The organism is Collinsella sp. TM09-10AT (assembly GCF_003436275.1).
Classification (GTDB): Bacteria; Actinomycetota; Coriobacteriia; order Coriobacteriales; family Coriobacteriaceae; genus Collinsella.
The window spans coordinates 1-113474 of the sequence record NZ_QSOP01000003.1 but is presented as its reverse complement, the minus strand read 5'-3'; the positions used below and the strand labels follow the sequence as shown (position 1 = coordinate 113474).

General features: G+C 60.5%; 112 protein-coding genes, 2 pseudogenes and 1 riboswitch (1 of these 115 running past the window's edge). Of the genes and pseudogenes, 94 read left to right on the top strand and 20 right to left on the bottom strand.

Going from position 1 to position 113474, the window contains the following annotated elements; translation table 11 throughout:
* Together fusA and rpsJ are read left to right on the top strand one after the other, a co-directional pair.
* A protein-coding gene (gene fusA, locus DXD77_RS02330) for an elongation factor G (protein WP_022094183.1) crosses the window boundary here: on the top strand, window positions 1-816 show its 3' portion. It extends 1284 nt beyond the left edge of the window; only the last 816 of its 2100 coding nucleotides appear in the window; the start codon falls outside the window, past its left edge; its stop codon occupies window positions 814-816.
* A 60-nt stretch (window positions 817-876) separates the two neighbouring features.
* Window positions 877-1185, top strand: coding sequence for a 30S ribosomal protein S10 (rpsJ, locus tag DXD77_RS02325; protein WP_022094184.1), 309 nt, complete (start codon window positions 877-879; stop codon window positions 1183-1185).
* Between the two features lie 116 nt (window positions 1186-1301).
* Here rpsJ and DXD77_RS02320 read toward each other — a convergent pair whose 3' ends face one another.
* The gene (locus DXD77_RS02320; protein WP_158549075.1) at window positions 1302-2078 is read right to left on the bottom strand and encodes a biotin--[acetyl-CoA-carboxylase] ligase; all 777 of its coding nucleotides are present in this window, start codon (window positions 2076-2078) and stop codon (window positions 1302-1304) included.
* Between the two features lie 176 nt (window positions 2079-2254).
* Here DXD77_RS02320 and DXD77_RS02315 point away from each other — a divergent pair, with 176 nt between their 5' ends.
* The 14 genes from DXD77_RS02315 (at window position 2255) to DXD77_RS10545 (ending at window position 14908) form a co-directional block, all read left to right on the top strand.
* Window positions 2255-3214: a 3-oxoacyl-ACP synthase III family protein gene (locus tag DXD77_RS02315; protein ID WP_117647610.1), complete on the top strand. Its 960-nt coding sequence runs from the start codon at window positions 2255-2257 to the stop codon at window positions 3212-3214.
* Between the two features lie 52 nt (window positions 3215-3266).
* Window positions 3267-3503 carry an acyl carrier protein gene (locus DXD77_RS02310; RefSeq protein ID WP_006235019.1) on the top strand — a complete coding sequence of 79 codons (237 nt, stop codon included), beginning with the start codon at window positions 3267-3269 and terminating at the stop codon, window positions 3501-3503.
* 2 nt (window positions 3504-3505) lie between these two features.
* On the top strand, window positions 3506-4450 hold the full coding sequence (gene fabK / locus DXD77_RS02305; RefSeq protein ID WP_117647608.1) for an enoyl-[acyl-carrier-protein] reductase FabK: 945 nt from the start codon (window positions 3506-3508) through the stop codon (window positions 4448-4450).
* Window positions 4438-5364, top strand: coding sequence for an ACP S-malonyltransferase (locus DXD77_RS02300; protein ID WP_117647606.1), 927 nt, complete (start codon window positions 4438-4440; stop codon window positions 5362-5364). Before fabK ends, DXD77_RS02300 begins: the two co-directional genes overlap by 13 nt.
* A gap of 30 nt (window positions 5365-5394) precedes the next feature.
* Window positions 5395-6168 carry a 3-oxoacyl-[acyl-carrier-protein] reductase gene (fabG, locus tag DXD77_RS02295; RefSeq protein WP_117647604.1) on the top strand — a complete coding sequence of 258 codons (774 nt, stop codon included), beginning with the start codon at window positions 5395-5397 and terminating at the stop codon, window positions 6166-6168.
* Between the two features lie 39 nt (window positions 6169-6207).
* Window positions 6208-7455: a beta-ketoacyl-ACP synthase II gene (gene fabF, locus DXD77_RS02290; protein ID WP_117629228.1), complete on the top strand. Its 1248-nt coding sequence runs from the start codon at window positions 6208-6210 to the stop codon at window positions 7453-7455.
* A 3-nt stretch (window positions 7456-7458) separates the two neighbouring features.
* On the top strand, window positions 7459-7932 hold the full coding sequence (accB, locus tag DXD77_RS02285; protein ID WP_117629227.1) for an acetyl-CoA carboxylase biotin carboxyl carrier protein: 474 nt from the start codon (window positions 7459-7461) through the stop codon (window positions 7930-7932).
* A gap of 9 nt (window positions 7933-7941) precedes the next feature.
* Window positions 7942-8364: a 3-hydroxyacyl-ACP dehydratase FabZ gene (gene fabZ / locus DXD77_RS02280; protein ID WP_099432064.1), complete on the top strand. Its 423-nt coding sequence runs from the start codon at window positions 7942-7944 to the stop codon at window positions 8362-8364.
* A gap of 10 nt (window positions 8365-8374) precedes the next feature.
* On the top strand, window positions 8375-9718 hold the full coding sequence (locus DXD77_RS02275; RefSeq protein WP_117647602.1) for an acetyl/propionyl/methylcrotonyl-CoA carboxylase subunit alpha: 1344 nt from the start codon (window positions 8375-8377) through the stop codon (window positions 9716-9718).
* Window positions 9705-11429 carry an acetyl-CoA carboxylase, carboxyltransferase subunit beta gene (gene accD / locus DXD77_RS02270; protein WP_117647600.1) on the top strand — a complete coding sequence of 575 codons (1725 nt, stop codon included), beginning with the start codon at window positions 9705-9707 and terminating at the stop codon, window positions 11427-11429. Before DXD77_RS02275 ends, accD begins: the two co-directional genes overlap by 14 nt.
* 40 nt (window positions 11430-11469) lie before the next feature.
* On the top strand, window positions 11470-12684 hold the full coding sequence (locus DXD77_RS02265) for a PTS transporter subunit EIIC (RefSeq protein WP_118334715.1): 1215 nt from the start codon (window positions 11470-11472) through the stop codon (window positions 12682-12684).
* 150 nt (window positions 12685-12834) lie between these two features.
* Window positions 12835-13989, top strand: coding sequence for a cation diffusion facilitator family transporter (locus DXD77_RS02260; RefSeq protein ID WP_199408989.1), 1155 nt, complete (start codon window positions 12835-12837; stop codon window positions 13987-13989).
* Between the two features lie 39 nt (window positions 13990-14028).
* Entirely contained in the window at window positions 14029-14649 is a 621-nt protein-coding gene (locus DXD77_RS02255) for a histidine phosphatase family protein (RefSeq protein ID WP_117647594.1), read from the top strand.
* A 31-nt stretch (window positions 14650-14680) separates the two neighbouring features.
* On the top strand, window positions 14681-14908 hold the full coding sequence (locus DXD77_RS10545) for a hypothetical protein (RefSeq protein ID WP_233506705.1): 228 nt from the start codon (window positions 14681-14683) through the stop codon (window positions 14906-14908).
* 99 nt (window positions 14909-15007) lie between these two features.
* Here DXD77_RS10545 and DXD77_RS02245 read toward each other — a convergent pair whose 3' ends face one another.
* Complete coding sequence (locus DXD77_RS02245) at window positions 15008-15769, bottom strand: DeoR/GlpR family DNA-binding transcription regulator (RefSeq protein ID WP_117647592.1); 762 nt, start codon at window positions 15767-15769, stop codon at window positions 15008-15010.
* Window positions 15770-15784: 15 nt separating this feature from the next.
* Window positions 15785-16453, bottom strand: coding sequence for a DeoR/GlpR family DNA-binding transcription regulator (locus tag DXD77_RS02240; RefSeq protein WP_233506703.1), 669 nt, complete (start codon window positions 16451-16453; stop codon window positions 15785-15787).
* A gap of 25 nt (window positions 16454-16478) precedes the next feature.
* Between DXD77_RS02240 and DXD77_RS02235 the strand changes: the two genes are divergently transcribed.
* The 21 genes and pseudogenes from DXD77_RS02235 to rplX all read left to right on the top strand — a co-directional run bounded on the left by DXD77_RS02235 (window position 16479) and on the right by rplX (window position 32003).
* On the top strand, window positions 16479-16919 hold the full coding sequence (locus DXD77_RS02235) for a PTS sugar transporter subunit IIA (RefSeq protein ID WP_117647590.1): 441 nt from the start codon (window positions 16479-16481) through the stop codon (window positions 16917-16919).
* A gap of 117 nt (window positions 16920-17036) precedes the next feature.
* Complete coding sequence (locus DXD77_RS02230; RefSeq protein WP_117647588.1) at window positions 17037-17513, top strand: PTS sugar transporter subunit IIB; 477 nt, start codon at window positions 17037-17039, stop codon at window positions 17511-17513.
* A gap of 80 nt (window positions 17514-17593) precedes the next feature.
* Window positions 17594-18403, top strand: a complete 810-nt coding sequence (locus DXD77_RS02225) for a PTS sugar transporter subunit IIC (RefSeq protein WP_117647586.1) — start codon at window positions 17594-17596, stop codon at window positions 18401-18403.
* Window positions 18403-19233: a PTS system mannose/fructose/sorbose family transporter subunit IID gene (locus DXD77_RS02220; protein WP_117647584.1), complete on the top strand. Its 831-nt coding sequence runs from the start codon at window positions 18403-18405 to the stop codon at window positions 19231-19233. The genes DXD77_RS02225 and DXD77_RS02220 overlap by 1 nt, the downstream gene beginning before the upstream one ends.
* A gap of 169 nt (window positions 19234-19402) precedes the next feature.
* The gene (locus tag DXD77_RS02215) at window positions 19403-20899 is read left to right on the top strand and encodes a sulfatase (protein WP_117647582.1); all 1497 of its coding nucleotides are present in this window, start codon (window positions 19403-19405) and stop codon (window positions 20897-20899) included.
* A 157-nt stretch (window positions 20900-21056) separates the two neighbouring features.
* Window positions 21057-22103: a radical SAM protein gene (locus DXD77_RS02210; RefSeq protein ID WP_233506702.1), complete on the top strand. Its 1047-nt coding sequence runs from the start codon at window positions 21057-21059 to the stop codon at window positions 22101-22103.
* Window positions 22104-22204: 101 nt separating this feature from the next.
* On the top strand, window positions 22205-23689 hold the full coding sequence (locus DXD77_RS02205) for an arylsulfatase (RefSeq protein WP_117647579.1): 1485 nt from the start codon (window positions 22205-22207) through the stop codon (window positions 23687-23689).
* A gap of 15 nt (window positions 23690-23704) precedes the next feature.
* Window positions 23705-24316, top strand: a complete 612-nt coding sequence (locus tag DXD77_RS02200) for a hypothetical protein (RefSeq protein ID WP_117647577.1) — start codon at window positions 23705-23707, stop codon at window positions 24314-24316.
* Between the two features lie 501 nt (window positions 24317-24817).
* The gene (locus DXD77_RS02190) at window positions 24818-25615 is read left to right on the top strand and encodes a sulfite exporter TauE/SafE family protein (RefSeq protein WP_117647575.1); all 798 of its coding nucleotides are present in this window, start codon (window positions 24818-24820) and stop codon (window positions 25613-25615) included.
* 599 nt (window positions 25616-26214) lie between these two features.
* Window positions 26215-26835 (top strand): 50S ribosomal protein L3, encoded by a 621-nt coding sequence (gene rplC / locus DXD77_RS02185; RefSeq protein WP_035137484.1) that lies wholly within the window; start codon window positions 26215-26217, stop codon window positions 26833-26835.
* Window positions 26836-26881: 46 nt separating this feature from the next.
* Window positions 26882-27508: a 50S ribosomal protein L4 gene (gene rplD / locus DXD77_RS02180; protein ID WP_006235032.1), complete on the top strand. Its 627-nt coding sequence runs from the start codon at window positions 26882-26884 to the stop codon at window positions 27506-27508.
* Entirely contained in the window at window positions 27509-27796 is a 288-nt protein-coding gene (gene rplW, locus DXD77_RS02175; RefSeq protein WP_117647573.1) for a 50S ribosomal protein L23, read from the top strand. It begins immediately after the preceding gene.
* Window positions 27797-27975: 179 nt separating this feature from the next.
* The gene (gene rplB / locus DXD77_RS02170; RefSeq protein WP_117647571.1) at window positions 27976-28806 is read left to right on the top strand and encodes a 50S ribosomal protein L2; all 831 of its coding nucleotides are present in this window, start codon (window positions 27976-27978) and stop codon (window positions 28804-28806) included.
* 32 nt (window positions 28807-28838) lie between these two features.
* Window positions 28839-29099: a 30S ribosomal protein S19 gene (rpsS, locus tag DXD77_RS02165; protein WP_006235035.1), complete on the top strand. Its 261-nt coding sequence runs from the start codon at window positions 28839-28841 to the stop codon at window positions 29097-29099.
* Between the two features lie 14 nt (window positions 29100-29113).
* On the top strand, window positions 29114-29485 hold the full coding sequence (gene rplV, locus DXD77_RS02160; protein ID WP_006235036.1) for a 50S ribosomal protein L22: 372 nt from the start codon (window positions 29114-29116) through the stop codon (window positions 29483-29485).
* 6 nt (window positions 29486-29491) lie between these two features.
* Window positions 29492-30202, top strand: coding sequence for a 30S ribosomal protein S3 (gene rpsC / locus DXD77_RS02155; RefSeq protein ID WP_006235037.1), 711 nt, complete (start codon window positions 29492-29494; stop codon window positions 30200-30202).
* Window positions 30202-30597, top strand: a pseudogene (gene rplP, locus DXD77_RS02150) (50S ribosomal protein L16); the annotation flags it as partial. The gene rpsC and the pseudogene rplP, both read left to right, overlap by 1 nt.
* Before the next feature lie 107 nt (window positions 30598-30704).
* Complete coding sequence (rpmC, locus tag DXD77_RS02145) at window positions 30705-30920, top strand: 50S ribosomal protein L29 (RefSeq protein WP_006235039.1); 216 nt, start codon at window positions 30705-30707, stop codon at window positions 30918-30920.
* Between the two features lie 16 nt (window positions 30921-30936).
* Window positions 30937-31197: a 30S ribosomal protein S17 gene (gene rpsQ, locus DXD77_RS02140; protein WP_006235040.1), complete on the top strand. Its 261-nt coding sequence runs from the start codon at window positions 30937-30939 to the stop codon at window positions 31195-31197.
* Between the two features lie 118 nt (window positions 31198-31315).
* Window positions 31316-31684, top strand: a complete 369-nt coding sequence (rplN, locus tag DXD77_RS02135) for a 50S ribosomal protein L14 (protein ID WP_006235041.1) — start codon at window positions 31316-31318, stop codon at window positions 31682-31684.
* A gap of 13 nt (window positions 31685-31697) precedes the next feature.
* Complete coding sequence (gene rplX, locus DXD77_RS02130) at window positions 31698-32003, top strand: 50S ribosomal protein L24 (RefSeq protein WP_099432059.1); 306 nt, start codon at window positions 31698-31700, stop codon at window positions 32001-32003.
* A 767-nt stretch (window positions 32004-32770) separates the two neighbouring features.
* Here rplX and DXD77_RS10540 read toward each other — a convergent pair.
* The gene (locus DXD77_RS10540; RefSeq protein WP_233506709.1) at window positions 32771-32872 is read right to left on the bottom strand and encodes an IS3 family transposase; all 102 of its coding nucleotides are present in this window, start codon (window positions 32870-32872) and stop codon (window positions 32771-32773) included.
* Between the two features lie 292 nt (window positions 32873-33164).
* Window positions 33165-33272 (bottom strand): annotated as a pseudogene (locus tag DXD77_RS10535) (hypothetical protein); the annotation flags it as partial.
* Here DXD77_RS10535 and DXD77_RS02120 point away from each other — a divergent pair.
* The 8 genes from DXD77_RS02120 to DXD77_RS02085 all read left to right on the top strand — a co-directional run bounded on the left by DXD77_RS02120 (window position 33229) and on the right by DXD77_RS02085 (window position 41269).
* On the top strand, window positions 33229-33546 hold the full coding sequence (locus tag DXD77_RS02120; protein ID WP_197032764.1) for a hypothetical protein: 318 nt from the start codon (window positions 33229-33231) through the stop codon (window positions 33544-33546). The pseudogene DXD77_RS10535 and the gene DXD77_RS02120 sit on opposite strands and share 44 nt — an antisense overlap.
* Window positions 33547-33773: 227 nt before the next feature.
* Complete coding sequence (locus tag DXD77_RS02115; protein WP_117647567.1) at window positions 33774-36515, top strand: PRD domain-containing protein; 2742 nt, start codon at window positions 33774-33776, stop codon at window positions 36513-36515.
* 123 nt (window positions 36516-36638) lie between these two features.
* Complete coding sequence (locus DXD77_RS02110; protein WP_089572478.1) at window positions 36639-37112, top strand: PTS sugar transporter subunit IIB; 474 nt, start codon at window positions 36639-36641, stop codon at window positions 37110-37112.
* A gap of 9 nt (window positions 37113-37121) precedes the next feature.
* A complete protein-coding gene (locus tag DXD77_RS02105) occupies window positions 37122-37907 on the top strand; it encodes a PTS sugar transporter subunit IIC (RefSeq protein WP_089572477.1) in 786 nt (261 codons plus the stop codon).
* 2 nt (window positions 37908-37909) lie between these two features.
* Window positions 37910-38743 carry a PTS system mannose/fructose/sorbose family transporter subunit IID gene (locus DXD77_RS02100; protein WP_089572476.1) on the top strand — a complete coding sequence of 278 codons (834 nt, stop codon included), beginning with the start codon at window positions 37910-37912 and terminating at the stop codon, window positions 38741-38743.
* A gap of 26 nt (window positions 38744-38769) precedes the next feature.
* Window positions 38770-39168 (top strand): PTS sugar transporter subunit IIA, encoded by a 399-nt coding sequence (locus DXD77_RS02095; RefSeq protein WP_089572475.1) that lies wholly within the window; start codon window positions 38770-38772, stop codon window positions 39166-39168.
* Window positions 39169-39180: 12 nt separating this feature from the next.
* The gene (locus tag DXD77_RS02090) at window positions 39181-40305 is read left to right on the top strand and encodes a glycoside hydrolase family 172 protein (protein WP_172676343.1); all 1125 of its coding nucleotides are present in this window, start codon (window positions 39181-39183) and stop codon (window positions 40303-40305) included.
* Window positions 40306-40384: 79 nt separating this feature from the next.
* Complete coding sequence (locus DXD77_RS02085; protein WP_199407873.1) at window positions 40385-41269, top strand: ROK family protein; 885 nt, start codon at window positions 40385-40387, stop codon at window positions 41267-41269.
* A 116-nt stretch (window positions 41270-41385) separates the two neighbouring features.
* On the opposite strand, the gene DXD77_RS02080 is transcribed toward DXD77_RS02085, so the two are convergent.
* Window positions 41386-41628 (bottom strand): DegV family protein, encoded by a 243-nt coding sequence (locus tag DXD77_RS02080; protein ID WP_117635339.1) that lies wholly within the window; start codon window positions 41626-41628, stop codon window positions 41386-41388.
* Window positions 41629-42252: 624 nt separating this feature from the next.
* Here DXD77_RS02080 and DXD77_RS02075 point away from each other — a divergent pair.
* Both DXD77_RS02075 and DXD77_RS02070 read left to right on the top strand, forming a co-directional pair.
* Complete coding sequence (locus DXD77_RS02075) at window positions 42253-43332, top strand: Gfo/Idh/MocA family protein (protein ID WP_117647565.1); 1080 nt, start codon at window positions 42253-42255, stop codon at window positions 43330-43332.
* A gap of 3 nt (window positions 43333-43335) precedes the next feature.
* Window positions 43336-44082 carry a DeoR/GlpR family DNA-binding transcription regulator gene (locus tag DXD77_RS02070; protein WP_117647563.1) on the top strand — a complete coding sequence of 249 codons (747 nt, stop codon included), beginning with the start codon at window positions 43336-43338 and terminating at the stop codon, window positions 44080-44082.
* 378 nt (window positions 44083-44460) lie between these two features.
* On the opposite strand, the gene DXD77_RS02065 is transcribed toward DXD77_RS02070, so the two are convergent.
* Together DXD77_RS02065 and DXD77_RS02060 are read right to left on the bottom strand one after the other, a co-directional pair.
* The gene (locus DXD77_RS02065) at window positions 44461-45120 is read right to left on the bottom strand and encodes an RluA family pseudouridine synthase (RefSeq protein WP_233503005.1); all 660 of its coding nucleotides are present in this window, start codon (window positions 45118-45120) and stop codon (window positions 44461-44463) included.
* Between the two features lie 15 nt (window positions 45121-45135).
* A complete protein-coding gene (locus DXD77_RS02060) occupies window positions 45136-47631 on the bottom strand; it encodes a U32 family peptidase (RefSeq protein WP_117647561.1) in 2496 nt (831 codons plus the stop codon).
* Window positions 47632-47929: 298 nt separating this feature from the next.
* On the opposite strand from DXD77_RS02060, the gene DXD77_RS02055 reads away from it, so the two are divergent.
* The gene (locus DXD77_RS02055; protein ID WP_117583058.1) at window positions 47930-48307 is read left to right on the top strand and encodes a RidA family protein; all 378 of its coding nucleotides are present in this window, start codon (window positions 47930-47932) and stop codon (window positions 48305-48307) included.
* 112 nt (window positions 48308-48419) lie between these two features.
* Here the strand turns inward: DXD77_RS02055 and DXD77_RS02050 are convergent, their stop codons facing one another.
* Window positions 48420-49076, bottom strand: a complete 657-nt coding sequence (locus DXD77_RS02050; protein ID WP_233506701.1) for a transcriptional regulator — start codon at window positions 49074-49076, stop codon at window positions 48420-48422.
* A 352-nt stretch (window positions 49077-49428) separates the two neighbouring features.
* On the opposite strand from DXD77_RS02050, the gene DXD77_RS02045 reads away from it, so the two are divergent.
* The 5 genes from DXD77_RS02045 (at window position 49429) to xdh (ending at window position 58806) form a co-directional block, all read left to right on the top strand.
* Window positions 49429-50823 (top strand): uracil-xanthine permease family protein, encoded by a 1395-nt coding sequence (locus tag DXD77_RS02045; protein ID WP_055285183.1) that lies wholly within the window; start codon window positions 49429-49431, stop codon window positions 50821-50823.
* A 196-nt stretch (window positions 50824-51019) separates the two neighbouring features.
* Entirely contained in the window at window positions 51020-52375 is a 1356-nt protein-coding gene (ssnA, locus tag DXD77_RS02040) for a putative aminohydrolase SsnA (RefSeq protein WP_117647559.1), read from the top strand.
* Between the two features lie 150 nt (window positions 52376-52525).
* Window positions 52526-55525: a putative selenate reductase subunit YgfK gene (gene ygfK / locus DXD77_RS02035; protein ID WP_117647557.1), complete on the top strand. Its 3000-nt coding sequence runs from the start codon at window positions 52526-52528 to the stop codon at window positions 55523-55525.
* Window positions 55526-55536: 11 nt separating this feature from the next.
* Window positions 55537-56016: a 4Fe-4S binding protein gene (locus DXD77_RS02030; RefSeq protein WP_117647555.1), complete on the top strand. Its 480-nt coding sequence runs from the start codon at window positions 55537-55539 to the stop codon at window positions 56014-56016.
* A 12-nt stretch (window positions 56017-56028) separates the two neighbouring features.
* Window positions 56029-58806 carry a selenium-dependent xanthine dehydrogenase gene (xdh, locus tag DXD77_RS02025; protein ID WP_117647553.1) on the top strand — a complete coding sequence of 926 codons (2778 nt, stop codon included), beginning with the start codon at window positions 56029-56031 and terminating at the stop codon, window positions 58804-58806.
* Between the two features lie 610 nt (window positions 58807-59416).
* Here xdh and DXD77_RS02020 read toward each other — a convergent pair.
* Entirely contained in the window at window positions 59417-60415 is a 999-nt protein-coding gene (locus DXD77_RS02020; RefSeq protein WP_117647551.1) for a hypothetical protein, read from the bottom strand.
* 530 nt (window positions 60416-60945) lie between these two features.
* Here DXD77_RS02020 and DXD77_RS02015 point away from each other — a divergent pair.
* The 6 genes from DXD77_RS02015 (at window position 60946) to DXD77_RS01990 (ending at window position 70310) form a co-directional block, all read left to right on the top strand.
* Complete coding sequence (locus DXD77_RS02015) at window positions 60946-62325, top strand: ATP-binding protein (protein WP_117647550.1); 1380 nt, start codon at window positions 60946-60948, stop codon at window positions 62323-62325.
* A gap of 657 nt (window positions 62326-62982) precedes the next feature.
* Window positions 62983-64188, top strand: coding sequence for an ATP-binding protein (locus DXD77_RS02010; RefSeq protein ID WP_233506699.1), 1206 nt, complete (start codon window positions 62983-62985; stop codon window positions 64186-64188).
* Window positions 64189-64644: 456 nt separating this feature from the next.
* Window positions 64645-65379, top strand: coding sequence for a 3'-5' exonuclease (locus tag DXD77_RS02005; RefSeq protein ID WP_158549074.1), 735 nt, complete (start codon window positions 64645-64647; stop codon window positions 65377-65379).
* A gap of 209 nt (window positions 65380-65588) precedes the next feature.
* Window positions 65589-68789 carry an HsdR family type I site-specific deoxyribonuclease gene (locus tag DXD77_RS02000; protein WP_117647544.1) on the top strand — a complete coding sequence of 1067 codons (3201 nt, stop codon included), beginning with the start codon at window positions 65589-65591 and terminating at the stop codon, window positions 68787-68789.
* On the top strand, window positions 68786-69403 hold the full coding sequence (locus tag DXD77_RS01995; RefSeq protein WP_233506697.1) for a restriction endonuclease subunit S: 618 nt from the start codon (window positions 68786-68788) through the stop codon (window positions 69401-69403). Before DXD77_RS02000 ends, DXD77_RS01995 begins: the two co-directional genes overlap by 4 nt.
* On the top strand, window positions 69384-70310 hold the full coding sequence (locus DXD77_RS01990; RefSeq protein WP_117647542.1) for a site-specific integrase: 927 nt from the start codon (window positions 69384-69386) through the stop codon (window positions 70308-70310). Before DXD77_RS01995 ends, DXD77_RS01990 begins: the two co-directional genes overlap by 20 nt.
* Here the strand turns inward: DXD77_RS01990 and DXD77_RS01985 are convergent.
* The gene (locus DXD77_RS01985; protein WP_255413155.1) at window positions 70307-70882 is read right to left on the bottom strand and encodes a restriction endonuclease subunit S; all 576 of its coding nucleotides are present in this window, start codon (window positions 70880-70882) and stop codon (window positions 70307-70309) included. The two genes, DXD77_RS01990 and DXD77_RS01985, sit on opposite strands and share 4 nt — an antisense overlap.
* Here DXD77_RS01985 and DXD77_RS01980 point away from each other — a divergent pair.
* Entirely contained in the window at window positions 70835-71953 is a 1119-nt protein-coding gene (locus tag DXD77_RS01980; RefSeq protein ID WP_369831493.1) for a restriction endonuclease subunit S, read from the top strand. The two genes, DXD77_RS01985 and DXD77_RS01980, sit on opposite strands and share 48 nt — an antisense overlap.
* Window positions 71954-72024: 71 nt before the next feature.
* Here the strand turns inward: DXD77_RS01980 and DXD77_RS01975 are convergent, their stop codons facing one another.
* The 5 genes from DXD77_RS01975 to DXD77_RS01955 form a co-directional block, all read right to left on the bottom strand.
* On the bottom strand, window positions 72025-73197 hold the full coding sequence (locus DXD77_RS01975; protein ID WP_199408984.1) for a restriction endonuclease subunit S: 1173 nt from the start codon (window positions 73195-73197) through the stop codon (window positions 72025-72027).
* A 1-nt stretch (window position 73198) separates the two neighbouring features.
* Entirely contained in the window at window positions 73199-75760 is a 2562-nt protein-coding gene (locus DXD77_RS01970; RefSeq protein WP_117647534.1) for a type I restriction-modification system subunit M, read from the bottom strand.
* A complete protein-coding gene (locus DXD77_RS01965) occupies window positions 75761-76594 on the bottom strand; it encodes a GIY-YIG nuclease family protein (protein WP_117647532.1) in 834 nt (277 codons plus the stop codon).
* A 2-nt stretch (window positions 76595-76596) separates the two neighbouring features.
* Window positions 76597-76809: a YlcI/YnfO family protein gene (locus DXD77_RS01960; protein ID WP_233506695.1), complete on the bottom strand. Its 213-nt coding sequence runs from the start codon at window positions 76807-76809 to the stop codon at window positions 76597-76599.
* 180 nt (window positions 76810-76989) lie between these two features.
* The gene (locus tag DXD77_RS01955) at window positions 76990-77412 is read right to left on the bottom strand and encodes a hypothetical protein (RefSeq protein ID WP_117647528.1); all 423 of its coding nucleotides are present in this window, start codon (window positions 77410-77412) and stop codon (window positions 76990-76992) included.
* Between the two features lie 8 nt (window positions 77413-77420).
* A riboswitch (SAM riboswitch) is annotated at window positions 77421-77511 on the bottom strand.
* A gap of 269 nt (window positions 77512-77780) precedes the next feature.
* Here DXD77_RS01955 and DXD77_RS01950 point away from each other — a divergent pair.
* Window positions 77781-79103, top strand: a complete 1323-nt coding sequence (locus DXD77_RS01950) for an ATP-binding protein (RefSeq protein ID WP_117635330.1) — start codon at window positions 77781-77783, stop codon at window positions 79101-79103.
* A gap of 37 nt (window positions 79104-79140) precedes the next feature.
* On the opposite strand, the gene DXD77_RS10340 is transcribed toward DXD77_RS01950, so the two are convergent.
* Window positions 79141-80127, bottom strand: coding sequence for a hypothetical protein (locus tag DXD77_RS10340; RefSeq protein WP_158549072.1), 987 nt, complete (start codon window positions 80125-80127; stop codon window positions 79141-79143).
* Between the two features lie 123 nt (window positions 80128-80250).
* A complete protein-coding gene (locus DXD77_RS01935) occupies window positions 80251-80904 on the bottom strand; it encodes a transcriptional regulator (RefSeq protein WP_117647522.1) in 654 nt (217 codons plus the stop codon).
* A 277-nt stretch (window positions 80905-81181) separates the two neighbouring features.
* Between DXD77_RS01935 and dpaL the strand changes: the two genes are divergently transcribed.
* The 5 genes from dpaL (at window position 81182) to hydA (ending at window position 87565) form a co-directional block, all read left to right on the top strand.
* Window positions 81182-82396 (top strand): diaminopropionate ammonia-lyase, encoded by a 1215-nt coding sequence (gene dpaL, locus DXD77_RS01930; protein ID WP_055252227.1) that lies wholly within the window; start codon window positions 81182-81184, stop codon window positions 82394-82396.
* A gap of 237 nt (window positions 82397-82633) precedes the next feature.
* A complete protein-coding gene (locus tag DXD77_RS01925; RefSeq protein ID WP_117564174.1) occupies window positions 82634-84019 on the top strand; it encodes a YgeY family selenium metabolism-linked hydrolase in 1386 nt (461 codons plus the stop codon).
* Between the two features lie 201 nt (window positions 84020-84220).
* Complete coding sequence (gene ygeW / locus DXD77_RS01920; RefSeq protein WP_117564175.1) at window positions 84221-85423, top strand: knotted carbamoyltransferase YgeW; 1203 nt, start codon at window positions 84221-84223, stop codon at window positions 85421-85423.
* A gap of 150 nt (window positions 85424-85573) precedes the next feature.
* Window positions 85574-86188: a nucleotidyltransferase family protein gene (locus DXD77_RS01915; RefSeq protein WP_158548926.1), complete on the top strand. Its 615-nt coding sequence runs from the start codon at window positions 85574-85576 to the stop codon at window positions 86186-86188.
* Between the two features lie 9 nt (window positions 86189-86197).
* Window positions 86198-87565, top strand: a complete 1368-nt coding sequence (hydA, locus tag DXD77_RS01910) for a dihydropyrimidinase (protein WP_117564177.1) — start codon at window positions 86198-86200, stop codon at window positions 87563-87565.
* 45 nt (window positions 87566-87610) lie between these two features.
* Here the strand turns inward: hydA and yqeC are convergent, their stop codons facing one another.
* Window positions 87611-88348 (bottom strand): selenium cofactor biosynthesis protein YqeC, encoded by a 738-nt coding sequence (gene yqeC / locus DXD77_RS01905; RefSeq protein ID WP_117564178.1) that lies wholly within the window; start codon window positions 88346-88348, stop codon window positions 87611-87613.
* A 101-nt stretch (window positions 88349-88449) separates the two neighbouring features.
* Between yqeC and yqeB the strand changes: the two genes are divergently transcribed.
* From yqeB to DXD77_RS01785, 24 genes are all read left to right on the top strand, one after another.
* Entirely contained in the window at window positions 88450-89244 is a 795-nt protein-coding gene (gene yqeB, locus DXD77_RS01900; protein ID WP_117564179.1) for a selenium-dependent molybdenum cofactor biosynthesis protein YqeB, read from the top strand.
* A gap of 9 nt (window positions 89245-89253) precedes the next feature.
* Window positions 89254-90297 (top strand): XdhC family protein, encoded by a 1044-nt coding sequence (locus DXD77_RS01895; RefSeq protein ID WP_117564180.1) that lies wholly within the window; start codon window positions 89254-89256, stop codon window positions 90295-90297.
* Between the two features lie 127 nt (window positions 90298-90424).
* Window positions 90425-91738: a uracil-xanthine permease family protein gene (locus DXD77_RS01890; protein ID WP_158548927.1), complete on the top strand. Its 1314-nt coding sequence runs from the start codon at window positions 90425-90427 to the stop codon at window positions 91736-91738.
* Window positions 91739-92059: 321 nt separating this feature from the next.
* Entirely contained in the window at window positions 92060-92617 is a 558-nt protein-coding gene (rplE, locus tag DXD77_RS01885) for a 50S ribosomal protein L5 (protein WP_006235260.1), read from the top strand.
* Between the two features lie 79 nt (window positions 92618-92696).
* Window positions 92697-92882 (top strand): type Z 30S ribosomal protein S14, encoded by a 186-nt coding sequence (locus DXD77_RS01880; RefSeq protein WP_022094280.1) that lies wholly within the window; start codon window positions 92697-92699, stop codon window positions 92880-92882.
* Window positions 92883-93001: 119 nt separating this feature from the next.
* Window positions 93002-93400, top strand: a complete 399-nt coding sequence (gene rpsH, locus DXD77_RS01875) for a 30S ribosomal protein S8 (protein ID WP_117647521.1) — start codon at window positions 93002-93004, stop codon at window positions 93398-93400.
* Between the two features lie 33 nt (window positions 93401-93433).
* On the top strand, window positions 93434-93970 hold the full coding sequence (gene rplF / locus DXD77_RS01870; RefSeq protein WP_117564182.1) for a 50S ribosomal protein L6: 537 nt from the start codon (window positions 93434-93436) through the stop codon (window positions 93968-93970).
* A gap of 75 nt (window positions 93971-94045) precedes the next feature.
* Window positions 94046-94414 carry a 50S ribosomal protein L18 gene (gene rplR, locus DXD77_RS01865; RefSeq protein ID WP_006235264.1) on the top strand — a complete coding sequence of 123 codons (369 nt, stop codon included), beginning with the start codon at window positions 94046-94048 and terminating at the stop codon, window positions 94412-94414.
* 14 nt (window positions 94415-94428) lie between these two features.
* Window positions 94429-94953 (top strand): 30S ribosomal protein S5, encoded by a 525-nt coding sequence (gene rpsE, locus DXD77_RS01860; RefSeq protein WP_055252236.1) that lies wholly within the window; start codon window positions 94429-94431, stop codon window positions 94951-94953.
* Between the two features lie 2 nt (window positions 94954-94955).
* Window positions 94956-95138 (top strand): 50S ribosomal protein L30, encoded by a 183-nt coding sequence (rpmD, locus tag DXD77_RS01855; protein ID WP_006235266.1) that lies wholly within the window; start codon window positions 94956-94958, stop codon window positions 95136-95138.
* A gap of 3 nt (window positions 95139-95141) precedes the next feature.
* Window positions 95142-95591: a 50S ribosomal protein L15 gene (gene rplO / locus DXD77_RS01850; protein ID WP_006235267.1), complete on the top strand. Its 450-nt coding sequence runs from the start codon at window positions 95142-95144 to the stop codon at window positions 95589-95591.
* Window positions 95585-96871: a preprotein translocase subunit SecY gene (gene secY / locus DXD77_RS01845; protein WP_089573561.1), complete on the top strand. Its 1287-nt coding sequence runs from the start codon at window positions 95585-95587 to the stop codon at window positions 96869-96871. Before rplO ends, secY begins: the two co-directional genes overlap by 7 nt.
* A gap of 18 nt (window positions 96872-96889) precedes the next feature.
* Window positions 96890-97516, top strand: coding sequence for an adenylate kinase (locus tag DXD77_RS01840; protein WP_117564183.1), 627 nt, complete (start codon window positions 96890-96892; stop codon window positions 97514-97516).
* The gene (gene map, locus DXD77_RS01835) at window positions 97513-98301 is read left to right on the top strand and encodes a type I methionyl aminopeptidase (protein ID WP_117564184.1); all 789 of its coding nucleotides are present in this window, start codon (window positions 97513-97515) and stop codon (window positions 98299-98301) included. The genes DXD77_RS01840 and map overlap by 4 nt, the downstream gene beginning before the upstream one ends.
* Before the next feature lie 104 nt (window positions 98302-98405).
* Entirely contained in the window at window positions 98406-98624 is a 219-nt protein-coding gene (infA, locus tag DXD77_RS01830; protein ID WP_035137443.1) for a translation initiation factor IF-1, read from the top strand.
* A gap of 150 nt (window positions 98625-98774) precedes the next feature.
* A complete protein-coding gene (gene rpmJ, locus DXD77_RS01825) occupies window positions 98775-98888 on the top strand; it encodes a 50S ribosomal protein L36 (protein WP_006363204.1) in 114 nt (37 codons plus the stop codon).
* A 14-nt stretch (window positions 98889-98902) separates the two neighbouring features.
* Window positions 98903-99277: a 30S ribosomal protein S13 gene (rpsM, locus tag DXD77_RS01820; RefSeq protein ID WP_022094275.1), complete on the top strand. Its 375-nt coding sequence runs from the start codon at window positions 98903-98905 to the stop codon at window positions 99275-99277.
* Between the two features lie 14 nt (window positions 99278-99291).
* Complete coding sequence (gene rpsK, locus DXD77_RS01815) at window positions 99292-99696, top strand: 30S ribosomal protein S11 (protein ID WP_006235274.1); 405 nt, start codon at window positions 99292-99294, stop codon at window positions 99694-99696.
* 19 nt (window positions 99697-99715) lie between these two features.
* Entirely contained in the window at window positions 99716-100312 is a 597-nt protein-coding gene (rpsD, locus tag DXD77_RS01810) for a 30S ribosomal protein S4 (RefSeq protein WP_006235275.1), read from the top strand.
* Window positions 100313-100344: 32 nt separating this feature from the next.
* A complete protein-coding gene (locus DXD77_RS01805; RefSeq protein WP_006235276.1) occupies window positions 100345-101286 on the top strand; it encodes a DNA-directed RNA polymerase subunit alpha in 942 nt (313 codons plus the stop codon).
* A 30-nt stretch (window positions 101287-101316) separates the two neighbouring features.
* Window positions 101317-101799 (top strand): 50S ribosomal protein L17, encoded by a 483-nt coding sequence (gene rplQ, locus DXD77_RS01800; protein ID WP_089573564.1) that lies wholly within the window; start codon window positions 101317-101319, stop codon window positions 101797-101799.
* A 92-nt stretch (window positions 101800-101891) separates the two neighbouring features.
* Window positions 101892-102716 (top strand): tRNA pseudouridine(38-40) synthase TruA, encoded by an 825-nt coding sequence (truA, locus tag DXD77_RS01795; protein ID WP_117564185.1) that lies wholly within the window; start codon window positions 101892-101894, stop codon window positions 102714-102716.
* A 152-nt stretch (window positions 102717-102868) separates the two neighbouring features.
* Window positions 102869-103918, top strand: coding sequence for a glycosyltransferase (locus DXD77_RS01790; protein ID WP_117646116.1), 1050 nt, complete (start codon window positions 102869-102871; stop codon window positions 103916-103918).
* Between the two features lie 132 nt (window positions 103919-104050).
* On the top strand, window positions 104051-104488 hold the full coding sequence (locus DXD77_RS01785) for an arginine repressor (protein ID WP_006235280.1): 438 nt from the start codon (window positions 104051-104053) through the stop codon (window positions 104486-104488).
* Window positions 104489-104672: 184 nt separating this feature from the next.
* Here DXD77_RS01785 and DXD77_RS01780 read toward each other — a convergent pair whose 3' ends face one another.
* Window positions 104673-106877, bottom strand: a complete 2205-nt coding sequence (locus tag DXD77_RS01780) for a transglycosylase domain-containing protein (protein WP_117646117.1) — start codon at window positions 106875-106877, stop codon at window positions 104673-104675.
* A 162-nt stretch (window positions 106878-107039) separates the two neighbouring features.
* Between DXD77_RS01780 and DXD77_RS01775 the strand changes: the two genes are divergently transcribed.
* From DXD77_RS01775 to DXD77_RS01760, 4 genes are all read left to right on the top strand, one after another.
* Window positions 107040-108998: a U32 family peptidase gene (locus tag DXD77_RS01775; protein WP_158549071.1), complete on the top strand. Its 1959-nt coding sequence runs from the start codon at window positions 107040-107042 to the stop codon at window positions 108996-108998.
* Window positions 108999-109095: 97 nt separating this feature from the next.
* Window positions 109096-110307 carry a tyrosine--tRNA ligase gene (gene tyrS / locus DXD77_RS01770; RefSeq protein WP_117564189.1) on the top strand — a complete coding sequence of 404 codons (1212 nt, stop codon included), beginning with the start codon at window positions 109096-109098 and terminating at the stop codon, window positions 110305-110307.
* Between the two features lie 222 nt (window positions 110308-110529).
* On the top strand, window positions 110530-112350 hold the full coding sequence (locus DXD77_RS01765; protein ID WP_117564190.1) for an adenine deaminase: 1821 nt from the start codon (window positions 110530-110532) through the stop codon (window positions 112348-112350).
* Between the two features lie 198 nt (window positions 112351-112548).
* Window positions 112549-113343, top strand: coding sequence for a Cof-type HAD-IIB family hydrolase (locus DXD77_RS01760; protein ID WP_006235286.1), 795 nt, complete (start codon window positions 112549-112551; stop codon window positions 113341-113343).
* Window positions 113344-113474 lie beyond the last annotated feature (131 nt).

Here is a 113474-nt window from a genome sequence, read left to right as displayed (position 1 = left end):
AAGATGTCCCTGGCTCTGACCAAGCTCGCCGAGGAGGACCCGACCTTCCAGGTGTCCACCAACCACGAGACCGGCCAGACCATCATCGCCGGCATGGGCGAGCTGCACCTCGAGATCATCGTCGACCGTCTGCTCCGCGAGTTCAAGGTTGACGCTAACGTCGGTAAGCCCCAGGTTGCCTACCGCGAGACCGCCGGTCACGACGTCGAGAAGGCTGAGGGCAAGTTCGTCCGTCAGTCCGGCGGTCGCGGTCAGTACGGCCACGCCGTCATCAAGCTCGAGAAGATGGAGGAGGGCTTCGGCTACGAGTTCGTCAACGCTATCGTCGGCGGCGTCGTGCCCAAGGAGTACATCCCGTCCATCGACAAGGGCATCCAGGAGGCCCTGAACACCGGTGTTATCGCCGGCTTCCCGGTCCTCGACGTTAAGGTCACCCTGTTCGACGGTTCTTACCACGAGGTCGACTCCTCCGAGGCCGCCTTCAAGATCGCCGGTTCCATGGCTATCAAGGACGCTCTCAAGAAGTCCGATCCGCAGCTGCTCGAGCCGATCATGGCTGTCGAGGTCGAGACCCCCGAGCAGTACATGGGCGACGTTATGGGCAACCTCTCCGGTCGCCGCGGCAAGATCGAGGGCATGGAGGATCGCAAGAACAGCAAGCTCATCCGTGCCAAGGTGCCGCTGGGCGAGATGTTCGGTTACGCTACCGACCTTCGCTCCCAGACCCAGGGCCGTGCATCCTACACGATGCAGTTCGACTCTTATGAGCCCGCGCCCAAGTCCATCGTGGACGAGGTCATGAGCAAGAACGCCTAAGTTCGAGCTCCCTGTTACGTAATCCGCGAGAACATCTCTCGCACTCTTTGGAGGTTTAAGTTGGCTACCCAGAAGATCCGCATTCGCCTCAAGGGCTATGATCACGAGGTCGTCGATCAGTCCGCGAAGCTCATCGTCGAGACCGCTCAGAAGACCGGTGCTCGCGTTTCCGGTCCTGTCCCCCTGCCCACCGAACGCAACCTGTACACGGTTATCCGCTCGCCGCACGTGAACAAGGACTCCCGTGAGCAGTTCGAGATGCGCACCCACAAGCGCCTCATCGACATCCTCGACCCCACCTCGGGCACCGTTGATTCGCTCATGCGTCTCGACCTCCCCGCTGGCGTCGACATCGACATCAAGCTCTAAGCGATATCGCTCATAGCTTACAGAGCCCCGCTGCCATTACGGTAGCGGGGCTCTTTTGTTTTGCATGATGGGTTTTGACCGCCTGGTAATGCTGCTGAGTAGGTGGCTGCGGCGCCCTATTCGCCCAAGGGGCGCAGCGACGCCTCCTCAAAATGGAAGGATCGCAAGCCGTCTTCTGTTTCGATGCACGCGCGTCCAAAGGTATCGACGGTTTTAAAGATGCCTCGCGCCTGCTCGTCACCGGCAGGGGAGCGGGCGATAACGTGCTTTCCAACCCAATTGAGGTGAGCGACATATTCGCCGTGGACGGGCGCGAGCGATCCGGTGTTTTCTTCCATGGCGTTGAGGCGTTCTGCCCAGGCATCTACAGCGTCTATAACTGCGTGATAGACCTCATCGAGGAGCATGTCGACAGCAGGAACGTTCTCGTTAAGGTCCGAGAGACCGATTGCCGGCAGGCCGCCATCGGGCACCTCCGTGGGCACATAGTTCACGTTGACGCCGATGCCACAGACCGCAAAGGGGTTGCCTTCGTTATCGCGTGCGGCTTCGACCAGAATGCCGCCGAGCTTGCGTCCTCGCGCGACCAGGTCGTTGGGCCATTTGAGGCCAATCTCGTTTGCAAGACCCTGCTTTTCGAGCGCCTCGAGCACCGCTAGGCCGCTGACGGCGGCAAGGCCAGAGTACTTGGCGGGATCAACACGAGGACGTAGGACAATCGAGAGTAACAGATTGCCGGCGGTTGAATCCCACTTGTGGCCGCGTCGGCCGCGTCCTGCTGTCTGAGTCCGGGCGGCAAGTCCTGTGCCGTGCGGCGCTCCCTGTTTTCCTGCTTCGAGCAGGTCATCGTTGGTCGATCCGGTTACGTCGACTATCGTTAATTGGGCATCCATAGCGGCTGCTACCTCCCTAATGAATAAGTGAATGGCGCAATGGTGTCGATAGATAGACACAATGTGAAGCCTTTGTCGCATTTGGACAATTTAATGTTAACACGTCAACAAGGCGAAGAATGCGCTATCCTCTCTTGGTCGATGTAAACACGTCAACAACTCAAAGGAGGTTAGTGATGGGTTTCACGATTCTTGGAACAGGCTCGGCGCTTCCCAAGCGCAGTGTTTCCAATGACGAGCTGTCCGAGTTCCTCGATACCTCGGATGAGTGGATTTTTACCCGCACAGGCATCAAGAGCCGTCATGTGTGCACCACCGAGTCGCTCGACGACCTTGCCGTGGCAGCGAGCGAGCGGGCACTCCAGGTGTCCGGAATCGACGCGAGCCAGCTGGATTTGATCGTCTGCTCGACGACGACGGGTGACCACCTTGTTCCCGCCGAGGCGTGTGCCGTTGCTGAGCGACTGGGCGCGACGTGCCCTGCCTTCGATGTCTCGGCTGCCTGCGCCGGCTTCGTATTTGCGCTCGATGTTGCCGAGGGCTATATCGCCCGAGGACGAGCCAAGCATGTGCTTGTCGTTGCCGCCGAGCAGATGACGCGCGCGCTCGACTGGACCGACCGCGCCACCTGTGTGCTCTTTGGCGATGGGGCAGGCGCCGCGGTGATTGAGGCTGGGGGAGACAGCCCCCTTGCCGTTGAGCTTTCGACGGCGCCCGACGTCGAGACGTTGTGCGTTCCCGGTCTGGTCGGCACCTCGCCGTTTAAGGCCTCCGCAGATAGCGAGAGCGTGCTGTCCATGAATGGCCGCCGCGTGTTCAAGTTCGGCGTCAACGCCATCTGCGACACGGTCCATAAGCTTGCGAGCGATGCGGGCATTTCGGTCGAGGGCATCGACCATTTTGTATTCCATCAGGCTAACGAACGAATCCTGAGTCAGGCGGTCAAGCGCCTCGGCGTGCCAGGCGAGCGCGTGGTTCGAACGCTGCGCGAGACCGGCAACATTTCGAGCGCCTGCATTCCCTTTGCGCTTGACCGGCTGGCACGCACCGACGCACTGAATGCGGGCGATACCATCGCCCTCGTTGGATTTGGCGCCGGTCTGGATATAGGTGGCTATCTACTTCGTTGGAAGTAGTCGCACATAGGAAATAAAAACGCCCCTAGGGCACAAACAAAGGAGAACTACCATGGCAGATCAGAAGACCTTCGAGCGCGTTTGCGATGTTATCCGCGAGACCGCCGGTCTTGACGACGTCGAGATGAAGCCCGAGTCCACGCTCGAGGAGATTGGTCTCGACAGTCTGGGCACCGTCGAGATCCTCGTCGCCGTTGAGGACGAGTTTGGCATCCAGCTCGATACCGAGGAGAACCCCAAGACGGTCGGCGAGTTCGCCGATACGGTCGAGGCGGCATTGGAGAAGTAGAGATGCTCAAGACTCCTCTCTGCGATCTGCTCGGCATCGAAAAGCCCGTGTTCCAGGGCGGTATGGCCTGGATCGCCGACGCCTCGCTGGCGTCCGCAGTGTCCGAGGCGGGCGGCTTAGGGATTATCGCGGCCATGAACGCCGACGCCAACTGGCTGCGCGACCAGATTCATGAGCTGCGCGCCAGGACGGATAAGCCCTTTGGCGTCAACGTCATGCTCATGAGCCCGTTTGCCGACGAGGTCGCGCGGGTCGTGATTGACGAGCGGGTGCCGGTCGTCGTGACGGGTGCCGGCAATCCCACCAAGTACATGAAGGCGTGGAACGAGGCGGGCATCAAGGTCATCCCGGTCGTTGCCTCGGTGGCGCTGGCGCGCCTCGTGGCGCGTCGTGGAGCCACTGCCGTGGTTGCCGAGGGTACCGAATCAGGCGGCCATATTGGCGAGACCTCGACGATGGTACTGGTGCCGCAGGTTGTCGATGCGGTCGATATTCCCGTGGTTGCGGCTGGCGGTATCGCCGATGGCCGCGGCGTGGCGGCCGCCTTTATGCTGGGCGCCGCCGGCGTGCAGGTGGGTACGCGCTTTCTGATCGCAGATGAGTGCACCGTATCGGAGCAGTACAAGGAGATGGTCCTGAAGGCCAACGACACCTCGACGCGTGCGACCGGCCGCTCGACGGGACACCCGGTGCGTGCCCTCAAGAGCCCCTTCACCAACGCCTACGCCAAGAGCGAGGCGGCGGGCGTAAGCGTCGAGGAGCTCGGGGCCATGGGCACGGGCGCCCTTCGCAAGGCCGCCAAGGACGGCAATTACGAAGAGGGCTCGTTTTTGTGTGGACAGATTGCCGGCATGGTCAACGAGCGCCAAAGTGCACGTGAAATCGTTGACGACCTGGTCGATGGCGCCGAGCACGTCCTGAAGGGTGCGTGCGCATGGGTGGCGTAGCGTTTCTGTTTGCCGGCCAGGGCGCCCAGCACCCCGCGATGGGCGTCGACCTGATCGAGGCATCGCCGGCCGCCGCCGAGGTGTTCGCCATTGCCGACGAGGTGCGCCCGGGGACCAGTGAGCAGTGCCGAAGCGCCTCCAAGGAGGAACTCTCGCAGACCGAGAACACGCAGCCGTGCGTGTTCGTTCACGATCTGGCAGCGGCTGCCGCCCTGCGTGAGCGCGGCGTGGTACCTGCCGCCTGTGCGGGTTTTTCGCTTGGCGAGGTCGCCGCGCTCACCTTTGCGGGGGCGTTCGATACGCGAGCGGGCTTTGAGCTCGTGTGCAAGCGCGCGGCGCTGATGGCCGCGGCTGCCGAGCGCCATCCGGGCGGCATGCGCGCCGTCATCAAGCTCGATGCGGCGCAAGTCGAGAACCTGGCAAAACAGGCCGGCGAGGACTGCTGGCCGGTCAACTACAACAGTCCGCAGCAGACGGTTGTTGCCGGAGCGCCCGAGGCGCTGCAGGAGCTCGACGTCCTAGTAAAAGAGGCTGGCGGCCGCGCTATGAAAGTCGCGGTGTCGGGCGCATTTCATAGCCCCTATATGGCCGAGGCGACTGAGGGGCTGGCGACGTATATCCAAGCCGGCCACGCGCCGTCACCGCTGCTGATTCCGGTCATGGCAAACATGACGGCGGCGCCCTATCCGGCGGACCCGCGAGCGGCATCGGATGTCTTGGCCAATCAGGTGAGTCATGCCGTTCGCTGGGTCGACACGCTGCATACTCTGCAGAATCAGGACATCGACACGTTTATTGAGGTCGGCCCTGGCAAAATGCTGTCGGGCCTGGTCAAGCGTACGCTGAGCGACGTTCGCGTGTATTCGTGCGAAACGGCCGAGCAGGTCGCAGCTATTGCCGACGAGCTCGCATAGTCCACAGGGCTGTAACCCGAAAGGAATGACATGGGCAACTTGAACAACGGCGCGCTCGAGCGCAACGACTCACGTCGCGTGGCACTGGTCACGGGCGGCTCGCGGGGTATCGGCCGCGCCTGCGGTGTCGGTCTGGCGGAGGACGGCTTTGATATCGCCGTCGTCTATGCCGGCAGCGTCGATGCGGCGCGCGAGACGTGCGAAGCCTGTGAGGCGGTTGGCGCCACGGCACGCGCATATCAATGCGACGTGGCCGATCCCGCTGCTGTCAACGCGTGCGTGGAAGCGGTCCTCAACGACTTTGGTTCCATTTGGGCGCTCGTCAACAACGCCGGCATCACCCGCGATGGCCTGCTCATGCGCATGGGCGATGACGCATTCGATCGCGTGCTCGATGTCAATCTCAAGGGAACATTCAATATGACGCGCGCGCTCACCAAGACCTTTATGCGCCAGCGCGGCGGTTGCGTCGTCAACATGAGCTCGGTCGTGGGCCTGATGGGCAATGCCGGGCAAGCCAACTACGCTGCTTCCAAGGCGGGCGTGATAGGGCTTACCAAGGCGGTGGCGCGCGAGCTTGCGCCTCGTGGCGTACGAGCGAACGCGGTCGCCCCCGGGTTTGTCGAGACAGATATGACGGCAAAGCTCTCGGAGAAGGTGCGTACGGCAACCGAGGAACAGATTCCCCTTAAGCGCATGGCACGTCCCGAGGAAGTGGCCGGCGTGGTGCGCTTTTTAGCGAGCGATGCGGCTGCTTACATTACGGGCGAGGTCGTGCGCGTCGACGGCGGAATGGCGATGTAGAAACCAGGGCCGAAGAACGGCTTGGATGAGGAGACCATGATGGAACAGAGAGTTGCAATCACCGGCATCGGTGCCGTATCGCCGCTCGGCAACACCGCGCTTGCCACCTGGGCGGCCATGTGTGCCGGCACGTGCGGCATCGGCCCGATCACGCACTTCGATACCGATGCGTTTACCGTCAAGGTGGCGGCCGAAGTCAAGGGCTTTGACGGCAACGAGTACTTTGGCAAGCGTGACGCCAAGCATCTCGACCCCTGCGTTCAGTTTGCGATGGCGGCTTCGGACGAGGCAATGCACGATGCGGGCTTTGATGTCGAAGGCGCCATCGATCGTGAGCGCCTGGGCGTCTACGTGGGCTCGGGCGTGGGCGGCATGACGACGCTCGTCGACAACGTCCACACGATCGCCGATCGTGGACCTCGCCGCGCATCGCCCTATATGATTGCGATGATGATCCCCAACATGGCTTCGGGCAATATCGCGATCCGCCACAAGGCAAAGGGACCGACCCTGCCAGTCGTGACTGCTTGCGCGACCTCGGCCCATGCGGTGGGCGAGGCGTTCCGCGCCATCAAGCACGGCTATGCCGACGCGATCCTCGCGGGCGGCGCCGAGGCGGCCATTATCCCCGATGCCGTTGCAGGCTTTACGTCCTGCCGCGCATTGACCACCAACCCCGATCCTGCGACGGCTTGCCGCCCGTTCGATGCAGACCGCGACGGCTTTGTGATGGGCGAGGGCGCTTGCGTGCTGGTACTCGAGAGCATGGAACATGCGCAGGCGCGCGGTGCGCACATTTATGCCGAGGTCGTGGGCTACGGCAACACCGATGATGCTTATCACATCACGAGTCCCGATCCCGAGGCCGCCGGCATTGCCCGCGCGATATCGCTGGCGGTGGCCGAGGGCGACGTCAAGCCTTCCGAGGGCCTCTACATCAATGCCCACGGCACCTCGACCAAGCTTAATGATTCGTCCGAGACGGCGGGCATTAAGCGAGCGCTCGGCGAGGACGCGGCGCGCGCCGCACATGTCTCGTCGACCAAGTCGATGACGGGGCACATGATCGGTGCCACGGGGGCCATCGAGGTCATGGCCTGCGCCATGGCACTCGAGCAGGGCGTGGTGCCGCCGACCATTAACTACCACACGCCCGATTCCGCCTGCGATCTTGATTACACGCCCAATCGCGCGGTTCGTGCCGACCTTACCTGGGCGCTTTCGACCAACCTGGGCTTTGGCGGGCACAACGCCGCCATCGCGCTGCGTAGATATACGAGGAGCTAGAGCATGGATTCCAAAAGACTTGCCGAGATAGCCGATGTGATGGAGGACCGCGGCCTCACGCGCGTACGCGTTGAGGAGCCCGATGGCACCGCGGTCGAACTCGAGCGCGCGAGTGTGGCGCAGCCGGTTGCCGTGCCCATGCCTATGCCGAGCGCCATGGCCGCTCAAGTTGCAGCTCCCACAGTCGCGCCTGCCGCACCGGAACCCGCCACGCAGACACCTGCCGCCGCGCCGGAGCCCAAGGGCACCGAGGTGACTGCTCCCATGGTGGGCGTCTTCTATGCTGCCCCTGCGCCGGGCGACGAGCCATTTGTGCGCGTGGGCTCCAAGGTCAAGGCCGGCGAGACCCTCTGCATCATCGAGGCCATGAAGGTTCTCAACGAGGTGACGGCCGAGGCAGACGGTGAGGTGCTCGAGATCTGCGTGGCCGACGGCGACCTCGTGGAGTTTGGCAGCTGCCTCATGAGGATCGGATAGGTGATATCCATGAACAAAGAAGAGCTCAAGAAGCTGTTACCGCATCGCGAGCCGATGCTTTTGCTCGACGAAGCCGAGCTGGTGGGCGACGAGGCCCACGGCAAGATCACGATTACAGGCGACGAGTACTTTTTGCAGGGACATTTTCCGGGAAACCCGGTCGTTCCCGGCGTGATTCAGTGCGAGATGCTCGCCCAGAACTGCTGCGTGCTGCTGATGGGCGATGAGGAGGCGCGCGGCGCGACGCCGTTCTACACGAGTCTGGACAAGGTGCGCTTTAAGCGTCCGGTGCGCCCGGGCGACACGGTGGATCTAGTGTGCTCCATCACGCGTGCGCGCGGGCCGTTCCGCTTTGCGACGGGTACTGCGAGCGTCAACGGTGAGGTTTGCTGCCGCGCCGATATGTCTTTTGCACTCATGCACGAAAGTTAAGGAAGGCTCCATGTTCGACAAAGTGCTCATCGCCAACCGCGGCGAAGTCGCGGTCCGTGTTATCCGCGCGTGCCGCGATATGGGCATCAAGACCGTCGCCGTTTATTCCACGGCCGATGCGGACGCGCTACACGTGCAGCTTGCCGACGAGGCGTATTGCATCGGCGGCCCGCGTCTTGCCGAGAGCTACCTCAACGACGATGCCGTGCTCACCTGTGCCGTAAAGTCGGGAGCTAAGGCAATTCATCCCGGCTATGGCTTCTTTTCCGAGAAGGCGAGCTTCGTGCGCGACTGCGACAAGTTCGGTCTGGCGTTTGTCGGTCCTTCGGCCGAGGTGATCGACAGCATGGGCGACAAGGACGCCGCACGCCGAACGGCCGCTGCTGCGGGCGTGCCCATCGTGCCGGGCTGCGATTTGCTCAAAAGCCCCGAGGAGGCGACGGCCGAGGCCGAGCGCATCGGCTGCCCCGTGCTTATTAAGGCGCGCGCGGGCGGCGGCGGTCGCGGTATTCGCAAGGTCGAGCGCGTGGAAGATGCGGCAAAGGCGTTCATCGAGGCGCGTGCCGAGGGCGAGGCCGTTTTTGGTGACGGCGAGTGCTACATGGAGAAGTTCGTTGCGCCGGCGCATCACGTTGAGGTACAGATTATGGCCGATAAGCAGGGCCATGTGTTTTCACTCGGCGAGCGCGAGTGCTCGGTGCAGCGCCGCAACCAAAAGCTGATCGAGGAGAGTCCCGCGCCGTGCCTCGACGGACGCGACGATATTCGTGCCCGTATGCACAAGGCCGCGCGCGACCTGGCTCGTGCCGTTGGCTATGAGGGCGCTGGCACCATCGAGTTTTTGTACTCAGATGACGGCAATTTCTACTTTATGGAAATGAACACGCGCTTGCAGGTGGAGCATCCGGTTACGGAGTTTGTGACCGATACCGACCTGGTTAAGTGGCAGCTGCGCGTGGCTGCCGGCCAGCCTCTGCCCTTTGAGCAGGAGGACGTACCGGTCCGCAACCACGCCATGGAGTGCCGCATCAATGCCGAAACGCCGGACTTTCTACCGTCATGTGGAACGGTCACCGCGTTGCGTGTGCCGGGTGGTCCGCGCGTGCGCTGGGATTCCGCCATGTTTACCGGAGCGAAAGTTCCGCCGTACTACGACTCCATGCTCGGCAAGCTCATCGTGTGCGCGCCCACGCGTGACGGTGCCATTCGCAAGATGCGCTCGGCCCTGGGCGAGCTCGTGATTGAGGGCGTGAGCGAAAATAGCGAGCTTCAGCTCGACGTGCTGGCAAACGACGAGTTTTTGTCGGGCATGTATCACACCGATCTGATGGGGCATCTCTATGCTGATGAATAGAAAAGCGAAGACGGTCAATGTCCTTGAGGGGCCGATAACCGAGTCGTGCGCCGAGTTCCCCGCGCGCCACGTGTTTGTCAAATGCCCGGAGTGCCGCCGTGTGATCGATGAGGCGCGCCTGCACGACAACCTCGAGGTCTGCCCTCGTTGCGGCAAACACTTTCGCGTGAGCGGTCGCGCGCGCATGCGCATGACGGTCGACGCGGGTACCTTTGAGGAATGGGATGCCAATCTGGCGTCGAAGGACTTCCTCTCGTTTCCCGGTTATGCCGACAAGCTTAAGAGCGTGAGCGAGCGTTCGGGCGAGCGCGATGCCGTTGTGTGCGGCAGGGGCAAAATCTGCGGCTGCGATACCGCGCTCTTCTTTATGGATGCCAACTTTATGATGGGCTCAATGGGCTCCGTGGTGGGCGAGAAGATCTGTCGTGTCTTTGAGCGCGCGGCCGAGTTGGGGCTGCCGGTCGTTGGCTTTACCGTATCGGGCGGCGCCCGCATGCAGGAGGGCGTGACCTCGCTCATGCAGATGGCCAAGATTTCTGCAGCGGTTAGGCGCCACAGCGAGGCGGGCGGCCTGTATATCACGGTGCTCACCGATCCCACGACCGGAGGTGTAACCGCGAGCTTTGCCATGGAGGGCGACATTATCCTGGCCGAGCCCGATGCCCTGACGGCATTTGCCGGCCCGCGCGTGATCGAGCAGAACATGCACAAGCGTCTGCCCAAGGGATTCCAGCGTTCCGAGTTTTTGCTGGAGCACGGCTTTTGCGATGCCGTTGTTCCGCGTGGTGAGATTGCACTCACGGTAGGCGAGCTGCTGGCGCTGCACGAAGGGTACGCGCCCGGCCTGGGGGCACCGCATGAGATCGTGCATACGGGTCGTCGCGACAAAAAGCTGGGACACTTGTTTAAGCGCTCGGCCGCACCAAAAAGCGCGCTCGAAATCGTCAAACAGACTCGCTCGGCGAACCGCGCCACGGCAGGCGAGATGATCTCGTTGGGTCTCGACGGATTCGTAGAGCTGCACGGCGACCGCTACTTTGGCGACGACGCCGCTGTGGTGGCTGGCATTGGCTGGAAAGACGGACGCCCCGTAACGGTCATCGCCATCGAGCGCGGTACCACGACCAAAGAGCGCATGCGTCGCAACTTTGGTATGGCACATCCCGAGGGCTACCGCAAGGCACGTCGCCTGATGCACCAGGCCGAAAAGTTTGGTCGGCCGGTTCTGTGCCTGGTTGATACTTCGGGCGCGTTTTGCGGCATCGGTGCCGAGGAGCGCGGCCAGGGCGAGGCGATTGCCCAGAATCTCATGGAGATGAGCGGCCTTAAGACGCCGATTGTCTCGGTGGTGACAGGCGAGGGCGGCTCTGGTGGCGCGCTGGCGCTGTCCGTGGCCGACCGCATCCTGATGCTCTCGAGCTCGGCCTATTCGGTCGTGAGCCCCGAGGCCTGTGCGTCGATCCTGTGGAAGGATACCGAGCGCGCGAATGAGGCCGCTGAGGCGCTTAAGCTCACGGCCCCCGATCTGTTGGCGCTCGGCATCATCGACGGCATTGTTGACGATAGGGGCCTGTCGCATGAGGAGATCGCCGGTGTCGTCATGTCCTCGGCATTTGATGCCTTCGATACGCTTGAGCAGCTCGACGACGCGACCCTCACAAACCTCCGCTACGAAAAGTACCGCGCAATCGGTCAGTACCGCACGATGTGACAAAGGGACAGCCCGCATGTCACATTGGGAAAGGCGTTCCATGTCACAAGTTTCTAACACCTCGTTTACAACGACGGTTTCATCAAACGCCATGGCCGTGGTGGACTATCTGTCCAAAAGCATGATGTCGGCGCTGCCGTTTATTGTTTGCGCGGCGTTGTTCCGCACCGCCGCCGTCATTATGGGCGAAGGCATGCTGGGCCTGTGGTCTGCCGATTCCGAAATCTATCGCCTGTTCTACAGTTGGCTCTATAACGCCGGCTACTACTTTTTGCCCATTTATCTTGGTTGGGCGGCCGCCCGCCAGCTCGGTTGCTCGGAGCAGCTGGGCATGATGCTGGGCGGCGTATTGATTGCGCCCGATCTGCTTAAGCTCGTCGATGCCGCATCGACGACGGGGGCATCGATGACTTTCGTGTATGGTCTGCTTCCCGCGCCGGTCAACGATTACACAACGACTGTTATTCCGGTTCTCATCTCGGTACCCGTGCTATGGCGAGTGGAGTGTTTCTTCCAGCGCGTTATCCCTAAGGCCGTGGCGTTTTCGTTTGTTCCGTTTGCAACCATGCTCGTCATGGTTCCGGTCTCGCTGTGTATTACGGCGCCGGCGGGCAGCTATCTGGGCATGCTGTTGGGACAGCTTATGTTTATGCTTGGCAATTCCGGTGGCATCGTGTCGCTGCTCACGCTTATGGGGCTTGCCGCGGGTTGGGAGTTTCTTAAGATCGCGGGTGTCAGCAACGTTGTCCTATCGCTCGCCTATGCGCAGTTTATGAGTGTGGGAACGGATTCGTGCATTCTGATCGCTGCGACGATGGCGACGTTCGCCGTTTGGGGTATGCCCTTTGGCGCGTCGCTCCGCGTTGCGGATAAGGACGAGAAGGCGCTCATGCTGGGCTATTCAATCTCGGGTATTCTTGGCGGCGTAAGCGAGCCAGCGCTGTACGGATGCGGCTTTAAATATGGCAGGTGTCTGACGTGCATGGCCGTTGGCGGCGCCGTCGGAGGCCTTGTTGCGGCCGTAGGCCACGTTACGGCTTATACTATCGGTATGACGAATGTTCTTATGGTCATTGGCTTTGCCACGGGCGGCATCTCGAATCTGCTGTGGTGCTGCGCTGCCGGCGGCGCAGCATTTGCGGTGTCTGCGGCGCTGAGCTACTGCTTTGGCGTGGTGCCGACAAAGGTGCAGGCGGCAGAAGACGAAGCTGATTCGCTCGAAACAGTGGCGAGCGCTGCTGAAGCAAGCGCATAAATCTGTGCGACAAAAGGACGATTCCTTTGTCATATTCCAAGGCTGCGGCCCGTGTGGGCTGCGGCCTTTTTGTATCTGGAGGACAAAGTGGCTACACTACAATCCGTTTGAGCAATAGATATATAGGTAGTACCGTGGGGACTGATGAGGATGGTCGAGTGGATTGTTCGTCGTGCGCAGGGCGACCGTGCGCGCGTGGGAACGTTGACGGGCATAGTGTGTATTCTCGCCAATGTTGCGCTTTGCGCTGCGAAGGGTGCAATTGGCGTGCTGTCGGGATCGGTTTCGATTGTGGCGGACGCCATGAACAACCTGTCCGATGCCAGCTCGAACATCGTGAGCGTGCTTGGCTTTAAGCTGGCGGGCAAGCCGGCCGACCCCGAGCATCCTTACGGACATGGCCGCTACGAGTATCTCTCGGGTCTGGTCGTGGCGGCGCTCGTGCTGCTGATTGGCGTTGAGCTGGTGAAATCCTCGGTTGAGCGCATCATCCACCCCGAACCTGTCGAGTTCTCGCTTGCCCTGGTGGCAGTCTTGGTGCTTTCGATGATTGTTAAGCTCTGGATGGCGGCCCTCAACCAAAAACTCGGCGATCGCATTGAGTCCGAAACGCTGCACGCGACCGCGCAGGACTCTAAAAACGACGTCCTTGCCACGGGTGCCGTATTGATCTGTGCAATTGTTTCGCAGGTGACGCATGTAAATCTTGATGCTTGGGTTGGACTTGCCGTTGGCGCCTATATTGGCTGGAGCGGGTTTGATCTGATTCGTGATACGGTGAGTCCGCTGTTGGGCCAGGCTCCCGATCCAAAACTGGTCAAGCACATCCGGGACAAGATCATGAGCTACCCGGGTGTTTTGGGCGTTCACGACTTAATGGTCCATGACTACGGCCCGGGCAGGAAGTTCGCAAGCGCTCATGCCGAGATGGCGGCCGAAGCCGATCCGCTGGAGAGTCATGACACGCTCGACAACATTGAGCAGGCGTTTAGGAAAGATGACGGCATGATCGTCACGCTTCATTACGACCCCATCGTGACCGACGATCCAAAGGTGGCAGATATGCGCCTCCGCATCAACGCGATGGCCAAACAGATCGACGGCCGTATTTCGATCCACGACCTGCGCTGCGTGCCGGGCCCTACGCACACTAACGTGATTTTTGACTGCGTGCGTCCTTCGGATTTAACGATGGGCGCCGATGACCTTAGGCGCACGCTGGCGCAGCAGGTGGAGTCCGAATATCCCAAGTCGATAGCCAAGATTACGGTCGATGAAGACTACGTCGGCGCGGCACGCGAGTAGGGCTGTATCGCTAGGGCCATTCGCGCAAAAGGGGAGACCATGAAGAAACTGTATCTGCTCCGTCACGGTCAGACGGAGTTCAATGTCAAAAAGCTCGTCCAGGGCCGCTGCGATTCACCGCTAACGGACTTGGGCCGTCAGCAGGCCGCAAAGGCCGCCGCATGGCTTAAAGCCCGCGACGTCACCCCCGACAAGGTAGTCTCGTCTCCTTTAAGCCGGGCCATGGCCACGGCTCGGCTCGTCGCAGGCGAGCTCCTCGGCCCGGACGCCGCCGTCGAGCCCTGCGAAGGCATCATCGAACGCTGCTATGGCTCCTTTGAAGGGGGCCCGCACGACGCACTGCCTACCGACGTCTGGGATCCGGGCGAGGACTTAATCCCCTTCGGAGGGGAGGGAAGTCAGGCGCTGCAAGAGCGTATGGTAAGCACGCTCGCTAATCTCATGAGCGCCGATGATGTTGAAACCGTCCTGGCAGTAAGCCACGGCAGCGCCAGCCGCCAATTCATCAAAGCCGCCGCCCCAGAGGGCTTCGAACTCCCAGCAAAGCTCCCCAACTGCGCCATCATGATCTTTGATTTTGAGGATTCGCAAGAAGAATGCGACACGTCCCAATGTAAGTTCACCTTGCAGCAGATCATCGATCCTCAACAAAGTCTTTAGCCTGAGCGAGCAGAGTTAAGCAGGCATCAACGTGTCGTCTCCCGAGCTTTGGCTTGACACGCTGAACATCTACAAGGATAACCTTGAGGCCGTCGAGGCGTTCCTGGCCGACGCCCGCGCCATGGGCGACGGTCGCCTCAATGTGGTGCTCACCGGTGCCGGCACCTCCGATTACGTGGGTGAGGTTGTCGTCCTCAACCCCGACCTATCCCTCGTCGAGACCTATCTCGGTGGCGAGAGCGTCTACACTGAGAAGTAGCTGCTGACCTATTTGCGATTTGATGCGAATAATGAGACCCCGATTCGGCTTTATCGAATCGGGGTCTTTGCTGTGGTGTCCAGCTAAATCAAAACAGGCCTATTCTGCGACGATGATGCGAGTTGATTCGAGAACCATGGAACGCTGTTTGTCGTTGACATTTGCATCGGTGATGAGTGCGTCCATTTGATCGAGATTGAAGAAGCCGAAGAAGTCCATCTGTCCGATCTTGCTTGAATCGCAGACAAGGTAACGCTTGGCGGCGCGATCGCAAGCGAGCGCCTGTAAGCGTCCTTCCTCAAGGTTAGAACAGGAGATGGATTGGGCGAGTACGCCGTTGGTGCCGATAAAGCAAGTGTCGATACCGAGCGGGGCGAGAGCATCTTCGGCGATGGGCCCGACGAAAGAACCCGATCGTTTGCGATACTGTCCTCCCAGGGCCCAGATCTCCACATCGTTACGCGTCTGGAGCATGTTCAGCACGATGATGCTGTTTGTGATGACGCGCAGCCGCATGCGCGGCAGCGCAAGGGCGATGAGAGCGCAAGTCGAACCGGGTCCGAGGAAGATGGTGTCGCGCTCTCTGATGAGGTTGACAGCGGTGCGTGCGATATGCTCTTTTTCAGGGGAGCGGATTGAGAGCTTTTCAAAAAACGGGACCTCTTCGGCAATGGGGGAGCCGCTTGAAAGTCGGATGCCACCGTACTCGCGGATGACGCCAGCGCGTCGCGAGAGCTCATCGAAGTCTCTTCGAGCGGTCATTTCAGATATACCAAAGATTGTTGCGGCTTGGGCAACAGTGACCATTCCGCGCTGAGCGCACAGCTCAAGTAATTGTTCGTGACGTTCGGGTTTAAGCATGGCTTGCCAATTGGATTATGCGGTAATGACGGAGGTATAGGCGCGGAGGGCCTCGATGGTCCGGGGGTCTGCGTCCTCGTTAATGAATGCCGCGGTCATATCCTCCAGTGTGGTGAAAAGGCAGAAGTCGCGCCTTCCGACTTTTTCAGCATCTACAACAAGATAACGCTCCTGAGCTCGAGAAAGAGCGTCTGAGAGGACCATGGCTGCATCGGGACGAGAGCCAAAGACCTCGTTTCCAAAAATACCGGTTGCCGAGACGTAGGCCTTGGGAGCGGATAGACCGTAGGGGCCGCGGCCGTTGTATGGCATGGTGAAAACTCGCGTGTCGTGACGCATCATGCCACCAACAAAGAATAGATCTATATGTGGATTGTCGGCTAGCAGGTTCAGCACGGGAAGACTGTTGGTGACGACGCGTATGTCCTCCTGGGGCAAATACGAACACATGAGCTCGAGAGTGGAGCCTCCACCGAGAAAGATCGTATCGCCGGCTGAGACGGTTTGGGCGGCGGCTATAGCAGCGGCACGTTTCTGATCAACTTGAAAACGACGTTTCTCCTCATGCAGGGTCAAACGTGAAAGGGCTGTTCCGTGGGCGGAGTGTGGAAGCTGAGCCCCTCCGTGTACGCGCACAAGAAGGCCCTTGTCGGCAAGCTCGGCCAGGTCACGCCTGATGGTCATATCCGAAACAGATAGGGTATTAGAGATGCGTATCGGTGTCATCCTTGCAAGTCACGGAGAGTTCGCTCAGGCCGCCCTCGGCGCCGTCGAGATGATTGCGGGCAAGCAGCCTGATGTCATCGCTCTTGGTCTCACCGCCGAGAAGAGCCTGGAGTCTTTCGAGTCCGAGATGCGCGAGGCTTACGAGACCCTCAGCGCCGAGTGCGAACTCGTCGTCACCCTATGCGACATCTACGGCGGCACCCCATTCAACGTGACTACCCGCTGCCTGCTCAACGGCATGAACATGGTTGCCTACACTGGCCTGTCCATGCCCGTTGCGGTCGAGCTCCTGCTCACCCGCGATGGCCTCGATTCCGCCGACGCGGTCCGTGCCCAGCTCACTGCCGCTCACGCCGGGGCCCAGCAGGAGATCAAGGCTCCCGCTCCGGCCGTGGAGGCAGACGAGGACGATTTGGACCTCTAGGCTCGTTAGCCCGTCGATTCGAGTGGCGCTCACCCGTATCCCCCGAGTGGGCGCCTCGATCGAGCAGAGCATTCGTAAACGGTACTGAAGGAACGTGCAAACGAAAAGGAGAACATCATGGCACTCAAACTCGTCGACATCGATGACCGCCTGATCCACGGTCAGGTTGCCACCACTTGGATTCCCGACTTCGGCATCGAATCGGCAATCATTGTCTCGGATAAGGTCGCCAACGACCCCGTCCAGAAGTCCGTCGCCGGCCTCGCCGCCCCCGACATCAAGGTCTCCGTCTTCGGTGTCGAGAAGTTCATTGAGGTCCTCAAGAAGACCGAGCTCAAGAAGGCCACGATGGTGCTCTTCACCAACCCCATCGACGCCCTCAAGCTGCACGAGAACGGCTTGCCGTTCGACTACCTGAACGTCTCCGGCATGCGCTTCAACGAGCAGCGTCATCGCCTGCACAAGAACATGTCCGTCACCGCCGAGGAAAAGGCCGCCTTCGAGGAGCTCATTGGCCTCGGCGTCGACTGCTGGATGCAGACCACCACGCGCGATTCCAAGGAGCCCGTGTCCGAGCTCCTCAAGAACTACTAAGTAAGTAACCATCTCCGGGCATGTGAACCCGGGGCGTGCCCATCGGAGGGAACGATGGGCGAATAGGGAAGGAGAGGCTTATGCTTCAGGCACTTCTGCTCGCCATCTGGGCGGGTCTGTGCACTTGGGACCAGTTCGGTCCCCACCTGGGCTTCCGCAAGCCCCTGCTGGCATCCGTCGGCGTCGGCATCATCCTCGGTGACATGACGACCGCCATCATGATCGGCGCGACCATGGAGCTCATGTGGCTCGGCGTCAATAACATCGGCGCTTATGTTCCGCCGGATGTCATCTCCGGCACCATCGTCGGTGCCGCCCTGGGCATCATGGGTTCCACCGACACCGCCAGCGCCATCGCCCTGGCAGTCGCCATCGGCATCCCCACCGCCACCTTGGTTCAGCAGCTGAACATCTTGGTCATGACCACTAACGTCTCGCTTGTCCACGGTGCCGACAAGGCCATCGAGTCCGGTAAGTTCAACGCCGTCAACAAGTTCTTCTGGACCGGCGCCCTGTGCTTCTTCCTGACCCGCGCCGTTCCCGTCTTCATCGCCACGGGCATCGGCTCCTTCGTGATCGAGGACATCATGGCCTTCCTGCAGAACCAGGTTCCGTGGGTCCTCACCGGCTTCTCCACCGCCGGTGGCATGATGCCCGCCGTCGGTCTGGCCATGCTCCTCACCATGATGATGAAGAAGAACATGTGGATCTTCCTGCTGCTCGGCTTTATCATGGCCGCCTTCCTCAACGTCCCGACCGTGGGCATCGCGCTCGCCGCTTGCGCCGCCGCCGGCGTGTGGGACGTCATTACCGAGGGCCAGAAGAATCAACCCGCCCCTGCCGCCGCCTCTGCCGCCGGCTCCGATGATGACGAGGAGTACGATCTCTAATGGGTAAGATCTCCAACTCCACCCTGAACAAGGTCCTGCTGCGCACCCAGGGTTGCCAATTCGCGCACAACTACGAGCGCGTGCAGTCGCTGTCCCTGACCTACTGCTTTGCCCCTGTCCTCGAGGAGCTCTACAAGGACGCCCCCAAGGAGGAGCGCGTTAACGCCATGAAGCGCCACCTCGAGTACTTCAACACCCACCCGCTCGCGATCCCCTTCATCCTTGGCATCACCGCCGCCCTGGAGGAGACCACGGATGAGGATCAGAAGGACACCGTCGTCGGCATCAAGACCTCCCTCATGGGTCCCTTCGCCGGCCTTGGTGACTCCCTGCTGAACCTCACCTGGTTCCCGATCGCCGGCTCCATCGGCGCATCTATGTGCGTCGACAACGGCTCCATTGTGGGTCCGCTCGTGATGTTCTTGCTCATCAACCTGCTGTACTGGCCGCTGAAGTACTTCGGCCTGCACAAGGGTTACGAGATGGGCATGGAGCTCGTCGAGAAGGCGGGCGTCCAGGTCTTCGACCGTCTGGGCAACCTCGCCAACGTGCTGGGCGTCATGGTCACCGGCGGCCTGATCGCCACGACCGTTAAGCTCAAGCTTGCCGTGCAGTTCGCCTTCGGTGAGGGTGACCCGCTGGTGCTCCAGGACCAGCTCGATAAGGTGTTGCCCTTCCTGCTGCCTGTCGTTCTGACTTTCATCTGCTATCGCCTGCTCAAGAAGGGCCAGGGCAAGAACTCCGCCCAGATCATCATCGGTCTGATTGTGTTCTCCCTTGTGTTCGCCGCTATCGGTTTCTACTTCCCGGCGTTCAAGATCTTCGCCTAATCGCGAGCTTATCAAAAGGCAAATCGTTTGATGCCCGCGCCCCGCATGCCGGGCGCGGGCCTCGTTGTCTCATGTGCTCTCCATCGTGCGCGATCGGGGTGCGCTCCATTATGCCCATGTGCCTTTGGCGTATCGCCATCTGGCAAATCCAACTATCGAAAGGATGCCAATGAGAACCGTCCTCGTGCTCATGGATACTCTGCGTCGCGACGTCCTGTCGTGCTACAACCCCGCAACCGACGTCCAGACCCCCAATCTCGATGCCTTTGCCGAGCGTTCCTGCGTGTTCGACAACCACTGGATCGGCTCGGCTCCCTGCATGCCTGCCCGCCGCGACATCCTCACCGGTCGCTACAACTTCCTCGAGCGCCCCTGGGGCCCTATCGAGCCCTTCGATGTGACGCTGCCGGCCTGCCTGCGCGCGAACGGCAACTTCTGCCACATCACCACCGACCACTGCCACTACCTACGCACCGGTGGCGAGGGCTACCTCCAGGAGTTCAACACCTGGGATTACTACCGCGGCCAGGAGGGCGACCCGTGGGTCAGCCGCATCGATGAGCCGAATAACATGCCCGAGACCTTCTACGGGCGCGTGCGCGAGCAGTACCAGAAGAACCGTCAGCTCTGGCCCAACGAAGAGGACATGCCGAGCCCCAAGACCTTCCAGTCCGCCTGCGACTGGATCGACGGCAATGCTGGGGCCGACGACTTCTTCCTTATGGTTGAGGCCTTCGACCCGCACGAGCCCTTCGATGTGCCCGACAAGTACATGGAGATGTACGGCGGCACTGGCGAGCTCGACCGCGACTACTTCGAGATTCCTGAGTACAAGCGCGTCTCCGCCACCGACGTCAACAAGGGCGCGGAGGACTACCTGCAGCGCCGCTACAAGGCCCTCGTCACCATGACCGACCGCTGGTTTGGTAGGCTCATCGACAAGCTCGAGGAGCGCGGGATGCTGGACGATACCATGGTCATGGTCACCACCGACCACGGCTATTTCCTGGGCGAGCGCGACTACATGGGCAAAAACTACATGCACCTGTATAACGAGCTCGCGCATCTGCCGTTCATTGTGCACTTCCCGGGTAACGCCCGCGCCGGCGAGCATGCCCGCCAGCTCACTCAGGCAATCGACATCATGCCCACGGTGCTTGAGGCCCACGGCTGCGAGATTCCCGCAGATGTGTGCGGCACCTCCCTCGTGCCGCTCATGACGGATGCTGACGCGCCCACGCGTGGCTACGCCCTGTACGGCGTGCACGCCATGACCGTCAACGTCACCGACGGCCGCTACACCTACTTCCGCGCGCCGGTCGCCGGCAACCAGCCGTGCTTCGAGTACACCGCACTGCCGCACACCATCCGCAAAAAGATGGGTTCGGACTGCCCGGAGGAGATTGAGTGTGGCCGCTACTTCAAACGCACCAAGTACCCGCTGTTCAAGATCCCCTGTAAGAAGCCGGCCCAGATCGAGGGAGCCACGCCGCTCGCCGAGGTCGAGCAGACGATGCTGTTCGACCTTGAGAGTGACTACGGCCAGGTTAATAATCTCGCCGGCAAGGACGACCACGCCGAACAGCGCATGATTGACCTGCTGCTGCGCGGCCTGGAGGAGCATGAGTCCCCGGCCGAGCAAAAGGAGCGCCTGGGCTTGGCCTAAGATTCATGCGGTGATTGTGCGGGCCGGATGCGCCGCCTCGGGTAAGGAGGTGGTTTCCGGCCCGATGAGTGAGGGCTAGCCTGTGCGAAGGGGGGTATGTGCCATGTGCGCGAAGCATATTGGCTTTTTGATAAAACCGGCATCGAGTGCTTGCAACATGCGGTGCAGGTACTGCTTTTACTGCGATGTCGCTGCTCATCGCGAGGAGCGGAGCGCCCGCGTCATGGGCGAAGACGTGGCAAGTGCCATCATCGACCGTGCACTCGCCGTGGCGAGTGATGCGCACATTTCTTTCGCCTTCCAGGGCGGCGAGCCCACCCTGGCCGGCCTTGACTTCTTCCATTCGTTCGTCGCGCGGGTGGAGGAGCGCCGTGAGAACCAGCGGGTGAGCTGGGCGTTGCAGACCAACGGCTACCTGATCGAAGAGGAATGGGCCGAGTTCTTCCGCGAGCACGGGTTCCTCATCGGAGTCTCGGTTGACGCTTATCGCGACCTGCACGATTCGATGCGTCCCGATGCGCACGGTGCCGCTACGTACGCGCGCGTCATGAGCGGCGTTCGCCTGCTGCGCGAGCGCGGCGTGGACGTCAACATACTCTCGGTCCTCACCTCGCAGATGGCGGCGCATCCACAGCGCGTCTTCTCCTTCATCAAGCAGGAGAAGATCACCCATATCCAGTTCATCCCGTGCCTGCCGGGCCTCGACGATGAGCGGGACACGTTCTCGCTCGACCCGCGTGCCTTCTCCTCGTTCTACCGCCGCTTGTTCGACTTGTGGTGGCGCGAGCTCGGTGCTGGGCGCTATGTGAGCATCTGGCTGTTCGAGAACGTCATGCAGATGGCGCTCGGGCAGTTTCCGTCGCAGTGCGGTATGCTCGGCCGCTGCGCTCCGCAGTTCGTGGTGGAAAGCGACGGTTCGGTGTATCCGTGCGACTTCTATGCGCTGGATGAGTACCGCGTGGGCGATATTCGCGTCGATTCCCTTGAGGCAATGGCGACCTGTGAGACCATGCGCATGTTTTTGAACGAGCCGCGTCGCGATTGCGCGCGGTGCGCCGATTGCCCCTTTGAGGGCATTTGCCATCGCAACTGCAAGCGCCTGAACATCGCCTATTACGATGCGGGCTACTGCGGGCTGCGTGAGTTTTTGGAGTACGCCTATCCCGGCCTGCAGCGCGTGGCTCGCATGTTCACGCGGCGCTGATCCTGCCCGGGTTTTGCCTCGTCGTAGTTGTGTGGGGCTCTGCGCCCCTCCCGCCTTGACCACTCAATCTTCATCCCGTTCCCGTGAGTTTGGAGTTCCCTATGCCCCAGCAACCCAACGTTCTCCTTATCATGTGCGACCAGATGCGCGGCGACTGCCTGGGTATCGACGGCCATCCGGACGTGCAGACGCCCTACTTGGACACGCTCGCCGCCGACGGCATGCTGTTCGAGAACGCCTACTCCGCCTGCCCGAGTTGCATCCCGGCGCGCGCCGCCCTCTTTTGCGGCAAGACGCCCGCGGGCACGGGCCGCGTGGGTTACCAGGACGGTATCGCGTGGGAGTACGACCATATGCTCGCGCAGGAGATGCGCGACGGCGGCTACCAGACCGCCGTGGTAGGCAAGATGCACGTGCATCCGCCGCGTTTGGGCTGCGGCTTCGAGCACATGCGCCTGCATGACGGCTACATCGGCCACTACCGCAAGGCGAACCTGCCGTACTGGATGCACCAGAACGTCTCCGACGACTACATGCGCTTCCTCAAAAATGAACTGGGCGAATTCGCCGACGTGAACGGTTCGGGCGTTGAGAACAACTCCTGGATCACCCATCCCTGGGCCTACGAGGAGCGCCTGCACCCCACCAACTGGGTGGTGGACGAGTCCATCCGCTTTTTGGAGACCCGCGATCGCACGCGCCCGTTCTTCCTCATGACGAGCTTCGTGCGGCCCCACCCGCCCTTCGACGCGCCGCAGACCTACTTCGATCTGTACCGCGACATGGAGCTGCGCGCGCCTGCCGCTGGCGATTGGGATGACGCCGATGCCACCGAGCGCGATGGCATGATCTTGGACAGCGTGCACGGCTGCCGCGACGCCGAGCTGCGCCGCGAGGCCATGGCGGGCTATTATGCCTGCATCACACATATGGACCACCAGATCGGCCGGCTCATCACGGCGCTCGAGAACGACGAGACCTACCACGACACCGTGATCGTGTTCTGCTCCGACCACGGCGAGATGCTCTTTGACCACAGTCTCTTTCGCAAGGTGTTGCCCTACGAGGGCTCCGCGCGCATCCCCTTCATCGTGCACGTGGGCAAAAACGTCGATGTGCCGGGCGGCGAGCGCGTTCGCGGCGTGAGCGAGAGCACGGTGGAACTCATGGACCTTATGCCCACCATCCTCGAGGCGTGCGACCTGCCCGTGCCCGAGGGCGTGGAGGGCGCCTCGCTCATGGGCGAGCTTACCGGCGCCGTGCCGCTGAACCGTGCATACCTGCACGGCGAGCACAGCGGCAGCCGCGAGCAGTCCAACCAGTGGATCGTGACCCCGCATGACAAGTACATCTGGTTCACACGGACCGGGGTGGAGCAGTATTTCGACCTGGACGCCGATCCGCGTGAGGAGCACGACCTCATCGACGCTCCGGAGCGCGCCGCGCGCATCGCCGTGCTCCGTGCCTGCCTGATTAAGGAGCTCGCTGGTCGCGAAGAGGGATATGTTCGTGACGGCGAGTTGGTGGCGGGACGTGCGCCCGCCGTTATGCTTGAGCGCCCCCGGCCCTCGCGCCTCCAACGTTAAGAGAAAGGCCTATCCATGGATATGAAGACGATCGGCATTGTGGTCGTAGTGGTTGCGGTCGGGTTCACCATTTACATGGAGGTCCAAAAGCGCACAACCTTCGCCAAGCTCGAGGCGTACCTGCGCGAGGGCGACCTCAACAACTACCTCAAGGTCCTGAACCGCCCGCTCACTAGCGTGCTGTACCCCAAGTACAACGTGCTTTTCATGCGCTTGAACGCAGCTCTTGCCATGGATGACGTCGAGGCATCCGAGCGCATCATCCGCGAGATGGGTTCGCTCAAGATGAGCGAGGAGCAGACACTCGCGCTGGCGGCAAAGGCGTTCTCCTTCTACGTGGAGATCGGGGATGAGCCCCACGCACGCGAGGTGCTCTCCTACCTCGAGGAGCACGGTGATCGCGAGGCTGCGCGTGCCGACCGTCGCACCTATGACGTCTTCCTCAAGGGCTCGTATGCCTATATCGACGAGATGGAGCGCGCGTTGTCGGAGGCGGCTGGCATGGAAGAGGCCCTGCTCTGCCAGATGCTCTCGGTTCAGTACGAGAACAAGGGTGACGAGGGGCGCGCCGCGTCCTATTGCGAGCGCGCTGAGCGGACGCTCGCAGCAGCCATGCCTGACAAGTAGGGAAGAGTCTAGGCGCTTCATATGCTAGCAATCGTATTCGCCATTGCGTTTTTCGCCTCTACCATCAGTGCCATCTGCGGTGTCGGCGGGGCATCATCATTAAGCCCGTGATGGACGCCGTGGGTGTCGCCGACGTGGCGACCATCAACTTCCTGTCCGGATGCACCGCGAGGACAACATCGGGCACTTCGCCATGAGCGTTTCCACCGCGCTGCTGCTCGACGTCGTCTACGCGTGCATCTTCAACCAGGATTACTTCGCTAACTACTAGCGGCGTGTCGAGACGGTGCGCGGGCCATTGATGGACTCGGCAGGCAGATTGGCGGGGACGCCTAGCCCTTGGCGCAACGGTGCTCCGCATGAGCGGCGTAAATAGGGACATATCGCGCAGCAGCGTTCGAGATATGTAAAAGTCCACAACCATACGCTGCGGTTTTGAATGATACGAACGCTTGCAATTCGTTGCATAGGGTGTTGCTCGATCGATAGGAGCTTGTTCGGATGGGTCCTCAATACATCTTGGTCTTCGCGGTATGCTTCCTGGCGTCGCTTCTGGGGCCGCTCTGTGGCATCGGCGGCGGCGTGATCATCAAGCCCGTGGTCGACGCGATGAACGTCATGAGCGTGAGCACGGTGAGCTTCCTCTCGAGCATGTCGGTGCTCATCATGTCGCTCTCCACGCTCGCGCAGAACGCGGCGAGCGGGCAGTCTGATATCGACGCGCGGGCGATGTCGCCCATCGCCGTCAGCTCCGCGGTGGGCGGCGTGATCGGCAAGATGTTGTTCAACCGGCTGGGGTCCGTGTTCCCCGACGCCGAGCTCGTCGGCGCGGTCCAGGCCGCCGTGCTCATCGTGCTCGCCGTCCTCGTGCTGGCCTACACGCTCAACAAGGCGCGCATCAAGGGCCTCAAGCTCGAGAATGCGTGGGCGCAGGCGCTCATAGGGTTCTGCGCCGGGGCGTGCTGGTCCTTCCTCGGCATCGGCGGCGGCCCCTTCAACCTGGCCATCCTCGTCTTCTTCTTCGCCATGGAGAGCAAGCCCGCCGCGCAGGCGTCGCTGTTCATCATCGCGTTCTCGCAGACGGCGAGCCTCATCTACACGCTGGCCACGGGCAGCGTGCCCGCGTTCCTCCCCGTGGTCCTGCTGGGCATGGCGGCGATGGCGGTGCTTGGGTCGGTCGTGGGGCGCCGCCTGCTGCGCCGGATGGACTCGGCGGCGGTCGATAAGCTCTACGTGTTCGCCCTCGTGCTCATCATCGTGATCTGCACGTACAATTTCATCCGGTTCTCGGTGCTCTAGTTCTTCGCCCCGAAACGGGATGCCGCGATAATGGAGCTGGAGCGCGGGCCTTCCTCTTCTGCCTTGAGGAGGTCGCCGTGTCCCGCTCGTCTCATGAGCGCCGATGGTGTTGAAGTCCTCTTGGCAATAAGTCGCGGCAGCGTCAGCCGCCAATTCAAAAAAGCCACAGGCGGAAGGCAAACCGCTTCAAAGCAAATTCACCCTCCAACAAATAGTGGATCCCCAACAAAGTCTTTAGCCTGAGCGAGCAGAGTTAAGCAGGCGTCAACGTGTCGTCTCCCAAGCCCGGCAGAGCAGCAACCTTAATATATTTCGCCGCCGCTCTGCCGGCCCCAGGCGACTCCACGCACTTTACCTGCGTAAACAATGTGAGTGAAATATGAATCTCGATGGATACGCCCGCAGCCGTGTATACTAAACAGCTGTGTGTAACCAGGGGAGTATTCTGGCTGGACAAAATGCCTGCTTAATAGGGTTGTCAGGTAGTCCGGGCGAAATACAAGGCTGGGGAGCACGTCGTGTAAGTAGTGGTCCTCTAGGGGCGTACGCTCGGTGGTGTACGCATTGTCCCAAGACCACGCGAGAGTTGGGATCATATCTTGATCAGCATGATTCTCGGCCGCAAGATTGGCATGACCCAGGTTTGGGACGAGGATGACAACGTCGTTCCCGTCACGGTCATCCAGGCTGGCCCCTGCGCTGTCTCGCAGGTTAAAACTCAGGCAACCGACGGCTATGACGCCGTCCAGATCGGTTTCGGCGACATCAAGGCCAAGAACGTGAACAAGCCCATGGCTGGTCACTTCGCCAAGGCTGGCGTCGAGCCTGTCCGCTTCCTTCGTGAGGTCCGCGTCGAGAACGGCGAGGAGCACAAGGTCGGCGAGGTCGTCACCGTCGCTGATTTCGCTGATGTCGAGAAGGTCGACGTCATCGGTACCTCCAAGGGTAAGGGCTTCCAGGGTCGCATCAAGCGCTGGGGTCAGCGCCGCGGTCCTATGACGCATGGTTCTCACTTCCAGCGTCACCCCGGTTCTATCGGTCAGTGCGCCTATCCTGCGCGCGTCCTCAAGGGCGTCAAGATGGCCGGTCACATGGGTAACGAGCGCGTTACCGTCAAGAACCTTTCCGTTGTCCGCATCGATGCCGAGCAGAACCTCATCTTGGTCAAGGGCGCTGTCCCGGGTGCCAAGAATGGTCTCGTCGCCATCCGTATGGCCTAAGGGCCCAGCCCATTTAGCCCAGCGTCATACCAAGGAGAACACTTAAATGGCAAAGTTTGAAGTAAAGAACAGCGAGGGCAAGAAGGTCGCCGAGGCCGAGCTCGCCGCTGAGGTGTACGGCATCGAGCCGAACATCCACGTTATGCACCACATCGTCAAGTGCCAGATGGCCTCTTGGCGTCAGGGCACCCAGTCTGCTAAGGGCCGCTCTGAGGTTTCCGGTGGCGGCAAGAAGCCTTGGCGTCAGAAGGGCACCGGTCGTGCCCGCCAGGGTTCCATCCGTGCTGCCCAGTGGCGTCACGGTGGCGTTGTCTTCGCCCCCAAGCCCCGTTCCTACGCTAAGCGTATGAACAACAAGGAGGTCAAGCTGGCTATGCGCTCCGCGCTGTCCGCCAAGCTGGCCGATGGCGAGCTCGTGCTCGTCGACGACTACGGCTTCGAGAAGCCTTCCACCAAGGCTGCCGTCGCCATGCTCAAGGCTCTCGGCCTTGAGGGCAAGCGTCTGACCATCATCGTTCGCGATGAGGACGTCAACGCCTACCTGTCGTTCCGCAACATTCCCAAGACGTTCATCATCACTGCCGACGAGGCCAACACCTACGATCTCGTCAACAACAACGCTGTGCTGATGCCCGCTGACATCGCCGCTCACTTCGGGGAGGTGCTTGCATAAATGACCGCCCACGAGATCATCATCCGTCCGATCGTGTCCGAGCGTTCCTTCTCCGGCATGGAGCTGAACAAGTACACGTTCGAGGTCGCCAAGGATGCTAACAAGTATCAGATCAAGGACGCTGTCGAGGAGATCTTCGGCGTCAAGGTCGTTCGCGTGAACACCTTGACGGTCAAGCCCAAGATCAAGCGCGTGCGCTATGTCGCCGGCAAGACCCGTTCTTGGAAGAAGGCCATCGTCACGCTGGCCGAGGGCGACACCATCGAGGTCTTTGGCAACCAGGCCTAAGACTCGCTGCTGTTGAGTGAGCTCATGCCTCCCAAATAGGGGAGGCGAGAGCTCAAGGTTTCGGGCGTATAAAATGGACACGCCCGGAACCGTGTATACGTCCGGTGTCATCGCACCCGAGGCAGAACCTCGAATCCCTGTCTGCGATGGCTAACGGATTCCTATTGAAAGGGATTGTAATGGCTGTAAAGCACCTTAAGCCGACCTCCGCTGGTAGGCGTTGGCAGACGATCTCCGACTTCTCCGAGATCACCTGCACCAAGCCCGAGAATTCCCTTCTCGAGCCCCTGCCCAAGAAGGCCGGTCGTAACAACAACGGCCGCATCACCACCCGCCACCAGGGCGGCGGCGTGAAGCGTCGTTACCGCGTGATCGACTTCAAGCGCAACAAGGACGGCGTGCCCGCCAAGGTTGCCACGATCGAGTACGATCCGAACCGTTCCGCTCGCATCGCTCTGCTGCACTACGCTGACGGTGAGAAGCGCTACATCCTGGCCCCCAAGGGCCTCGAGGTCGGTCAGACCATCATGTCCGGTTCTGACGCCGACATCAAGCCGGGCAACGCTCTGCCCCTCGCCGACATCCCCGTCGGTACGCTCATCCACGCCGTCGAGTTCCAGCCGGGCAAGGGCGCTGCTATCGCCCGTTCCGCCGGTAACTCCTGCCAGCTGATGGGTAAGGAAGGCAAGTACGCTATCGTCCGTATGCCTTCCTCCGAGATGCGCCGCATCCTCGTTACCTGCCGCGCCACCGTCGGTGAGGTCGGCAACGCCGATCACGCCAACATCGTCATCGGCAAGGCCGGCCGTAAGCGTCACATGAACGTGCGCCCGACCGTCCGCGGTACCGTCATGAACCCTGTCGACCACCCGCACGGCGGTGGCGAGGGCAAGAACCACACCTCTGGTCGTCCCTCTGTTACCCCCTGGGGTAAGCCGACGAAGGGCCTTCGTACGCGCAAGAAGAAGAAGGTCTCGAACCAGCACATCATTCGTCGCCGTAAGAAGTAATTTTGGATACCGAGTTTTAGGAGAAAGCACTTATGAGCAGAAGTCTCAAAAAGGGCCCGTTCGTGGAGACTCGCCTTCTCTCGCGTATCACCGCGATGAACGAGGCTGGCAAGAAGGACGTCGTGAAGACCTGGTCCCGCGCGTCCACCATCTTCCCCGAGATGGTTGGTCACACCATCGCCGTCCACGACGGCCGCAAGCATGTGCCCGTGTATGTTACCGAGTCCATGGTTGGTCACAAGCTCGGCGAGTTCGCGCCGACTCGTACGTTCCGTGGCCACAAGGCCAAATAGGGGGTTAACCGTAAATGGCAACTAAGTCTATTGAAACTGAGGCCACCGAGGTTCGCGCCGTCGCTAAGTACGTGCGTGTTTCCCCCAGCAAGGCCCGCCTGGTGGTCGATCTGATCCGCCGCAAGCCTGTCGCTCAGGCCTTCGACATCCTCCACTTCTGCGACCGCGCCGTCGCCGTGGATGTCGAGAAGGTTCTCCGTTCCGCCGTTGCGAACGCCGAGAACAACAACGGTCTGCGTGCCGACAACCTGGTTGTCGCCGCTGCCTATGTTGACGAGGGTCCGACGCTTAAGCGCATCCGTCCCCGCGCCAAGGGTTCCGCTTCTCGCATTCTGAAGCGTACTTCCCACATCACCGTCGTCGTTGCTCCTCGAAAGGAGGCGTAAAGCTGTATGGGTCAGAAAGTCTACCCCACCGGCTTCCGTCTTGGCATCACCGAGAACTGGCGCTCCCGCTGGTTCGCAGAGAAGGATTACGCTAAGACCCTCGGTAACGATCTCGAGATCCGCAAGTACCTCGAGAAGCGTCTTTCCCGCGCAGCTGTCTCCCGCGTCGAGATCGAGCGCGCTGGCGACAAGGTGAAGGTCATCATCCTCACCGCTCGCCCCGGCGTTGTCATCGGTAAGAAGGGTGCCGAGATCGATACCCTCCGCACCGAGCTCGAGAAGGTCGCTGGCGTCTCCAAGGGCCAGCTCTCCGTCGACGTTGTCGAGATCAAGCGCCCCGAGCTCGACGCCAACCTCGTTGCTCAGTCTATCGCCGAGCAGCTCGAGGGCCGCGTTGCCTTCCGTCGCGCTATGCGCAAGGCTGTCCAGTCTGCCCGCAAGGCCGGCGCTAAGGGCATCCGTATCCAGTGCTCCGGTCGTCTCGGCGGTGCCGAGATGGGCCGTCGTGAGTGGTACCGCGAGGGTCGCGTGCCTCTGCACACCCTCCGTGCCAAGATCGACTACGGCACGGCTGTCGCCAGCACCACCATGGGCGCTTGCGGCGTGAAGGTCTGGATCTACCTGGGCGAGAAGCTCCCGGGCCAGCCTGTTCCCAACCCTGCACTCGAGGGCTCTTCCCGTCCTCGTCGTCGTAACTCCGAGAGGAGGGGTCAGTAGTGCTTGCCCCTAAGCGTATTCTTCACCGCAAGGTGCAGCGTGGCTCCATGAAGGGCCAGGCCAAGGGTAATACCGAGCTGCATTTCGGCGAGTTTGGTATCCAGGCTCTCGAGGCCCATTGGATCACCAACCGTCAGATCGAGGCCGCTCGTATTGCCATGACCCGCTACATGAAGCGTGGCGGTCGTGTCTACATCACGATCTTCCCCGATAAGCCCATCACCAAGAAGCCCGCCGAGACTCGCATGGGTTCTGGTAAGGGTAACCCCGAGGAGTGGGTGGCCGTCGTCAAGCCCGGCCGCATCATGTTCGAGGTCAAGGGCGTGCCCGAGGAGGTCGCTCGCGAGGCTCTGCGTCTTGCACAGCACAAGCTTCCCATCAAGACCAAGATTGTTGCTGCCAAGAACGCTGAGCAGCGCATCGAGAAGGAGATGGCTGAGGAGGCCGCTCTCGAGGCCAAGTGGGCTGCTGAGGACGCCGCCGCCGCCAAGGAGGAGAACTAATGAAGCCCGCAGAGATTCGTGAGCTCTCGGACGCTCAGCTCGTTGAGAAGCTGAAGGAAATGCGCGCCGAGCTCTTTAACCTTCGTTTCCAGATGGCCACCAGCCAGCTGGACAACACCGCTCGCGTCAACACCGTGAAGAAGGACATCGCTCGCGTCCTCACGGAGCAGCGCGCCCGCGAGATCGCAGCGGAGAAGTCCGCTGTCGCCGAGTAGGACCTAAGGAGAGAACATGACTGATTCGCGTAACTCGCGTAAGGTCCGTACGGGTGTCGTTACCTCCGTCTCCGGTGCCAAGACCATTGTTGTCACCATCACCGAGCGCAAGCGTCACCCCAAGTACGGCAAGATGATGACCAGCTCCAAGAAGCTGCACGCTCACGACGAGGAGTGCACGGCTGGCGTGGGCGACACCGTCCGCGTTATGGAGACCCGTCCTATGTCCAAGATGAAGCGTTGGCGCCTCATCGAGGTCGTCGAGCGCGCTAAATAAGCAGTCGCTCTTACGACTTGTACGTTTCCGAAGATGTGCGTATGCCTGGCTTGCATACCACGGGCCGTATAAAGGCTGCGCACCTCTCTTCGGTTCTTAGTTCGGAGGAACATCTACCATGATTCAGATGCAAACCATGCTGAACGTCGCCGACAACTCCGGCGCTCGCAAGATTCGCTGCATCAAGGTGCTTGGCGGTTCCAAGCGTCGTTATGCAGGCATCGGCGATGTGTTCATCGGTGCTGTCCAGGAGGCTACCCCTGGCGCCAACGTCAAGAAGAAGGACGTTGTCCGTTGCGTCGTCGTTCGCACCGTTAAGGAGATCCGCCGCAAGGATGGCTCCTACATTCGCTTTGATGAGAACGCCTGCGTTGTCATCAACAACGATGGTTCGCCCGTCGGCACCCGTATCTTCGGGCCCGTCGCTCGCGAGCTTCGTGACAAGAAGTACATGAAGATCGTCTCGCTCGCTCCCGAGACCTTGTAGTTAGGGGAGATATATGTATATCAAGAAGGGCGATAAGGTCCAGGTTCTCTCTGGTAAGGATCGCGGCAAGCAGGGCGTTATCCTGCGTGCTCTCCCCGCCGAGAACAAGGTCGTTGTCGAGGGCGTTTCGGTCGTCAAGAAGGCCGTCAAGCCCAACGCTGCCAACCAGCAGGGCGGCATCGTCTCGCAGGAGGCTCCCATCGACGCCTCCAACGTCAATCTCGTCTGCCCCGAGTGCGGTAAGGTTACCCGCGTCGGTCACGAGAAGGACGGCAAGAACAAGCTGCGCGTCTGCAAGAAGTGCGGCCACAAGTTCTAAGCTGCCCGCAACATCAAGTTGCTAGCAAAGGCCCGGATGCCACGGCACCCGGGCCTTTTTCTATCCCCACTCGATGACTTCGGTTCTGCCGTCCCGTCATTCCGGTTGCATCCAGTTTTCGGTGCCGTCTCGAATCGAGTGCCGCCAGGTGACACCCTGTCGCGTTTCGTCGGCTTCGGGGACAAAAGTCGGGACAACTCCAAAAACTATTTTCGAACTCAGGGCTTTGAGTTTTTGTTTTTGTCCCAAAGGGCGCGGCGGGATGCCTTTGGAGGCTCGATAGCGCCGAAAACGCCCGTTTTGAAACTTAAATGCCTTTTCGCGTGCAAGCCGCCAGCTGCAATAGGAAGTGAATCAACGCAGGTGGCTTTCAAGCAGTTTGCAAAACTGCAGGTCGCAGGTCTTCATTGCCAGTAGGAGAAATGAGTAGTCTCAGGTGGCTTGCCCATGAGTTGACGAACGGGATTTGAGATTACGCTGACGTCCGGAAACGCTTCGAGCACGGCGTTACGTTTTTGGGGTTTGGGCGTAGCCCCTGCACCCGCGAGCGCGGGCCTTAAGCCCGCCGAGAGGGTGACGCGTCGAAAACGAAGGGGAAAGAGAGAAGGGGCCGGCCCTATCATTCAGGTTGCGACCGAAGAAGACAAGGAGACCCCCTGAGCCTGAATGATGCCCCACAGACCGCGTCCGACCGAGCTCAAGCCGAGCTTTTCCTGACGTCCTCCTTCGCGGAGATGATGGCTGGATTGGCTATGGATTGGCAACACTTATTTGGACGATTCCGGGAGGGACGGCCCCGCCTCCCTGAACTCGACCGGCGACATGAAGCCCAGCGTCGAGTGGATCCTGAAGTTGTTGTACCAGTGCACGTAATCCAAGAGCTTGGCTCGGAGCTCGCGCGTCCCTCCTCGATCCTTCGGAGTGGCCGACGATTTCCCCGTTGCAGAGGTCGACGAGCAGGCAGACGTAGTTCCACGACGCCCCGACGCGCACGCAGGCCAAGTCGCTGCATATATGGGTGTACGGCGCCCTGCCGCCGAAGCCGCGCGCGACGACGTTCGACACGTCGGCCTCGTTGATCGCCCCGGGGTGCACCTTGAACCTTTTCCTGCCGTATGCGCCGGCCAGGCCGTTCTCCCTCATGATGCGGCAGACGCGGCGCCGGCTGACGGTAACGCCCGACCTCCCGGGCGACGCCTTGATCTTGCGCGATCCGTTCCGGCCCTTGCTGGCGGCGTGCGCCGCCGCGGCCGCCGTCGCCCCCGACATTAAGGTCCTCAAGGGCCGCGTCGTCTCCGGCGACCAGTTCGTCTCGCCCGCGGAACAGAAGGAGCGAATCCTCGCGATCTTCGGCGACCTGTGCTGCGAGATGGAGGGCTGCACCATCGCGCAGGCCGCCTATCTCAACGGCGTGCCCCTCGTCGTCGTGCGCGCCATCAGCGACAAGCCCTGCGCCGAGGGCCGGGTCGTCGACTACAACACCTTCGAGAAGAAGGCCGCCTGCGACTGCGCCCGCATCGCCGCGCGCATGGTTAAGCTTTAGGCCCTGCGCGCCGGGGCCCTTCTTTATGTTGGGACCCCGGCGCGCCGGGGCCCTTTCCAAAGCGAAGTGTCGAGCCGAAGTGTTGAGCGTCGGCCCTGAATGTTCAATGGCCGTTGTTTTCTGCCCCTCAAGTGGTGGACTTTTCCTCGGAGCTGTTGATTCCCCCACGCGCCCCCTTCCGTTCTCTGTTCTCCCCTTATACTCCTTGTACGAGGAGGTAAGAAGTCATGGACAAGACCACACAGGACAGCTTGGCAAAGAAACCCGTCGACATGAGGGACAGGATTCTCGAGCATCTCGAGGCCCTCACCTCTGCCGTCTCGCTCGACGACCTTGCCCGTCTGTCCACCTCCGACATCGCCGAGACACTCATCATCTCCAGGAGCCTGGCGAGCCAGTACCTCAACGACCTTGTTCGCGCCGGTCTTGTGGTTAAGGTGGCGGGCAGGCCTGTCCGTTATTTTCATCGCCGCGCGTTCCAGAAGCGTTTTCAGGTAAAGCTCTCTGCAAGCGAGTACGCCTCGCTCGCCGACCTCATCCAGGCGACGGGAATCGCCGATCACCGCGACTTCGCGCGTGCCGTGGGCATCGACATGAGCCTCAGCTCCGTTGTCGAGCAGTGCAAGGCCGCGGTTCAGTACCCTCCGTTTGGCCTGCCCATCCTCTTGAGCGGCGGCGTGGGTGTCGGTAAGTCTTTCCTTTCTCGCCTTGTGTACGAGTACGGCAAGAACCAGGGCTTGCTGTCCCGCGACTCCTCCTATGTGCGCATCGACTGCGCCGGGGTCCCGGACGCCGCCTCGTTCAACGGGCTTCTTGACGAGTCGATCGCGAATGCGCGCGGGGGTGTGGTCTTTGTCAACGGCATCGAGGCACTCTCTCCCTCTGCGATGGAGCACTGCCTTGCGACGGCCCTCGGGCTCGATGCCTCCCAGGATGCGCCGCGCGCTCGCCTCGTTCTTTCGACGACGCTATCCGCCGATGACCTGAAGGTTTCCTCGGCCTACAGCAAAATGCCCATCTGTGCCCGCGTCCCCTCACTCAAGGAGCGGACCCCCGAGGAGCGCGAGGATCTCATCTTGAGCTTCCTGCGCAGCGAGGGGTGCCGAATCGGTTCTGATGTGAAGATCAGCCGCGGCGCATACCGTTGCCTCGTGAACGCGGACTTTTCCGATAACATCGCCGGCTTGCGCGCCTGCGTGACGAACTGCTGCGCCAAAGCGTTCCTCAATCGCGAGGGCGACTACGTCGTCGTTCGCCCGTATCTTCTTCCCAGCGGGCTCCTCTCCTCCGCGCAGATCGATCAACAGCCCGACGATGGCGTTCTGATCGACGCGTCTCTGGATGCCGCCGAGAGCACAGGGCCGGTCGAGCAGGCGCTCGATGCCCTGTGCTCCCTCGATGAGCGATTCTGCGCCGGGGAGCTCTCTGTCTCCGAGCTTGTCTCGCAAGCTGTCTCCGCTGTGCGCGGCGTTGAGGATCACTTGATCTTCGACCACGGCGTCGCCTCCTCGAGGTCGCGCGCCTTCGAGCGCGTCGTGGGCGCGGTCCTTGCCGACGCAGGCTCTTCTTATGGCATCGAGCTTTCGAGGAAGGTCGCTTTTCTACTGGCCCAGGAGATTTGCCTGCAGTTGTGGCCGGGTATCGGCCTGGCTAAGCGAAAGTCTGCCTGTGCGGAGCAAATCTCCCATCTCCTCGGTGCCGTGACCTCCGAATTGCCGTTTGCCTCGAGTGTCTCCGATCAGGTCGCCGCAGACGTGGAAGGGGCGCTGGGAATCTCGCTCGATCACTTCACGAAGACGCTTCTGACGCTGTGCGTCGCATCGGAGTCTCGCGATGCGAAGGCCCTTCGGACGCTCTGCGTCATCTTGTCCCACGGCTACTCAACGGCGACGAGCATCGCCGACGCGGCGAACCGTATGCTCGGCATGCATGTGTACGAGGCTGTCGACATGCCCTACGACCAGCAGCTGAAGGACATCGTCGGTCCGCTCCAGCGCCTCGTCGACCGCCATTCCTACTGCACCGGGGTCGTGTTCCTCGTCGACATGGGCTCCTTGGAGGAGGCCTATAAGGCCCTCGAGAACGTTACCGACTCCACTATCGGCGTGGTGAACAACGTCTCTACCGGTCTTGCGCTCGAGATCGGGGTCGGGCTGCTCGGCGGCAAGTCCATCGCCGAGGTTCTTGGCGATGCGACCGCCGCGTGCGTGACGCACTGCAAGGTGATCGAGCGCGTCAACCGTGAGGACGCCATCGTCTTCTGCTCCGAGTCCGGGGTCGACGCCGCGGAGAGGATACGCCAGCTCGTCTCGCAGAGCCTCCCGCGCACCATAGGCGCGCGCCTGCTCACGAGGCCCTTCAAGCAGCTCGTCGCGAACGGGTCGAACGACGCCGTTTTCTCCGAGCACCGCGTCTGCGCCGTCATCGGCACGGGAGACCCCGGGGTCGCCTCCGTCCCCTTCGTCGCCCTCGAGGACATCATGTCGACGGCGTCCGCCTCTAAGGTTGATGCCGTGTTCGGCAGGTGGCTTGACGCTTCCGAGCTCTCTTCTTTCCACGAGAAGCTGCTCTCGAACATGACGCTGCAGAACGTCATCCGCTCCATCACCATCCTCGACCCGGAGCGGCTATTCCATGAGATCGAGAGCGCCGTGCACGAGCTTCAGCGCAGGACAGGCGAGAAGATCGGCAGCAACGCCATCATTGGGCTCTACGTTCACCTCTGCTGTCTCGTCGAGCGCCTTGTTACCAGAAACCCCATTGAGACCTACGTTGGCCAGGACCGCTTCGAGGAGGAACGCGCCGATTTCATCGAGTCCTTCAGGCAGAGCTTCTCGAGCATCTCGACGCGCTATCGCGTAGAGGTTCCCGTAAGCGAGATCGCATATGTCTTCGACTACATAAGCGTGAGCGCCGCCCCGGCGCGAGAAGAGCGCCTCGGCTCCTCGGACCTCCTGCTCGACGAGTGACCTTCCCCGCGCCGCCGCAAGCTGACCGCGCGTCCTCAATAATCCGATAACCCCTTGCCCGGCGCGAATCCGGATAGCGCCGAGGCAGTACCGAACGTAAAACTTCATTTGATAGGAGCAAACATGAGTGTTGTTATGGCACGAATCGACAATCGCCTGCTTCACGGCATCATCGTGACGCAGTGGGCCCCGGTGTCGGGCGCGACCCGAGTCATGGTCATCGACGACAAGGTCGCCGGCGACGAGGTCCTGAAGTCCACCATGAGGATGGCGCGCCCCGCGGGCATGGCCGTTTCGATCATCTCCGAGCAGACCGCGCTCAAGAACTTCGCCGCGGGCAAGTACGACCGCGAGAAGGTCTTCGTCATCGCCAAGGAGCCCGAGACGATGCTTCGCCTGGTCGAGTCGGGCGTCGAGCTCCCGTCGCTGGTCGTCGGCGGCTCGCTCGTCAAGGAGGACGGCATCCAGCTCACCCAGCGCGCCTACGCCTCCGCCGAGAACGTCCAGAGCTACAAGGCGCTCATCGCCCGTGGCGTCAAGGTGACGGCCCAGTTCGTGCCCGCCGACAAGCCCGTCTCCGTCGCAGACCTCATCTAAGGGGGAAATATGGTCAACTTCACTATCCTGCAGGTCGTCCTTTTGACCCTGCTGGCCTTCATCAAGCACGTGGACTACTACGGCATCCCGATGATCTTCGTCAATTACGCCGTTTTCTGGGGCCTCATCACCGGAGTCGTCATGGGCGACTGGAAGACCGGCCTTGTCATCGGCGGCACCATTCAGCTCATGCAGCTCGGCGTCGCGGGCTTCGGCGGCTCCTCCATTCCCGACTACGGCACGATGGCCATCATCGCCACCGCCTACGGCGTGACCCTGGGCTCCGACACGGGCCTCGCCATCGGCCTGCCGGTCGGCATGCTCGGCATCCAGCTCGACGTCGTCGCCAAGATCCTCAACGGCTTTGTCGTCGAGAAGTCCCAGAAGTTCTGCAACGAGGGTAAGTTCAATCAGATGAACGCCATCCTGTGGGTCTGCCCCGCGCTCTTCGGCCTGTGCGCCGCCCTGCCCGTCTTTGTCTCCGTGACGCTCGGCCAGCCCGCCGTCAACTGGCTCCTCGAGGTCATGCCCCAGTGGTTCCTCTCCGGCCTCACCCTCGCCGGCAAGATGCTCCCGGCCGTCGGTATCGCCATGCTGCTCCGCTACATGCCAACCGCCAAGTACTTCCAGTACCTGCTCGCCGGCTTCTTCCTCTCGGCCTTCCTGAACGTGCCCATCATCGGCGCCGCCATCGTCGGCGTTGCCCTCGCGATTGCGTTCTACCAGCGTGCCGAGAGGGACACCGAGCTCGCCGCCCACGCTTCCGCAGACGCCTTCATCGGAGAGGATGAGTAACCATGGAAAACGAGAACATCACCGCCGTCGCCGAGGGCAAGCCCTCCGGCTACAAGGTCACCAAGAAGGACCTGCGCAACGCGAACTGGCGCTGGCTCATGAGCGTGTGCACCTTCAACTACCAGACCCAGCAGGGCGCCTCAGTCGCCTACGCCCTCTCGCCGGTCCTGAGGAAGATCTACACGAACGACGAGGACTATAAGCAAGCGCTCAACAACCACTTCCGCTACTACAACACCCAGCCTTGGCTCGCCGCCATCATCCTTGGCGCCTGCGTGGCCATGGAGGAGCGCGACGGCCTAGCGGCGGCGGACGCCGTCCAAGACCTGAAGATCGGCACCATGGGACCGCTCGCCGGCGTCGGCGACTCCCTGCTCATGACCATGATCCCGACCATCATGGGCTCCATCGCCGCCTACATGGCCATCGAGGGCAACCCCGTGGGAGCCGGCATCTGGTTCGCGCTCATCCTGGCCATCTTCTGGGTCCGCATGCACGCCCTCGAGTTCGGCTACAAGCAGGGCGTGAAGCTCGTCACCGACTTCAGCGAGAAGCTTCCCAACCTCACTGCCGCCGCCTCCGTGCTCGGCCTCACCGTGGTCGGCTGCCTCATCGCCTCGGTCATCGGCGTCACCTGCCCGATTAGCTTCAGCTTCGGCGACGTCGCGATGGAGATTCAGCCGCTGCTCGACAAGATCCTGCCTGCCATGATCCCCGCCGCCATCACGGGAAGCGCGTATTACCTTCTTACCAAGAAGAACGCGAGCATGACGGCCCTCATCCTCGTGGTGATCGTCCTCGCGATGGTTGCCTCCGCCGCCGGCATCCTCGCCTAGCTTCGACCCAAGAGATTGGTGAATCAATGAGAAAGATAGTTGTGGCGAGCCATTCCCTTCTCGCCCAGGGCTTCAAGGACACCCTCGAGTTCCTTACGGGTAAGGGCGACGCCGTCAACGCCGTGTGCGCCTACGTGAACGACAACGGCGAGGGGCTCGACGCGGCGGTCGAGGCGGCTCTTTCGGGCACTGACGAGGTCGTCGTCCTCACCGACGCGTACGGCGGCAGCGTGAACCAGCGCTTTTCCCGCTTCGCCTCCGACCGGATCCACGTGATCGCGGGTGTCAACCTCCCGCTCGCCATGACGGTCGCGCTCGCGCGCCCCGACGAGAAACTCGACTTCGACGCCCTCGTCAACGAGGCGCGCCAGCAGATCATCTACGTGAACGGTGCCAGTTCCGCCGAGTGCGACGACGACGAATAGAGGAGGTCGACGATGAGAGAGTTCCTTAAGGACGTGTGGATGCACGGCGGTGAGGAAAGCCGCGCCATCACCCCCGAGAACATCACGGGCGAGAAGGGCCGCGCCGCCATGTCGGCCAGCCACCTCGGCGTCGGCCGCAAGGGCTCGTGCTGCGTGCCCCTTGAGTCCGGCGAGACCATCACGCTCGCGGACATCGAGGGCCCCGGCATCATCCGCCACATCTGGATGACCGTCCCCGACAAGACCGCCGCCGGCAGCTTCGTCATGCGTGACCTCGTGCTGCGCTTCTACTGGGACGACGAGGAGACCCCCTCGGTCGAGTGCCCTGTCGGCGACTTCTTCTGCAACGGCTTCGGTGAGCGCGCCATCGTCAACTCGATGCCCATCTGCGTGAACCCGACGGGCGGCATGAACTGCTACTTCGAGATGCCCTTCAGGAAGCACGCCAAGGTCACGCTTACGAGCGAGCACCCCGGGTTCATTAAGTACATCTTCTACACGTTCAACTACGCGCTCACCGACGTGCCGGACGACGCCATGTACTTCCACGCCCGCTTTAACCGCGAGCGCAGCACCCGCAGGGGCGTCGACTACACCGTGCTCGACGGCGTGCGCGGCAAGGGCTACTACGTCGGCACCTACATGGCCCTGTGCGCCCTGGAGCGCTATTGGTGGGGCGAGGGCGAGATGAAGTTCTTCCTCGACGGCGACGAGGAGTTCCCCACGGTCACCTCGACGGGAGCCGAGGACTACTTCGGCGGTGCCTGGGCCTTCCTCGACAGGCCGCCCCACGCGCTGCCCGAGGCGCAGTGCTTCAACACGCTGTTCGCCGGCTACCCGTACCGCTCGACGCGCGACGCCACGCGCGACCGCTTCAGCGCGGGCAAGCCGAACCCGAATCCGATGCTCGCGACTAACGACGACGCGCTGCCCAGGCACGGCCTCTACAGGTGGCACCTTCCCGACCCGATCTCGTTCAAGGAGGACCTGCGCGTGACGTTCCAGGACCTCGGCAACGACGACATCAAGCTCTACGAGCGCGAGGACGACATCTCCACCGTCGCCTACTGGTACCAAAGCGAGCCGCACGCCGTGCTCGCCCCGTTTGCCGCAAGGCAGGACCGCGTGCCCAGGTAGGGTCGCCTCGAAACAAGCCAACGTTATGGGCGCCCGCGGTTGACCATGACTGCGGGCGTCCCTTTGTAAGGAGGATCACATGAGCGAAAAGCAAATGAGGCTCGGCGCCCTCGAAGCCGGCGGGACCAAGATGGTCTGTGCCGTGGTGTCCGGCGACGGCGAGGTCCTCGACCGTATGGAGACCCCGACGCTTACGCCCGCCGAGACCGTCCCGCAGATGATCGAGTGGTTCACCGCCCGCGATGTGGACGCGTTGGGCATCGGCGCCTTCGGCCCGACCTGCGTCGACCCCAACGACGAGCGCTACGGCTCCATCCTCCAGACGCCCAAGCTCGCGTGGCGAGGCCATGGCCTTCGCGCCGCGTTCGCCGACGCCCTCGGGATTCCGGTGGCCTACGACACGGACGTGAACGTTGCCTGCCTCGGCGAAGTGGTCTTCGGCTGCTGCAAGGGGCTCGAGGACGCCGTCTACGTGACCATCGGCACCGGCGTGGGCGCGGGCGTCATGTGCGCGGGCAGACTCCTTCACGGCATGCTGCACCCCGAGGCCGGTCACATGCTGGTAAGGACCCGTCCCACCGAGGAGGGACGCTGCGTCTGCCCGAGCCACGCGAGCTGTCTCGAGGGGCTCGCCTCCGGCCCCGCCATCGCCGCGCGCTGGGGAAAGCCCGCGGCCGAGCTCGCGGACAACGATGAGGTGTGGGCGCTCGAGGGGGATTATCTGGGGCAGATGTGCGCGAACCTCGTGCTCATGTACTCGCCTCGCCGCATCGTCCTCGGCGGCGGCGTGATGCACCAGGAGCAGCTCTACGGCATCGTCCGCAAGAAGACCCTCGAATATCTGGGTGGCTACATCCAGACCGCCGAGCTTAAGGACATGGAGAGCTACATCTGCGCCCCGGGCTGCGGCGGCGACCAAGGAATCCTCGGCGCGGCCGAGCTGGCAAGAAGGGCGCTCGCGTAACTTGCGCTCTCTCCGCCATACAACGCGTTAAGAAAAGACGAGCGCTTCTTGCCAATTGAGCGGCAAGAAGTGCTCGTCTTTTGCATTTGTTTTTGGGGCAGGACGCCCCGCCTCCGCTAGAGTCCCTGGACCGCCACACCCACGAGGTTTGGACCGGTGTGGACAAGAAGCGCGGGGCTGATGTCGGAGCGGACGACCTCCACCGCGTTGGCCACGCACTCGCACAGGGCCTGCTCCATGCGGTCGTAGAGGTCGGCGTGGGCCGAGGTGCGGCTCGCGGCAAAGCGCACCTTGGGGTGCTTCTCGACGATGGCGGCGATGAGCTTGACCTCGGTGCGATGCGGTACTTGCACAGCCATTTCGTGTACGCGAGGCTGTTGGCTTTCTGGGCCACAGCAATCACCTTCCCCCTAGTATGATGACCTGAACAATCCTCATGCTAGGGGGAAGGTTTTTGTCGCGTAGCGGAAATTGGCCTCCACCCGCTGAGCGGGTGGCTTTCTATGCCGCGCGTGCCGCGCGGCACGGACTAAAGTCCATGAATAAAAACGAGGAAGGCCACGTCCGGCCTCCCTCGCAAAGGGTCTCTGATTACTCCCACTCATTGGGGACAGACTTAAATGAGTGCTCTTGAAATGCCGGCGCCTGGGGACGTTCTTTTTCTGTCTGCAGTTTGGAACGTTCCTTTTCTGTCGGCAGTTTGGGACGGTCCTTAGAGCTGCAGCGCGCCATGAGCGAAGGCGAAGCGGATCATCCTGTCTTTTGAGTTCTAAGCATAAGCCCCTGTCTCTGAGCAATGACCGGTTCGCATTTGTGCGTATTTGCGTGCGTGGGATTGCGTGAATATGCGTATAGATGCGCCGTTTACGGGACAAAAATGACCGTTTAGCGGTGAGATACGCAAAAACGCGCACAGACGCGCGTGTTTGTGCGAATATAGAGCTATCCGAAATGCAAGACGTTCTATGACACAGGAGGCACATATGGTAGATTCCAAGCAGGCTCCACTCGACTCCGCGGCAGCCGCAAAAGCAGCGTTCGCTTCGGTCCAGGACAAGCCATTCCCCGATGATATCTTTACGGCTCCCGAGCTTCGTTGGGCTGTGATCGGGTGCGGCGTTATCGCCAACCAGATGGCCCAGTCTCTCGCTCTTGCCGGCCGCAAGCTTGCGGGCGTCGCCAACCGTACGCTGTCCAAGGCTCAGGCTTTTGCTGAGCAGTATGGCATCGAGAAGGTCTATGAATCGGTTGAGGACCTCTACGCCGATCCGGGCATCGACGCCGTCTATATCACCACGCCGCACAACACGCATATCACCTATCTGCGTGACGCGCTGGCCGCCGGCAAGCACGTGCTCTGCGAGAAAGCCATTACCCTCAATTCCGCTGAGCTCGACGAGGCGCGTGCCATCGCCGACGAGCACAACGTCGTCCTCATGGACGCCACCACGGTGCTTCATATGCCCTTGTATCAAGAGCTGCGCCGTCGCATGGATGCCGGTGAGTTCGGCCGCATGAACCTCGCCCAGCTCAACTTTGGTAGCTACAAGGAGTACGGCGATCTGACCAATCGCTTCTACAACCGCAACCTTGCTGGCGGTGCCATGCTCGACATTGGCGTGTATGCCCTGTCCGTCATGCGTCTCTTTATGGCAAGCCAGCCCATTGAGGTCGTTTCGTTGGGCAACACCTGTGAGACCGGTGTTGACGTTGCGGGCGGCATCGTCTGCCGTAATGCCGAGCAGCAGCTGGGTGTTGTGAGCCTCACGCTCCACTCCAAGCAACCCAAGCGCTCGATTATTAGCTTCGATAAGTGCTATATCGAGGTCAACGAGTATCCGCGCGCCGATCACGCGACCATCGTGTGGACTGCGGACGGCCACCGCGAGGAGGTCCACGCCGGCACCGAGGCTTACGCCCTTTGCTATGAGATGGCCGATCTTGAGAAGGCCGTTGCCGGCGACGACTCTAAGCGTGAGCTGCTGGATTATGCTTCTGATGTTATGGAGCTGATGACCAAGCTACGCGCCGACTGGGGAGTCGTGTACCCCGAGGAGGAGTAAGCGATGCTAGCGGAAGATAGGCTCAACGCGATCGTGTCGATGGTTCAGCAGACCGGCTCGGTTACCGTGCCGGAGCTTGCCGAAGCCCTGGGCGTGACGGCGTCTACCATTCGGCGCGACCTGCAGATGCTCAATCGCGCACACCGTATCGCCAAGGTGCACGGTGGGGCGACGAGCCTTGAGCGCGCGCACGTGACGCGCGACCTAACGCTTAATGAGCGCAGCGATCTCCATAACGACGACAAGGAACGTATCTGCGCCCGTGCGGCGGCACTTGTGGAGCCCGAGAGCTTTGTATACATCGACTCGGGTTCGACGACGCTCAGGCTCATCGAGCATCTTCCACACCTTGAAGATGTCACCTATGTGACCGATTCCGTGCTCCATGCTCAACGCCTTGCTTTGCGCGGCATGCGTACCGTGGTGCTGGGTGGCGAGCTCAAACCCGAGACCGAGGCGCTCGTTGGCCCCGATGCCTTGGCAACCTTAGACCGCTACAACTTCAACTGTGGCTTTTGGGGCTCTAACGGCATTGCCGCCGAGCAGGGCTTCACGGCGCCCGATATCGAGGAGGCGCAAGTAAAGCGTATCTCGATGCGCCATACGGCCAAGCGCTTCGTAATCTCGGACGCCAGTAAATTTGGCATGGTGGCGCCCGTCAAGTTCGCGGACTTCCGCGACGCGACGATCATCACCGCGGGCGAGGTCCCCGCCAAGTACCGGGCAATGGACAACGTCGTCACGGTCTAGCGGCGGGGCAAGGTCAAAACCATTTAGTTTTCTCAATAGAAAAGCGGCAACGTCCATCACGGACGTTGCCGCTTTCGTCGTCTACTGGTTCTGTCTAAGTCTGTAACAACTGGACCGTTAAAAGTGGGATAGGTGTTACAGATTGAGATGCTTCCGAACCGCGCCGTCCCTTTGTCTCAATCTGTAACATCTGGGATCGATTTTGCCGAGTTACTGTTACAGATTGAGATTTTCCCTTAAGGGGGATTCGAATGTCTCGATCTGTAACAGATAGACCGGAAAATGGGTTCTAACTGTTACAGATCGAGACGTTTTGGGACCGCGGCTGAGCCATTGCGGCAAAACCACCATAAAGGTGCTTGTCCCCTTTGTGGTGGTTTAGGGCTCCCAGGGGCAAGGGGCTTCGATGTGGATGTGCTCGCCGGTTACGGGATGCGTAAAGGACACGCTGTGGGCGTGGAGCATCAGGCCGCAGGGGCGCGGCGTTCCGTACAGGTCGTCGCCAACCAGGGGATGATGCTCGCTGGCCAGGTGCACGCGGATCTGGTGCTTGCGGCCGGTGAGCAGCTCGACATCGATATACGAGCGCGTAGGCAGGCCACGACGGCTCTTAAGACGCTTGAGTACCTTCACGCGCGTTTGAGACGGCTTGCCGCTGGCGCCGACGCGCATCTTTCGACTGTCGTGTCGGTCGCGGGCGATGGGTTTGTCGATGAGCTTTTCGTTCCAGTCGATCTTGCCCTCGGCGAGCGCCAGGTAGTGCTTTTCGAAAGCGTGGTCGATGATCATCTGGTCAAAGGCGGGCTGCGTCTGCTTGTCGAGTGAGAACAGCACCACGCCGGTGGTGTCACGGTCCAGGCGATTGAGCGGCTGCATGTCGGTCGCGGCAAAGCCGTCGCCCATCGCCAGCAGCAGGTCGCTGGCGTAGTCGGTAAGTGTGCGCTCGCCGGTGCCGTCACCGTGGACGATCATGCCGGCGGGCTTGTCGATGGCCATGAGCCAGGCGTCGCAGTAGAGGACTTGAGGTTCTTCGTTCACGTGTAAGCCTTTCGGTTAGCTAATTCCCACAAACATGCAGCCCGAGGTGGCGCCGCGCAGGCGGGCGGCCGGCTTGCGGCCGGCTTGAGCCGCCTCGACAGCGCGACGGACGCGAGCGACGGCACGGCCAATCTCATCGGCCTCGAGCAAGGTTCCGTCGACCATAAGACGGCGCACGCCGGCATCGAGCAGCTGCGGAACTTGCGGCGTGAGGTCGATGGGGTAGGCGTCGTACAGGCGTGAGCGGCCGTGGATGTCGGTACGCACCGGCATGACCTTGCCGTCGATATTCTTGAGCGAGAGCTTGCGGGCACGCAGGCGGCAGTTGGCACAATCGTGGATGCAGCCGTTGGCAACCTGCAGAATGCAATGCTCGCTTGTCATGACGCGCGGGCGGCCAAAGACGGTGATGCCCAGAGCCGCGGGCGCGGCGGTGCCGAGCGAGATAATCTCGTCGAGCGTGATCTCGGGCGAGAGCCAAAACGCACCGGCTCCGCGCTCGGCAAGCGCCTCCATGCAGGGCGTGTTGTGCACCGGCAGGCAAGAGCGAATCTCGGCCGTGGCGCCAACCTGGGCGGCCAGGGCAAGCTCAGAGATGTTGCCAATAGCGACCGTGGCGCCGGCAACAACCCATGGGTCAACGCGGACGTGGTCAACGGCGCGGCAGACCTCATCGAGCACGGGTACGATGCCCTGCTCAAACGTATCGGCGGGGGAGAGCTTGGCCGCATCGAGCGCGTCGGTGGTCATGTAGATGCGCGTTGCACCCTCCGCCCGCGCTGCCTCGGCGGCCTCGAGCGAGGTGACGGTGGCGCAGATCTGCGGCTCGTCGCGGTAGTGCTCGGGCGCGGGGCGGGAATCACTGGTGACAATCGCCGGCAGCTCGAGCGTTTTCGCGCGCTCCGCGTACGGCGCCAGAATGGCCTCTTCCAGCGCCTTGCAAGCGGCGGCGCGCACCTTATGTACGGCGGAGAAACCCATGCCACAGCCCTCATCGAGCGCCACCTCAAAGCTCGCAGCCTCAAAGGGAGAGGAACCCATGCGGCCGACGTGCTCAACCAGATCGGACGCCTCGACCGCACGGGTCTTGGCGGCTTCGACGGTAAAGCCCGTGGCCGTGGCCGTAAGCGAAGGGTCGTCGCAGCAGGTGAGCGTAACGGTAAACGGCTCGCCCAGACGCGCCACGACGGACACATCAACAGCTCGGCGGCGCAGCACATCGCGCTTGAGCGCGGCGCCGGCGGCGTCGATGGCACGCTGACTGCGAATCACGCGGACGCGGCAGCCCTCGGGCATGCTGCGGGGTACGCGACATTCGATGACTTCACCGGCTGCGGCATCATCGGCGGCAATGGTGGTCAGGAACTGGTCAAACTCGTTATCGTGGCGAAGCTCCAGCAGGTCGCCCTTGCCCACGGGCTCAAACAGCTCAATACGGGCGATGGCGGCGCGGCGACGGCGGTCGTCGGGCTTGAGGCCGCGCACATCGCGGTTGGCCGGGCGGCTGCCCAGCACCGTGCCCACGATCTGGCCGCGGTTGTTGGAACGCTCATAGCTCATCATCTCGTCGCCCGAGGTGCCGTCCTGATAGGCGTGCGTAAAGTCGCGGTTAAAGCAGCGCTTGAGCTGGCGCTGGCGGGCGTCTTTCTCGTCCTTGGCAACGGTGGTTCCGGCCAGCATGTCATCAATCTGATGACGATACACGTCGACGATGGAATACACGTAATCGGGCGCCTTCATGCGGCCCTCGAGCTTGAGCGACGCGGCGCCGGCGTCATACAGGCGGCGAACAAGTTGTGAAGTGTTGGTGTCACGCGGGCACAGCGCGCGCTCGCGACCGGCAGGGGAGAGCGAGCGGCCGTTCTCGTCGATCAGCTCGTAAGGCAGGCGACAGGGTTGAGCGCACATGCCGCGGTTGGCCGAGCGGCCCGCCATGGCAAAGCTCGAAAGCAGACACAGGCCAGAGTAGCAAAAGCAGATGGCGCCATGGCTAAAGACCTCAAGGTCCACATCGGGCGCGGCATCGTGAATGGCGGCAATCTCGTCGATGGAAAGCTCGCGCGAGAGGGTCACGCGGTCGGCGCCCTGCTCGCGGCACCAAAGGGTTCCGCGGTCGTCGTGGATGTTTGCCTGGGTCGAGATATGCGTCTCGATGCTGGGCATCGTGCGCTTGACCTCAAAGAACAGGCCCCAGTCCTGGATGATGAAGGCGTCGGCGCCCAGCGTGGAGCAGCGATGGATGAGCTGCAGCGCATCGCTCATCTCGGATTCCTTGATGACGATGTTGACCGTGACGTAGACGCGCGAGCCGGCCAGATGCGCGGCGCGGCAGGCCTGCTCAAAGGCCTCGTCGGTAAAGTTGGTGGCCTTGCGGCGGGCGTTGAAGCTGCCCATGCCGCAGTAGATGGCGTCTGCCCCGGCGGCGAGCGCGGCGGCAAAGGGCTCCGGGCCTCCGGCGGGCGCCAAAAGCTCGGGTCTGCGGTTGGTGGTTCGACTGGCGGTTGCGGTCATATCCTGCCTTTCAAAATGCTCAGATACTCAAAAGTATAGTGGTGCCGTCGCGGCAGGCGATGCCCGTGCTCTAAGCGGGATAAAGTCTTCAGCAGCTTGGACTGGCTGCTTCACATGAGAACCGTTCAGCGGTCCGGGGAAACCGTTGGACGATAAAATATTCTCGAAACGTGATAATAATCTTGCATCGCGCGGAAACCTTGAGTACTATCCCAATCAAGCGCGGTGTTCAGACCGAACTGTGCCTCCCGGTGTGAACGCCGCGCTCCCGTTCCCTTTTACTTGTAAGGAGAAAAACATGAGCAAGACCGTCGTGTCTTCCGATAACGCACCCGCAGCCATCGGCCCGTATTCCCCTGGTATCCAGACCGGCAACATGGTGTTCCTGTCCGGCCAGCTGGGCATCGATCCCGCAACTGGCAAGATGCCCGAGGGCGTCGAGGCCCAGGCCAAGCAGTCCCTTGCTAACGTCGAGGCCCTGCTGACCGCTGCCGGCGCCACCTTTGCCGATGTCGTCAAGACCACAGTCTACCTGGCTGACATTGCCGACTTCGCCGCCGTGAACGAGATCTACGCCTCCAAGTTCGAGGCCCCGTTCCCCGCGCGCAGCGCTTTCCAGGTTGCCTCTCTTCCGGCTGGCGGTCTGGTCGAGATCGAGGTCGTCGCCGCTCTCTAAGGCGTTGACCACAACTAAACATGACATGCAAAAAGACCCTGCAGCGCGTGCGAGCTGCAGGGTCTTTTGTCAGGTGACGAATCGCTTGTGGAGCCGCGCTCCATTTTGCTCGTTAGCCCTCCTTGCGGACTTTTTGCAGGTAGCGGTAGACGCTGGGCTCCGAGATGCCCAGCGAGGTGGCGGCGCAGGCCACGGCGCCCTTGAGCATGAACACCCCGTTGCCGTTGAGGTGGCGAATGACGTCCACGCGGTCGCTCTGACCAAGCGACGCTACATCCAGCCCGCGCGCGCTCAGCAACTCGGCAATGCTGCGGTCGATGAGCTCCTGTGTGGACTCCGAAAGGCTTTCGACCTCGATAGGGGCGGGCTCCGTGCGCGTCGGCGCCGCGTCGAAGCACGCCATGAGCTGCTGCGCCATGGCGTTGATGGAGCGCACGGTCGAGAGATCGGTGTTGACGCAGAGCATACCGACGATCTCGTCATTCTCGCGGATAAAGTACGTCGCTGACTCCAACGTCTTGCCGCCGGCACCGCGCCCCTCGTAGCCCGTAATAAACGGCAGGTCGCGATACTTGGCGTCGTGCATGATCTTGAGTGCCAGATCGGTGGCGGGACCGCCGACCTTGCGGCCGCTCACGATGCCGTTGCGAATATCGACGATGGCGTGGTCGGGATCCGAGAAATCGTGCAGCACGATTTCGCTGTTTTTGCCGAGTATCTGCTCCAGAAAATCGACCATCGGCAAAAAGCGACGTACGGTCTCGTTCACGGGCAACTCCTTTGGGTGAAATCGGAAATGTTCATAACAATTTTTTCTCATGGTAACACGGTGTCTATTGACTCACATATTCGCAGGTACATTGCGTAATACAGATGAGCGGTAGGTATTTGGCGGTAAACGGTCGACCAAAAGAAAAGTTAGATGTAATTTTGAACAGACACTTTCCTGACCTGCGGAAATGCATTATCTCAGCTGAAGAATAGTCTGATAACAAAAAATTATTATTGAGAATGAGAATCATCTTTAATACGATATGCAACGAAGGCACAACCTCAACCCCGCACTGCGTCACAATAGAGCGTTAGATGCGAAAACAACTATTTCGAGGATTGGTGGTCAAATGACCCAGGAGACGGTTACGAACGGCACTGAAGCCCTGTTCACTCGTGAAGGCATGCCTCCCGTTAAAGAAATGATCCCGTGTGCCCTTCAGCACGTACTGGCTTCGTTTGCCGGTATCATCACCCCGGCTGTCATCATGGCCGGCGTCTACGGTTTTAATAGCCAGCAGAGCACCGACATCATTCAGGTCGCGCTCATTCTTTCGGCGATCGACACGGCCCTTCAGGCCTTCGCTCCCTTCCGTCGCATCGGCGGCGGCCTGCCCATCGTCATGGGCGTTTCGTTCGCGTTCCTGCCGGCCCTGCAGGCCATGGGCGCCTCGGGCTTTAGCTTTGGTGCGCTGCTGGGCGGCGAGATCGTCGGCGGCGCCGTTGCGGTCCTCTTTGGTCTGGCCTACAGCAAGATTAAGTGGCTGTTCCCGCCCGTCGTGACCGGTACGGTCATCTTCTCCATTGGCGTCTCTCTCTATCCCACGGCCGTCAAGTACATGGCCGGCGGCATGGGCACGCCGCTGTGGGGCACCCCGCAGGCCTGGTGCGTCGCTCTTATCACCTTCGCCGTGGTCTTTGCGCTCGCCAACTTTGGCAAGGGCACGCTCAAACTGGGCTCCGTGTTCTTTGGCATGATCGTTGGCATGATCGTTTCGATCCCCTTTGGCATGATCGACTTCTCCAGCGTCGCCACCGCTCAGGTCTTCGCCCTTCCCAAGCTCATGCCCTACGCGCTTGAGTTTGATCCCGAGGTCTGCATTACCCTCGCCGTCGTGTTCCCCATGGTTGCCATCCAGGTTATCGGCGACGTCTCCGCCGCCTGCCTGGGCTCCATCGACCGTATGCCCACCGAGCGCGAGCTCTCCGGCGCTATCGTGTCCCAGGGCCTCACCTCTATGGTCGGCGGCCTGCTGGGCGGTCTTCCCACCAGCGCCCTTGGCCAGAACGTGGGCATCATCTGCTCCAACAAGGTCGTCAACAAGTGGGTCTTTGTGATCATTGCGGCCGTCTTTGCCATCGCCGGTCTGTTCCCGCAGCTCTCTGCCGTCCTTTCCGCTATCCCGCAGCCCGTCATCGGCGGCGCGACCGTCGGCGTCTTTGGCACCATCACCATGAACGGCGTTCGCATGTTCACCCGCGAGGGCCTCACGCAGCGCACTACCACCATCGTCGGTACCTCCGTCGTCTTTGGCCTGGGTATCTGGATGGCCAGCGGTTGCCTTGCCGGCGAGGGTATGCCCGCCTGGGTGTCCACCGTCATCGGCTCCAATGCCGTAACCCCCACCGCCATCATGGCCATTGTCCTTAACCTGATCCTTCCGCAGACGCCGGTCGTGGCTCAGCACATCGATGCTGCCAAGGACGCTGCCGTTGATCTGGTCTTGCCCGAGAGCAAGAAGTAACCAATTCGGTGCTATTCGTCGGCGGACGCATCGCCTCGTCCGCCGACGTCATGCGGCGCCAAGCCGCACTTCAAAGGGTTCGTCCCTTTGGTGAAGCGTTGACGGGAGAGGGCCCGTTTCCGGTGTAGGCCGGCGCTTCGCACTTCCGCTATGTCAGAGGTGTCAAACCCCGCCCCTGATGTTGAAGGGAGCATTCATGCTTCTGGTCGCTAACGGTTCCGTCTTTACTCGCAACGCTCAGACCCCGTTCATCCCCAACGGTGCGGTCGCCATTGACGGAGATACGATCGTCGAAGTGGGCCCCGAGTGCGAGCTCAAGGCCAAGTACCCGGATGCCGAGTACGTCGACGCCCGGGGCAACCTCATCATGCCCGGACTCATCAACTGCCACACCCACATCTACTCGGGTTTGGCCCGCGGCCTTGCCATTAAGGGCTGTAACCCTACCAACTTCCTGGAGAATCTTGAGCAGCAGTGGTGGAAGATCGACGACAACCTGACGCTCGACGGCACCAAGGCCAGCGCCTATGCCACGATTCTTGACTCCATCCGCGATGGCGTCACCACGATCTTCGATCACCATGCGAGCTTCTGCGAGATTCCGGGAAGCCTCTTTACCATTAAGGATGCCGCTCAGGAGCTGGGCATGCGTTCGTGCCTGTGCTACGAGGTCTCCGATCGCCGCGGCCAGGAAAAATGCGACCAGGCCATTGCCGAGAACGCCGAGTTTGCCCAGTGGGCCGCCAAGGAGCGTCGCGATAACGACAACCACATGATCGCCGCCATGTTTGGCGGACATGCCACCTTTACGCTGTCGGACGAGACCATGGATAAGATGGCCGAGGCCAACAACGGCCTGACCGGCTTCCACATCCATGTGTGCGAGGGCATGAATGACGTGTGGGACTCCCGCCTCAACCGCGGTGGCATCAGCCCCGTCGAGCGCCTGCTGCAGCACAATCTGCTGGGTCCCGACACCATGCTCGGCCACTGCATCCACGTGACGCCTGCCGAGATGGATATCGTCAAGGAGTCCGGTACCTGGCTCGTCAACAACCCCGAATCCAATATGGGCAACGCCGTGGGCTGCGCCCCCGTGCTCGAGTTCTTCCGCCGCGGTATCCCCGTGTGCATGGGCACCGACGCCTACACCCACGATATGCTCGAGAGCCTTAAGGTCTTCCTGATCATTCAGCGCCACAACGCCGCCATGCCCAACGTGGGCTGGTGCGAGGCCATGACCATGCTGTTCGAGAACAACGCCAAGATGGCGAGCAAGTACTTCGATCGCAAGCTCGGCGTGCTCGAGGCCGGCGCTGCCGCCGATGTCATCGTCATGGACTACAAGCCCTTTACGCCGCTGAGCGAGGAGAATATCGACGGCCACATGCTCTTTGGCATGATGGGCAAAAACTGCCGCACCACCATCATCAACGGCCGCGTCCTGTACAAGGATCGTGAGTTCGTTGGGATTGATGAGGACAAGATCAACGCGTGGACCATGGCCGAGTCCAAGAAGCTCTGGAGCACGCTCAACGATCGCGTGTACTAATTCCAATTGGAGATTCGCGCGCGTCGGATGTTTCGCCGCATCCGACGCGCGCATAGGCGGCCTCCGCGGGGTCGCCGGCGCTGTGCTAGCGCTACACCGTATTTGCGCCCGCCGCGCGGTCTCGCCGGGCGTTACAGAGAGGAGCTCACTATGAGCGACATCATGAGGCCGATCCCGTTTTCGCAGCTGATGAACTGGATCATCGAGGAGCACAAGACCCAGGACGCCATCTTTGGCGTGCGTAAGATGGTCACGACCAACCAGGAGGGTGCGCTTCCCATTTTTGACGAGCGCATCGAGACTCCGTTTGGCCCGGCTGCCGGTCCCAATACGCAGCTGGCCCAGAACATCGTGGCCTCTTATGTGGCCGGTTCTCGCTTCTTTGAGCTCAAGACCGTCCAGGTTATGGACGGCGAGGAGCTCTCCAAGTGCGTCAACAAGCCCTGCATCGTGGCTCAGGACGAGTGCTACAACTGCGAATGGTCGACCGAGCTCGAGGTTCCGCAGGCCTTTGCCGAGTACGTGAAGGCATGGTTTGCCTGCCACCTGATCGCTCGCGAGTACGGTCTGGGCAGCCCGGACGGCTTTGTCTTCAACATGTCGGTGGGCTATGACCTGGAGGGCATTAAGAGTCCCAAGGTCGATGCCTACATCGAGGGCATGAAGGACGCCAGTGGCTCCGACGTCTGGAACGAGTGCCGCGCATGGGCGCTCGCCAACCTGGACAAGTTTGAGCATGTCGACGCCGCGTTTGTCGAGTCCATTCCGGCGCGCGTGTCCAACTCCATCACCGAGTCCACGCTGCATGGCTGCCCGCCCGCCGAGATCGACCGCATCGCGACCTACCTCATCACCGAGAAGGGCCTCAACACCTACATCAAGTGTAACCCCACGCTGTTGGGCTATGAGTTTGCCCGCCAGCGCCTCAACGATCTGGGCTTTGACTACATCGTCTTTGATGACACGCACTTCCGCGAGGACCTGCAGTGGGCCGACGCCGTGCCCATGTTCGAGCGCCTGATTGCCCTGTGCGCCGATCGCGGCCTGGAGTTTGGCGTCAAGCTGACCAACACGTTCCCCGTCGACGTGACGAGGAACGAGCTGCCCTCCACCGAGATGTACATGTCCGGCCGTTCGCTGTTCTCGCTGACCATCGAGGCCGCCCGTCGCATTACCGAGCAGTTCGATGGCAAGCTGCGCATCAGCTACTCCGGCGGTGCCACGGTCTACAACATCCGTGCCCTGTATGACGCCGGCATTTGGCCCGTCACCCTGGCGACTGACGTGCTCAAGCCCGGTGGCTACGAGCGCTTTAGCCAGATGGCCGGCGAGCTCATCGACCTGGATGGCAAGCCGTTCGCGGGCGTCTCTCTCGAGGCCGTGACCGCGATCCAGGCCGACTCGCTCACCAACCCGCTCTACAAGAAGCCGCTGCGCCCGCTGCCCGACCGCAAGGTCGCCGGCAAGAGCCCGCTTTCCGACTGCTTTACCACGCCTTGCCGTACGAGCTGCCCCATCCAGCAGGATATCCCTGCCTATCTGGCGGCTGTTGACGAGGGCCGCTACGAGGACGCGCTCAACATCATCATCGAGCGCAACGCCCTGCCGTTCATCACCGGCACTATCTGCCCGCATCCTTGCGGCCGTGCCTGCGAGCGTGCATTCTACGAGCCCGAGGGCGCCCAGATTCGCGCCAGCAAGCTCAAGGCCGCCCGCGAGGCAATGACCGCCGTGCTGCCCAAGCTGCGCGCCCAGGCTATCGCCAACGACGGCGAGCGCAACGTTGCCGTTATCGGTGGCGGTCCGGCCGGCCTGGCGACGGCGTTCTTCCTGACGCGTGTCGGCGTGCCCGTTACCATCTTTGAGGCCCGCGATTCGCTCGGCGGTGTGGTCCGTCACGTAATCCCCGAGTTCCGTATCGCCAGCGACGATATCTCGCACGACGCCGAGCTCTGCCTGGCCTTTGGCGCCAAGGTTCAGCTTAACGCCCGCGTGGAGTCCATTGACGAGCTCAAGGCCCAGGGCTTTACCGACGTGGTCGTGGCCACCGGTGCCTGGATGCCCGGCTCTGCGGGCCTGGGCGAGGGTGCCGAGCTCGACGTGCTGGAGTTCCTCGAGGCCGCCAAGAAGGGCGAGAAGCTTGAGCTGGGCGAGGACGTCGTGGTCATTGGTGCCGGCAACACCGCCATGGACGCCGCCCGCGTGGCCAAGCGCCTGGCAGGCGTGAAGAACGTGCGCCTGGTGTATCGCCGCACCAAGAAGCAGATGCCCGCCGACGAGGAAGAGCTCGATCTTGCTCTTGCCGATGGCGTTGAGTTCTGCGAGCTGCTGGCGCCCAAGGCGCTCAACGGCGCCGTGCTGACCTGCGACGTCATGGAGCTTGGCGAGCCGGATGCAAGCGGCCGTCGCAGCCCCGTCGCCACGGGCGAGACCGTCGAGCTTTCCGCCACCACGGTGATCTGCGCCGTGGGCGAGGGTATCGATGCCAGCCTGTACGATGCCGCGGGCGTCGAGCACGACCGTCGCGGTCGCCTTGCCGCCACCTCCACCGGCGTCGAGGGCGTCTGGGCTGCGGGCGACTGCCGCCGCGGTCCTGCCACCGTGGTCGAGGCTATTGCCGACGCCGCCGAGGTCGCCCGTGCCATCGCCGGCGTGGACTTTAACAAGTACGCCGACTGCAACGAGCAGGCCGGTCGCGAGGACACCTGCTACGAGCGCAAGGGATCGCTGTGCCGCGACAAGCGCAGCTGCACCAAGACCCGCTGCCTGGGCTGCGGCTCGGTGTGCGAGGTTTGCTGCGACGTGTGCCCCAACCGCGCAAACGTTGCTATTAAGGTGCCGGGCCTGGCCAAGCATCAGGTGGTACATGTCGATGGCATGTGCAACGAGTGTGGCAACTGCGCTGTGTTCTGCCCCTACCAGGAGGGTCGTCCCTACAAGGACAAGCTCACCCTGTTCTGGAGCGAGCAGGACATGGAGAACTCCGAGAACGAGGGCTTCCTGGCCGTGGACGAGGATCACTTTAAGGTCCGTGTTGCCGGCACGGTCCGTACCGTCTCGGTCGATGCCGTCAACACCGGCCTTCCCGAGGCCGTCCGCCTGACCATCAAGGCCGTGCGCGACAGCTATCCGTATCTTCTTAAGAAATAGGCGAGTCTCTTATGGCCAAATCCATTCAACATAACGTGGCCTACGTTGCCTGCGGAAGCGGCTGTGCTTCCGCAGGCGGCGATACCCACTGCAGCGAAGGCTGCATTGGCTGTGGCGCCTGCGTCACGGCCTGCCCCCACGGTGCCATTGCGCTGGTCGACGGCATCGCCCGCGTGGACCGCTCCAAGTGCACGGGCTGTGGCCTGTGCGGCATGGCATGCCCGCAGCGCGTGATTGCCTTCGTTCCCGGCTACCAGAATATCTTGGTGCGCTGCAACAACACCGATAAGGGTGCCATTGCGCGCAAGATCTGCGACACGAGCTGCATCGGTTGTGGCATGTGCGCCAAAAAGTGCCCTGCAGGCGCTATCCGCATCGAGGACAACTGCGCCCATATCGACGGCGCGGACTGCCTGTCGTGCGGCATGTGCGCCGTCGTCTGCCCGCATGGCGCCATTCACGACCGCACCGGCATCGCCGCCGGCGTGTAGAAGGGAATCACCATGGCACAGGAATTCACTTTTACCGTTAACGGCGTGGAGCGCACAACGACTCAGAACAAGCCGCTGCTGCGCTACCTGCGCGACGACCTGCACATCCATTCCGCCAAGGACGGCTGCTCCGAGGGCGCCTGCGGCACCTGCACCATCCATGTAGACGGCGCGGCCGTCAAGGCGTGCGTACTGACCACTGCTCTTGCCGCCGGTCGCAACATCGTGACTGTCGAGGGCCTGCCCGAGGACGTGCGCGAGGCCTTTGTGTACGCCTTTGGTGCCGTGGGTGCCGTGCAGTGCGGTTTTTGCATCCCCGGTATGGTCATGGCGGGCGCGGCGCTCATCGCCGAGGACCCCGAGCCCACCGAGGAGCAGATCAAGTACGCCATCCGCGGCAACGTCTGCCGCTGCACCGGCTACAAGAAGATTATCGAGGGCATTTCGCTGGCCGCTGCGGTGCTCCGCGGCGAAAAGCAGATCGACGAGGACCTGGAGCGCGGCGACGACTACGGCGTGGGCAAGCGCGCCTTCCGCATCGACGTGCGTAAAAAGGTGCTCGGCGAGGGCAAGTATCCCGACGACATCGACGAGCTCGATCAGCCGGGTCTGACCTACGCCAGCGCCGTGCGCTCCAAGTATCCGCGCGCCCGCGTGCTCTCCATCGATACCTCCAAGGCCGAGGCCCTGCCCGGTGTGGTGGGCATCCTGCGCGCCGAGGATGTGCCGGTCAACCAGGTCGGCCACCTTATCCAGGATTGGGACGTCATGATCGCGGCGGGCGATATCACCCGCTGCGTGGGCGATGCCATTGTGCTGGTGGTTGCCGAGGACGAGGCGACGCTCGAGAAGGCCAAGAAGCTCGTAAAGATCGATTACGAGCCGCTGAAGCCCGTGCGCAACATTGTCGAGGCCAGGGCTGCCGACGCCCCGCGTCTGCACGACAGCTTCTTTGCCTTTGGCAACACGGTGGAGCTCAAGGACAACGTGTGCCAGAGCCGCCATGTGACGCGCGGCGACGCCGCCAAGGCGCTGGCAGAGAGCGCGTTCACCGTGACGCAGCGCTTTACCACGCCCTTTACCGAGCATGCCTTCTTGGAGCCCGAGTGCGCCGTTGCCTTCCCGTACAAGAACGGCGTCAAGGTGCAGTCGACCGACCAGGGTGCCTACGACACACGCAAAGAGTGCGCCCACATGTTTGGCTGGGACAACGAGCCCGAGCGCGTGGTCGTCGAGACCATGCTCGTGGGTGGCGGCTTTGGCGGCAAGGAGGACGTGTCCATCCAGCACTTGGCCGCGCTCGCCGCCTATAAGTTCCAGCGTCCTGTGAAGTGCAAGCTCACACGTGCCGAGTCGCTCGCTTTCCATCCCAAGCGCCACGCCATGGACGGCACCTTTACGCTGGGCTGCGACGCCGAGGGCAACTTTACCGGCCTGGACTGCGAGATCAACTTTGACACCGGTGCCTACGCGTCGCTGTGCGGCCCGGTGCTCGAGCGCGCCTGCACGCATGCCGTCGGCCCCTACAAGTACCAGAACACCGACATTCGCGGCTTTGGCTACTACACCAACAACCCGCCCGCCGGCGCGTACCGCGGCTTTGGCGTTTGCCAGTCCGAGTTTGCGCTCGAGAGCTTGATCGACTTGCTGGCAGAGAAGGTCGGCCTGGACCCGTGGGAGATTCGTTACAGAAACGCCATCGAGCCGGGCGAGGTTTTGCCCAACGGCCAGATTGCCGATTGCTCCACGGCGCTTAAGGAGACGCTGCTCGAGGTCAAGGATGCCTACTATGCGCATCCCGGACACGCCGGTATCGCCTGCGCCATGAAGAACGCCGGCGTGGGCGTGGGCCTGCCCGATGCCGGCCGCTGCAAGATTCGCGTCGAGGATGGCGTGGCCGTGGTCTATGCCGCCACGTCCGACATCGGCCAGGGCTGCAACACCGTCTTTTTGCAGGACGTTGCCGAGGCCTGCGGTCTGCCGCTGAGCTGCATCGCCAACGGCGAGTGCTCTACCGAGAACGCTCCCGACTCCGGCACCACGTCTGGCTCGCGTCAGACGGTCGTGACCGGCGAGGCTGTGCGCGGCGCCGCTTTCCTGCTGCGCGATGCCATGGTTGGCATCGAGGCCGGCAAGCCTGCGCCCGCCGCTCCCGTGAGCGCGCATGGCGACGGCGTCAAGATCGAGTACGACGACGGTCGCGCCTATCAGCTGCGCGCGCAGGAGCTCGTCGCTGGTCAGGGTATGCATCCTCAGGACCCCGCGACCGCCATCAAGGCGCTCGAGGGATGCGAGTTTGGCTACGTGTATCTGGAGCCGACCGACAAACTGGGCGCCGACGTCCCCAACCCCAAGAGCCACATCTGCTACGGCTTTGCCACGCATGTGGTCATTTTGGACGATGACGGCCGCGTGAGCGAGGTCTATGCCGCGCACGATTCCGGCAAGGTGGTCAACCCCATCTCCATTCAGGGTCAGATCGAAGGCGGCGTGCTCATGGGCATGGGCTATGCGCTTACCGAGGACTGGCCGCTCAAGGACTGCGTACCCCAGGCAAGGTATGGCACGCTCGGGCTGTTCCGTGCGCCCGAGATTCCGGATATCCACGCCATTTACGTGGAGAAGGACGAGCTACTGCCTGTGGCATATGGCGGCAAGGGCATCGGCGAGATCGCCACGATCCCCACGGCGCCCGCCGTGCAGAATGCCTACCGCGCGTTTGACGGTAAGCTGCGCCCGGATCTGCCCATGGTGGATACCCCGTACAGCCGCGCCCGTCACCGCGGGTAGAGTAGAGCGCGGACGCCCATTGCTGACGGGCTGTTCGCGCTCAACATCAACTACATATGCTGCGTCTTTGGCCCCAGCTCCATCGCGAGCCGGGGCCTTTTGTTTGGAGCGCCTCCGCATGCGGAAACTGCGTCCCAGATTTCGGCTCCAGAATGAGACGTACTTTCCGGACGGGGCTTCAAACGGAAACCGTATCCCGGATTCGACGCTCAGAATGGGACACACTTTCCGGCGGAGGCCTCAAGCGGAAGCTGTGCCCCAGAATCGAGCCCCAGAGTGGGACGTACTTTCCGGATCGGCCTTCAAGCGGAAACTGCGTCCCGGAATCGCTGCTCAGAATGGGATGCATTTTCCTCCTGAGCCTCTGACGGAAACTGCATCCCGGAATTCGGCTCCAGAGTGGGACACGTTTTCCGGAACAGCTCTCAAGCGGAAGCTGCGTCCCGTTCTGAGGCTTGATTCCGGGACACGCTTTCCGCTGGCCCGCCATCCGGAAAGCCTGTCTCGTTTTGAGCGTCCAGACTGGGACGCGCTTTCCGTTGGCGTGGCCGTTGGGAAAACGCGGTCCAGATAGGGGGATGCGATCCGGCAATGCGTGGCCCAACAGCCCCTACAGCTCTACCTCGTTGAGCCATGTCGGTAGCGCGGTCTGCCGGATGCCTGCCGTCTGCAGCTTTTTGGCGAGCGTTCCTGCCGAGCGGACCTCGTTCATGGTAAAGCGCAGCAGAGGGTGACCGTAGAGCGATAGGTGCGCCTCGCGCTGTCGTTCGGCGACGAGCGCCTCGGCGGTGGTGCGTCCGGCCAGCATGGTCTGGTCGGTATATTTGATGAGCCCGTCGAGCTCGCCCAGCGTGAGTTCCCGCGCCTGGCGCTCCCAGGCAAAGTCCGTTCGTATGGGCTTGGCCGAATCGAAGGGGTCCGTTAGCTCGTATTGAAGCCAGTCGGGCGCAAAGCCCGTCTCGATCATGACGGCTCGGGCGACCGATTCCCCGCCGCTCTCGGCGCGGGCGTCGGCATATCGAAGTGTCATGAGGGCGGTGCGAATCACGCGACCATTGCGGGCGGTCGCTCGTTGTTCGACGGCTTCCATCAGCTGTTCCCGTGCAAGGCCGAGCTTTAAAATCGCCGAATCGGCAATGGGCATGCCGTCGGCAAAACCAGTTTGCAGCAGGCAATCTGTGACCGTTTGGATGGGCGGCGTTACCGATATGCCGGCTCTGCGTATTGCTCCGGCCGGCTCAATCTGGTGCCGCTGAATATGTGCGCCCGGACGAGCCGACGGCTTTGTCGAGCTGCAAACATGCACGACGTTCAGGTGCCGCCACGAGACCTCGAGCCCCAGCAGACAGGCGGCCGAAAACGAGCAGAACGTCCAATCGGGGTGGATGATCGCAAGGGCGCGGATAATCTCGCAATGGCGTTGCGCTCGGTTGAGCTCTTTCCAGCGTGGCTTGCGCGCGAACATACCCGGCATGGGGGAGACGACCGTGCCGCCGATGCGCCGAAGGAGCGCTTTTCGGATCGCCGTGCTCGGGGGAATTAGACAGCGCCCCTCTTGTTCGGCTTGAGTGAGCAGTTGGTCGATGAGCTGGTCATTGCAATGGGTCATGAGCTACCGCCTCCTTTTGGGTAGCAAAAACGTATCAGCTGGAACTTGCCGCTCAGCTGACCAAAAGCTGACCAAAATCTAACCATGCAGGTAGATGGCCTGTTTTCGGCGACATTTTTACATCCGAATCGGTGGGCGGTAATCGGCGACCTTGAACGGTAGCTAGATATGAAATCTTGGTAAGTTTCGGGACGTGTACTTATTTGAAAAAGAGCATTCTATCTGCTGTTTTGCGTTTCCGGATCGTATGTTTGAAGGCCTGTGATAAGGGCGACGGATTGTCGTCTTGTATCTGCGGAAACAGTGATCCGGAATTGCCGCTCGGAATGGGACGCGCTTTCCGGAACGCCCCTCAACCGGAAACTGCGTCCCAGACTTCGGCCCCAGAGTGGGATGTATTTTCCGGAACAGTCCACGTGCGGTGGTGTAACGTCCCTTTTGCGTGGCCCGCTTGTCGAATTACGTTATAGCTAGCTATATTATAGGAAGGTATAATATAGCTAGCTATAACGTAAAGGAAGGATGGCCCTATGTTTATCGGAAGAACAGCGGAAATGTCCGAGCTCAATCGACTGTATGGCACGGGCTCCTTTGAGATGCCTGTGATTTACGGCCGCCGTCGCGTGGGTAAAACACGCCTTATCACGGAGTTCATCCAAGGCAAGAAGGCTATTTACTTTCAAGCACGTCGTACCAATGCAGAGGCAAACCTGCACGGCTTTAGCCAGGCGATACTTGCAGGCTCGGTTGGTGCTGCAGGCGTGTCGTTTCGTAGTTTTGACGAGGCGTTCGATGCATTGGCCACCATGGCCCGCACGGAACGTTTGATTGTCGTGATTGACGAGTATCCCTATCTCGCTCAATCAAATTCCGAGATCAGCTCGTTGCTGCAAGACAAGATCGATCACTTGTACAAAAAGACCAAGCTCATGCTTATCCTGTGCGGGTCGTCTCTTTCGTTTATGGAAGAACAGGTGCTGGGCTACGAGAGCCCGCTATACGGTAGGCGTACGGCTCAGTTTAAGATCATGCCGCTCGATTTTACGACGACCCTCGGTCTGTGGCAGGGCATGGAGCGCGAAGATGCAGCGGTTTGCTACGGCATGACGGGCGGCATTCCCGCATATATCGAGAAAGTCGATCCTGCCGCACCGCTCAAGGACAACATCAAACGTCTTTTTCTTACTCCTACAGGCTATCTCTTTGAGGAGCCGAGTAACCTGCTATTGCAAGAGTGCCGCAATCCCGAGCAATATGATGCGATCGTGCAAGCAATTGCTCAGGGGCGCTCGAAGATCTCGGAGATTGCGAGCTCTACGGGAATCCCTGCGAGCAACGTAAAGAGCTATGTGGATAAGCTAGCGTCGCTTGGGATTGTCGAGCGCGAGCTGCCCCTAAACGAGACGAGCAATAAGCGAGCCGTGTATCTGCTGAGCGACCATATGTTTAGGTTCTGGTACAAGTTTGTTCCGCAGAACATTGGGCCGATTCAAAACGATATGGCTGAGATGGCGTATAAGCGCATTGAGCCGCACATATCGGATTACATGGGTACGGTCTTTGAGCTTATATGCAGACAATACGTGTACGAACTCGCGCGCGCGGGCCAGCTCGATGTGGTTCCGGCGAGCGTCGGGCGCTGGTGGGGGACGGATAATCGCACGCATACGCAGGAAGAAATCGACTTGATTGTTGACGATGGCGAGGGCACTGCGCTGTTTGCGGAGTGCAAATGGCGCAATGAGCCGGTAGGCGAAGACGTGCTGCAAAAGCTCGTGCATCGAAGCGAGCTCTTTAGACGGCAACGAAAAAGCTATGCACTTTTCTCAAAAAGCGGCTTTACGCAGGGATGTCGGGATGCCGCGGAGAGCAGGGGAGACGTTAAGTTGATCTCCTTTGCCGAGATGTGAGGGCGGAGATAACCAAGCGCGCTCTGATGTGATGCTCGGAATGGGACGCGCTTTCCGGATCGGCCCTCAAACGGAAGCTGCGTCCCGGAATCATGCCTCAGAATGGGATGCGTCCCAGATTTTGGCTCCAAACCGGGATGCGCTTTCCCGGCGGCGTCTCTGGTGGAAATTGCACCCCGGAATGAGCGCTCAGAGTGGGACATGCTTTCCTAACGAGGCCGCATGCGGAAACTACGTCCCGGATTCGATGCTCAGGACGGGATGCCGTTTCCGATAGAGGCATGGGGTGGAAAGCCTCCCATTTCTAATGTTCAAGAAATGGGAGGCAGCTCCATCGCGAGCCGGGGCCTTTTGTTTGGAGCGGAGGCAGCATCCCGGAATTCGGGCAATTCGGTGGTCAGGGGTTGAGCGAGTGTCGCGCTAAGGATGCCAAGCGTAAAACCTTCAATGAAAATAGCGTAAAAACTGCATCTGCCATGGCGTAAAAACTACATTGAATGTAGCGTAAAATCAGCATTGAGAATGGCGTAATTTCACATATCGCGTGATAGAGAGGGACGGCCGTCTATGGATGCACCAAAGAGATTGACCCAAAAGGGATATAGGCCCCGGCTCATAGAGGAGCGCCTCGACACCCTTATGCGGGCATTTGGCTGTGTGGAGATCAACGGTCCCAAATGGTGCGGCAAGACCTGGACGGCGCTCTCTCGCTCGGCGAGCGTCTCCAGGCTCGATGAGCCTGCGCAGCGCGCGGCGGCAGAGGTCGACCCAAGCCTGGCGCTCATCGGCGATGCGCCACACCTGGTCGATGAATGGCAGGAGGTGCCCGAGGTTTGGGATGCCGCTCGGCGCTTCGTGGACGCGAGCGGCAACGAACGCGGGACACTTTTGCTCACGGGCTCGACCGCGCTCAAAAGCGAGGAGCGCAGCCATGTTCGTCATTCCGGCACGGGTAGGATCGCCCGTCTGTCAATGCGCCCCATGGCCCTGTGCGAGTCGGGCGACGGCGAGCCGCTCGTGTCACTGGCAAGCCTCTTTAAGGGCGAGGGTTTTGCCCCTCAGCATCGCGAGAGCACGGTGGATGACGTCGCCCGCTGGTGCTGCAGGGGCGGTTGGCCTGCAAACCTTGGGCTTTCGGAAGAGCTTGCGCGAGAGACGGCAAGCCAGTACGTGCACTCGGTGCTCGACGTTAACGTGCTGGATGAGGGCATGTCGCCCGAGCTTGCACACGGCCTTTTGCGAGCTCTTGCCATGAACGAGAGCCAGGCCGTCACGTACAAGACGCTCATAAAGGACGCCTCGTACGGTGAGGCGGGCCCCGACGAGAGGACCATCGCTGCGTACTTGGACCTCTTCAACAGGCTCAAGCTGACCGAGGACCTGTGCGGATGGGAGCCGCCCATGCGCTCGAAGGCCCGCGTTCGCGTGCGCCCCAAGCGCTACTTCTGTGACCCGTCACTTGCGGCGGCGTTGCTGGGGGCTACCCCTGAGCGGCTGCTTGGCGATATGCAAACGTTGGGGATGCTCTTTGAGAACCTCGTTCTGCGCGACGTGCGCGTGTTCCTTTCCACCTACGGCGGTGTCGACAACAGTGTCCATTATTTCCGAGATGAGAAGGGCCTTGAGGTCGATCTGATCGTTGAGCACGACGGGCGCTGGGGAGCCATCGAGGTCAAGCTGAGTGATGCGAAAGCAGACGATGGAGCGAGAAATCTCAAGGCGCTGGAGAGGAAAGTGCTCTCCAATCCTGCCGCCCAGAATGCCGCGCCGGCGTTTTTGGCGGTCGTGGTTGGAAAGGGGAGCATTGCCTACACACGCGACGACGGCGTGGCGGTGATCCCCATGGCGGCACTTGGGGCGTAGTGGTTTTGCGGGCGTGCCGTGCTTCCTTTACCGAAAATCCATTTGGTAAACCAGATGCTCGCGGATAGAATAAAGTCGACGGCAGCCAAGTGGTGAAGAGCTGGGCAGCGCCGTTGCTTGGTCAAGAGGTCAGTGCCTTAATGGCAGCGACTTGTTATGCTTCGAATGCTGCTTGAGTGCCTCGGAAAGTTCGATAAGCGCCGTGAAGAGCAAGACCAAAGCAACCAAGAGCTCTGTGAGCTCTGATGGGCCCGGGATGACCGCTGATTCAAGTCACCGGGCCTAAACCTTTTTTATGCATTTGAATAGAGCAGGCGACTCCCTTGGGGCCGTCTGTATGGCGTGTGCCTGGCGTATGGCATTGCGCCCCGCTTTTATGTCCGCGCGACCGCCTATTCTTACGGCAATGTAGCCGCCTATGAAACGAGCGGCAGTTGACGGAGAAAGGCCCTGACCGTGCCAGACAAAAAGACGCCGTGTATCTCGGCTATCGATACGACGAACTTTGCGCGCCAGATTGTGCTGGACTTTGAGTTTGCGCCGGTGCCAAAGCAGCGCCAGCGACGTGGGCTGCGCAATGAGATTATCGAGGTTGGCGCCGTCAAGCTCGATTACCACGGCAACGTTATAGGCGAGTTCTCGCAGTTTGTGCAGACAGAATTTACCGAAGGCGTTGCGTTCCCCGTCCGCGAGCTCACAGGGATATCGGCCGTGGATACCGCGATGGCCGATCCGCTCTATGTGGTGATCGAAAGGCTCAGCGATTGGATCGGTCGCTACTCCGCCCAGGTGGTTTGCTGGAGCGGGGCGGATTGTCGACAGCTTTTGACCGAGTGCCAGGCAAAACACATCGGCCTTGCCGCATTTCCGACGGACTGGGCTGACTTGCAGGCGTTTTACACCTCGATCATGGACGTGGGCAGCCACGGGTGCGTCTCGCTGGGCGACGCGGCAACGTGGTTTGGCATCGAGTTTGACGAGTCGACGGGCCACGCCCACAGCGCCCTAGCCGATGCGCGCGTAACCGCCAAGTTGCTCAAACAGATGATGGACGGGGACTACCGTGTGAGCCCGCACGCCCAGGAGATCCGCCAGCGGTGGGGGATGGGCGAGCGATCCCAGACGCGCCTTTCCAGCAAGTGCCCCGAGCTGGGCGACCTGCTATTGAGACTTAAGGCGGAGGGGAGGTAGGGGCAGACGGCCATCCGGAGGCGTCTGATTGGCGGCCCCTCGGGGCTTGCCCGTACGTAGGCAATGTGCCGAATGCTCGCCATCGAAATTTATCGATGGCCTATTTCAGACTGTAATGGGCCTGAGCCATCCCGGGGAAATTGCCGCGTGACCTATAATGTTTGGAACAGTTAAATGCGCTTTTTGCAATTGTGCAGATAGGTTTTGCTATGGTTTTCGATAAAGAGGCTTCGTTCGAAGAAGCGGTCATAACCGTGCTGAAGCAGCACGGCTGGGACGATGCGGGAGGTGTGCTTCGCTATCCCACCGAGCAGGACCTCATCGACAACTGGGCGAAGATTCTGTTCCAGAACAACGCCGACATAGACCGCCTGAACGGCTGTCCGCTCACCCAGAGCGAGATGGCACAGGTCATCGAACAAATCGAAACGCTCAAGACCCCGCTCGCGCTAAACGGGTTTATCAATGGGAAGACCGTTGCCATCACACGCGACAACCCCGACGATGTGCTTCATCTAGGCAGAGAGGTGAGCCTAAAGATCTACGATCGCCAGGAGATTGCAGCCGGTCAGAGCCGCTACCAGATTGCTCAACAGCCGGTTTATCCTGCTAAAAGCAAAATCCTTAACGATCGTCGCGGTGATCTATGCCTGCTCATCAACGGCATGCCCGTCATCCATATCGAGCTTAAGCGCAGCGGCGTGCCCGTAAGCCAGGCAACCGGCCAGATTGAAAAATACGCGCACGAAGGTGTGTTCACGGGACTCTTCCGCCTGGTGCAGATCTTCGTGGGAATGACCCCTGACGAGGCGCGGTACTTCGCCAACCCCGGAGCGGGTGCGTTTAACCCCAACTTCTTCTTCCACTGGGAGGACTTCAACAACGAGCCCGTCTGTGCGGGCGACAAACCTGGAGCCGACGAATGGAAGCGATTCACCTCCACGCTGCTCTCCATTCCTATGGCGCACCAGCTCATCGGCTTCTACACCGTGGCCGACAGCTCGGACGGCTGCCTGAAGGTCATGCGCAGCTACCAGTACTACGCGGCCGCCGCCATATCCGACAAGGTGCGCAGGTGCAAATGGGACGAGAGACCCAAGAGCAGTACCCCGGGGCGTCCCGGCGGTTACATATGGCATACCACCGGCTCCGGCAAGACCATGACGAGCTTCAAATCTGCCCAGCTCATAGCTGACTCGCGCGACGCCGACAAGGTGATCTTTCTCATGGACCGCATCGAGTTGGGCACGCAGTCGCTCTCCGAGTACCGCGCGTTCGCAGACGACGCCGACGACGTGCAGGGGACCGAGAACACGCAGGTGCTGAAGTCGAAGCTCGCGAGCGACGACCCCAAGAACCGCCTCATCGTGACCTCTATCCAGAAGATGAGCAACGTGAAGGCTGGCGAGGGCAGAATCACCCAGGCGGAACTCAACCGCCTAGCTTCCAAACGGATCGTGTTCGTCATCGACGAGTGCCACCGCTCCACTTTCGGCGAGATGCTCCAGGACATACGTCACGCGTTCCCCAACGCGCTGTTCTTCGGCTTCACAGGTACGCCGATTCTCGACGAGAACCAGAAGAAGGGCTCCACCACCGCCATGGTGTTCGGCGAGTGTCTGCACCGTTACAGCATCGCAGACGGCATCCGCGACGGCAACGTCCTGGGCTTCGACCCATATATGGTGACGACCTTCGACGACCACGACGTGCGCGAGGCGGTCGCCCTAGAGCAAGCGAAAGCCGCAACAGTAGCCGAAGCCATCTTCGACGATCGAAAGAGCAAGGTCTTCTACTACTATATGGACTCGGCAAAGGTCCCCATGGGACCGATGGTCGACAGCGCCGGCAACCGCATCAAGGGCATCGAGGATTTCCTCACCCGCGCCCAATACTGGCCCGACACTCCGCACCACGAAAAGGTCGTAGAGGATATCCTGCGCCGTTTCCCGGTGCTCTCCCACGGCAACAAGTTCCATGCAATCTTGGCGACGAGCTCCATTCCAGAGGCGATTGACTATTACCGAGCCTTCAAGGAACGCGCCCCGCAGATGAAGGTGACCGCCCTTTTCGACCCGAGCATTGACAACAGCGCCGGCTCTACGGTGAAGGAAGATGCCCTGGTCGAGCTCATAGAAGACTACAACAAGGCATACGGCCAGGAGTACACCATCCCTACATGGCCCGCCATGAAGAAGGACATCTCGGCGCGCCTTTCTCACAAGAAGCCCTACGTCAACGTCGACTCCAACCGCGACTCTCGTATCGACCTGCTCATCGTAGTGGACCAGATGCTCACGGGCTTCGACTCCAAATGGCTCAACACGCTCTACCTCGACAAGGTCATCGACTACGAGAGCATCATCCAGGCGTTCAGCCGTACGAATCGCCTGTTCGGCCCCGACAAGCCCTTCGGCACGATCCGCTATTACCGTCATCCCCACACCATGAAGGGCTATATCGAAGCGGCAGTGAAGCTGTATTCGGGAGACCGACCGCTCGACATGTTTGTCCAGAAGCTACCGGAGAATATCGCGTTGATGGACGCGTGCCTTCGGGAGATACTCATGGTCTTCGAAGCAGCTGGCGTAGGAGACCTCTCCAGGCTCCCCGCATCGCAGGAAGCCAGGCGCAAGTTCGCCAAGGAGTTCGTTGAGCTCAACGAGTTCCTTGAGGCCGCGAAGGTGCAGGGCTTCACATGGGAGCAGGACACCTACGAGTTTGAGGAGGAGCCGGAGGAAGGCGAGCCGAGGGGCAAGTCCTTCTTCGTGCAACCGGTCATCGACGAGCGGACCTATCTCATTCTCGTGCAGCGCTACAAGGAGTTGTTCGCAGGAGGGGACGGGCCTGGCGACGCGCCCGAGGCGCCCTACGAGCTCGATGGTCATATAACCGAGATCGACACGGGGCTCATAGACAGCGACTACATGAACGCGAACTTCGAGAAGTGGCTGAAATGCCTTGAGCAGGATGACGAGGGTCTTGCCGCCGCGCGCGAGGAGCTCCACCGATCGTTCGCGTCCCTAAGCCAGGATGACCAGCGCTTCGCCGAGCTGTTCCTTCACGATGTCGAGCGAGGGGACGTCGCCCTGGAAGATGGCAAGACGTTGAGGGATTACATCACGTCCTATGCCCGCAAGGCGAAAAACGCTCAAGTCGAGCGAATCGTCGAGGCGCTCGGCATAGACGGCGGGCTTCTTGCCACCATGGCTGCGCTTGACCTGACGGAATCGAACATTAACGAGTTCGGACGCTTCGACGATTTGAAGGACTCGGTGGACAAGGCGCGCGCCAAGGCCTTCTTTGAGCAGAAGGAAGGCAGGACGCTTCCCCTGTTCAAGGTGAACACCCGTGCGGCTGCACTGTTGAAGAAGTTCATCCTGGAAGGCGGTTTCGACATCGACGAATGAGCGGCTTTTTTGAACAGGCGAAATCGAAAGTTTGTCTATCTGAGGGGACGCATGCGACCATGCGTCCCCTCGTTTCAACTTGGGAACAGCGTAAGTTGGGAGAATTTGGTTCGGTTGCGATGTGCAAGCGCATCTACAAAGAGCAAACCTCGGAGCAGGGCGATGTTCCGTTCTTTAAGATTGGAACTTTTGGTGCGGATCCAGATGCCTTCATCTCCAATGAGCTGTTTGACTACTTCAAGCGTACCTATCCGTATCCAACTCCGGGTACGTTATTGATATCGGCTGCAGGAAGTATTGGGCGAGTTGTTGAATACCAAGGTGAAAAGGCATATTTTCAAGACTCAAACATTGTTTGGCTCGAACACGATCATAGATTGAACGATACGTTTCTCAAGCCTTTATATTCGCAAATTGAATGGGGCTTAGAAGGCAGCACGATTAAGCGACTTTACAACAAGGACTTACTGAGTGCAGAAGTCACTATTCCAGGCAGTGGAGAGCAAAAAGAAATCGGCCGGTTCTTTGCCAAGCTCGACGACCTCATCACCCTTCATCAGCGTGAGCCAACTCACATGATGAAAGAGGGTAAAAATGCCAATTGTTATCAATGAAGAATCTCTTTTCTGCGACTACTACTCGCAATGGATTAGCGTCTACAAAGAAGGGGCCATCCGTGAGGTCACCATGGGAAAGTACCGGCTCACGCAGTCTTGGCTTGCCAAGCTGATTCCAGACCTCAAGATAAAAGATCTCGACCGGACCTCGTACCAGCAGCTCATCAATGGTTACGCAGAACACCACGAGCGCCAGACAACCATGGACTTCCACCATCAGCTTAAGGGGGCGATCCTTGATGCAGTTGACGAAGGACTCATTCCCCGCGACCCTACGCGCAAGGCCATCATCAAAGGGAAACAGCCGCGGGCGAAAAAGATCAAGTATCTCAACCAGTTTGAGCTTCATGCCATGCTCGGTGACCTTGATTTATCAGGCGGGCCGAGTTGGGATTGGCTTATTCTGATAGTCGCTAAAACGGGCTTGCGCTTCTCCGAGGCCCTTGGACTTACTCCCGAAGACTTTGACTTCGCCCATCAAACGCTCTCGGTGAACAAGACTTGGGATTACAAGAACGGTGGCGGATTCGTCCCCACGAAAAACGCCTCATCGATGCGGAAGGTTCAACTCGACTGGCAACTCATCATGCAACTTTCTGGACTGCTCAAAGACCTTCCGCCGACCGAGCCCATATTTGTGAAGGGGAAAGTCTATAACTCGACGGCTAACAGCGTTTTGGCGCACCACTGCAAAAATGTTGGCGTGCCCACCATATCCGTCCATGGACTGCGGCATACGCACGCATCACTTCTACTGTTCGCCGGTGTCTCTATCGCCAGCGTGTCCCGAAGGCTCGGCCATGCAAGCATGACCACCACTCAGGAAACCTATCTGCACGTCATTCAAGAGCTCGAGAACAAGGACATTGACATCGTCATGAGGGCTCTTTCGACTCTTATTTAACCTGTATCAGCAAACCGTGGCTCACGCTGATGAAGGGTGATGAGGGAATCAAGATTGAGAACAACCGATGATATGCGCTTTTGCTCGCTTTCCGACGGGTAAGAGATCTCAACTTCAGCGATGTCGTTGCCATGGACGTGTACGACCGATTTTCCTTGTGCCCGCCTTGCCAAATCATCATGGGCTTTGCTGTGCGTTATGGCAAGTGCGGTGTAGTCCGGATCGAGCTTGCCTGTCGGGGTGACGACGTTCAAATCACCACCCAAAATGATTCCTGACCTGCGCACGGATGATGCGACGGCGATATCTTCTGCCGTCTCACCGGATGCAGGAACGATCACTTCGTTGCCCCTTGAAAGAATCGATCCATCCTGCTCAACGGTAAAAGTGTCTACTTCCTCGATACGCGATTCGTATTGGGTATACAGGCGTCCATATAAGATTAGTGGGGTGCCGGCATCCCTAATGTCAGCTTTGCTGTATCCATGTCCCTTAGAAAACGTGCATAGCTCTCCCAACTTACGCTGTTCCCAAGATGGAGTCGTCCAATTTGGATAACCGCTTGGGAACAGCGTAAGTTGGGGGAGCTGTTTGTCGAAAGCGATGAGCGCTCCTCAACCGAAGAAATCCTGTCGGTTAGCGTAGCCAACGGTATCTATCCGGCATCCGAATCCGAAAGAGACACCAATCCTGGCGCAAGCATCGCCAATTATAAGATTGTTCGCGTCGGGGACATCGTGTACAACAGCATGCGCATGTGGCAGGGCGCGGTCGGTTCAAGCAGGTACAACGGTATCGTAAGCCCAGCTTATGTGGTTGCAAAGCCTGTAGTCGAGCTTGACTCGACTTGCTTTGGCTACCTGTTGAAGAGGCCTGAATTGCTTTACAAATACCTCTGCAACTCTCAGGGCAATTCCAAAGATACGCAAACTCTGAGGTACGAACGTTTCGCTGAAATTACGGCTGAAGTACCATCGACCATCGAAGAACAGCGAGCAATATCTGATTGTCTAGAGGGTCTCGACAACCTCATCGCCCTTCATCAGCGTAAGTGCCGATACCGTGGCTTATGCGGGTATCTTTCTTGGGAACAGCGTAAGTTGGGGGATGTCGGCAAAAAAGTAACTACCAAGAATGCTGACGGTGCTTTGAATGAGACATTTACAAACTCTGCTGAGCGCGGGATTGTTAGCCAACTCGATTATTTTGACCACGACATCACTAACGAAGCAAACGCAAATGGGTATTACGTCGTGCATCCAAATGATTTCGTGTATAACCCCCGCATTTCTACCATCGCGCCATGTGGGCCAATTAATAGAAATCGCCTGAACAGAACGGGTGTCATGTCGCCGCTATACACGGTTTTTTCTATTGATGACGGTGTTTGCAAGACGTATCTTGAGCACTATTTCAAAACATCTAGATGGCACGACTTCATGTTTCTTGAGGGTAATACAGGCGCACGATCAGACAGGTTCTCCATTTCTGACTCGATGTTCTTTGAGATGCCGATTTGGTGTCCGTCTTTAGCCGAGCAGGAAGCAATTGCACAGCAACTGGAGTTGACTGATAACCTCATCACCCTTCATCAGCGACAGCGGCAAGAAGGCGATGACGTCTTATGTCTCGGTCGCAAATAGTAAAAACCGTCGATTCGGCCAATGCGAATCGACGGTTTCAGGGATCACAGAGTGATGCCTGTGTCAAAAAACTAAACGAACATCTTATCTAAAAGCGATTTCTTCATATTCTTCAGTAAATCCAACTTACGCTGATGAAGGGTGATGAGGTTAGCGAGATGGAGGAAAACCAATCCGACAGCCTCCTGTTCGCGCATGGAGGGCATCAAGAGAACAACATCGGCTAAGGTATCCTGCGACACATTGATATGTTGAGCGCCCTGAGCTCTGTGAGTAATTTGCTCGCGAATTAAAGAGGAACCAAGAAGATATTTAATGAAAATGGGGTTATACTCATCGACTTTTTTACCTCTTATCACGAATCCTCCGAAAGCGGATGGAACATGCTGGTCAAGATACACGTTCGACGTTCCGGCATCCTCCTGATTTTCCGAGCTGCGCTGAAACAGTACATCACCGTACTCAACACAATAGCGGCTAGCTTCTTCGTAATTTAGGCGAGCTTTGCCCCTTACTGTCTCGTGCGTAATGAATTCATCATCAAGAACATCCATGACACTGATAAGCGGAATCCCGCTTCCAAATGACTCGCTGGAGCCATTAAAACCATTTTGGAAAAGAAGCAGTTCCCCCAACTTACGCTGTTCCCAAGGGTCAGTGAAACCTTCGAAGCGGATTTCGGGCTCGGTCTCGCCGGGTTTCGGAAACATCTTGTCGAGCATCGATTTCTTCACCGTGCACAGCTTTTCGTGCTTACGCTGATGAAGGGTGATGAGGGTGTCGAGGTTGTTAAAAAACTCGCCGAGCTGGCTCTGTTCGTTAAAACTTGGAACAAGTGCGATCGTTTCGTTAATTGCTTCTTTAGATAAACTGGGCAACCCAGTTGATTCATCTTTGGATTTCCAATCAACATTCAAGAAGGAGCAATGAACGAATTCAAGGTCAATGTCCGATTTTGGAATCGCATAAAACAGCGTGTCAACCGTCCAAAATGGAGCCTTTAGCAAATACGGTTTGTCGATTGTTCCCTTCCTGCCGATACCAACAGCATCGCGATCGTGAGACAAAGCCTCGTCAACGCTCGTCATAAAACCACCGGTTCCATAGACGGGAATGGAGCCTTCTTTGAGATGCTTGTAATCCTTACCACTGCAAACATCGACGACATCCAAGAACTTACGCTGTTCCCAAGGGTCAGTGAAACCCTCGAAGCGGATTTCTGGGGTATTTTGTTTCTCTACCATGCTACTCACCGCCCAACAGCTTGCGCAGCTCGGCGATGCCAGCCATGTCGTACTCATTGCCCGTAAGCTGCCCCAGCATGTCTGCTAGCTGGCTTTCTGCATCATCTATCTGGTTGCACACGTCCGAGTAGGTTGTCGCGTATTTGGCGTTGAGCGCAGCTACCTTCGCGATGAAGTCGCTCACGACAGTTTCGGGAAGAGCCTGGAGCTCGGCCTGCAACGGCTCTATCCACTTGGCAACCAATAGGTCATCGAGCTGGGCATCGGTCAGGCCCTCGATGACTTCCTTGGTCGTCTCCTCAAGAGCCACTCTCGCTTCCTTGTTTACCTTCTTGAGGCTTTTCTCCTCATCGAACAACGCCTGCGCACGAACCAGACCTTGCTCAAAATCGTTTTCGGGGTGCTTTCCGATAGCCTTCACAGCCTTCTTGAGCTCAGTCGCCACAAACGAACCTTCGTCGTTGACAGCAGCGGAAGACCCCTTGTCCTCCTCATCGAAACTCTCGAGAATCTCGTCTATTTCCTGCGATATCTCGCCTAGACGGGAATCACGGGAAGTGATCTCCTTGACGTCTTCGGCAAGCAGGTGCTCTTGCACAAGCGCAAACGGCAGGATGCGGCCAGCCCAGCCGTCCTGCACCTCGACGTCTTTGCCGTTCTTCTTTTTGACCACCATGTTCGGGTCTACCTTGCGCACGGCGGTTTTCCCCTCGGTCTGGATGACCTCCAGATCGCCAGAGATTCCCACCCAGGCATCGTCGAGCGCCTGGTAGGCGTCGTAGCTGTCGACCAGGGCCATGCCCGTCAGTGCGTCTTTCAATAGCGCCGCGATGACCTCTTCCTCCGCCACGGTATCAACTTCATCGGCGCCGTCTACCAAGCGGCTTCGCAGCGTGGCAGGTAAATGGCTTATCGCATTACGGTATCCGTCCAGAAAGGCACGGACATCGGCGTTTTCCTTCGCCGCTTGCGCAACGTTGTCGGTCGCGGGCACAAGACACGATCCACCAGCGTCACGGTAGAGTTGCCCTTTGAGGCTCGGCCATACCTTCCAATAGCGCTCGAGCGCGTCGACCTCGGCCTTCGGCACGCCGCCGAACATGGTGGCATACACGTCCCAGCTTTCGGCGGCCGTGCTCGAGTCCACATAGCGCGGGATGTTGAGGTTATAGTCGTTGGCGCGGATCTCGTCGATGGGAACCAGGCGGCTGAACTTGTCGACGGTCGCGTTCGTTGTCACAGCGTCGACGATACGCTTGATGTCACTTGCCCGCAGCTTGTTGTTCTTGCCTTCTTTCACGAAGTGCTTGGAAGCGTCCACGACCAGCACGTCGCTGCTCTCGCGCTGCTTGCGGAGTACCATGACGATTGTCGGGATGCCGGTGCCGAAGAAAATGTTGGCGGGAAGCCCGATAATTGCCTGAATATGGCGGTTCTCCACCAGGTTCTTGCGGATGGTGCCCTCCTCGCCGCCGCGGAACAGCACGCCATGGGGCAGAACGATGCACATGATGCCGTCGGGGCGCAAGTGGTACAAATCATGCAAGAGGAAGGCATAGTCGGCTTTGGATTTGGGGGCAACGCCGAACTTGAAGCGCGGATCGAGTTCTTTGTCTTCCGGATCCCAGTTTTGGGAGTAGGGCGGATTCGACACCACGGCATCGACGAACAGTGGATTGTAGGTCTCATCCTTGTTCTCGACCGTATCGAACCAGGGCCAATCGTCTTCGAGCGTATCGCCATTGCGTGCCACGATGTTGTCGGGGAGTATTCCGCGCATGACCAGATTCATGCGTGTGAGGTTGTATGTGTTCTCCTTAAGCTCCTGCGCATAATACTTGATGGAGTTCGGGTCGCCGTTGCGTCGCGCCACTGCCTTGCCGATATTGATAAGCAGCGAGCCCGATCCGCTCGTGGGGTCGTAGATGGTGATGTTCTCGCGTCCGGCCAGGTGCCACGAGACAATCTCGCTCATGAGCATGGACACCTCGTGCGGCGTGTAGAACTCGCCGGCTTTCTTACCGGCGTTGGCGGCGAAGTTGCTGATGAGGTACTCGTAGATGAAGCCGAGCACGTCGTAGTCTTGGCGACCGTCCATCGGGATGTCCTTGATGAGGTAGATGAGATCGCGAGCGGCCTTGGACTGGCTCCGCGCGTCGGTGCCGAGTTTGGAGAGACCGGTCTGCAACGTGTCGAAGATGCCGTCGAAGACACGCTTGCGGGCGGGATCGATGTTGCGGCTAAAGGCAGAGAGGGCGTCGCGAACATTCGAAATATCGAAGTCGCCGCCCTTGGCGACCCAGGTGGAGAAGAGGTTCTCGTAGGCGATGAAGTAGCCGCACTCGCCCTTGACGAACTCGACCGTCTCCTCCTCGTCTTCCACCAGGCTGGGCAGGTCCTCCTCTGCGAAGTCGCGCGCCTTCAGGCGGGTGACCTCGGTCTCGGATAGGAACTTGTAGAAGATGAATCCCAGAATGTAATCCTTGTACTCGTTTGCCTCGATCTTGGATCGCATCTTGTTGGCGGACTCCCATATCTTGGAGGCCAGCTGCTGCTTGTTCATCTAGTTTTCCTCACTTCTATAGACTTGGTTGAGTGTTTCTCCGTCGTCGCTTACCCATTCGGTCCAGCCGTTCTGGCTGCTGCCGAGCACAAACACCGCCGCGGCGCTGGGCGTCGGAAACTCGAGATCTTCGGCGAGCTCTGCGATACCGCCCGAATCGCCGAAGATCTTCCTGCGTGCGGCCGCGACGGCCGCGTTTTTCAGCACGGGTCTCGAGAGGTTCACTTTCGAGCCAGCGAGCACGGTGAAGTGCCCGGTGGCCTTGTCGTAGCGCCCCGCCCCGCGTATGCCATTCTTCTTCGTGTGGAAGATTGCCGGCGCACCCGCGGGGCCCTGGTCGACCCTGTCGAGGTCGTACCCCAGAGCCGCCATCCTGAAGAGGATCCTCTCGTGCAAGCGCTCGACGGCCTCTTCCTTGTACGGGTCGACGTAGGGCTTGGGCGTCGCCGAGTTGTCGGTCTCGTACGAGCCGTGGGTACGCACGTAATCGATGGCCTTCGCCTCGAGAACGTCCAGTGCGTCCCTGCTGATGTTCTGGTCGTCATCGAGGAACATAACGGCCTTGTTCCAGAACTCCTTCTTCGCCTTGTGCGCGTCGAGCCGGGCGATGCCCTGGGTCGTCTGCCCCGCGTAGACGCGGGTCACGTTGCCGTGGTCCTCGTCGAGCAGGTAGTAGACGCCGCGCTGCGGGATATTCGGCAGCGACTTCGCCTCGGCGAGGTCTTCCCTCGGAACGACGACGGTCACAAGCGACTCGCCGTCGATCCGGCAGATGCGGATGCGGTCCGGCTGCGCGTCTATGAGCTGGACGGTGAGGGTCTTGACCCTGATCATGCTCACGCCCCCTTCTTCGCGAGCTCTTCGATCATGCAGGTGCGTACGAAGGCGGAGAAGCTCATGCCTCGCAGCGCCGCCTCCTCCTTCGCAGCGTCACGCAGGGTATCGGGGATGCGCAGGGTCACGGAGACCTGGTCGCCGTCCACTAGGAAGCTCCTGATCTCGGTCTCGTCGGGGTTGCTCTTGATGAGCTGCTTGTAGCTATCGGGCATCTGCGCTCCCATCGCTCGAAATGCAATACAAATACGTTTACAGAATTATAGCGTTGCATTGCTGGCGACTGTTGAGGCGAACGGGTGAACGGCAATATGGTCAGGCGTGGAATCGAAGAGTCAGGCAGGGACAATCCTGCCAACAACGATGTCGTGGTCTCGCGTGGCGGGTGCGTTCGCTTACACTCCCGCAATCCCACGCGCCGCGCTCAGCAGCTCGTACTCCCTTTGGCTCCACTGGTGCAGCTCGGCCGCGCGAACGGCATCGCGGCACAGGTCCAGGAATACCTCGGCTCCCTCGCAGAAACACTCACGGGCAAAGACGCCGGATCCGTCCGCAACGCACGCGCCGTCGGCGAAGAGCTTCCAGCTGGACGGCTCACGCGAGTCATCTCCAAGAAGCTTAATCTGCAACACATGCGGATTGCCGGCAGCGCAGAGCTCTTCCTCGAGTACCTGCACCGTAAAGCGTATCTGGTGGGAGAGGCTGCTCTTGACCATGGCGGAGGCGTAGCCATTTGGCTTATCCAGAAGATGCATTCGTTTTGGCTTGGCTACCAGGTTGTGGAAGTTGCGCTCACTGCGCACGGAGAAATTGTCCATACGGACTCCTTTCATCGATGTTGGCAGGGCCACCGTGCCTCTTGGCCGGTTGGCGTCGGGATCGTGGAGCCAACTCTCTACCCCGACTCTGGATAAAACGCGCCCGCTCCTTGCTGGCACGATGGAGTCTCTCAGCGCGCGCGGACACAAATCAAGCGCCGCCTGCGAAATGATGTGCAGACGGCGCTTGATTTCGCCGGCTGCTGTTAGGCTTAAATCCGAAAAAGTGTCGAAATATCCCGTGTAAAAGTACGGAAAAGTGTCGTAATACACACTTCAAAATCTCGAAAAAGTGTCGAAATGAGCATCTAGCAACCACGGAAAAGTGTATCCTAGTGCTAAAACAGCACGTAATAAGGGGTGCGCTTATGCTACAGAGAAAAGCGAAAGCACAGTTTGAATCTTGGCTTGCCTCGTCGCCTAACAAGGCTCTTTTGGTCAAGGGCGCCCGACAGGTAGGAAAGTCATATTTGGTCAACGTCTTTGCAAATGAATCGTTCGAAAATGTCGTGACGTTCGACCTTATCGCCGACGCGTCCGTGCGCGATTCGTTTTTGGCGGCGAAAAGTGCGGATGATCTGCTTATGCGTATGTCTATTGCTGCAACGCAGCCGATGGTTGCGAACAAGACCGTTGTGGTTATCGACGAGGTGCAGCGATGCCCCAACGTGGTGACGTTTATCAAATATCTGGTCCAGCGCGGCGACTTTCGATACATCCTTACCGGATCGCTCCTTGGCGTTGAGCTCGAGGGCATCGATTCCCTGCCGGTGGGGTATGTCGAGCAGGTCCAGATGTACCCGCTCGACTTTGAGGAGTTTTGCTGGGCAAATGGCGTTGGTGCCAGCGTGTTTGACATGCTCAGGGGCTGTCTAAAGAATGAGGGGGAGCTTCCCGGCTATCTGTATGACCGCTTGCTCGATCTGTTCCATCAGTATGTGGTGGTGGGAGGCATGCCCGACGCGGTCAATTCCTTCTTGGCGACGCGCAATGTCGACGAGGTTCGAAACATCCACCGCGATCTTCACGCCCTGTATCGCGATGACATCGCAAAGTACGCTCCGCCCGAGCTGCGCTTGGTTATTCGCGATATCTATGATCTGATTCCCAGCGAGGCCGGTTCCAAAAACAAGCGATTCAAACTGTCATCGATTAACGGTGTCAAACGTTTTTCGCAGGTGACAGATCATTTCCTCTGGCTATCGGAGGCGGGTGTCGCGCTTCCTGTGTATAACGTAACGGCGCCCGTGGCACCCCTTTTATTGGGGGAGCAACGAAATCTGTTTAAGCTGTTTTACTTGGACACCGGAATGCTTATGTCGTCGTATTCCAAAAGGGTCGCCCAAGGCGTTTTTGATGGGGAGGCAGAAGGCCCCTTTGGCATGAATATGGGGGCGGCATTCGAGGGCTTCGTTGCCCAAGAGCTCAAAGCCCACGGATTTAGATTGCGCTACTTTACGTCCAAAAAGGTCGGTGAGCTCGATTTTGTGGAAGAGACGTTCGATGGGGAAGTGCTCGCCATCGAGGTCAAATCGGGCAAGAGTTTTAAGTCCCACGCGGCGCTCGATAACGCACTGGCAACGAAGGGCTACGGAATCGATCGCGCCCTGGTACTTGCGGAATGTAATCTTCACCGCGATGGTGACGTGCTGTATCTGCCCATCTTTATGGCAGGGCTTTTGGAGCCGTAACGTGCCGCCGACTCTTCCGACCCTCCCTTAGCCCTCGCTACTCGTCGTCCCCGTCGTTGGGGTCGCCCTTGAGGGTGTTGATGTCCAGATACTCGTTATCGTCCTCTTTTTGCTGGGTCTCCGACTCCGCTTGGGTGGGGCCGGAGAACAGCCGGAATCCCTCAAACGCAATGACGCCGAGCAGGGCAATGATAATGGCGATAAAGGCAACCTTGACTGCCTGCGGAAATTCCGAGAAACGCAGCGCCTTTTCCGTGGCGTAATAATCGGCGAAGCGCTCTTCGCCCGTGCTTTTGGTATACGCCGGCGCGGACGCGGCCTCCGGGTCATATTCCGGTGCAGGCGTGGCAGCGTACGGATCGTTGAGATAATCGCTCGATGCGGTGCCATAATCTTCGGTCTCGATGCGACCGGTGTCAGCATAGCCATCGGAATAATCGGAATATGCCGCACCGCCCTCATAATCCGCGGCGCTCGTGTTGGCGGCAAAAAGCGGGTTAACTGGAACATCGAGCGCCGGCATGCCGGTAGAGGTCTCATCCAGATCGGCTGCAGCCCAGAAATCGTAGGCAACCTGATGGGCAACGGGCTCATCGAGCCTTGTGACCGGAGGCTTGCGTGCCGCAGGAACAGGCAACTGCTGGGCGCTGTACATAACGGTGCTGTCGGCCGATTTGCCCTGCGTCGCCGCAGCGAGAAATGCCGCCGTCTCGGACGGGTCGCTTGCGGGGCGGGGAGTGGGCGTGGGCGCCGAAATGGGTGCGGGCGCAGACGCGGGCGTCGAAACAGGCGGCTGCGCAGGAGTCGGCGCAGATGCGGGCTTAGGCGCAAGTGCGGGATTGGGGCTTGACGGGCGAGCCCCACCGCCCATGAGTTCGTCGGCGGTCCACGGGCGATCATCCATCACGTCGTCAAGGCTCAGCGAAAACAGGTCGTCTTCACCCTCATCGAACATGCGGTGCACATGTCCACCAATTGCCGGAATCAATCCGCGACCGGTGCATGATGCCTTGCTCAACGCCATTCTGTTCCACCCTTTCGAAATACTAATGACATCGATTATATGGAACTTCCCAAGCGGCTCGGTCTTGGATTCGAGCTTTCCAGAACTCGCGCCCAAAAGGGGAGGGGCAATCTAGGCGAGTGCCTACTTGTCGTCGGCCGCCGCCTTGGCCTCATTGAGGTAGCTATAGAAGCTGTACTTGGAGATGCCAAAGAACTCGCAGGCGCGCTCGCTCGACTTGGAAATGAGGAAGGCGCCGCGACGGTCGAGGTAGCCAATGGCGCGAATGCGCTCATCTTTGGTCATGAGTGCCGCGGGCTTGCCCACAAACTGTTCGCACTCGTGCAGCAGGTCCTCGAGCAGGTCGCCGATGTTCTTGGTAATGGGCTCGGGCTCGGTGTAACCCGTGCCGCCGGTGCCGGTAAAGGCGTCGAGCGAACGCTCAAAAGCCTTCATAAGCGTAATGTCAAAGTTGATGCCCAAAATGCCGACGGGCTTGCCCTCATCGTTGCGGATAAAGATGGTCGAGGACTTGAGCAGCTTGCCATCGGCGGTTTTGGTGAGGTACGGCTCGCGGTCGTGCACGTCGGCGGTGCCCTCGTGCATGGATTCAAGCACAATATGGCTGGGGCCGTCACCCAGTTTGCGCCCGCTGACGTGGCCGTTTTCGATCACTACGATGGAGCGGTCCACGTCCTCGGTCTCCAGGTCGTGGACGACGACTTCGCAGTTGGGGCCAAATTGGAGCGCCAGGCCGTGTGCAAGGCGCTTGTAGAACTCAATCTGTGCGGGGGTCATGGGTGCCTTCCTAAAAATTAGTTTGGGCTCACTGTGCCATAAACCCCACTTGTTCGCAAATAACGAAAGCGTCGCTGTGTTATGTGACCGTTCGGCGGCGAAAAGGTACCGATTACGGCAACAAACAATTTGTTAGGTTTTCCAATCAAAAAGTGTGATAGAACAGTGCTAACAAACTTTTTGTTTGGCATCCACATAAAAGTTCAGCCGTGTGAATGGGATCGGGCTGAAACGCGTATGCGGGGGCCGGCAAGAGAGAACTTAAGGAGTTCACCGTATGGCCGATAAGATCCAGTGGGCGGGCAACACGATGCCCAAGAGCGATGACAAGCACTTGGGAATCATGAGCCTCGACCACGTGAAGAAGGCCCGCGCCTTCCACCAGTCGTTCCCCCAGTACACCGTCACTCCGCTTGCCCGCCTGGATGGCCAGGCCGCGCGCCTGGGCCTGTCCAACCTGTGCGTTAAGGACGAGAGCTATCGCTTTGGCCTCAACGCCTTTAAGGTCCTGGGCGGTTCGTTTGCCATGGCCAACTACATTGCCGACGAGACCGGCAAGGACGTTGCCGAGTGCACCTTCGATTACCTGACCTCCGATCAGCTTGCCAAGGACTTTGGCCAGGCTACCTTCTTTACCGCCACCGACGGCAACCATGGCCGCGGCGTGGCATGGGCTGCCAACAAGCTGGGCCAGAAGGCCGTCGTGCACATGCCCAAGGGTTCCACCAAGCCACGCTTCGATAACATCGCCGCCGAGGGCGCCACGGTGACCATCGAAGAGGTCAACTACGACGAGTGCGTGCGCATGGCCGCCGCCGAGGCCGATGCCTGCGAGCGCGGCGTCATCGTTCAGGACACCGCCTGGGAGGGCTACGAGAAGATCCCGTCCTGGATCATGGAGGGCTACGGCACCATGGCTTCCGAGGCTGCCGAGCAGCTGCGCGAGATGGCCATCAACCGCCCGACGCACGTGTTTGTCCAGGCTGGCGTGGGTTCGCTCGCCGGCGCCGTGGTGGGCTACTTCACCAACCTGTATCCCGATAACCCGCCCACCTTCGTCGTGGTCGAGTGCGCGCCTGCCGCCTGCCTGTACAAGGGCGCTGCCGCCGGCGACGGCGACCCGCGCATCGTGGACGGCGACATGCCCTCCATCATGGCCGGCCTGTGCTGCGGCGAGCCCAACATCTTGGGCTGGGATATCCTGCGCAACCACACCACCGCCTTCGTGTCCTGCCCCGACTGGGTCACCGCTCGCGGCATGCGCACCCTGGGCGCTCCCGAGAAGGGCGACCCGCGCGTCATCTCCGGCGAGTCCGGTGCTGTGACCACTGGCCTGGTCGAGACCCTCATGCTCGACCCCGAGTACGCCGAGCTCAAGGAGCTCATCGGCCTGGACAAGACGAGCTCCGTGCTCTGCTTCTCCACCGAGGGCGACACCGATCCGGATCAGTACCGTCGCATCGTCTGGGAGGGCGAGTACCCGACTTGCTAGCAGGCTGACCTGTCCGGAGGCAGCCGGAGGACTTTACTCCCTGCTCGGACAGTCCTGCTCGCACGGAGAGCACATTAAGTGCTCTCCGGCTCGTGCGGAACTCGCGACGGAGCAAAGTCCTCCGTCCGCCTCCTATGGTTGCTTGCTTGCCGGGTGCTCGACCTCACGCTGCTTGGCACAAGTGATCTATCTGAAATATCTACCTGTAGGTAAACCCTTGTAGAAAGGTTGACTGTTATGACTAAGGAACTCGATTTCGAGGCAATTAAAAACGCTGCGGAGTCTCACCGTGCTGATATGACTCGCTTCCTGCGCGCCATGATCTCTCACCCCTCTGAGTCCTGCGAGGAGGGTGAGGTTGTCGCTTGCATCAAGGCCGAGATGGAGAGCCTTGGCTATGACGAGGTCAAGGTCGACGGCCTGGGCAACGTCATGGGCTTTATGGGCGAGGGCGACAAGATCATCGCCATCGACTCTCACATCGACACCGTCGGTATCGGCAACATCGAGAACTGGGACGCCGATCCCTATGAGGGCTACGAGACCGACGAGATCATCTACGGCCGCGGCGGCTCCGACCAGGAGGGTGGCATGGCTTCTGCTACCTACGCTGCCAAGATGATGAAGGACATGGGCCTCATCCCCGAGGGCTACAAGATCATGGTCGTCGGCACCGTCCAGGAAGAGGACTGCGACGGCATGTGCTGGCAGTACATCTACAACAAGGACGGCATTAAGCCCGAGTTCGTCATTTCCACCGAGCCCACCGACGGCGGCATCTATCGCGGTCACCGCGGCCGCATGGAGATCCGCGTCGACGTTCACGGCACCTCCTGCCACGGCTCCGCTCCCGACCGCGGCGACAACGCCATTTACAAGATGGCCGACATCATCGCCGACGTCCGCGCCCTCAACAACAACGGCTGCGACGAGTCGACCGACATCAAGGGCCTCGTCAAGATGCTCGACCCCAAGTACAACCCCGAGCACTTCGAGGATGCCCGCTTCCTGGGCCGCGGCACCTGCACCGTCAGCCAGATCTTCTACACCAGCCCCAGCCGCTGCGCTGTCGCTGACTCCTGCGCCATCTCCATCGACCGTCGCATGACCGCCGGCGAGACCTGGGAGTCCTGCCTGGACGAGATTCGCAACCTGCCGGCCGCCAAGAAGTACGGCGACGACGTGAAGGTCTCCATGTACATGTACGACCGTCCGTCCTGGACCGGCGAGGTTTACGAGACCGAGGCTTACTTCCCCACGTGGATCAACAAGGAGACCGCTCCGCACGTCAAGGCCCTCGTCGACGCCCACAAGGCCATGTTCGGTGACGAGCGCATCGGCTGCGAGCCCAGCATGGACAAGCGCACCGGTCGTCCGCTGTGCGACAAGTGGACCTTCTCCACGAACTGCGTTTCCATCCAGGGCCGCTATGGCATCCCCTGCGTCGGCTTCGGCCCGGGTGCCGAGTCTCAGGCTCACGCTCCCAACGAGGTCACCTACAAGGACGACCTGGTCACCGCTGCCGCCATGTATGTGGCTGCCCTGAACCTCTACGATCCGAGCCAGGCCGATGGCGACGCCACCGTGTTCCGCGCCGGTCTGACCAACAACAAGATCGATTAGTCCCATTCCTCGATCTTGTTGAGCCGGGGGCCGCTCGTGTCCCCGGCACCCCCTGTTGACTTGGGGCCCGTGGTCGTTATCTCCCATGCTTCCTCAACGGTAGCGGGTCCTCGTCATAGTGCTCTGCATGTTCTAGCCACACGCGCATGCCGGAGCGCATCTACTCATTGCGATCGTTTCATCTTTGGAAAGGATATTTACATGGACGCCAAGTTTACCGAGCTCGTCGAGCAGCTGAACGGCCTCGATTTTAAGGGCATGTACGGCAGCGACTTCCTGCACACCTGGGACAAGACCACCGATGAGCTCAAGGCTCTCTACATCGTCGCCGACGCTCTGCGCGAGCTGCGCGAGAACAACGTCTCTTCCAAGATCTTCGATTCGGGTCTGGCTGTCTCGCTGTTCCGCGACAACTCCACCCGTACGCGCTTCTCCTTCTCTAAGGCCGCCAACCTGCTCGGTCTTGAGCTGCAGGACCTGGACGAGAAGAAGTCCCAGATCGCTCACGGCGAGACCGTCCGCGAGACCGCTACCATGATCTCCTTCATGGCCGACGTCATCGGCATCCGCGACGACATGTACATCGGCAAGGGCGACGCCTACATGGCCGAGGTCTCCGAGTCTGTCCAGCAGGCCTACGAGGACGGCGTTCTGGATCACCGTCCCACGCTCATCTCCTTGCAGTCCGACTCCGATCACCCCACGCAGTCCTCTGCCGACATGCTCTACCTCATCAACGAGTTTGGCGGCCTCGAGAACCTCAAGGGCAAGAAGGTTGCCGTCACCTGGGCCTACTCGCCCTCTTACGGCAAGCCGCTGTCCTGTCCGCAGTCGCTGATCAGCCTGCTGCCCCGTTTTGGCATGGACGTCACTTTGGCCCACCCCGAGGGCTACGACCTCATGCCCGAGGTCGTCGAGCGCGCCAAGGGCTACGCCGCCGAGTCCGGCACCACCTTTAAGCAGGTCAACACCATGGCCGAGGCCTTCGAGGGCGCCGACATCGTGATCCCCAAGAGCTGGGCTCCGTTTGCCGCCATGGAGAAGCGTACCAACCTGTACGCGGAGGGCGACGACGCCGGCATCGCAGCGCTCGAGAAGGAGCTGCTCGCTCAGAACGCCACCCATCAGGACTGGTGCTCCACGACCGAGCTCATGGAGAAGACCGCCAACGGCCAGGACACTATCTTTATGCACCCGCTGCCCGCCGACATCTCCGGTGTCTCCTGCGAGCGCGGCGAGGTCAACGCCGACGTCTTTGACATGCACCGCGTGGGCATGTACAAGGAGGCCAGCTACAAGCCGTACGCCATCGCAGCCATGATGTTCCTGCAGAAGGTTGCCGATCCCGCCGCTACCCTCAAGGCCCTCGACGAGCGCAACACCGCCCGTTGGTTCCAGGCCTAAAGCCGCGCTGAGGTAAGCCATGTAAAGGGGGCGCTCTGCCAACCGGCGGGGTGCCCCTTTTTGCATCGTGGGCGTGCGGGATAAGCGCTTTCGATGTAGATGCCCCGCGACGCGAGTTATGGGTACGATGGTTTCAGGGGAGGTATCGCCATGAAACTTGGTTGCGTCATTATGGCTTCGGGCGAGGGCAAGCGATTTGGCTCTAACAAGATGCTCGCCGATATCTATGGCGAGCCGCTGATTGCCCGGACCATTGATTCGGTTCCCCGGGGCTTTGACGTCGTGGTTTCGACGCGTTGGCCCGAGGCCGCTCAGATTTGTGATGACAAGCATTGCCCGTGCGTGCTGCACGATGGCGAGCTGCGCAGCGAAAGCGTCCGTGCGGGCCTTTCGTGGGGAGTCGAACGCAACTGGAAAGGTTGCCTCTTTTTGCCGGGTGACCAGCCGCTCGTGAGTTCGGATTCTTTTGAGGCTATGGTTCGTGCATTTGACGAGCGTGGCCGCAGGCATCCGGTGCGTCTTGCGTGCAACGGTGAGCCTTCGAGCCCGGTGCTCTTCCCAAGGCAACTGTTCCCTTCGCTCATGCTTCTCGAGGGCAAGGACGGTGGTGGGTCGATTCTCAAGGGCCGCACCGACGTTGCGTTGGTTGAGGCACGTGCCTACGAGCTGTGGGACGTCGATACCGCCAAGGGACAGCGACGCATAACGGAGCATATCGCCGCCTGCTCGTATTTTGATCGCGTGGCCAACTGCATCAATCAATAAGGAGCAATTATGATCATCATCAAAAACGGCGCGCTCGTGACGCCCCAGGGGCTTCGCCGCGCCGATCTTGCCATGGATGGCGATAAGATCGTGCGGATCGCCGCGGCGATTGAGCCGGCCGAGGGCGATACCGTCGAGGATGCCGCGGGCTGCTGGGTGTTCCCAGGCTTTATCGATGGGCACACGCACATGCAGTGCTGGACTGGCATGGACTGGACGGCCGATAGCTTTGAGACCGGCACACGTGCGGCTGCCTGCGGCGGCACGACGACCATTGTGGATTACGCCACGGCCGATCGCGGTGTGACCATGCCCGATGCCTTGGCCGAGTGGCATCGCCGCGCCGACGGAACCTGCACGGCCAACTACGCCTTTCATATGGCGCTCGCCGAGTGGAACGAGCGCAACCGCGCCGATCTCTCTGCCATGCGCGAGGCGGGCGTATCGTCGTTCAAGACCTACTTTGCCTACGATCATTTGCGCTTGGACGATGCCGAGACGCTCGAGGTGCTGGAGGAGCTCAAGCGCGTGGGCGGTATCCTGTGCGTGCATTGCGAGAACGGCACGCTGGTGAACGAGCTGCAGAAGCGCGTGTTTGAGCAGGGTATCCACGGGCCCGAGGGACATGCTCTCAGCCGTCCGGATGTGTGCGAGGCCGAGGCCGTGAGCCGTCTGCTGTATCTGGCGCATCTGGCCGGCGACGCACCGGTCAACGTGGTGCACCTTTCGACCAAGCTGGGGCTCGAGACCATCCGTGCCGCCAAGGCGCGCGGGCAGAAGAATATCTATGTCGAGACCTGCCCTCAGTATCTGATGCTCGACGATACGTGCTACTTGGAGCAGGGCGAGGACGGCTTTGCGGGCGCCAAGTATGTGATGAGCCCGCCGCTGCGCCATGCGGGTGATCGTGCGGCACTGCGCGAGGCGCTTGTGGCCGGCGAGATCGATACGATTGCGACCGACCACTGCAGCTTTAACCTGCACGGGCAAAAGGATCGCGGGCGCGACGACTTCCGCGCGATTCCCAACGGCGGACCCGGTGTGGAGCATCGCCCCGTCGCGATCGCCACGAGCTTTGAGGGACAGCTGGGCCCCGAGGATCTGTGCCGCCTGATGAGCGAGAACCCGGCGCGCGTCTTTGGCATGTATCCGCGCAAGGGCTGTCTTGCCGAGGGCTCCGATGCCGACGTGTGCGTGTGGGATCCCAAGGCGCGCTGGACCATTCGCGCGGCGACGCAGCATCAGGCTGTGGACTACACGCCGCTCGAGGGCTTTGAGGCGCACGGCCGCGCCAAGGCCGTGTTTGTGAACGGCGTACTGGCTGCGCGCGACGGCGAGCCCACCGGAGCCCAGCCCGGCCGCTACGTCCCCCGCTAGCAGAAAGGGCGCCGGGGTAGCTAAAAGAGCCCCGTCCCAAATTAGCTACCCCTGGAGGCTGGTGGCGACGATGGGGCGGTCGAGAGCTGTCTCGAAGCGGTCGGCCATCGTGGGGTCGCTGAGCGTGTCGACTTGGTTGAGCATGATGCGGGCATTGTCGAGGTTCAGCATCTGCAGCTCGGCATTGAGCACCATGGCGACGCGCTCTGGGGTGGCAGCGTCGGTGGGCTCGCAGCCGCAGCGCTCGCAGAAGAGCTCGGGGCGGTGGACAACCTTGGCGACGGGCTTGCCCAGCCCTGAGGCGCCGACGACCCAGACAACGTTTGCCGTGGCGGCGGGAATTACCGGCTCCCAGGCGGCATGCGCCTTGAGCGGGAGTCGCTTGCTGCCATCTGCCTCGGCCAACACATAGTCAAAGCGCTGCGCCAGCTGGTCGAGCGGCTCAGCGGGGGCGGAGAGCTTGCCTGTCTCCGGGTCCAAGACGCCTGCCTGGCAGATGCTTCCGCGCACAAGGCCCGCGCAGGCCTCGCAGGTGCAGCCGGGGGCATGCAGGGTCCCCGGCTTCCAAGGCGCGGCGTCCAGGCGACGGCTCGACCCGTCCCATGGCACGCCGGCGACGGGAAACATGTGCGTGGTGGTGCAGAGGAGCACGCGGCCGCCAGCGCGCATAAGCTCAAGGCCGAGCGTCTTTAGCAGCGTCGACTTGCCGCCGCTGCCGACAATCGCGGTAATGCCCGGCTCGATCTTGAGCGCGGAGGCAAGGTTTCCGCTCGTCGTTTTCATCTGTTCACCGCCGTATAATACTGTGATAATAAAAAATCATCAGAGTAGCGGTCGAACCGCTTTGCTCTGCTCAAACCGTAGCACAGGGAGGTGTCCCGGGAATGCTCGTTTATGTTCGCGGCGCTGGCGATATCGCCACGGGCGTCGCCGCTCGCTTGGTACGCTCCGGCGTGTCGGTCGTTATGGCCGATATCGCGGTTCCCACGTGCATCCGCCGCACAATCAGTTTTTGCGAGGCCATTCGCCTGGGCGAGGTCGAGGTCGAGGGCATTCGCGCTCGCTTGGCACAGACGCCGGCTGAGGCGCTTGCGATTGCCGAGGCTGGAGACGTCGCCGTCGTGGTAGACCCTCAGGCCAAGATGCTCGATGAGCTTAAACCCACGGCTGTGGTCGACGCGATTTTGGCTAAGCGCAACTTGGGCACCACGCGCGATATGGCGCCTGCCGTCATCGCCGTGGGACCGGGCTTCACCGCGCCGGTTGACTGCGACGCAGCGGTCGAAACCATGCGCGGGCATTTTTTGGGCCGCGTCATTACCCAAGGTTCGCCCCAGCCCAACACGGGCGTGCCGGGCGTCATCGCCGGCTACGGCAAGGAACGAGTTATCCACAGCCCCGCCGCCGGCGTGTTTCGGTCCGACCGCGCAATCGGCGACATCGTGAGCGCCGGAGACGTGATTGGCTACGCGGGAGATACACCCATGTGCACGCAGATCGATGGCTGTCTGCGCGGGCTTTTGGCGAACGGCGTGCGGGTGACTGAGGGCTTTAAATGCGCCGACGTCGATCCGCGCGGCGATGCCAGCTATATCAACTATATTTCGGACAAGGCGACGTCGGTCGGCGGCGGCGTGCTCGAGGCACTCGCTATGCTCACCGATGTCTTTAGAGGATAGAAGGCGGCAATGGAAAAGCTCGATGTGGTGAATGCGGCGCTTGCCGCCCTGCGTGCTGGCGAGACGTGCGAGCTCGTGGTCGTGGCCGGCACGGCAGGGTCATCGCCGCGCGGCGTGGGCGCCTGGATGGCCGTCTTTGCCGATGGCAGCCAAGCGGGCACCATCGGCGGCGGCAAGATTGAGCTCTTTGCGCTGGACGAGGCGCGCGAGCTGCTGGCCGCAGGTCAATCGCGTCTGGTCCGCTACACCATGGGCGGTGAGAACTCCGATACCGGCATGATCTGCGGCGGAGCCATCTGCCTGTGCTATCTGCGCCTGGATGTATCGCAGGCGCCGTTGTTCCAGTCGGTTGCCGACATCTTGGCCTATCGGCGCATCGGCGACTTCGTCATCGACTTTGAGCCGTTTATCGCGAGCGTGCTCGAGGGCGATGTGGCCGAGTACCATGGCGAGGAATCGCGCCGCACCATTGCGGGCTGCCCCGGGCTTTCGCTGGTGGAGGAGGGGAGTAAGGTCACCTACACCAACGCCGCCTCCGAGATTCCCACGGCGCACATCGAGACGCTCTGCCCCGAGGGCCTGACCTATATCTTTGGCTGCGGCCACGTGGGCGCTGCGACGGCTCGCGTGCTCACGGCGGCGGGCTTTGCCGTCGTGGCTTGCGACGACCGCCCCGGCACGCTGACCCCCGATTGGGTGCCCGGTGTCTACGACCGTCGTCTGGTCGACTACAAGAGCCTGAGCAAGCAGTGCCCCATCGGCCCGCGCGACCTGGTGGTCGTCGCCACGGCGGGTCACAAGTCCGATATCGATGTGGTGATTCAGGCCATGCGCGCCAAACCCGCCTATCTGGGCTGCTTGGGCTCGCGCCGCAAGACCGCCTTTGTGCGCGCCCGCCTGGAGCAGGAGGGCTTTACGCAGGAGCAGATCGACGAGCTGCACCTGCCGATTGGTGTCGCCATCGAGGCCGAGGACCCCGAGGAGATCGCCATCTCCATCGCCGCCGAGATGATCCACCTGCGTCGCACCAAACTCGTCCCCCGCAAGCGCTAGTCGCATCCCAAATGAGCTGCCCCAGCCCTCTGCCGCATGCGGGTCAAAATGCTACCTGTGCCATATGCCCTATAATGTCCGACCGTTGAGCGGCATGGGGCCGCTGCCTAGGGTATGGGAGGCGCAAATGGCAGAGTCGGCAGCAGGGGATGCCCTGTTCGAGCGTACGGGAAAAGTTTCGTTTGTGCAGGTATTACCCCATGCACTGCAGCATGTGCTGGCGGCATTCGCGGGTATCGTCACGCCCGCCATCATTATCGCGTCGGTCTGTGGCTTTACCCCTCAGGAGGAGGCCGCCGTCATCCAGGCGTCGCTCGTCCTCTCGGCGCTTGACATTTTCCTTCAACAGTTTCCCATAAAAGGTGTCGTCGGTTCGGGCCTGCCCATTGTGATGGGTGCGAGCTTTACCTTCGTGCCGGCGCTCAAGGCAGTCGGTCTTGAGCTTGGTTTTGAGGCCGTACTGGGCGCCCAGGTAATCGGCGGCGCGCTCGTCGCGCTCTTCGGCCTACTGTTTAGGCGCGTGAGTTTTCTATTTCCGGCCCCGGTGCTTGGCACCGTCATCTTTGTCATTGGCCTGTCGCTATGCCCAGTGGCAGTTGCCTCCATGGCGGGCGGGGAGGGCGCGGCCGATTTTGGCAGTGTCACCAACTGGGCCGTCGCACTTGTGACGTTCGTCGTCACCTTTATGGCTGGCAACTACGGCAAGGGCGCGCTTAGGCTGGGCAGCATCCTGGCTGGTATCTGCGCGGGCTTTGTTTTGGCTGCGGTGTTGGGCATGGTCGATTTCTCGGCCATCGCGACCGCCAGCTGGTTCGCCCCGCCGGCCCTGGGCGCCCATCGCCTGGTGTTCGACCCGGCCGCGTGCGCCGTTGTGGGCGTTGTCGCCATTGTCAACGCAGTACAGGTCATGGGCGAGTTTGCCGCCGTGTCGTCCGCTGCGCTCGATACCCCTGCGACCGATAGCCAGATCTCGGGTGGCCTGATCGCCAACGGCCTGGTCGGTATGCTGTCAGGCTTTTTTGGCGGCGTCCCCACGGCAACCTTTGGCCAGAATGTGGGCATTATCGCCGAGAACAAGGTCGTCAACCGCATGGTCTTTACGCTTGCGGCTGCCATCCTGCTCATCGCGGGCCTGCTGCCCAAGTGTGCGGCGGTGCTCACGTCTATTCCGCAGCCGGTCATCGGTGGCGCCACGATTGGCGTGTTCGCGACCATCGGTATGAACGGTGTGGTCATGTTTGCCCGCCACGGCCTGTCTCAGCGCGATACCACGCTCATGGGTCTCTCTATCGCCTTTGGCACGGGCATTGAGCGCACGGCCGGCGCGCTTGCCGGCGCTGGATTCCCCGCATGGGTTGGCACCGTTTTTGGCGGATCCTCCATTGCCGTCGCCGCGCTCGTTGCTGTGATCCTCAACCTGGTCCTCCCGCGCCAAAAATAACGCCCCATATATGAGTTGCGGTGGAATAGGGACTGTTTAAGCCTTTTAAGCCATCAAACAGTCCCTATCTCACCGCAACTGCTGTTTTCCTCCGTGCCCTAGGGATCAATTTGTGCGGGGGAGTTGTGGAGTTGTGCAGGCAGACGAGGTTTTTCTGGAAATACGCTCCCGATGCGCGTATAGTACCGATTGTTTTGTCGGCTCCTGCTGCGTCGAGTCCAAACCGCGAAATGCCATGAGCGGCGCGGATGCAGCCAGGAGGCACGAGGACAACCCATCGTGGCCACGCCCCGTGCTTAAAACCCCAAGAAGGAGTGAACAATGGCAGAAGAGAAGTATGTGCCGCGTCTGAAGACCAAGTACAACAACGAGGTCAAGCAGCAGCTTCAGGACAAGTTCCAGTACGAGAACGTCATGATGATCCCCAAGTTTGAGAAGATCGTCGTGAACATGGGTGTCGGCGAGGCCGCTACCGATTCCAAGGCCATCGACGGTGCCGTGCGCGACCTGCGCGCCATCACCGGCCAGCAGCCGATGATCACCCGTGCCCGCAAGTCCATCGCTACCTTCCGCCTGCGCGCTGGTATGCCGATCGGCTGCAAGGTTACCCTGCGTGGCGACCGTATGTGGGAGTTCTTCGATCGTCTGACCTCCGTCGCGATTCCCCGTATCCGCGACTTCCGCGGCATCTCCGCCAAGAGCTTCGACGGCCGTGGTAACTTCTCCATGGGCGTCACCGAGCAGCTCATCTTCCCCGAGATCGACTTCGACTCCGTCGATCACCAGCGTGGTATGGACATCACTTTCGTGACCACCGCCAATACCGATGAGGAGGCCAAGGCCCTTCTGGACGCCTTCGGTTTCCCGTTCAAGAAATAGGTTCACCTGCCCTATGAGCGCCGTTCCCAGAAGGGGGCGGCGCTTGGGGCGAACAATACTCTATGTGAGGAGGATATAAGTGGCTAAGACATCGATGATCGTCAAGTGCAATCGCAAGCAGAAGTTCTCTACTCGTGAGTACACGCGCTGCCAGCGCTGCGGCCGTCCGCACTCTGTGTACCGCAAGTTCGGCCTGTGCCGTGTCTGCTTCCGCGAGCTTGCACTCAAGGGCGAGCTTCCCGGCGTTAAGAAGGCCAGCTGGTAAGTCACTACCAGCGTTTCAAGCATCCGTTTGGAACAGGGAAAACGCGCTAAAAAGGCTTTGCCGTTAAGGGCGGCGAAGAACCAAGAGCACGTGTTCATCAAGAACGAAGGAGAATCTGTATGAACCTTACAGACCCGATCGCAGATATGCTTACGCGCATCCGTAACGCTAACTCTGTGAACAAGGCCACGGTCTCCATGCCGAGCAGCAAGAAGCTCGTCGAGATCGCTCGTGTTCTGCACGAGGAGGGCTACATCGAGGGCTACGATGTCGAGGACACCGTTCCCCAGAAGACTCTGCACATCACGCTTAAGTATGGTCCCAAGATGGCTAAGGTCATCAACGGCATCCGCCGCATTTCCAAGCCGGGCCTGCGTAAGTACACCGGCGTTGCCGACATGCCCCGCGTCCGCGGTGGCCTTGGTACCGCCATTATTTCCACCAGCCATGGCGTTATGACCGACCGCGATGCTCGCAAGCACAACGTCGGCGGCGAGATCATCGCTTACGTCTGGTAATTCGCTCGGTAGGTAGAAGGAAAGGAGATCACCGTGTCTCGTATCGGTAATAAGCCTGTCCAGATTCCCGCCGGAGTCGAAGTGGCAGTCAACGGCAACAACGTTGTCGTCAAGGGCCCCAAGGGCCAGCTCGAGCTCGATGTCTTTGAGAAGCTCGCTATCAACATCGAGGACAACGTCCTCACCGTTTCCCGTCCCGACGACGAGCGTGAGACCCGTGCCCGCCACGGCCTCACCCGCGCCCTCATCCACAACATGGTGGTTGGCGTTTCCGAGGGCTTCGAGAAGAAGCTCGAGCTCGCCGGCGTCGGTTACCGCGTGCAGCAGAAGGGCAAGAACCTCGAGTTCTCCCTGGGCTTCTCGCACCCCGTGATCGTCGAGGCTCCCGAGGGCATCACCTTCGAGGTTCCCGACAACACCCACGTGAACGTCAAGGGTATCAACAAGCAGCAGGTCGGTCAGATCGCCGCTGAGATCCGCGGCCATCGTCCTCCCGAGCCTTACAAGGGCAAGGGTATCCACTACGTTGGCGAGCACATCCGCCGCAAGCTGGGTAAGGCCGCCAAGTAGTCGTAACCGACTCACTCGCATAAGACCAGCACCCCGTCAGGTGCTGGCAAGATCAACCTTTTTAGGAGTTTACGTATGAACAAGCATAAGGCGAAGCTGGAAGGCCTCAAGCGTCGTCAGCGTCGTGTTCGCGGCAAGGTCTCGGGTACCTCCGAGCGTCCGCGTCTTCGCGTGACCCGTACTAACGCCAACATCTATGCCCAGATCATCGACGACAGCAAGGGCTCCAGCCTGACGCTCGTCTCTGCCTCGACCCTCGAGGCCGAGTTCAAGGGCACCCACACCTCGAACAAGGAGGCTGCGGAGAAGGTCGGTCAGCTCGTTGGCAAGCGCGCCATCGAGGCCGGCATCACCAAGGTCGCCTTCGATCGTGGTGGCCGTATCTACCATGGCCGCGTCAAGGCCCTCGCCGACGGTGCTCGTGCCGCCGGTCTCGAGTTCTAGGAGGTATGTAGCACATGGCTCGTAATCAGAAGCAGCAGCGCGAGGCCTCCGAGTTCGAGGAGCGCGTCGTTTACATCAACCGCGTGTCGAAGACCGTCAAGGGTGGTCGTCGCATGAGCCTCGTCGCTCTCGTCGTCGTTGGCGACGGCAAGGGCAACGTCGGCGTTGGCATGGGCAAGTCCGCTGAGGTGCCCCTGGCCATCTCCAAGGCGTCTCTCGATGCCAAGAAGAACATGTTCCACGTGCCGGTGACCGAGCAGGGCACCATCCCGCACGAGGTTCTCGGCCACTTTGGTGCCGGCCGCATCATCATCAAGCCCGCTGTCGAGGGTACCGGCGTTATCGCCGGCGGCGCTGTGCGTCCCCTCTTCGAGCTTGCTGGCATCAAGAACGTCCTGTCCAAGTCCCTCGGTACCGACAACGGCCTCAACATCATCAAGGCTGCCGTCGAGGGCCTCAAGGAGCTCTCCAGCCCTGAGGACGTCGCGGCTCGCCGTGGCCTGACGGTCTCCGAGATGTTCGTCGGTAAGGAGAACTAAGCATGGCTGACACCATCAAGATCAAGCAGGTCCGCAGCACCAACGGTTGCAAGCAGGACCAGGTCCGTACTGTCCGTGCCCTCGGTCTCCACAGGATCCGCGAGGTTCGCGAGATTGCTGACAACGAGTCCGTCCGCGGCATGATCTTCAAGGTCAAGCACCTTGTCGAGATTGTAGAGGAGTAGCAAATGCAGCTTCACGATCTTACTCCCGCGCCCGGTTCCACCAAGAACCGTAAGCGCGTCGGCCGTGGCAATTCTTCGGGTCACGGCACCACTTCTGGCCGCGGCCAGAAGGGCCAGGGTTCCCGCTCTGGCGGCACCAAGGGTGCCGGCTTCGAGGGTGGCCAGACTCCGCTGGCTATGCGCCTGCCCAAGCTTCCGGGCTTCCGCAACCCCCGTCGTATCGAGTACACCGCTGTTAACGTTGAGCGTCTCGAGCGTAAGTTCGAGGATGGCGCTGTGATCGACGGTGCCGCTCTTAAGGCCGCTCGCATCACCAAGAGCGAGTTCGAGCCCGTCAAGGTGCTCGGCAATGGTGAGCTCACCAAGAAGTTCACGGTCAAGGTCGACAAGGTCAGCGCTTCTGCGCAGGCCAAGATCGAGGCCGCCGGCGGAAAGGTCGAGCTGCCGTGCTAAATGGTCTTAAGAATGCTTTCCGCATCAAAGAATTGCGCGAAAAGATTCTTTTTACCATAGCTATGCTCGTCGTGTACCGCATTGGTGCGCACGTTCCTGTGCCCGGCATTCCCTTCCAGGGGATGCTGGGCCTTTTCTCGACCGATAACAATTCGGTCGCCGCAGGTGCTATGGCCCTCCTGAATCTTTTCTCTGGCGGCGCGTTGAGCTATGTGTCGGTGTTTTCGCTGGGCATCATGCCTTACATCACCAGCTCGATCATCCTCCAGATGCTCCAGGCCGTCGTGCCTTCCCTGCATGAGCTTGCCCGCGAGGGCGAGGTCGGTCAGACCAAGATTACGCAGTATTCGCGTTACCTCACCTTGGCTCTGGCAATCCTCAACTCCGTGGGTTACCTCTTCCTCTTTAAGAGCTTCGGCATCAGCTTTAATGGCGCCGGCGCTCCCGAGATCATCTTCGACCTCATGGTCGTCGGCACGCTCACTGCGGGCGCCATGCTGATCATGTGGATTGGTGAGCTCATCACCCAGCGCGGTATCGGCAATGGCATGTCGCTGATCATCTTTGCGAACATCATGGCCGGCCTTCCGCAGGCTATCTTCTCCAGCACCGAGGGTAATGCCGGTGGCATCATCACCATGGTGATCATCTGCGCCATCATCCTGCTGGTTATCCCGCTGATTGTTTTCCTTGAGCGCGGCCAGCGCCGCATCCCGGTCTCCTATGCCAAGCGCGTCGTGGGCCGTCGCATGATGGGTGGCCAGACAACCTACCTGCCCATCAAGGTCAACACCGCGGGCGTCGTGCCGATCATCTTTGCCTCGGCGCTGCTGTACTTCCCGGCTCAGATTGCCGTGTTCTTCCCCGGCATCGGCTGGATTCAGGCAGTTGCCTCTGCGCTTTCGACCGGTTGGCTCAACTGGGTGCTTAACGTTGTCCTCATCGTGTTCTTCGCGTACTTCTACACCTCCATGGTGTTCAACCCCGATGACACGGCCGACAACCTTAAGAAGCAGGGTGGCTTTATTCCGGGCGTCCGTCCGGGTAGGGCTACCGCGGCCTACATCAAGAACGCGCTCAACAAGATCACGCTTCCCAGCGCTGTCTTTTTGGCGCTCATCGCCATCGTGCCTTCGATCATCTTCTCCTTCACGGGTAACCATCTGATCCAGGCATTTGGCGGCACGTCCATCCTCATCATGGTCGGCGTCGTGCTCGACACGGTCGATAAGCTCGAAGGCCAGATCAAGATGTATGATTACGATGGATTCTTTAAATAGGCTAGAGGAGGATTGCTCATGAACCTCGTATTGCTCGGAGCTCCGGGTGCCGGTAAGGGCACCGTCGCACAGGAGCTCGTCGCCGAGTTTGGCGTCGCTCACATTTCCACGGGCGACCTGCTGCGTGCTGCCGTCAAGGGTGGCACCGAGCTTGGTATTCAGGCTAAGAAGTACATGGACGCTGGCGAGCTCGTTCCCGACCAGCTCGTGATCGACCTTGTCAAGGAGCGCCTTGCTGCCGATGACGCCCAGCAGGGCTTCATCCTCGACGGCTTCCCGCGCAACACCGCCCAGGCTGTGACGCTCGATTCCGAGCTCTCCGCCATGGGTCGCGAGATCGACTGCGCCCTTCTGGTCGACGTGGCCCCCGAGGTCATCATCGCTCGTCTGTCTTCGCGTCGCACTTGCCGCGCCTGCGGTTACACCGGCACCGCTGCCGATGCTACCTGCCCCAAGTGCGCCGGCGAGATGTATCAGCGCGACGACGACAAGCCCGAGACCATCAAGAACCGTCTCGACGTCTACGAGAAGTCCACGAGCCCGCTCGTCGACTACTATCGTGGCCAGGGTCTGCTCAAGTCGGTCAACGGTGACCAGGCTCGCGAGACCGTGTACGGGGATGTCAAAGAGGCTCTCGGTCTATGATCAAGATTAAGTCTGCAACGCAAATCGAGCAGATGAAGAAGGCAGGAGCGCTATCTAAGATGGCGCTCCGCCACGTTGGAGCCATGGTGCGCCCTGGTGTTTCGACCTTTGAGCTCGATCAGCTCGCGGAGCAGATTATCCGTATGCATGGCGGCACCCCGGCCTTTAAGGGTTACGGCGGGTTCCCCGGTACCATTTGCGCATCGATTAACGATGCCGTGGTCCACGGTATTCCCAACCCCGACATGATCCTGCGCGATGGCGATATCATCTCCATCGATACGGGAGCCGTTGTCGACGGTTGGGTTGGCGATAACGCTTGGACGTTTTTTGTCGGCACACCCACGCCCGAGGCCAAGGCCCTGTGCGAGGTCACGCGCGATTGCCTTAAGGCTGCCATCGAGCAGGCTGTTCCCGGTAACCATATCGGGGATGTTGGTTACGCCGTTCAGTCCCTCGCCGAGTCTCACGGTTACGGCGTGCTTCGTGACTATGTGGGCCATGGCATTGGCCGCGTGATGCACGAGGACCCCAACGTTCCTAACTATGGAAAGAAGGGGAGGGGCGTTCGCCTCCAGGCCGGCATGGTCATTGCCATCGAGCCGATGGTTACGATGGGTTCCAACCATGTGAGCACGGGCTCCGACGGTTGGATTGTTACGACCAACGACCACCTGCCCGCCGCACACTACGAGAACACCGTCGCCATTACCAATGACGGTCCGGTGATTATCACCACGGATGCCCAAGGTGCTTGGTGTTCGCTCCAAGGCGGAGAAATGTAACAAGTTCCACTTAGTTGTGGAGCCATTACGAAGTTATTACGATGCGTGCATACGTGTTGTAGAATACTCAATCGCTGTCGTTTTCTAGAGAAAGATGATTGCTTGTGAAGAAGGAAGACGCAATTGAGCTCGAGGGTACGGTAAAGGAACCGCTGCCCAATGCCATGTTTAAGGTCGAGCTCGAGAACGGTCATTCGGTTCTGTGCAACATTTCTGGCAAGATCCGAATGAATTACATCCGTATTCTCCCCGGTGACAGGGTTGTCGTGGAGCTTTCCCCGTACGACCTGACCCGCGGCCGCATCACCTATCGCTACAAATAGCGGCACGCATACGCGCACTCCATTTCCGACTGCAGGCTTAGCTCAACCTACGGTCGGATTGTGTGTGAAGACCAGCCATAGTTTTAAACGCCTGCGGCTGGGCGAGTAGATAGTAGGGAAGTAGTTTGAGCGCTACCGAAAGGAAGAACGATGAAGGTACGTCCTTCGGTCAAGAAGATGTGCGATAAGTGCAAAATCATTAGGCGCCATGGCAAGGTCCTCGTCATTTGCGAGAACCCCCGTCATAAGCAGCGTCAGGGTTAAGAGAGGAGACTACGTTGGCCCGTATTAATGGTGTCGACCTCCCGCGTGAGAAGCGCGTTGAGATCGGTCTGACCTACATTTACGGCATCGGCCGCACCACTGCGACGAAGATCTGCGTCGAGTGCAACGTTAACGTGGATACGCGCGTTAAGGACCTCACCGAGGATGAGGTTAACGCCATCCGTGATTATATCGATAAGAACCAGATCATGGTTGAGGGCGACCTCCGCCGTGAGCGCAACCAGAACGTCAAGCGCCTTATGGACATCGGCTGCAACCGCGGCCTTCGTCACCGCAAGGGCCTCCCGGTCCGCGGCCAGCGCACCCACACTAACGCTCGTACCCGCAAGGGCCCGAAGCGTCAGATCGGTGCTAAGAAGAAGAAATAAGGAGCGCTAGATAGATGGCTACTGCTAAGAAGAACGTTCGCGCTGCCCGTCTGAAGCGCGCGGACCGTAAGAACATTTCCGTGGGCCAGGCTCACATTCGTTCTACGTTCAACAACACGATCGTTTCGATCACCGATCCCCAGGGCAACGTCATTTCCTGGAAGTCGGCTGGCCAGGTGGGCTTCAAGGGCTCCCGTAAGTCCACGCCGTTCGCTGCCCAGATGGCTGCCGAGGCTGCTGCCAAGCAGGCCATGGAGCACGGTATGAAGAAGGTTTCCGTCTTCGTCAAGGGCCCCGGCTCCGGTCGTGAGACCGCCATTCGCTCCCTCCAGGCTGCTGGCCTCGAGGTCTCGAGCATCCAGGACAAGACCCCCATTCCGCACAACGGCTGCCGCCCCAAGAAGCGTCGCCGCGTGTAACTGAAAGGATCGTATCAATATGGCAATCGACAGGACTCCTGTTCTTAAGCGCTGCCGTCAGCTCGGGATCGATCCCGCTGAGCTCGGTTACAGCAGCAAGAAGGAATCTATCCGTCAGCCCAAGCGCCGTCGCAAGGAATCTGAGTACGGCATGCAGCTGCGCGAGAAGCAGAAGGTCAAGTTCATCTATGGCGTTCTGGAGAAGCAGTTCCACGGCTACTTCAACAAGGCCCGCAAGATGAACGGCGTCACCGGTGAGAACCTCATGATCATCCTTGAGTCTCGCCTCGACAACGTCGTCTTCCGTCTTGGCTTCGCCCGCACCCGCAAAGAGGCTCGTCAGTCCGTCCGTCACGGTCACTTCACCGTGAACGGCAAGCGCGTGGACATCCCGTCCTACCGCGTCAAGGCCGGCGACGTCGTCGCTGTCGGCGAGAAGTTCCGTGACCTCCTCCCCATCAAGGAGGCTCTGATTTCCTCCGAGCGCTTTGAGGTCCCTGGCTGGCTCGAGGTCGATATCGAGAAGCTGTCTGGTAACGTGCTCGCTCTGCCGACGCGTGAGCAGATCAGCGGTGATATCAACGAGCAGCTCATCGTCGAGCTCTACTCTAAGTAGTCCATCCGGGCTGCTGAGGCTGGAGGTAATACATGTCAGAATTCATTAGGCCTCAGGTTCAGGTCGAAGAGATCAACGAGACGTCTGCTCGTGTCTCCGTCGAGCCGCTCGAGCGTGGCTACGGCGATACGCTGGGTAACTCCCTTCGTCGCGTTCTTCTGTCCTCGCTCGAGGGTGCCGCCGTCGAGGCTATTCAGATCGATGGTGCGCAGCACGAGTTCATGACCATCCCTAACATGGTCGAGGATGTCACCGACATCGTCCTGAATGTCAAGGGTCTTGTCTTCAGGGCTCTCGGCACGACCGACGAGGCGACCGCCACCATCTCGGTTGACGGCCCCTGCGAGGTCACCGGTGCGGACTTCTTTATTCCGTCCGAGTTTGAGCTGGTCAACCCCGAGCAGCACATCGCTACGCTCACCGAGGGTGGCCATCTCACCATGAGCATGCGCATCGGCTATGGCCGCGGCTATGTTTCTGGCGAGGCCAACAAGCGCGACAACGATCCCATCGGTGTGATCCATGTCGACTCGCTGTACTCGCCGGTTTCCCGTTGCGCCAAGCTCGTTGAGGCTTGCCGTGTCGGTCAGCATACCGACTACGACCGCCTTGTCCTCGAGATCGAGACCAACGGCTCCATCGCCCCGCGCGACGCCGTGGTCCAGGCTGCCAATATCATCAACCAGCATATGGCCGCCTTTATGAACCTTGCCGAGACCCCCGAGGTCGAGGAGGAGGCTTCGATCTTCGCTCCCGAGGTCACCAACGACAACGCCGAGCTGGACAAGCAGATCGAGGATCTGGACCTTTCCGTCCGTTCCTACAACTGCCTTAAGCGCGCCAGCATTCACTCGGTCCGTCAGCTCGTTGAGTTCTCGGAGAACGATCTGCTCAACATCCGTAATTTCGGTGTTAAGTCGATCGAGGAAGTGAAGGACAAGCTTGAGTCCATGGGCCTGAGCCTGAAGGCTTAATGCTTCGCATATTTGAGGAGAAACTAGACCATGCGTCACAACGTTAAGAAGGGCCTGAAGCTCGGCACCGATGCGAGCCACACCAAGGCCATGAAGAAGAGCCTTGCTAAGGCCCTCTTCGAGAACGACCGCATCAAGACCACCGAGACCCGCGCTAAGGCGCTGCGTTCGGTCGTCGATCCGATCATCACTTGGGCCAAGAAGGGCGACCTGCACTCTCGTCGTCTGGCTATCGCCAAGCTCGGCGATAAGCAGCTCGTTGCCGAGATCTTCGACAAGGCTGCTCAGGGCATGTGGCAGGACCGCAACGGCGGTTACACCCGCATCATGAAGCTCGGTAACCGTAAGGGCGACAACGCTCCCATCGTTATCATGGAGCTCGTCACCGAGCCTTGCACGCCTAAGGCCAAGAAGGCTGCTCCGGCCCCCAAGAAGGCCGCTGCTCCCAAGAAGGTCGAGGCTGTCGAGGAGACCGCTGCCGAGGAGGCTCCTGCTGAGGAGACCGCTGAGTAGACATTCCGTCTGCATAGGCTATATTCGAGGGGTACGTTCGCGTACCCCTCTTTTTTTGTCGCGATACCGTTGCTTGTTTGTTGGGAGCGCCCATGACTGCGCCGTCTGATTTCAATTCGATTTCCGAGCTTGACGCCACGCTCGTATTTCGCGTGGCCTATGATGGCTCGTCGTATAGCGGATTTGCCGAGCAGCCGGGACAGACGACGGTTGCGGGTGAGCTACGTCGAGCCATCGAGACGCTGCTTCGCCGCCCGATCGATCTGACGTGTGCGGGGCGTACCGATGCCGGCGTGCATGCCGTGGCTCAGTACATCAGCGTGCCCGTTACGGACGCTGAGCTCGCGTGTACGCGCCGTAGGTGGCTGAGGGCTATGGATGCCCTCCTGCCCAAAGATATCGCCATAAACGAGGTCTACAAGGCCCGTAGGGGCTTTTCTGCCCGCTTTGACGCGCGGTCCCGTACGTATACGTACCGTATTGCCGATCGCGATGCGCGCCCCGTGCTCTCGCGCGGTGCGGTGTGGTGGCATCGCTATCCCCTCGACGTAGATGCGATGGCGGCCGCCTGCCCTGCGCTTTTGGGCGAGCAGGACTTTAAGAGCTTTTGCAAGGTTGCCTCTGCTGTGGGCAAGCCCACGCACCGCTGCGTGATGCGTGCGGAGTTTGGCCACGAGGTCGCTTTTGGCGAGGATATCCTGACCTTCACTATCGAGGGCAATGCGTTTTTGCACTCGATGGTGCGTACCATTGTAGGAACGCTCGTGGAGATTGGCATGCATCGTCGCGATCCCCAGTGGATGCGCGAGGTTATTGACGCCCGTGACCGAACCGCTGCGGGTCCCACGGCGCCTGCCTGCGGCCTTACGTTTATGGGTGTGGATTACGGCCCCGACGAGCTTGTCGTTCTCGACTAGGGGAGTGCTCGGCGCGTCTGTGCCTTGCACATACTATGTGTGAGCTGCGCGTGTGCAACATCTGTTCTTGGCGTGCAACATGTTAGGCGGCTCGTTGCTTTTATAGCTCGGGTGTACCATGAACGACAGTTTGATTTGGTGCTATCGAGAGGATGGAAAACTTGGTTCGACGTGGTTCGCATCCGCGACTTTCGGTGATCCTTGTGGTAGAAGGTTCGCCCAGCTATGCGATGCGTGCGCTCGAGAGTATCCAGAACCAAGACCTCTACGATTTGCAGATTGTCGTTGTCTGCCGCGATGCTGCGCCCGGTGTGCGCCATTCGCTTCAAGTTGCTGCCGACAGGGACATCCATATTGATTTGATTGACGTCGAGGACGCGAAGCGCGGCGCTTGTCTTCGTGCCGGTTTTGATGCCTCGCGCGGCTCTCAAATCATCGCCATGAACGCCGATGAGTGGTTTGCTCCGCAGGCCCTTTCCAAGATGGTCGATATCGCGTGCGATACTGCGGCAGACATTGTGCTCCCCTCGGTGTCGCTCGATCGATACGATGCGCATCGCGAGCGTCATTCGCGCGTCTTGGATGCTGCCTCTATTGCCATAGAAGACGAGTCTTCTATGGTGACTGGGCTGCCCCAGTTGATTTTGGGCGGCCTAGTCGCTCAGACCTCTGGCGTGATGTATAGCCGTCCGCTGTTTGAGGCATGCCTGTCGCGCGGCAAGGCGTACCGTACGGTTGAGTTTATGGCTTATGCGCTCTCGCAGGCACGATTCGTGTCCGGCTGCGGCGACGCTTGTTTCCACGCGGCGGCACCTAAGCTTACAGATGCCTTTGATCCCACCATGTATGCCAGGATATCCGATGACACTCGAGCGCTCGACGAGCTTGCGGACTCACTCTCGGAAGCAGATAGCGGTGGTCGGCTCAAGCTGGCAAGCCAAAAGTTCTACTTTGCCGGACTGGTCGCCTGCATCGAGAATTTGTGTCTGAGCCCGCATGGGGTGTCGTCAATCGAGCGTTCCGCCCGCATGCGTGATATGCTCGAGGCGCCTCGAACCCGTCAGATGGTCGCCGCGCTCAAGGATAACCATCGGGGACTCGGTCTGTTGTTTGGGCCGATCGCCAGCGCCAAGCCCGCGCGCTGCGTGATGTGTACGCATCTGGCAGCTTTTCTTAACCGGACGGGCGCAAAAACCGCCTAAACGGCTCATTACGAAACAAACTTGCATAGAATTGTTTCGAAATGCGTTCTTATACACAAAAGCCTTCAAATAGCGTTAAACTATTCAATCACTGATTGATTGTCTCCGCCATCTTTTGGAGAGAGGGTTTGTATGGCTAAAAAACGCAATGGGCGCCAGGATGCCATTAGAGATATTGTGCGCAATAAGGATGTCCGCACGCAGCGCGTGCTGGTCGATGAGCTCCGTGCTATGGGCTTTGATTGCACGCAGGCGACTGTCTCTCGCGATATTGCCGATATGGGGCTGCGTAAGCTCCCTGAGGGCATCTATGTTCTGGCAGAGGACCTGCACCTGCAGCGTATGGTTTCCGAGCTCGTAACGGGCGTTCTGCGTACTGATAATCTGGTTATGATCAAGGCTCAGCCTGGCACGGCTTCCGGCATCGCCGCCGCCGTTGATGCGGCAGAGTTACCCGATGTGCTTGGCTCGCTTGCCGGCAACGATACGATTTTGGTTATTGCCCAGACGGCCGAGGACGGCGAGCGTCTCGAGGCGCTGATCAATAAGTTGAGCAATTCTCGCAAGTAGGTGTGCGGGTCGTGCGCTCGGCATTGTGTGCGCTGACATAGTGGCTTGTAAGGGGCATCGACGTTGGTCGGTACCCCTTTTTGTTTGCCGGTATAAAGACCGCCCACCAGGTCGCTTCAAACTAAAAGGCCCCGAGCAGTTCAATAAGCTGCTCGGGGCCTTGTTGGCTTTAGTCGCGTACTTCTTAGCCGACCGTATCGTCAGGCGTGGGCGAGGGGTCGGGAGTGGGCGTAGGCGTAGGCGTAGGCGTAGGCGTGCCGCCATCGCCGCCGGTCGAACCACCAGTGGAGCCACCCGTCGAGCCACCGGTCGTACCGGTGCCGCCGGTGGTGTCGCCGCCCGTGGTCTCGGTGGTCGTGGTCGTCGTGGTAGTCGTTGTGGTGGTTTCCTCTTCCTCTTCGTCCTTGTCCTTGTCGTCGTTCTCCGACTTCTTGGTGTTGTTGGTGCCGTAGAACTTCCAGACGCTGTTGTTCTTGTAGGTGGGCGCCGTTCCGGTCGCAAACTCCTCGCGCTCGGTACCGGTCAGAACGGTGTTCATAAACCGCTTAAAGACAGGCAGGTTGGTGCTGTCGCCCAGCAGGTCCGTGCCGTACTTTTGGATGGGGATCTCGCCCGCGGAATAGCCGGTCCACAGGGCGCACGCCAGCTGCGGGGTATAGCCGCAGAACCACAGGTTGGTGGTGTTGTCGGTGGTGCCCGTCTTGCCGGCATAGGGCTGGTTGACACTCAGAGCGCCGGCAGCACCCGTACCGCTGCCCTTCATGACGCCGGACAGAACATCGGTGACCGCGGCGGCCTCGCCCTCGGTAAGCACCTGTGAGGGATTGTCGGTGTGCTGGTACAGCACCGAACCGGTACGAGAGTCAATCTCGGTGATGGCGATCGGCTGGCGATAGTAGCCGCCGTTGGCAAACGTCGCGTAGGCGGCGGCCATCTCGAGCGGCGAGATCGAGCCGGTGCCGAGGGTCATGACGGGAACGTCCTCGATGTTGTCCTTGGCGGGGTCGATGCCGAGCTTTTTGACGAGCGAGATGATCTTGCTGTTACCGACGGCTTCCGCCACCTGGATGTAGCCGGTGTTGGAGGAGTATGCCGTCGCCTGCTTAAGCGTGATGTTGCCATAGCTCTGGTTGGCGTAATTTTGGACCTCGGTCGTGGTGCCCTTGGCCTTGAGCGGCGAGTTGCAGTTGAGGGTGACGTTGGGGTTCATGCCGTTTTGGATGGCAGTTGCCAGCGTAAAGGCCTTAAAGGTGGAGCCGACGGGACGCTTGGCCGTGGCATGGTTTACGTGGTTCTCGTCGGCGTTGTAGTCGTAGCCGCCCACCATGCACTTGATGTAGCCGGTCTTGGGGTCGACGACGACCATGCCCATGTCCAGGCCGTCAAGCGAGAGCGTGTCGAGCTGCTCGCGGACGGCATTCTCTGCCACCTGCTGCATCGTGGGGTCGATGGTGGTCTTGACGGTCAGGCCGCCCTTAAAGAGCACGTCGGTCGAGAACTCCTGCTCCAGCAGCTGCTTGACGTAGGAGACAAAGTAGGGCTGCGAGTATACGTCGACGCCGCTGCCCGAGATTTCGGTCACATTGAGGGTGATGGGTTCGGCCTGTGCGGCATCGTGCTCCTCCTGGGTGATGTGGCCCAGGCGCAACATGTTGTCGAGGACCTTGTTGCGACGGGACAGCGCCAGGTCGGGGTTGACCGTGGGGTCGTACTGCGAGGGCGAGTTGGGAAGGCCGATCAACAGCGCGGCCTCGCTCAGGGTGAGGTCGGCGGCGCTCTTGGACAGATAGGTCTCGGCTGCGGCCTCGATGCCGTAGGCGCCGTGGCCGTAATAGATGGTGTTGAGGTACATCATGAGGATCTCGTCTTTGGAGTACATGTCCTCCATCTTGATAGCGATGTAGGCCTCGCGCACCTTACGCTCAATGGTCGAGTCGAATTGCTCCTCCTGCAGGATGGTGTTGCGCACAAGCTGCTGGGTGATCGTCGAGGCGCCTTCGTGCCCGCCGCCGAGGGTTGCCACCGCAGCACGCGCGATACCCCACAGGTCGATACCGCCGTGCTCGTAGAAGCGCTCGTCCTCGACGTCAACGGTGCCCTGCAGCACGTAGGGGGAGACCTCGTCCTTGGTGATGGACTTGCGGTTTTGCGTGTAGAAGCTCGCGATCTTGTTGCCGTTGCAGTCGACGATCTCGGTGGGCTCGCTCACCAGATACGCGTTGGCGTCGGTGTAGTCGGGCAGATCGGACAGCCAGCGGTTGACGTTACCGAGCATGCCGATGCCAAACGCCACGCCCGCAATCAGCAGAAAGCCCAAAAACGAGAGCAGGATTATGGGCAGGGCGTGCGTCTTTGAACGGCTGTGTCCCTGTCGTTGGCGAGGACCCATATATTGACCTCCAGGTATGTCGTGCCAGACGGTGGATGTGCCGTCGGGGCAGGATGGACATAAGTTATTACACGATAAACCAAACGGGGCGCGCGAGGCCTCGTGTATGCTGGAAGACGGCATTTTTCAGAGTGAATGCATACCTTGGTAAGGAGTTTGTCGATGGCGATTCGGACGATGGGGCCGAGCGGACAATACGAGACTGGATTGGATGCTGCCGGTGCGGCGCTGCCCGAGCTGCTGGCGCCGGCGGGCGGGCTCGACCAGATGCTTGCGGCCATCGCCGCGGGCGCCGATGCCATCTATGCGGGGTTGGGCGGCTTTAACGCCCGTGTGAGCGCCCATGGCTTTACGGATAACGAGTTTGCGCGCGGCTGCGCCGTGGCGCATGCCCATGGCGTGCGTGTGTACGTAACGCTCAACGTGTTCGTGTTTGACGATGAGTTGTCCGACGCGGTGGCGTTGGGAGCTCATGCACTGGAGCTGGGCGCCGATGCTCTGATTGTCGCCGATGCCGGGTTGGCCTGCGCGCTGCGCGCGGCGATTCCCGGGGTCGAGATTCACCTGTCCACGCAGGCGGGCGCTCATAGCGAGGGTGCCGTGCGGCTTGCCGCCGATGAGCTGGGGGTCGAGCGCGTGACGACGGCACGCGAGCTGACGGTCGACGAGATTGCGGCGCTATGTGCCACGGGCGTGCCCATCGAGGTATTCTGCCACGGTGCGATTTGCATCGGCTATTCGGGGGCGTGCGAGTTCTCGGCCCTGCGGCGTGGACGATCGGCGATGCGCGGCGACTGCACGCAGCCGTGCCGTCTGGCGTACGACCTAGTGGACGAGGCGGGGCAGAGCGTTGTCGCCGTTGAGGGGGATCGTCTGCTGTGTCCGCATGACTATCTGGGTATTGCGCATCTGCCCGAGCTTGTAGATGCTGGCGTTGCGTCGCTCAAGATCGAGGGACGCATGAAGAACCCCGATTACGTATTCAACGTGGTGCGGGTTTGGCGCCGGGCGCTCGATATGCTGCGCGACGGCGCGTGGGACCCCGGTGCCGTGGAAGAGCTTGAGCGCGAGCTGGGAAGGTCGTTTAACCGTGGGTTTACCGATGCGTACCTGCGAGGGCGTTCGGGTGCCGAGCTGATGAGCTTTGAGCGTGCAATTAACCAGGGCGTGCGCGTGGGGCGCTTGGTCGCTGTGGGCCACGAAGAGGTGACCGTTGAGCTCGATGCCGCCGTGGCGGCGGGTGACACGCTCGAGATTCGGTTCTATCCGGGTGTCGACGCGCGTCCCGATGTGCCCAAGCGCTGGCCGCAGGTGCCCTGCCCGGTGGATGCCGCAGCGGGGAAGCGCGTCGTCGTGCATTGCAAGCGTAAGGTGGACGCGGGCTGCGAGGTATACCTGATTCGTAGCGCCGGCGTGTTGGATCAGACGGCGGCGGTGTTGGAGCGCATGCGGGCCGAGGCGGATGCGATTGCGCCCGTTGCGCGTGCCGTTGAGGTGCTGCCCTTTGAGGACGTTGCGGTGGATAGCGGTGCGTCGCCGGAGTTGGTGGAGTGCGCGGTTCCCGCTCGCATGGTTTTTGCTTGGCAGCTGATGGATACCGACCCGCGCAGAGAACTCGATTTGTCCGACACCGTTGTGGTGCTTGACGAGGTGTGCCGCACGGGTGACGCTGACCGGACCCGCTCGCTGATGCAGCGTGCCGGGCGCGTCGTCTGCCGCAACCTGGGACAGGTGGTGATTGCTCGCGAGCTGGGCGTGACGTTTGACGTGGCGGCGCCGGTGTTCTGCGCGAATCGGGCCACGCTTACCTGGCTGCGCGGACTCGGTGCGGGGCGGGTGTACTTGCCGGCCGAGTTGCTCGGCAATGATGCGGAGCGTATTGCCGAGCTTGCCGCTTGTCCCGGTGTCTTGGGGCCTGTCGATGCCGACCGTCCCGAGCTCATGGTGTGCGAGCACTGCTTGCTGACTGCCGAGGGCGCCTGCGCCACGGATGCAACGGGGCAGATCCGTTGCCGTGACTGCTCGCGCCGTCAGCAAACACGATATTTGGTCGAGCGCGACGGCATGCGCCTGCCGGTCGCCGTTGATGCGTGCGGCAGGACGAGGATTTTCCTGTCGTAGGTGTTCGGCCGCGCCGTTTTGGTTATCATAAGAGAGTTTATGAACTTCCAGCACCGCCGTATCCGGTGAGGGTGCTATGGCAAAAGGAGGATACCCAATGCTGTCTGTTGACGAGCAAATGCGTATCATCACCTCGGGCGCCGCGAAGATCGTCCCCGAGGCCGACCTTCGCAAGAAGCTTGAGAAGGGCGAGCCCCTCAACATCAAGCTCGGCGTCGACCCCACCAGCCCCGACCTGCACCTGGGCCACGCCGTGCCCCTGCGCAAGATGCGCCAGTTCCAGGACCTGGGCCATAACGTCACCCTTATCATTGGCAACGGTACCGCGCTGATCGGCGACCCCTCGGGCAAGAATTCCACCCGTCCGCAGCTTTCGCAGGAGCAGATCGAGGCCAACGCCGAGACCTACGTGAGCCAGGCCATGAAGATCCTGGACCCCGAGAAGACCACCATCGTGCACAACGGCGACTGGATCCTTTCGATGGACCTGGCCGGTCTTTTGCAGGTGTGCTCCAAGTTCACCGTCGCCCGCATCCTCGAGCGCGACGACTTTACCAAGCGCTACCAGTCCCAGACGCCGATTGCCCTGCACGAGTTTCTGTACCCCGTGATGCAGGCCTTCGACTCCGTGCAGATCAAGGCCGACGTCGAGATGGGCGGCACCGACCAGCTCTTTAACCTGCTCGCCGGCCGTGAGCTCATGGAGAAGATGGGCATGGAACCGCAGATCGCGCTCACCATGCCGCTGCTCGAGGGCACCGACGGCGTCCGTAAGATGTCCAAGTCCTACGGTAACTACATCGGCCTGACCGATGCTCCCAAGGATATGTTCGGCAAGACCATGTCCATCCCCGACGAGATGATTGGCAAGTACTATCGTCTGGCCAGTTCGCTCACCCCGGCCGAGGTCGACAAGATCGATGCCGCCCTGGCCGATGGCTCCGCCGACCCCTACGAGCTCAAGCGCGCTCTAGGCCGCGACCTGTGCGACACCTACCACGGTGCTGGCGCCGGCGACGAGGCTCAGGCCGAGTTCGACCGTGTGTTCAAGGAGGGCCAGCTTGCCGACTTCCCCGAGAAGCACGTTGAGCTGACCGTCAACGACGAGGGCCAGATTTACCTCGCTGGCCTGCTCAAGGACCTGGGCCTTTCGGCCAGCGCCGGTCAGGCCCGCCGCGACATCGACGGCGGCGGCGTCAAGATCAACGGCAAGGCTGTGGCTCCCAAGAGCTACAACATCGATCCGAGCGCCCTCAAGCTGGGCGACACCCTCTCCGTGGGCAAGCGCAAGGGCTTTAAGTTGGTCTAACGAGCGAGTTGACCTCACAAGTGCAATAAGGCCGCAGCCGGGAATCCCGACTGCGGCCTTTTTGGTTACGACGATCCCTTGGGGACGGAGGGATCATTTGGCGGTGCCGTTAAGCGGAAGGGGTGTTAGCGGGACTTTCTTTTGGGCATACAATGGCTATTGGCTTGCTGCGGTGAAGGTCTGTCCGCTCCGCAGCTTTTTTCTACGGTTAAAGGAGTATGTATGTCCGTTGAGGTCATGAGGTCTGTGATCGATGCTGCCGAGGGGCGCGTGCCCGTCGACACGCTGTTTACCAATGCGCAGATCGTCGACGTGTATGGCCAGCGTGTGGCGCCCGGTAGCGTTGCCGTCAAGGACGGTGTGATCGTCGGCGTGCTCTACGATGGTCGCGACGATGCTGCTGGCACCTACGAGGCAACTGAGGTCATCGACTGCCAGGGTCGCTATCTCGCTCCCGGTTTTATTGACGGGCATTTGCATATTGAGTCCTCGAACATCCGTCCCGCCGAGTATGCTCGCATGGCCGCGACGCGCGGTACTACCACCGCCATTGCCGACAGCCACGAGATTGCCAATGTTGCCGGTCTCGACGGCTTGCGCTTTATGATCGAGGACGGCCGCCGCGCACCCATCTCCATCAAGTACATGATGCCTTCGTGCGTGCCCGCGCTGCCCGACGAGCAGGCCGGTGCCGTTATTTCGGCTGCCGATATGCAGGCGTTTTTTGCCGAGCATCCGGGCGATGTTTTTGGCCTGGGCGAGATGATGAACCTGCCGGGTGTCTTTATGGCCGACCCCGAGACCTGTGCTCGCATCGATGCTGCCAACCAGACGCCGTCCAAGCAGGTCGACGGCCATGCACCGCTCGTTGCCGGCAAGGACCTTAATGCCTATGCCGCGGCGGGCATTATCGCCGATCACGAGTCGACGATTCCCGAGGAGGCGCTCGATAAACTGTCTCGTGGCATGTACGTGATGCTGCGCGAGGGCACGTGCAGCCATGACCTGGCCAATCTGTCGCCGATGCTGCTGGAGAACCCCGCGCGCGCCCGCCGCTGCTGCTTTGCGACTGACGACCGCGCCCCTTCCGATGCGCTTGCGACTGGCATGATCGACAATGCCTGCCGCGTGGCGATTGAGGCCGGTATCGACCCCGTGGTCGCTATCTCTATGGCGTCCCTCTCCACGGCCGAGGCGTTTGGCCTGGATCACGGCTGCCGCGACCCGCACGAGCTGCGTGGTGCGATTGCCCCGGGCAAGCGTGCCGACCTGCTGGTGCTCAATGACCTGACGTTTGCTACGGCTCCGCATTGCGTATATGCCGCCGGTGCTCTGGTGGCGCAGGATGGCACCTTTGTGGGCGAGATCGCACCCGAGATGGCCGAGGTTGCGGCCCTTGCCGATGAGCTGCGCGCCTCCGTTAAGCTGCCGAAGCTTTCGCTCGACGTGTTTGACTATGCCTTTAAGCCGGGCGAGGCCGTTATCGATGTCATCCCGGGTATGGCTATCACAGGTATGGCTCGCCCCGAGAGTGCCGAGGGCCTGCGCCGCATTATGCTGATCGAGCGCCACGGCCGCGGCGTGTCGCTGCAGGCCGAGGGCGCCGACGGTGACGGCCCCGCGGGTCTGGGCTTGGTTGGCAAGCATATCGGTCGCGGCTGGGTGCGCGGCTTTACCATCACGGGTGGCGCCATTGCCTCCACGATTGGCCACGACTCGCACAACGTGTGCGTGGTGGGCGACAACGCGGCGGATATGATGGCTGCCGTTGAGGCCGTGGGCCAGGGCGGCCACGTGCTGGTGCGCAACGGCGAGGTCGTGGCGCGCATTCCGCTGGCGCTCGGTGGCCTTATGAGCGAGGGCACGGCCGAGGATGTCGCCGCGCAGCACGACGACTTTATGGTCAAGGCGCGCGCCATGGGTATCGAGCCGCCGCTCGACCCCATCATGGGCATCATTTTCCTGCCCCTGCCGGTAATCCCGACGCTCCGCATCCGCCCCGAGGGCATGTTCGACGTCACGACCTTCACCTACGCCGACTAGTCATCGGGGACGTTCTTAAACGACTAGCCGTCGGGGTGGCGTGTCGCCTGACGCCGCGACCGTGAGACCTCTGGCATGTGTGAGCTATTTGCCAGGTCCTTGTAACGTTTACGCCCGCGGAGTCTTATTTGAGCTCCCTTTGGGTACGTTGGAATCGGATACACGTTCGATTCCAACAAGCCCGAAGGGAGCTTTTCTATGTTTAAACTGATTGCATCCGATATGGACGGCACACTGCTTGACGAAAACGGCCAGGTGCCTCCCGAGACCTACGAACTGATTCTGGCGCTACACGAGCATGGCGTGCATTTCGCCGCATCGTCAGGTCGTCGCTACGATCGCCTGTGCGAGTTCTTTGCGCCCGTTCGCGACAAGATGGACTTTGTCGCCGCTAACGGCGCCCAAGTCTACGCCGACGGTAAGATGGTAGACCGTGAGGTGTATTCCCACCTGGCGATTCGAAGGCTCGCCCAAGCCGTCAGGACGTTTCCCAATCTGCATCTTGCGCTCTTTGACCGAACCAAGTCCTTCCTGCTCGATGACGAGTGCAAGTTCGTGCGTGAGGTCGATAAGGACCTTCCCAATGCCGAGCGTATTTGGGAGCTGCCCGATCCCAGCGTAAATATCATCAAAGCGAGTATCTTTTGCGACGACAGTGCGGTTATGGACAGTGCGTACGTGCTACAGCGCGAACTTGGTCAGCTCTTTACTTTTGCGCCTTCGGGCAACGCGTGGATCGATGCCATGCAGCCCGGTGTGTCGAAGGCCTCGGGTATCGCGCAGCTCGCGGAGCATTACGGCATTGGTCGCGACGAGGTCATGGCGTTTGGCGACTCGATGAACGACTACGAGATCATTCGCTTTGTCGGCACGGGCTGCGCGATGGAAAACGCGCGCCCCGCGCTTAAGGCGGTGGCCGATCGCGTGGTGGGTTGTAACCGCGACCACGCCGTCCAGCAGGAGCTCCGTCGCGTGCTGGAGAGTCTCTCCTAATCCGGCAGATGGGGACGTTCCTTTTCTGCCGACAGTGGGGGACGGTCCTTGCAGCTTTTTGCGAAGAGTGTCCCCAGTGACTAGTCGTTTAAGAACGTCCATTACAGTCGAAATTGTCAGCCCGGGACCGT

What these genes read in the sequence shown, in the direction of transcription:
- DXD77_RS02320 (WP_158549075.1), bottom strand. Translation starts at nt 2,078, where the DNA reads ATGGATGCCCAATTAACGATAGTCGACGTAACCGGATCGACCAACGAT.
- DXD77_RS02315 (WP_117647610.1), top strand. Translation starts at nt 2,255, where the DNA reads ATGGGTTTCACGATTCTTGGAACAGGCTCGGCGCTTCCCAAGCGCAGT.
- DXD77_RS02310 (WP_006235019.1), top strand. Translation starts at nt 3,267, where the DNA reads ATGGCAGATCAGAAGACCTTCGAGCGCGTTTGCGATGTTATCCGCGAG.
- fabK (WP_117647608.1), top strand. Translation starts at nt 3,506, where the DNA reads ATGCTCAAGACTCCTCTCTGCGATCTGCTCGGCATCGAAAAGCCCGTG.
- DXD77_RS02300 (WP_117647606.1), top strand. Translation starts at nt 4,438, where the DNA reads ATGGGTGGCGTAGCGTTTCTGTTTGCCGGCCAGGGCGCCCAGCACCCC.
- fabG (WP_117647604.1), top strand. Translation starts at nt 5,395, where the DNA reads ATGGGCAACTTGAACAACGGCGCGCTCGAGCGCAACGACTCACGTCGC.
- fabF (WP_117629228.1), top strand. Translation starts at nt 6,208, where the DNA reads ATGGAACAGAGAGTTGCAATCACCGGCATCGGTGCCGTATCGCCGCTC.
- accB (WP_117629227.1), top strand. Translation starts at nt 7,459, where the DNA reads ATGGATTCCAAAAGACTTGCCGAGATAGCCGATGTGATGGAGGACCGC.
- fabZ (WP_099432064.1), top strand. Translation starts at nt 7,942, where the DNA reads ATGAACAAAGAAGAGCTCAAGAAGCTGTTACCGCATCGCGAGCCGATG.
- DXD77_RS02275 (WP_117647602.1), top strand. Translation starts at nt 8,375, where the DNA reads ATGTTCGACAAAGTGCTCATCGCCAACCGCGGCGAAGTCGCGGTCCGT.
- accD (WP_117647600.1), top strand. Translation starts at nt 9,705, where the DNA reads ATGCTGATGAATAGAAAAGCGAAGACGGTCAATGTCCTTGAGGGGCCG.
- DXD77_RS02265 (WP_118334715.1), top strand. Translation starts at nt 11,470, where the DNA reads ATGTCACAAGTTTCTAACACCTCGTTTACAACGACGGTTTCATCAAAC.
- DXD77_RS02260 (WP_199408989.1), top strand. Translation starts at nt 12,835, where the DNA reads ATGGTCGAGTGGATTGTTCGTCGTGCGCAGGGCGACCGTGCGCGCGTG.
- DXD77_RS02255 (WP_117647594.1), top strand. Translation starts at nt 14,029, where the DNA reads ATGAAGAAACTGTATCTGCTCCGTCACGGTCAGACGGAGTTCAATGTC.
- DXD77_RS02245 (WP_117647592.1), bottom strand. Translation starts at nt 15,769, where the DNA reads ATGCTTAAACCCGAACGTCACGAACAATTACTTGAGCTGTGCGCTCAG.
- DXD77_RS02240 (WP_233506703.1), bottom strand. Translation starts at nt 16,453, where the DNA reads ATGACCATCAGGCGTGACCTGGCCGAGCTTGCCGACAAGGGCCTTCTT.
- DXD77_RS02235 (WP_117647590.1), top strand. Translation starts at nt 16,479, where the DNA reads ATGCGTATCGGTGTCATCCTTGCAAGTCACGGAGAGTTCGCTCAGGCC.
- DXD77_RS02230 (WP_117647588.1), top strand. Translation starts at nt 17,037, where the DNA reads ATGGCACTCAAACTCGTCGACATCGATGACCGCCTGATCCACGGTCAG.
- DXD77_RS02225 (WP_117647586.1), top strand. Translation starts at nt 17,594, where the DNA reads ATGCTTCAGGCACTTCTGCTCGCCATCTGGGCGGGTCTGTGCACTTGG.
- DXD77_RS02220 (WP_117647584.1), top strand. Translation starts at nt 18,403, where the DNA reads ATGGGTAAGATCTCCAACTCCACCCTGAACAAGGTCCTGCTGCGCACC.
- DXD77_RS02215 (WP_117647582.1), top strand. Translation starts at nt 19,403, where the DNA reads ATGAGAACCGTCCTCGTGCTCATGGATACTCTGCGTCGCGACGTCCTG.
- DXD77_RS02210 (WP_233506702.1), top strand. Translation starts at nt 21,057, where the DNA reads ATGCGGTGCAGGTACTGCTTTTACTGCGATGTCGCTGCTCATCGCGAG.
- DXD77_RS02205 (WP_117647579.1), top strand. Translation starts at nt 22,205, where the DNA reads ATGCCCCAGCAACCCAACGTTCTCCTTATCATGTGCGACCAGATGCGC.
- DXD77_RS02200 (WP_117647577.1), top strand. Translation starts at nt 23,705, where the DNA reads ATGGATATGAAGACGATCGGCATTGTGGTCGTAGTGGTTGCGGTCGGG.
- DXD77_RS02190 (WP_117647575.1), top strand. Translation starts at nt 24,818, where the DNA reads ATGGGTCCTCAATACATCTTGGTCTTCGCGGTATGCTTCCTGGCGTCG.
- rplD (WP_006235032.1), top strand. Translation starts at nt 26,882, where the DNA reads ATGGCAAAGTTTGAAGTAAAGAACAGCGAGGGCAAGAAGGTCGCCGAG.
- rplW (WP_117647573.1), top strand. Translation starts at nt 27,509, where the DNA reads ATGACCGCCCACGAGATCATCATCCGTCCGATCGTGTCCGAGCGTTCC.
- rplB (WP_117647571.1), top strand. Translation starts at nt 27,976, where the DNA reads ATGGCTGTAAAGCACCTTAAGCCGACCTCCGCTGGTAGGCGTTGGCAG.
- rpsS (WP_006235035.1), top strand. Translation starts at nt 28,839, where the DNA reads ATGAGCAGAAGTCTCAAAAAGGGCCCGTTCGTGGAGACTCGCCTTCTC.
- rplV (WP_006235036.1), top strand. Translation starts at nt 29,114, where the DNA reads ATGGCAACTAAGTCTATTGAAACTGAGGCCACCGAGGTTCGCGCCGTC.
- rpsC (WP_006235037.1), top strand. Translation starts at nt 29,492, where the DNA reads ATGGGTCAGAAAGTCTACCCCACCGGCTTCCGTCTTGGCATCACCGAG.
- rpmC (WP_006235039.1), top strand. Translation starts at nt 30,705, where the DNA reads ATGAAGCCCGCAGAGATTCGTGAGCTCTCGGACGCTCAGCTCGTTGAG.
- rpsQ (WP_006235040.1), top strand. Translation starts at nt 30,937, where the DNA reads ATGACTGATTCGCGTAACTCGCGTAAGGTCCGTACGGGTGTCGTTACC.
- rplN (WP_006235041.1), top strand. Translation starts at nt 31,316, where the DNA reads ATGATTCAGATGCAAACCATGCTGAACGTCGCCGACAACTCCGGCGCT.
- rplX (WP_099432059.1), top strand. Translation starts at nt 31,698, where the DNA reads ATGTATATCAAGAAGGGCGATAAGGTCCAGGTTCTCTCTGGTAAGGAT.
- DXD77_RS02115 (WP_117647567.1), top strand. Translation starts at nt 33,774, where the DNA reads ATGGACAAGACCACACAGGACAGCTTGGCAAAGAAACCCGTCGACATG.
- DXD77_RS02110 (WP_089572478.1), top strand. Translation starts at nt 36,639, where the DNA reads ATGAGTGTTGTTATGGCACGAATCGACAATCGCCTGCTTCACGGCATC.
- DXD77_RS02105 (WP_089572477.1), top strand. Translation starts at nt 37,122, where the DNA reads ATGGTCAACTTCACTATCCTGCAGGTCGTCCTTTTGACCCTGCTGGCC.
- DXD77_RS02100 (WP_089572476.1), top strand. Translation starts at nt 37,910, where the DNA reads ATGGAAAACGAGAACATCACCGCCGTCGCCGAGGGCAAGCCCTCCGGC.
- DXD77_RS02095 (WP_089572475.1), top strand. Translation starts at nt 38,770, where the DNA reads ATGAGAAAGATAGTTGTGGCGAGCCATTCCCTTCTCGCCCAGGGCTTC.
- DXD77_RS02090 (WP_172676343.1), top strand. Translation starts at nt 39,181, where the DNA reads ATGAGAGAGTTCCTTAAGGACGTGTGGATGCACGGCGGTGAGGAAAGC.
- DXD77_RS02085 (WP_199407873.1), top strand. Translation starts at nt 40,385, where the DNA reads ATGAGCGAAAAGCAAATGAGGCTCGGCGCCCTCGAAGCCGGCGGGACC.
- DXD77_RS02080 (WP_117635339.1), bottom strand. Translation starts at nt 41,628, where the DNA reads ATGGCTGTGCAAGTACCGCATCGCACCGAGGTCAAGCTCATCGCCGCC.
- DXD77_RS02075 (WP_117647565.1), top strand. Translation starts at nt 42,253, where the DNA reads ATGGTAGATTCCAAGCAGGCTCCACTCGACTCCGCGGCAGCCGCAAAA.
- DXD77_RS02070 (WP_117647563.1), top strand. Translation starts at nt 43,336, where the DNA reads ATGCTAGCGGAAGATAGGCTCAACGCGATCGTGTCGATGGTTCAGCAG.
- DXD77_RS02060 (WP_117647561.1), bottom strand. Translation starts at nt 47,631, where the DNA reads ATGACCGCAACCGCCAGTCGAACCACCAACCGCAGACCCGAGCTTTTG.
- DXD77_RS02055 (WP_117583058.1), top strand. Translation starts at nt 47,930, where the DNA reads ATGAGCAAGACCGTCGTGTCTTCCGATAACGCACCCGCAGCCATCGGC.
- DXD77_RS02045 (WP_055285183.1), top strand. Translation starts at nt 49,429, where the DNA reads ATGACCCAGGAGACGGTTACGAACGGCACTGAAGCCCTGTTCACTCGT.
- ssnA (WP_117647559.1), top strand. Translation starts at nt 51,020, where the DNA reads ATGCTTCTGGTCGCTAACGGTTCCGTCTTTACTCGCAACGCTCAGACC.
- ygfK (WP_117647557.1), top strand. Translation starts at nt 52,526, where the DNA reads ATGAGCGACATCATGAGGCCGATCCCGTTTTCGCAGCTGATGAACTGG.
- DXD77_RS02030 (WP_117647555.1), top strand. Translation starts at nt 55,537, where the DNA reads ATGGCCAAATCCATTCAACATAACGTGGCCTACGTTGCCTGCGGAAGC.
- xdh (WP_117647553.1), top strand. Translation starts at nt 56,029, where the DNA reads ATGGCACAGGAATTCACTTTTACCGTTAACGGCGTGGAGCGCACAACG.
- DXD77_RS02020 (WP_117647551.1), bottom strand. Translation starts at nt 60,415, where the DNA reads ATGACCCATTGCAATGACCAGCTCATCGACCAACTGCTCACTCAAGCC.
- DXD77_RS02015 (WP_117647550.1), top strand. Translation starts at nt 60,946, where the DNA reads ATGTTTATCGGAAGAACAGCGGAAATGTCCGAGCTCAATCGACTGTAT.
- DXD77_RS02000 (WP_117647544.1), top strand. Translation starts at nt 65,589, where the DNA reads ATGGTTTTCGATAAAGAGGCTTCGTTCGAAGAAGCGGTCATAACCGTG.
- DXD77_RS01995 (WP_233506697.1), top strand. Translation starts at nt 68,786, where the DNA reads ATGAGCGGCTTTTTTGAACAGGCGAAATCGAAAGTTTGTCTATCTGAG.
- DXD77_RS01990 (WP_117647542.1), top strand. Translation starts at nt 69,384, where the DNA reads ATGCCAATTGTTATCAATGAAGAATCTCTTTTCTGCGACTACTACTCG.
- DXD77_RS01975 (WP_199408984.1), bottom strand. Translation starts at nt 73,197, where the DNA reads ATGGTAGAGAAACAAAATACCCCAGAAATCCGCTTCGAGGGTTTCACT.
- DXD77_RS01970 (WP_117647534.1), bottom strand. Translation starts at nt 75,760, where the DNA reads ATGAACAAGCAGCAGCTGGCCTCCAAGATATGGGAGTCCGCCAACAAG.
- DXD77_RS01965 (WP_117647532.1), bottom strand. Translation starts at nt 76,594, where the DNA reads ATGATCAGGGTCAAGACCCTCACCGTCCAGCTCATAGACGCGCAGCCG.
- DXD77_RS01960 (WP_233506695.1), bottom strand. Translation starts at nt 76,809, where the DNA reads ATGCCCGATAGCTACAAGCAGCTCATCAAGAGCAACCCCGACGAGACC.
- DXD77_RS01955 (WP_117647528.1), bottom strand. Translation starts at nt 77,412, where the DNA reads ATGGACAATTTCTCCGTGCGCAGTGAGCGCAACTTCCACAACCTGGTA.
- DXD77_RS01950 (WP_117635330.1), top strand. Translation starts at nt 77,781, where the DNA reads ATGCTACAGAGAAAAGCGAAAGCACAGTTTGAATCTTGGCTTGCCTCG.
- DXD77_RS10340 (WP_158549072.1), bottom strand. Translation starts at nt 80,127, where the DNA reads ATGGCGTTGAGCAAGGCATCATGCACCGGTCGCGGATTGATTCCGGCA.
- DXD77_RS01935 (WP_117647522.1), bottom strand. Translation starts at nt 80,904, where the DNA reads ATGACCCCCGCACAGATTGAGTTCTACAAGCGCCTTGCACACGGCCTG.
- dpaL (WP_055252227.1), top strand. Translation starts at nt 81,182, where the DNA reads ATGGCCGATAAGATCCAGTGGGCGGGCAACACGATGCCCAAGAGCGAT.
- DXD77_RS01925 (WP_117564174.1), top strand. Translation starts at nt 82,634, where the DNA reads ATGACTAAGGAACTCGATTTCGAGGCAATTAAAAACGCTGCGGAGTCT.
- ygeW (WP_117564175.1), top strand. Translation starts at nt 84,221, where the DNA reads ATGGACGCCAAGTTTACCGAGCTCGTCGAGCAGCTGAACGGCCTCGAT.
- DXD77_RS01915 (WP_158548926.1), top strand. Translation starts at nt 85,574, where the DNA reads ATGAAACTTGGTTGCGTCATTATGGCTTCGGGCGAGGGCAAGCGATTT.
- hydA (WP_117564177.1), top strand. Translation starts at nt 86,198, where the DNA reads ATGATCATCATCAAAAACGGCGCGCTCGTGACGCCCCAGGGGCTTCGC.
- yqeC (WP_117564178.1), bottom strand. Translation starts at nt 88,348, where the DNA reads ATGAAAACGACGAGCGGAAACCTTGCCTCCGCGCTCAAGATCGAGCCG.
- yqeB (WP_117564179.1), top strand. Translation starts at nt 88,450, where the DNA reads ATGCTCGTTTATGTTCGCGGCGCTGGCGATATCGCCACGGGCGTCGCC.
- DXD77_RS01895 (WP_117564180.1), top strand. Translation starts at nt 89,254, where the DNA reads ATGGAAAAGCTCGATGTGGTGAATGCGGCGCTTGCCGCCCTGCGTGCT.
- DXD77_RS01890 (WP_158548927.1), top strand. Translation starts at nt 90,425, where the DNA reads ATGGCAGAGTCGGCAGCAGGGGATGCCCTGTTCGAGCGTACGGGAAAA.
- rplE (WP_006235260.1), top strand. Translation starts at nt 92,060, where the DNA reads ATGGCAGAAGAGAAGTATGTGCCGCGTCTGAAGACCAAGTACAACAAC.
- rpsH (WP_117647521.1), top strand. Translation starts at nt 93,002, where the DNA reads ATGAACCTTACAGACCCGATCGCAGATATGCTTACGCGCATCCGTAAC.
- rplR (WP_006235264.1), top strand. Translation starts at nt 94,046, where the DNA reads ATGAACAAGCATAAGGCGAAGCTGGAAGGCCTCAAGCGTCGTCAGCGT.
- rpsE (WP_055252236.1), top strand. Translation starts at nt 94,429, where the DNA reads ATGGCTCGTAATCAGAAGCAGCAGCGCGAGGCCTCCGAGTTCGAGGAG.
- rpmD (WP_006235266.1), top strand. Translation starts at nt 94,956, where the DNA reads ATGGCTGACACCATCAAGATCAAGCAGGTCCGCAGCACCAACGGTTGC.
- rplO (WP_006235267.1), top strand. Translation starts at nt 95,142, where the DNA reads ATGCAGCTTCACGATCTTACTCCCGCGCCCGGTTCCACCAAGAACCGT.
- DXD77_RS01840 (WP_117564183.1), top strand. Translation starts at nt 96,890, where the DNA reads ATGAACCTCGTATTGCTCGGAGCTCCGGGTGCCGGTAAGGGCACCGTC.
- map (WP_117564184.1), top strand. Translation starts at nt 97,513, where the DNA reads ATGATCAAGATTAAGTCTGCAACGCAAATCGAGCAGATGAAGAAGGCA.
- rpmJ (WP_006363204.1), top strand. Translation starts at nt 98,775, where the DNA reads ATGAAGGTACGTCCTTCGGTCAAGAAGATGTGCGATAAGTGCAAAATC.
- rpsK (WP_006235274.1), top strand. Translation starts at nt 99,292, where the DNA reads ATGGCTACTGCTAAGAAGAACGTTCGCGCTGCCCGTCTGAAGCGCGCG.
- rpsD (WP_006235275.1), top strand. Translation starts at nt 99,716, where the DNA reads ATGGCAATCGACAGGACTCCTGTTCTTAAGCGCTGCCGTCAGCTCGGG.
- DXD77_RS01805 (WP_006235276.1), top strand. Translation starts at nt 100,345, where the DNA reads ATGTCAGAATTCATTAGGCCTCAGGTTCAGGTCGAAGAGATCAACGAG.
- rplQ (WP_089573564.1), top strand. Translation starts at nt 101,317, where the DNA reads ATGCGTCACAACGTTAAGAAGGGCCTGAAGCTCGGCACCGATGCGAGC.
- truA (WP_117564185.1), top strand. Translation starts at nt 101,892, where the DNA reads ATGACTGCGCCGTCTGATTTCAATTCGATTTCCGAGCTTGACGCCACG.
- DXD77_RS01790 (WP_117646116.1), top strand. Translation starts at nt 102,869, where the DNA reads ATGGAAAACTTGGTTCGACGTGGTTCGCATCCGCGACTTTCGGTGATC.
- DXD77_RS01785 (WP_006235280.1), top strand. Translation starts at nt 104,051, where the DNA reads ATGGCTAAAAAACGCAATGGGCGCCAGGATGCCATTAGAGATATTGTG.
- DXD77_RS01780 (WP_117646117.1), bottom strand. Translation starts at nt 106,877, where the DNA reads ATGGGTCCTCGCCAACGACAGGGACACAGCCGTTCAAAGACGCACGCC.
- DXD77_RS01775 (WP_158549071.1), top strand. Translation starts at nt 107,040, where the DNA reads ATGGCGATTCGGACGATGGGGCCGAGCGGACAATACGAGACTGGATTG.
- tyrS (WP_117564189.1), top strand. Translation starts at nt 109,096, where the DNA reads ATGCTGTCTGTTGACGAGCAAATGCGTATCATCACCTCGGGCGCCGCG.
- DXD77_RS01765 (WP_117564190.1), top strand. Translation starts at nt 110,530, where the DNA reads ATGTCCGTTGAGGTCATGAGGTCTGTGATCGATGCTGCCGAGGGGCGC.
- DXD77_RS01760 (WP_006235286.1), top strand. Translation starts at nt 112,549, where the DNA reads ATGTTTAAACTGATTGCATCCGATATGGACGGCACACTGCTTGACGAA.